The organism is Nocardiopsis sp. TSRI0078, assembly GCF_001905145.1.
Lineage (GTDB): Bacteria > Actinomycetota > Actinomycetes > Streptosporangiales > Streptosporangiaceae > Nocardiopsis.
In genome coordinates, this window is record NZ_LWLB01000002.1 from 113,905 (window position 1) to 212,052 (window position 98,148).

Sequence of the window (98,148 nt, forward strand, 5' to 3'; positions counted from 1 at the left end):
AGACGCGCGCCCATGCGTCGCGCGGGCACCACGAACAGCGGCAGCAGCACGAGGGCCAGCAGGGTGATCTGCCAGGACAGGGCGAGCATCACCCCCAGGGCCAGGACCAGGGTGACCAGGTTGCTCATCACCCCGGAGAGCACGTCGCTGAAGGCGCGCTGGGCGCCGATGACGTCGTTGTTGAGGCGGCTGACCAGCGCGCCGGTGCGGGTACGGGTGAAGAAGGCGACCGGCATGCGCTGGACGTGGTCGTAGACGGTGGTGCGCAGGTCCAGGATGAGGCCCTCGCCGACCCGGGCCGAGAGCCAGCGCACGAGCAGCCTCAGGACGGCTTCGAGGACCGCGACGGCGGCGATGAGCCCGGCGAGGAAGAGCACCGTCGCCAGGGCTCCGCCGCCGGTGATGGTGTTGACGACCCTCCCGGCCAGGAGCGGGGAGGCCACGGTCAGGACGGCGGTGAACACGCTCAGGGCCAGGAACCAGCCCAGGTGCCGTGCGTGGGGTCGGGCGAAGGAGGCGATTCGGCGCAGGACGGGTGGGGAGAAGGGGCGCTGGTCCTCGCGGGCGTGCATCGCGTGGTAGATCGAGTTCCACGCGGCCATTTCCATGCTCATGGTCGCTCACCGGGTCTGTCGGGGTCGTTGCCATGAACCGTAGAACCTCAACAAATGTTTAGGTCAAACCCCGGGGCGGGGCCGCCGCGCGCGCGTGCGTCCCGCGGTCAGTGCACTGGTGGCGGTGTCCGCCACGACCGCCACGATCGCCGCCCAGTCCACCGGGGCCAGCGCCTGGTCCAGCACCACCAGCCCCGCCAGGGCCGCGTCACAGGCCGTCCAGGAAGGTGGCGGCCCCGTCGAGGAGCCCGGTCAGCCACAGTCCGTGCCGCAGGACCAGGAAGCCCACGATGCCGAGGACCCAGCCCATGGCCTCCCGGGAACCGGACTCGACCTTGGTGCGCCAGCGCTCCAGGCGCGGGCGCAGGCGCTCGCCAAGGGCGCGGTGGCCCAGGTAGAGCAGGATCGGCGGCAGCACCATGACGACGTTGTAGGCGGCGATCAGGGGCACCCACACGGTCGCGGGCAGTTCGGCGGTGGTCATGACGCCGATCGCGCCGAAGTAGGGCAGGGCGGTCCCGCCCTCCAGCAGGCCGGTGGCCAGCCCCAGAGCCACCATCGCGGCGGTGTTCAGGGAGGCGGGCCCGCGCTGCCTGCGCGGGCGGGCGGGCGCGAACAGCGCGTAGGCGAGCATGCCCCCGCCCAGGGCCGCCATCGGCCATCCCAGGACGGGGCTGCCGGCGAGGCCGTCCAGCGCCTCGAACAGGAAGCCGAAGCCGAGCATGAGCGCACAGCCCAGGGTGAGGTAGAAGGCCGCGACGGTGGCCAGGTAGGCGAACAGGGGGCGGGCCACCGGGCGCGCCCCGCTGAGTAACACGTACAGCGAGACGCCGATGGTGGCGGGACTGAGCGTGTCCAGCAGGGCCAGTCCGGCGACCGGGACCAGGACTTCGAGGGGTGGCACGGTGGTCTCCCGTCTTTTTATCACACACTTGTGTTAAATAAAGTAGCACAGCTGTGCTAGAAAAGAGGGGTGCCCAAGATCGTCGACCACGAACAACGCCGCCGGGAACTGGCCGAGGCCCTGTGGCGGGTCATCTCCGCCTCCGGACCGACCGCCGTGTCCATCCGTTCCGTGGCCGCCGAGGCGGGCTGGTCGCCCGGCGCGCTGCGCCACTACTTCCCCACGCGCGAGGACCTGCTCGTCTTCGCCATGAACCTGTCCGAGGAGCGCGTCACCGAGCGCATCCTGGCCTTGGGGCGCACCCAGTCACCGGACACGCCCCTGCTGGACCGGGTGGCCGAGTACGCCGAGCAGCTCCTGCCCCTGGACGAGGCCCGCCGCACCGAGTACCGGGCCTGGGAGGCCGCCGGGATCCTGGGGGAGTACGACCGCGACCGGGAACAGCGCTGGACCAGCCAGCGCAGGCTCTACCGCCAACTGGTCGCGGCCATCACCGGGCTGCCCGTGCAGGACCCCTTCCAGCCCCATCCCGACCCGTGGGCGGAGGAGTGGTCCGGCCACCTGCACACCCAGGTGGACGGCCTCGCCCTGCAGTTGATGGTCACCCCGGGCATGACCGACCCGGACGACGCCCGGCACCGGCTGCGCGCCTTCCTCTCCCGCGTCGAGGAGGCCTGGCGCCACCACGCCGCCTCATGACGGGCCGCCCTTTCGAGCCCGTACGCGGTCACATGCGCCTCCGCGTCGCCTCTCATGCCGAGGGCCCGTATTCTCCGCTGTTTCCGGTGGTCGATACTGGGTGGGACCAGTGACCGGAACCACCAGGGGAGATGCGCGTGACCACCAGTCAGACCAGTGAGTCGGCGTCCGGGCCCCAGCCCGAACTGACCTACAGGCACGCCGTGGCCGACGACGTCCCCGTTCTCGTCGAGCTGGTCAACTCCTGCTACCGGGGCGACTCCTCCAAGCAGGGATGGACCACCGAGGCCGATCTGCTCGACGGCCAGCGCGTGGACGCCGACGGTATGGCCGGACTGCTGGAGCGCACCAACACGATCGTCCTGGTCGCCGAGGCCGAGGGGCGGATCGTGGCCTGCTGCGAGCTCCAGCGCGGCGTCAGCGGCGCCTACTTCGGCATGTTCTCGGTGCTGCCCAGCATCCAGGGCGGCGGACTGGGCAAGCGGGTCCTGGCCGAGGCCGAGAACACCGCGGCCCGCGAGTGGAACTGCCGCCTGATGCGGATGAAGGTGCTCAAGCAGCGCCCGGAGCTGATCGCCTGGTACGAGCGGCGCGGCTACACCAACACCGGCAGGACCGAGCCCTTCCCCTACGGAGACGAGAGCTTCGGCCTGCCCATGCGGGCCGACCTGGCCTTCGTCGAGCTCACCCGGGAACTTCCCGTTCCCTGAACCCGCCGGGGACCGGCCCGGCCGAGCCCGCGGCCCGGCCGGGTCAGCCCTGTTCGAGGTTGGCCGACATCCGCTCCAGAACGTCGACGGCGATCCGGTACTCCTCGTCGCCGATCCCGCGCGAGAGACGGCGGCGGGCGTCCTGCACCCTGACGAAGAGGGCCTCGTGCGCGCTCTCGCCCTCCGCGGTCAGCGCGAGGGCGACCAGCCCCTCGACCCAGCCGCGCTGGCGCAACTGGTCCACCACCGGGGTGACGGTGTACTCGTCCTCCTCCAGGAACGGGGCGAGCCTGCGGTCGAGGTCGGCGACCGTCCCGGGTTCGGTGTGCAGGGAGTTGAGCACCTGCCAGTGGCGGCGCCCCAGTTCCTCCGAGGCCAGGACCCTGTCGAAGTCGTTCTCGATGAGCCTGTCCAGGTGTTTGAGCCAGTAGCCGATCGGCAGGTCGGACATGTTGCCTCCTCCAGTACGGCGTCAGCGGACCGCCACATCTTCCCGATAGATCGAAGATATATCGCTTCCTTGCGACTCGCCAGTGCACCGGGAAGATGTCGCCACCGCACGTTAACGTTCCCCATGTCACCTCCACCCCTTCCTGCCGGGCTGCGGATCATGCGAGGCGACGCCGTCGGCCCCCGCGCCCGACACGGGCCCCGGAACGGGGAGGGGCTCGGCGGATCAGACCCGGCACAGGATCGCGCCGCGCGGGATCACGAACACCCCGTCCGGATCCTGGCTCCACGCCTTCCAGCCCGCCGAGATGCGCTCCAGTTCCTCCTGGGTGGCGTGGCCCTCCCGGAGGGCCTGGCGGCCCATGTCCGACTCCAGGATGCGCCTGGCCCACATACCGCCCCACCAGGCGCGGCGGTCGGGGTCGGAGTGGCTCCACACCTCGGCCACGTAGGTGACGTCGGTGAACCCCGCCTCGCGGGCCCAGGCCACCATGCGCCGACCCGCGTCCGGTTCGCCGCCGTTGCGGCGCGCCACGCGCTGGTAGAGGTCCATCCACGCGTCCAGTTCGGGCGGACGCGGGTACCAGTACATGCCGGAGTAGTCGCTGTCGCAGGCGGCCACGACCCCGCCGGGCCTGGCCACGCGGCGCATCTCGGACAGGGCGCGAACCGGATCGGCGACGTGCTGCAGGACCTGGTGGGCGTGGACGACGTCGAAACCGTCGTCGGGCAGGTCCAGGTCGTGGACGTCACCGACCAGGAACTCGACGTTGTCGGTTCCGGCCTCCCGGGCGGCGGCGCGGGCCAGGTCGACCGCCTCGGCCGAGGAGTCCACCGCGGTGACCGGACCGGGGGCCACCCGCCGGGCGAGGTCGGTCGTGATGCTGCCCGGACCGCAGCCCACGTCCAGCAGGGAGCGGCCGGGGGCCATCTCCTGGAGCGCGTAGGCGGCGGAGTTGTCCGCGTTGCGCCAGCGATAGGAGTTGGTGACCGACGGGTGTTGGCCGTGGGTGTAGCGCGTCATGGGGGTGCCCTCTCATGGGTCGCCGAGGCGTACCGACACCCTGGACCCTACACCCGTCATCTCTCTTTGTGAGATTTCTTTCTCATATCATGAGATCAATTGATGTGTTCCCTGGTCAGAGTCCCGTGTCTTCTCAACCAAGGCCGTGCACGGCGAAGGCCGCGGGCCGCTCCGCCACCGCTCGGGCCCCGCGCGCCGGCCTTTCGGCCCGCCCAGACGGCCGAGTTCACCGGACGGCGGCTGGGAGAGGACGTGGCGCGTCAGAGCAGTTCCTTCAGATAGGAGCCGGTCCGGCTGTCCGGGGCAGCCGCGACCTGCGCGGGCGTGCCCCGCGCAACGATCCGGCCGCCCTGCGAACCACCGCCCGGGCCCAGGTCGATGACGTGGCCGGCGATGGCCACGACCCGCATGTCGTGCTCGGCCGCCACCACGGTGGCGCCTGCGCCGACGAGGTCGAGCAGACGGCTGACGAGGACGTCGGTGTCGTACGGATGGAGGCCGGTGGTGGGCTCGTCGAGCAGGTAGACCGTGTCGGCGACCCGGCGGCGCTGGAGTTCGGTGGCGAGTTTGATCCGCTGGGCCTCGCCGCCGGACAGCTCCGTGGCGGGCTGGCCCAGGCGCAGGTAACCCAGGCCGACCCCGGAGAGGGTCTCCAGGGAGCGCCGCACCGAGGGATCCTCGGTGAAGAACCCCGCCGCCTCCTCGACCGACATCGCGAGCACGTCCGCGACCGTGCGCCCCCGATACTCCACCCGGAGGGTGTCGTCGTTGTAGCGCGAGCCGCCGCAGGTCGGACAGGGGGCGTAGGTGGTGGGCAGGAACAGCAGCTCCACCGACACGAACCCCTCCCCCTCACAGGTCGGGCAGCGTCCCCCCGCGACGTTGAAGGAGAACCGGCCGGGCCCGTAACCGAGCGAGCGGGCCTCCTCGGTGGCCGCGAACAGCTTGCGCACCGTGTCGAAGAGCCCGGTGTAGGTCGCCAGGTTGGAGCGCGGTGTCCGCCCGATGGGCTGCTGGCTGACCCACACCACCCGGCCGTGTTCGGTGGCCCGGGCCCCGATCTCTGCCAGCAGGGAGGACTTGCCCGAACCGGACACCCCGGTGACGGCGGTGAACACGCCGAGGGGGATGTCGGCGTCCAGCCCCCGCAGGTTGTTGCGGGTGGCCCCGCGCAGTCCCAGGTGTCCGCTGGGGGTGTGGGTCCGGTGCTCCGGGAGGATGTCGTGGAACAGGTAGCGGCGGGTCACCGACTCCGGGACCTCGCGCAGGCCGGGCACCGGGCCGCTGTACAGGACGCGCCCGCCGTGCTCGCCCGCCTCCGGCCCCACGTCGACGATCCAGTCCGCGCCGCGCACGATGTCCGGGGCGTGCTCGACGAAGCACACGGTGTTGCCCCCGTCGCGCAGGCGCCGGAGGATCCCCGAAAGCGCCTCGCAGTCGGCCGGGTGCAGGCCCGCGGAGGGCTCGTCCAGGACGTAGACCACCCCGAAGAGCCCCGTGCCCAGTTGGGTGGCCAGCCGAATCCGCTGGAACTCCCCGGTGGACAGGGTCGGTGCCGGCCGGGCCACACTCAGATAGCCCAGGCCCAGCTCCGCCAACACCCCGACCCGTCCCGTGATCTCCCCGGCCAGTGCCCCCGCAGCCCCCGTGTCCTCCCTCCAGGGGCGCAGCAGGGCGACCAGTTCGGTCAGGGGCAGCGCCGCCAGTTCGGCGATGGTGTGCCCGGCGAAGGTGACCCGCAGCGCCTCCTGCCGCAGCCGCCGACCGCCGCACTCCAGGCAGGTCCGGTTGACCATGAACTCGGCCGCCCTGCGCCGCCGGGCCTCACTGGCGGAGGAGGCGTACGCCTTGAGCACCAGCCTCCGGGCGCTGCTGTACTTTCCCTGGTAGGGCCGGTGAACACGGCCCGCCTCACGGACCGGGTGGACGGTCACCACGGGCTGTTCCTCGGTGAACAGGATCCAGTCGCGCTCGGCCTGGGGCAGCTCCCGCCAGGGCCGGTGGATGTCGTACCCGAGGGTGTCGAGGATGTCGCGCAGGTTCTTGCCCTGCCAAGCCCCGGGCCAGGAGGCGATGGCCCCCTCAGCGATGCTCAGCCCGGGGTCGGGCACCAGCGACCCCTCGGTGACCTCGTGCTCGACCCCCTCCCCGTGGCATACGGGGCAGGCGCCGACCACGGTGTTGGGGGAGAAGGAGTCGGAGTCCAGGTGCTCCGCCCCGGGCGGATAGGTGCCCGCCCGGGAGAAGAGCATGCGCAGCGTGTTGGAGAGCGTGGTGAGGGTGCCCACGGTGGAGCGGACCGAGGGCGCGGAGCGCGGCTGGGCGAGCGCCACTGCCGGCGGCATCCCGGTGACGTCGTCCACGTCCGGGGCCGGGAGCTGCTGGAGCAGACGCCTCGCGTACGGCGCCACCGACTCCAGGTACCGGTGCTGGGACTCGGCGTAGAGGGTCCCGAAGGCCAGGGAGGACTTCCCCGACCCGGAGACCCCGGTGAAGGCGACCAAGGCGTCCCGAGGCAGCTCCGTGTCCACGTTCCTCAGGTTGTGGATGCGGGCGCCGCGCACCCGGATGCGGTCGTCGTGGTTGTCCATGGGACAAGCCTTACCTGGTCCCGGCCCCGGATCGCGCCCACGGGCCGTCCGGGTACGGCAAACCCCGGCGCGTGTCGGAGTCTGCCGTCGCGCACGGGTCAGACCCGGATCAGGGACAGGTAGGCGAAACCGATGGTCTCCCGGGTGCCGCGGACCCGGAACTCGCGGTACCGGTCGGCCCTGGCACGGACCTCGTCGGTGTCCGGGGAACCGGGGTTGGCCAGCAGCCACTCCTCCAGGCCCTGAGTGTGCCGGTTCTCGAAGTCGTCCCACTCCCACAGGTCTGCCTGGGACAGCGCCCGCAGCCGGAAGCCGTGGGAGAGGGCGAAGTCCACCAGGTCGGGGAGCGAGCGGTACTGGGCGCGCGGGATGTCGCGCATGGTCTCCGACTCCTCCCCGGTCGGCTCACGCAGCCAGAAGCACTCGCCGAACAGGAACCGGCCACCGGGCCCGAGCAGGTCGGAGACCGCCTCCAGGGCGTTGGCGGTGTGCGTCTCCGGCTCACCGCCCCACACATGGGCGGCGCCGTTGTTGACGACGACGTCCGCGTGTGTGCCGGGCCAGGAGCCCACGTCGCCGACCACGAGTTGGACGCGGTCGGCCAGTCCGCGCTCCCGGGCGTTGGCACGTCCGTGCCCGACGGCCTCCTCGCCGAGGTCGATGCCGAATCCGGTGGCGGTCGGCTCGCTCGCCAGGGCGCGCAGCAGGAGTTCGGCCCAGCCGCAGCCGATGTCGACGATCCGCTTCCCGGCCAGCGGGCCCAGCGAGTGGATCAGCCTGGCGGCGTGGGCGTCGGAGAGCGGGCCGTTGAAGTCGGCGTCACGGTACAGGGGAGGAAGCGGTGGGGTGACCATCAGGGCAGGGTCCCGCAGACCGACCGGTGCGTCCACCTGTTTCACGGGTGGTGTCGGCCCTTTCCGCACGCCCTGCCCCGATCCTCAACTGGGCCCCGTCCGGGGGAGCAGGACGGTCCTGCCGGGCAGGCGGCCCGCGGTGGCCTCGGCGTGGGCGGCGGGCAGGTCGGCCACCACCCGAGAACGCCGCACCCCGAGCCCTCGCCCCCGGACGGGACGGAGGGGGAGGCGACAGAGCGCACGTCCTCGCCGGAGAGCCCCACCGGTGGGCCGGACGGAAGCGTCGCCGGCGCGGCGCGCCCTCAGGAGCGCAGCGCGCAGTCCCCGCAGTAGCCCGCACCCGGGACCCGGTAGTACAGGCAGCACGTGGTGCGCCGGAACACCGCCGCACCCGAGGCGTCCGCCCCCGTGTAGGCACCGGTTCCGGCCAGGGACGGGCGCTCCAGCAGGTCCCCGGCCACCTCCTCGGCCCGCCCCCGCAGGGCGGGCCGGTCCGCTCCCAGTGCGCGCACGGCCCCGGCCAGGGCGGAGGCCGTGTTGCCGCGCAGCAGCCCCCGCGCCACCTTTCCCACCCCGGCCAGATCCCGCGCGACGTGCGCCATCACCCCCAGGACCACCGTGCGCTCGACCCAGTCGGCCGCCTCCGCCGCCCCTCCGGCCACCGGCGCGGCCCGCTGCTGCGAGGTGCGCAGCACCACCGGCCCCTCCCGGTGCGGGTCCCAGTGGAACCGTGCCGCGTCCAGCAGCGCCCCGTGGCACAGCGCCGCCGCCAGCACCGGCGACAGCAGCCGCGTCGCCAGCCCCTGGTGGAACACCGAGGCCGCCACCCGCCACTCCACCGGGGCCTCCGGCCGCCCCGACAGCTGCGCCAGCCGCCCGCGCACCCGCTCCACCTCCGCGGCGAGCGTCCCGTCCTCCACGCCCGCCTCCGCACCGCCCAACGGCAGCCATCCCGGGCCGGGAGGCCGCTCCTCCAGCGCGAAGAGCATGTTGATCCGGCCGACGTCGGCCAGCACCGGCCGCACCGCCACCCCCGCAGCGTCCACTCCGACCCCTTCTCCGTCCTCGGGAGACGTACCGGTAGTGCCAGCACCACCCCCACCTCACGTGCTGATGACCTCGTGTCACGGGGGCCGTGAAACCTAGATTGGTGCCGTGACCGGTCAGAGCACACACGACAGCGCGAGCGGCGGGAGCGGGGCCTTCCCGCCCTCCCTCTCCGGTCTGCCCCGCGTCGCAGAAGCCTACGGGGCCGCCTGGAGGGTGCGCCTGGTCGAGGTCCTGCACCTGATGACCTCCCTGGCCCTGGCCCTGTTCTACCTGGCGCCCGCGTTCATGCTCATCGTCTCGGCCACCTGGATCGGCTTCGCGGCCACCGCGCCCTGGCAGCCCGACGTGCCCCGGCGCGATCCCGACCGGCCGGCCGTCGACGCCGTCGCCTTCCTGGTGGCCCTTCCCGTCGCCGCGACTCTGCTTGCTCGCCTGGCCTGCCGCGTCCAGCGCAACCGGCTGGACAACGTGTTCGGGATCGTGGAGACCAGCCCGCCCGACCCCCTGGCCGCCCACACCCCGCTCCTGCGCGCCTGGCGGTTCCTGTTCGGCCGAGACGCCTGGTCCGCGGTCGTCTACAGCACCGTCGCCGGAGCCCACGGCCTCCTGGCCGCGGGCGCGGTGGTGCTGCTGGTGGTGTGCGGCGGAGCGACCGCCGCCGGCGCCCTGGTCGGCATCGTGTTCGTACTGGCCCAGGGCGCCCCCGGCGACCTGGTCGGCCCGCTGGTCCTGGTGGTGGTAGGACCGCTGTGCGCCCTGGTGGGCCTGCGCCTGGCCCCCTTCGTCGTGGCCACCGAGGTCCTGCTGCACCGCATGTTGCTGTTCGAGGCCCCCGAGGTGCGCATCCGCCGCCGCCTGGTCCACGTCCAGGACAGCCGCCTGCGCATGGTCGACGCCGCCGAGTCCGAGCGGCGCCGCATCGAGCGCGACCTGCACGACGGCGCCCAGCAAAGGCTCCTCGCCCTGTCCATGACCCTGACCCGGGCCCGCTCACGTGTGGGTACCGACCCCGAGACGGTCCTGGAACTGATCACCGAGGCCCAGCGCGAGTCCCGCGAGGTCATGGACGAGCTGCGCCAGGTCGCGCGCGGACTCCACCCCAGGGTCCTGACCGACCACGGACTGGGCGCGGCCCTGCCCGTGGCCGCCGGACGCGCCCCGGTGCCCGTGCGGGTCGACGTCGAACTGGGGGAGCGTCCCTCCCCGCGGGCCGAGGGGGTGGCCTACTACGTGGCCTGCGAGGCGCTCACCAACATCGCCAAGCACGCCGGGGCCGCGCGGGTCACCGTGGCCGCCGAGCGGATACCGCGCCCGGCCCGGCGCGGCGGCGACCTGCTGCGGCTCACCGTCACCGACGACGGCGCCGGAGGGGCCGACCCCGAGGCGGGCACGGGCCTGTACGGCCTGTGGGACCGCGTGGACGCGGTCGACGGCACCCTGACCGTGCACAGCCCCTCGGGTGAGGGCACTGTCCTGACCGCCGACATCCCATGGGAGGCATGACCGTGTACACCAGCGCCAACCCCGTACCGCCCGCCGAGAAGGGCCCGCGGGTGGTCATCGCCGAGGACTCGGTGCTGCTGCGCAGCGGGATGGCCCGGCTGCTGGAGGACTCGGGTGTGGAGATCGTCGAGCAGGTCGGCGACGCCGAGGCGCTGCTGCGCGCGGTGGAGGAGAACCCCGGCGTGGACCTGTGCCTGGTCGACATCCGCATGCCGCCCACCTACTCCGAGGAGGGCATCCAGGCGGGCATCGCCATCCGCCAGCGGTACCCGGAGGTGGCGGTGCTGCTGCTGTCCCAGCACGTGGTCAGCCGCTACGCCGCCGACCTGCTGGGCGGCGGGTCCAGCAAGGTCGGCTACCTGCTCAAGGACCGGGTCGCCGACATCGACGAGTTCCTGGGGGTGCTGCGCCGGGTGGCCGGCGGAGGCGCCGCCATCGATCCCGAGGTGGTCTCGCAGCTGCTCAGCAGGAGCCGGGACAGCGCGCTGGACCGCCTCACCCCCCGCGAGACCGAGGTGCTGGAGGTGATGGCACAGGGACTCAACAACGCGGGTATCGCGGCCCGGCTGACCGTCACCGAACGCGCCGTGGAAAAGCACATCCGCTCGATCTTCACCAAGCTCGACCTGGGCCAGGACGACCACGACCACCGCAGGGTCCAGGCCGTCCTGCGCTACCTGCGCGGCGCGGACCGGGCCTGACCGCTCACAGGGGGCGCGAGCCCCGGAAAGGAAAGACAGTGACATTCAAGGCGCGGGGCCTGTACGCCTCGTCGAGCAAGGAGCCGCGCAGGTTCCGCGTGGGGCCGTGGCTGCTCCTGGGCGCGGTGCTGGTGGCGGCCCTGGTGGTGGCGACCGCGTTCTCGGTCCTGGGCAGCGTGGGCGTGGACCACGGCGACCGGAGCGACACCTTCGACGGCGCCCCGGCCGTGCGGATCGACAACCGTACCGGGGGCGAGGTCACCCTCACCAGTGGCGGCGACGGGGTTCGGGTGGACCGCACCCTGCGGGGAACCCCTCTCACCGAACCCGAGGAGACCATCCGCGAGGACGGGGACGCCCTGCGGGTGGAGGCGCTCTGCGCGGGTGTGCCGTTCCTCGGCCACTGCTCGATCGACTACGAGGTGGCCGTCCCGGTGGGGACCGAGGTGGTCGTGGAGACCATCAGCGGCCGGATCAGCGTCCGGGGCGTCGACGGCCTCCTGGACCTGTCCAGCACCAGCGGCGAGGTGGAGGTGGCGGGCAACAGCGGCGACGTCACCGTCGAGACCACCAGCGGCGGGATCGACGTGTCCGAGGTGGAGGGGTCCCTGGTCGCCGAGACCACCAGCGGGGAGATCACCGCCGCGGGCGCGGGTGAGCGCCTGGAGGCCAGCAGCACGTCCGGGGAGGTGGACGTGTCCGGGTTCGAGGCGCGCACGGTCGTGGCCGAGACCACCAGCGGCGGCCTGGAGCTGGGCGGGGGCTTCACCGAGGCGCGGGCCTCCACGGTCTCGGGGAGTATCGGGGTCGCCACCGACGAGGCCTTCGACCTGCTGGCTCTGGAGAGCACCAGCGGCGGGATCGACGTGCGGGTACCCGAGGGCACCTACGACGTCACCGGCGAGTCCACGTCCGGCGGGCGCGAGGTGGAGGTGGACACCTCCCCGGGGGCGGACGCGCGTATCGAGGCCGACACCGTCAGCGGCTCCCTGACCGTCACCTCCGGTTAGGGACTCCCGGCGCGCTCGAAGCGCAGCGCCGCCCAGTCCGAGTCGATCGGCACCTGGGCGGTGCTGCGCCACCCGGAGTCGATGAGGAGGTCCCAGCCCTTGTCCGCGGCCAGGTCGGTGATGATCGTTCCGCCGCGCTGGGGATAGCACACCCACAGGCGGGTACGCGGCCCCACCGCGGCCAGCGTCCGGGGCACCTCCCGATCCACGGTCCCCCGGTCCAGGGCGAACAGGTGGACGTCGTCGTACTCCGCGCCCTCGAGGGGACCCAGGTCGACGTGGATGTCGGGGGGCGGGTCCAGCAGTCGCAGGTAGCGCTCCGGAGCGTTGAGAACGAGCAACCGGTCACCGGGCTGTACCCCGAGCCTCTGGGAGAGGGTCTTCGTCATGTCCTCCTCCGTTCGTGGCCTACGGGCGGCCTCGCCCGCCTCCCTGGACACCGTACGGTCCCCCGGCGGGGAATCCGAGTACCTTCCCCGCCTCGATCCCGAGATGACCGGGTTTTTAGGATGCTCTCATGACAGATGACAACGGCGGACTGCGCTGGGGCGTGGTCGGGACCGGCGGTATCGCGCACTCCTTCGTCGAAGGGCTCAGGGCCACCCCCACGGCCCGGATCACCGCGGTCGGATCGCGCACCCGGGAGCGGGCCGAGGAGTTCGCCGACGCCTGGGGCATCCCCGAACGCCACGGCAGCTACGAGGACCTTGCCAGGAGCCCCGAGGTGGACGCCGTGTACGTGGCCACCCCCCACCCCTGGCACCATCCCAACACTCTGACCTGCCTGAACGCGGGCAAGCACGTGCTGGTCGAAAAGCCCATGGCCATGAACGCCCTCCAGGTGGCGGAGATGGTGGCGGCCGCCCGCGACAACGACCGCTTCCTGATGGAGGCGATGTGGACCCGCTACCTGCCCGCCTACCGCCTGGTGCGCGACCTGGTCGGGGACGGGGCGATCGGCGAGGTGTCCTGGATCTCGGCCGAGTTCGGCAGCAACGTCCCCTACGACCCCGACCACCGGATCTTCAACGCCGACCTGGGCGGCGGCGCCCTGCTCGACCTGGGCGTGTACCCCCTGGCCCTCGCCTCCCACTACCTGGGCGAGCTGACCGTCGTGGGCGCCACCCGGAAGCTGTCGCCCGACCGGATGGTGGACACCCACACCACCGTGCTCGTGCGCGGCGAGAACGGCGGCACCGGCTCGCTGGCGTGCTCCTCGCGCGCCACTCTGCCCAACCGGGCGGTGCTGGCCGGATCCGGAGGGTGGCTGGAGATCCCGCACTTCTGGGCGGCCACCGAGGTGGTACTGCACCGCGACGGACACGAGCCGGAGGAGTTCCACCGGCCCTTCCGCGCCAACGGCTACGAGTACGAGGCCGAGGAGGTCGCGCGCCGCGTGGCCGCGGGCGAGCGCGAGAGCCCCGACATGCCCTGGGCGGAGAGCCTGCGCCTGGCCCGGCTCACCGACCGGATCCGCGACATGGGCGGCCTGGTCTACAGCCCGGCCACCGTCAAGGCCGTGCCCCTGGCATGAGTCCGGCCGGGCCCGCCCCGCCGGGAGCGGTCCCGGCGACCGGGTCCGCGGGCTCGGCGCCGCGCACGGGACGACCGCCGACCGCGGGCATGTTGCGGACCTGCGCCCGCAGCACGCGTGCGGCGGTGGCCCGGGCCAGGACGGGCGCGCTGGTGCGGGCCACGACCAGGACGGCGTCCTTGGGGCCGACCCGGTGGGCGAAGTAGTCGTCGAGCGGGGTGTGGCCGCTGCGGGGCCGGGTGCCGTAGACCTCGCCGTCGAACATGCGGTAGGCGTCGCGGACGAGCAGGGTGTCGGTCTCCAGGCGGGGGCCGTCGCCCAGCCACTCCGCGGCCTCGCCCGCGATGCGCCGGACCAGAGCGGGGAGGGGCCGGAGCTCGTTGGGGAAGACGCGGGCGGCGCCCAGGCCCTTGCGCCATCCGGCGTAGACCGCCGGGTGGCGGGTGCGCAGGACCACGTAGGTGCGCCGGAGCGGGTGGAGGAGGACCTCGCGGGCCAGGAAGTGGGTCATCAGGGCGGCGGAGAGGCCGAACCGGCGGTGGGCGGGGACCACGCCCGCGGCGTCCAGGTAGAGGGCGCGCCGGGAGGCGAAGCGGCGGCGGTGGTACCCGCCCCAGCCGACGGGGGAGCCGTCGGGGCCCAGGATGAGCGCCAGGGTGGCGATCTGGTCGAAGAATCCGGCCTCGACACGGGTGCGCCAGTAGCCGGAGTGGTCGGCGCCGAAGGCGCGCGCGGCCAGCTCGCGCAGGGTGTGGTGGAGGCGCTCGCGGCAGGGAGGTGCCAGGGCGGCGGGGGAGTCCCAGCGGGCGACGCGGTAGCCGGGGCACAAGTCCCGCACGATGGGCGGCGCGCTCAGACCGCGCAGTTCGGGGCTCTTGATCTGGACGGACACCTGCACCACTGCCTTCGTTACTCCTCGGGTATGGATGACTCCCCAAAGTAGCGTTTTTGGCGTGCGTGCGGGCGGACTTCGTTGAACCGGAGGGTGGCGAGGCCATTCTTGCCGCGAGGCAACTTCCACGGTCGGTAGGCAGACATGTGCGCACGACCGCTACCGGACTGGCTCATCCCCCCGACCAGAGGATTCAGGGCCGAGGACCTGGACGCCCTGCCCCCGCACACCGGACTGATCGACGGAAGCCTCGTCCTCATGAGCCCTCAGCCGGGCTTTCACAGTGTGGTGTTGGACCTGCTCACCGCCGGACTGCGGCGTACGGTTCCGCCCCACCGCCGTGTGCGCCGGGAGATGACGGTCACGCTCGGGCCGCGACAGCGACCCGAACCCGATCATCGTGGTGGACGCCGAGGCGGTGGACAACCGTCAGAGCACCTTTCCCCGGAGGCGGTGGCGCTCGCGGTCGAGGTCGTGTCGCCCGAATCCGTGGAAAGGGACAGGCACCGCGAACCCCAGCTCTACGCGGAGGCGGGCATCCCGCACTTCTGGCGGGTGGAGAACAACGACAACGCGCCCGTGGTGTACGTGTACGAACTGGATCCCGCCAAAGTCCGTTACGTACCCACCGGCATCCATCATGAGCGGCTCAAGGTCGAGCTCCCCTACTCCGTCGACATCGACCTGACCGAGGTCGACCGACTGTGAGCCGGTGTCAGCCGGAGGCCGCCGCGCGGTGGAACCTGGTGGCCAGGCGAGCCATGTGCCCGCGCAGCTCGTCCGGTTCCTCCACCTCCATGTCCATGTCGAGCATGCCCAGGTAGCAGGCCATGTGCAGCAGTGAGTCCCCGGAGCACACCAGTACGCACGAGCGCTCGTCCACCGGCTCGATCCGCCCGTGGGCGCCGGCCGTACGCTCGGCCTCCTCCGCTGGGACGAACAGCCTGATCCGCGCCCGTACGGGCCACATGTGCACGTTCATCCGCTCCTCCAGGTAGGCGACCACGCCCTGCTCGGGCGGGTCGCGCGGGGGCACGCGCGGGCCGGTCGGGGTGAGCGGGCGCATCCGGTCCACCCGGAAGGTGCGCCAATCGTCGCGGACGGTGTCCCAGGCCACCAGGTACCAGCGCCGCCCCCGCGCGACCAGCCGGTGGGGCTCCACGGTCCGGCGTGAGGCACTGCCGTCGTGGCTCTCGTAGTCGAAGCGCAACCGCTCGCTGTCCCGGCAGGTGGCGGCCACCAGGGCCAGGGTGTCGGCGTCGACCGCGGGTCCCCCGGAGGGCATGGGGACGGTGAAGGTCCCCAGCGCGTCCACCCGGCGGCGCAACCGCGAGGGCAGGACCTGCAACAGCTTGGCCAGGGCTCGCACCGAGGTCTCCTCGATCCCCGACACCCCGCCCTGGGCGGCGGTGCGCAGCCCCACGGCGACCGCCACGGCCTCGTCGTCGTCCAGCAGCAGCGGCGGCAGGGAGGCGCCCGCACCGAGCTGGTAGCCGCCCCCGGTGCCCATGGTCGCCTGGATGGGATAGCCCAGCTCGCGCAGCCGGTCCACGTCCCGGCGCACGGTGCGCGGGCTCACCCGGAGCCGTTCGGCGAGTTCGCCGCCCGGCCAGTCCTTGCGTGTCTGCAGAAGGGACAACAGGCGCAGCAGGCGCGCGGAGGTCGCTCTCATGCGCGCAGTCTGCCAGGAGTGGAGGACGGCTGCGGTCCTGCACCCACGCGGATGCCCGCGTACACCAGGGCCGCCACCGCCTGGATTCCGGCCGCCACGGCCAGGCACACGGGCACGGACACCTCGGCCAGGGGGCCGGCGACGGCGGCGCCCAGGGCGAAGGCGGAGATCTTCAGGCTGGCCCCGGTGGTGAAGACCTGGGAGCGCAGGTGCTCGGGGGCCTCACGGTGGCGGACCGCGAACAGCGAGGCCAGCTGGGGCCCCTCTGCAGCGCCCACCAGTGCGGCCCCCGCCAGGAGCAGGGCGGGGGAGGAGGCCAGGGCGGCCAGAGCCGTACCGGCGGCCTGTACCAGGACACAGGCCAGGACCACCGTGTCCGGGCGCGCCCGCGGCGGCCTGCGGGCCAGTACCAGGTTGGCCAGCAGAGAGCACACGGCCATGCCCGACAGCAGCAGGGCCCCGCTCTCCTGGGAGCCCAGCAGGCGAAGGCCCGCCACGGGCGCGCACACCACCAGCATGCCCGTGCCCGCGACGGAGACCGCGGTCACCGCCGTGACCCGCAGCAGGGCCCGGTTGCCGAGCACCGCGCGCACCCCGCGGAGCAGGTCGGCCGCCACGGGCCCGGACACGGCACGGCGCGGTGCCCGTCCGGGCAGGGTCCAGGCGGCGGGCACGGCCAGGGCGAGGAGGAGCACGGCCGCGGCCACCGCCGCCCCGGCACCGGAGACGGCGGCGGCCACACCGGCCAGTGCCGGGCCGAGCAGGCCGGCCGCACCGAAGGTCATGGCGTCCCACGCACTCGCACGCGGCAGCCGTCCGGGCGCCACCACCCGCGGCAACTGCGCGGTCCAGCCTCCCGACAGCACGGGCCCGACCAGGCCGACGGCCAGGGTCCCGGCCACCACCAGGGGCAGGGGGAGACGGCCCAGGGCGAGGGCGGCCGCCGCCAGTCCCGCCGCGTACACGGCCAGGGCCGCGGCCAGCAGGCGCCCGGGCCGGGAGGAGCGGTCCAGCACCACACCCACCAGGGGGCCGCCGACGGCCGCGGCGGCGGTGAGCCCGGCGAGCAGGGCCGATCCGGCGCCCACCGCCCCGGTGAGCGCCATCCCCCACAGGAGCAGGGCCGGGCCCGACGTCTCGTCGCCGGTGCGCGCGCACACCGCCCCCGTCAGGTACCGGACCAGGCCATAACGCTGTGACATGTCCAGGACGCTACGAGGTAACGGCACAAGGTGGAAGAGGCGTTACATTGGGCGCCATGCCCTTCACCCACGCGATCACCGGCCGCTCCGTGCGCGCCGTCGCCGACCGCACCACCGACCTGCTCAACGCCCTGGCCGAGGAGGACACCGACGCGGCGGCCCTCGCCCGGGTGCTGCGCGTCCACGGAGAGACCGATCCGGTGACCGAGACCGACGTCGACCAGATGCGCGAGGCCGCCCACCGGATCCGGGAGGTCCTGGCCGTGCGGGACGTCGGCGGCGCGGCCGAGCGGATCAACCGGCTCCTGGCCCGCGCCCACCAGCCCCGGCTGACCGACCACGGCGGCACCACGCACTGGCACGTCCACGTGGACTCCCGCGACGACGCGCCGCTGGCCGAGTGGTTCACCGCCTCCTCGTGCCTGGTGCTGGCGCTGCTGCTCGCCGACCGCCAGCGCCCACCGGGCGGGGTGTGCGCGGCGCACGGGTGCGAGCGGGCGTTCGTGGACCTCGGCAGCGGCAGTCCGCGCCGGTACTGCTCGCGCCGCTGCGCCACCCGCGCCCGGGTGGCCGCCCACCGGCGGGCGGCCGGCTCCGGAGCGGGGGTCAGCCGGCCTCGGACGTGACGGCGACCGCCTCCACCTCGACCAACTGGTCCTCGTAGCCGAGCACGGTCACCCCGAGCAGGGTGCCGGGCGCGTCGTGCTCGCCCATGTGGGCACGCACCACCTTCCAGGCCCGGACCAGGTCCTCCTGTCGACTGGAGGCGACGTAGACCGTGGTCCTGACGACGTCGGTGAGGTCGGCCCCGGCGTCGGCCAGGGCGGTGCGCAGGTTGCGCATGACCTGCTCGGCCTGGCCCGCGTAGTCGCCCACGGCGACGGTCCTGCCCTCGGCGTCCAGCGGGCAGGCGCCCGCGGTCCACACCACCCGCGCGGACGCGGGGGCCGTGGCGGCGTAGGCGTATTCCACGGCTTCGGTCAGGGTCTGGCTGCGGACCAGCGTGACCGCGCTCATCTTGTCTCCCGGGTGCTCGTCGGTCGGTACGCCCCGTCCAACGCGCGCGTTCATCGCGACGGTTCCGGCTCCGTTCACGGCGGTGGCACCGAACACACCGTGTCACAGGCTTTTTCCTCCCGGTTACGGACCCATCCCTCATGGCAACTGGTTGTTATCAACAAACCACCTCGGGTAGCTTTGCCGCGAGCTTTAACCCCCGAACCCCCACGCAGAAAACGACTTCGTCTGCGGACGTCCCTCATCGTCCATCAGATGTTGGGCGTTTTGCCCCCTTGAGGAGTGAATTGGAACCAGGAATCCACGCCGGGAACCCACCCGGGGTGACACTCCCAAACACCGAGGACGTCCGGGCCGCAATCCCACGTCCTCCGGCGATCCGGGCTGAGGGCCTGGCCAAGACCTATGCCGGGGTGGAGGTGGTCCGCGGGATCGACCTGCTGGTACGCCCCGGGGAGGTCTTCGGAATCCTGGGCCCCACCGGGGCAGGTAAGTCCACCACCATCGCGATGCTGTGCGCACTGGTCCGTCCCACCTCCGGAAGCCTGTGGGTGGCCGGGCACGACGCGCGCACCGACCCCGCCGGGGTCAGGCGCTCCATCGGCGTGGTGTTCCAGAGCCCCACGCTGGACGACAGGCTCACGGTCGAGGAGAACCTGCGCGTCCACGCCGCCCTCCACGGGGTCGCACGCCGCCGGGTACGTCGGCGCATCGCCTCGATGCTGGACCTGGCCGACCTGCCCGACCTGCGGCACGAGCTGGTGCGCACGCTCCCCGGCGGGGTGAGGCGGCGCCTGGAGATCACCCGGAGCCTGCTGCACCACCCCGAGGTCCTGCTCGTGGACGAGCCCACGACCGGCCTCGGTCCGCGCGACCGCGCCGACGTGTGGCGGCACCTGCGCCGCATGCACCGCGAGTCCGGTACCGCGGTGCTGGTGACCACCCGCCGCGCGGCCGAGACGGACCACTGCGACCGGGCGGCCGTCCTGGACCGCGGCCGGATGAGGGACCTGGGGACCCCGGTCGAGGTCCGCTCCCGCCTCGACGACGCCTGCGCCCACCTGGTGCCCCCGCCCGCATCCCCGCCGAGCCTGCACGACGTACTCCCACGCCACACGGGGCACGGCCCACGCTCCCAGGTGAGGAAGTCCCACACGTGAACACGGCGATGACGGTCCGGTTGGACGCCGAGGCGCGCGCGGTGGCCGCCGTGTGGCGGCGCGAGATCACCGCCCTCCTGCGCGGGCGGCTGCGACTGGCGCTCGGCCTGGCACAGCCCATGCTGCTCCTGGCCGCCCTGGGCATCGGGTTGGGCGCGGTCGTGTCCGACGTCGGCCCGGGCGTGGGCTACGCGACCTTCCTCTTCCCCGGTGTCATGGTGATGGCGGTCCAGTCCCCGGCCTTCGCCGCCGGTGCCTCGATCCTGGGCGACCGCAAGCTCGGCCTCCTGCGCGGGATGCTCGCGGCGCCCGTGCGCCGCGAGTCCCTGCTGGTGGGCAAGGTGCTCGCGGGCACCACCGCCGCCACCTGCCACGGCGCGGTCCTGCTGCTCTTCGCGGGGGCCGCGGGCGTGCCCTACGACCCGGCGCTGCTCACCTCGTTCCTGGCGGTGCTGGTGCTGGTCTCGTTCGCTCTGGCCTCCCTGGGGGCGCTGCTGGCGGTGTGCCTGCCCAGCCCGCAGACCTTCCAGGCCACCACCGGGTTGTTCCTGGGGCCGCTGGTGCTGCTGTCCGGGGTCTTCTTCCCGCTCAGCGTCCTCCCGACCTGGCTCACCGTGTTCACCGCGCTCAACCCGCTGACCCACGCGGTGGACGCGGCACGCCACACCCTCACCGCCCACCTGCCCGACGCCGCCTCCGACACCCTGTTCGCGAACCTGCGGGTGTGGGGCCTGCGGCCCTCGACCACGGAGGAACTGGCGGCGCTGGCCTGCTTCGGCGCACTGTGCCTGTTCCTGGCCGTGCGGCGCTTCTCCAGGCCCGACCAGCAGGAACAGCCGCCGGCGTCCGCCCCACGGCACCGCCCGCCGGACCGTGACGACCACCGCGCCCCGGCCCGCCACCGCGACCGCGGATGGCTGTGCCGCCTGCACCGGACCACCTGCCGACGCGGTACCCGAGACCGCCTTCGGCCCGGGCACCGCACCAGGTCGGCGTGAACGTGCACGCGCCATCGCCGCCGGGAAGGGACCGCACCGGGCCAAGGCACGGGTCCGCCCTCTCCACGGCGGTCCGGGGGAGAGGGGGCCGGTCATGGGCGGGACGGACCGACCGCATCGTCCAGGGCCCTCGCGAGGCCGTCGAGGACCAGGTCGAGTCCGGGGGCGAACTCGTCGGCGTAGGCGTAGTCCGTGCGCAGGGCGTGGGAGGTGATCATCTCGGTGAGGTGGGGGTACTCGTCGGTCGGGAGCGCGCGGAGCATGGCCGCCGCCACGTCCTCCATCTCCTGCGAGGTGTCGAACGGCAGGCTCGACTCCTGTAGGACGAATCCGTAGACGTAGCTGTCCAGGACCGACACCGCCCGGGCGGCCATCGCGATCGAGAACCCCGCCCCGCGCAGGCATCCGATCATCCAGTCGTGGTGCCGCAGCGTCGCCGGTCCGGGATCGCGCCGAGAATCCATCAGGCCCAGCGCCCAGATGTGGCGCGAGAGCACAGCGCGGGCGGAGAGCGCGCGCCGGCGCATGGCGCCCTTCCAGTCGGCCGTGTCCCGGGGCAGTTCGATCTCGCCGAAGACCAGATCGACGATCCCGTCCAGGATCTCGTCCTTGCTGGCCACGTGGTGGTACAGCGACATGGCTTCGACCCCGAGGTGCTCGGCCACCTTGCGCATGCTCACCGAGGCCGCTCCGCGCTCGTCGGCCACGCGCACGGCGCCTTCGAGGACACGCTTCCTGCTCAGGGAGGGGCGGGGTGCGCGCTGCCGTTCGGGGGTGGATGCCACGTGATCTCCCTGGACTACGTCGGTGCCTCACCGTCTCTCCTTGACGGCCTTACGGGTGTAAGGATAGCCTCCGACCACAACCTTACAGGTGTAAGGCACGAGGGTCGCGGGCGTACCGGTTCTCCCGGAACGCCCACCGGAGGGCCGGGAGGAACGCGCGTGGGAACGGAACGAGGGCAGGAGAGGGCCGACCGGGGCGGACTGAGGGTCTGCGTCGTCGGGGCCTCGGGCAAGCTCGGGCGGTACATGGTCCAGCACGCCCTGGACCGCGACTACGAGGTCGTGGGCGTGTGCCGCGAGAAGAGCGTCGGGAAGCTGGCGGAGTTCGAAGGCCGCATCACCGTGGTCGCGGGGCCCACGGACGACCGGGAGGTCATCGGGCGCGCGGTCGCCGGATGCGACGCGGTGCTCACGGTCCTGGTCCCGTGGGGAGTCCACGGGTACTCGACCGGAACGGCCCAGGCGGTGCTCGACCTGGCGCCCGCGGGCGCGCGGCTGGTGTTCTCCTGCGGCTGGCACGTCGCCCGCGACGACAAGGACGTGTACTCGCGCAGGTTCCTCGCCTTCACCAGGGTCTTCGGCGCACTGGCGCGGCTGGTACGCGTCGTCGACGTCGACGACCAGGTGGAGGCGTGCCGCCGGGTGTTCGACAGCGGCACCCGGTGGACGGTCGTGCGCGGCAGCGACCTCGAGGAGGGGGAGAGCGAGGGGCTTCCGGTGTGGAGCCGGCACGTCGGCGACCCGGTCCTGGCCGGCAACACCACACGGCGGACCGACTACGCGCTGTTCATGGTGGAGGCGGTCACCGACGACGCACTGGTCCACGAGGCTCCGGCGATCGTCGGCCGCCGTACGCCCTCGGCACGCGCGCACGCCCGGCCGCCGGAGTCCCGGTGACCGGATCCACGACCGGCCGCCCCACAGGTGCGCACCGCAGCGGTCCGCGGGCCCGCGCCCCCGGCCCGCTCAGACCCCGCGGTCCTGATCCGGCACCAGGACGCTGAGGCAGGTCACGCACGCCTCCAGCTTCTCGAACTGGGAGATGTCCACCGGCAGCACCCGCCAGTGGTCGGCGGTCAGCTGGTGGATGGTCTCGTGCGCCGCCGCACTGACCAGGACCTCGCGCCCGCCCAACGGCAGCACGTGCGCGCCCGGCTCCTCGGGGGCGCGGCGCACCGGCGGCAGGACGTCGGCCTCCACCAGGTCGGGCAGGCCTATGAGCGATCCGTCCGGCAGCGCGGTCACCGCCGACTTCAGGTGCAGTGCCGCACCCGTCCCCACTCTCTTGACCTCCCGGCCCAACGGCTTGAGCAGCCGTTCGAGCTGGGCGGCGCCCTCGGCGTTGGTGCGCCCGCCCACCCCCACGTAGACGGTGGATCCCACCTGGAGCACGTCGCCGCCGTCCAGGGTCGCGGGCTCCTCGATGCGTGCCACCCGCAGCCCGAGCGCGCGCACCACCGGCTCGACCCCCTCCACCTCACCGCGGCGGGCCTCGGCGCCGGGGCGGGTCAGGACCGCCAGGTCCCCGCACACCACCACGGTGTCCTCCACGAACACCGAGTCGGGGTACTCGGGGGCCGCGTCGACCTCGCACACCCGCCACCCGGCCGAGGCGAGGGCCTCCTGGTAGATCGTGTACTGGCGTGCGGCCAGGACCGGGTCCACCGCCGTGCGGGGGATGTGGGTGACGATGCCCCGCGCCAGGCCGGGGCTGGGGCGGCGCATCAGGGCGGCCCCGTAGTAGGTGTATCCGTCCACGTACACGTCCTCCAGGGTCTCGCCGCGGGGGCTTCGGAAGAGCACAACCTACCGCGCATCCGTACCCGTTCCCCGGACGCGGCACGCGGACCGTCCGGCTTGTCCGTGAACGACCGGAGGGGCAGGGTGGACCCCATGGACGTGATCGTTGTCGGCGGCGGGATCGTGGGGACCAGCGCGGCCTTCCACCTGGCCAGGAAGGGTGTGTCCACCGCGCTGGTGGACACCGCGCACCTGGGGCAGGCCACGGCCGCCGGGCTGGGGGTCATCCACCCGTGGCCCTTCCCCTGGGACTCCGGCCCGGTGTGGGACTTCAAGGCCCGCGCGGCCGAGCACTATCCGGAGCTGATGGCCGAACTGGCCCGGGACGGGCAGGCCACCGGATACGAGGTGGTCGGAGGCATGTCCGTGGACCTGGAGGGGGACGACGCCGGGTTCGACCTGATACGCACCCTGTCCGAGCGCCCGGAGTTCACCACGATGGGCCGGGTGGAGCGGCTGGCCCCGGGTGAGCCGCGCGAGCGGTTCCCCCTGGTGCCCGCCTCCTACGGCGGGGTGTTCGTGCCCGGGATGGCCCGCCTGAACGCCCCGGCGGCCCGTGCGGCCCTGTTCAACGCCGCGGAGGAGCGGGGCCTGCGCTACTTCAAGGGCGAGGCCCGCCTGTCGTGGAACGGCCACCGTGTGACGGGTGTGCGGATGGGCACCGAGGACCTGGAGGCGCCCACGGTCGTCGTGGCGGCGGGCGCGTGGTCGGCCGGACTGCTCGCGGCCGCCGGCGTGGAACTGCCCGTGCGGCCGGTACGCGGACAGGTGGCGCACTTCGCGCTGCCCGGACGCGACACCAGGGCCTGGCCTGTGGTGCGCTTCGGTGAGCGCGGGTACTACGCCTGCGCGTTCGGCCCGGACCGGGTGGCCACCAGCGGCACGCTGGAGCCGGAGGCCGGATTCGACCGGCGGGTGACGGCCGCGAGCCTGCTGCACAACCTCTCCACCGCGCTGGAGGTGCTGCCCGGACTGGACGAGGCCACGGTGGTGGAGACGCGCGTGGGTTTCCGCCCGGGCACACACGACGGAAGGCAGTTGCTGGGGCCCGTGGAACGGCTGCCCGGAGTGGTGGTGGCGACCGGGCTGGGCGGTGAGGGACTGACCTTCGGCCCCTTCCAGGGGCTGGTCGCGGCCCGGTTGGCGATGGGGGAGGATCCTGGGCTGGACCTGGCCCCCTTCCGCCCCGACCGGCCGGCGGCGCCCTCCTTCGAGGAGGCCCACAGGACGGGGCAGGGCCCGGCCGGGGGAGAGGCGCGGCGGTGGGAGAGCGCCCCAGGACGCGGTGAGTAGCCGTACTCAGGCGCGGGACCGGGGCGACCGGCAGCATGGACGCCATGAACCCCTACACTCCCCAGCCCCGGTCCACCCCGCAGTTCTTCCTCCAGTCCGCCCTGTCCTTCGGGGTCTCGGCCGTCGGGGTGGGCGCGGGGATCATCTACCTCCCCGTCGACCTGTGGATCCGGGCCTTCCTGGGCCTGGGCCTGCTCTACGTCATCACCTCCACCTTCACACTGGCCAAGTGCGTGCGCGACCGCCAGGAGGACGTGCTGGCCGCCGAGGCGGCACAGAACCAGCAGGTCCCCCTCTGGTACGGCAACGAACAGCCCGCCCCGCGCTCCTGAGCCGGACGGACCCGTTCGGCGCCCCCGGAACCCGGAAGGCGCCGAGCCCCGGGCCCGTCGGCGTCAGGCGTTGGGCGGAAGAGCGGTTCCAGCGCCGCGCCGACGGGTCCTGAGCAGGTCGTGGCGTTCCCGGGGCAGGGTGGGCTCTCCCGCGCCCTGCACGGTGAACCCCGCGTCGGCGATCATCTCCAGGTCGTCCCTGCCCGCCTGGCCCTCGCTGGTGAGGTAGTCCCCCAGGAAGAGCGAGTTGACGATGTGCAGCGCCAGCGGCTGCAGGGAGCGCAGGTGGATCTCCCGGCCCCCCGCCAGACGGACCTCCACGTCGGGGAAGACGAACCGGGTCGCGGCCAGGACACGCAGGCACCGCTGCGGGGTCAGCTCCCAGGTGCCCTCCAGCGGAGTCCCCTCGAAGGGCATGAGGAAGTTGACCGGTACCGAGTCCGGTTCCAGCTCGCGCAGCGCGAACAGGGCGTCCACCAGGTCGTCGTCGCTCTCCCCCATCCCCGTGATCAGCCCGGAGCAGGGGGAGAGCCCGGCGTGCTTGGCCCTGGACACGGTGTCCACCCGGTCGGTGAACTCGTGGGTGGTGCAGATGTCGGCGTAGCGCTCCTGCGAGGTGTTGAGGTTGTGGTTGTAGGCGTCGGCCCCGGCCTCGTGCAGCCGGTCGGCCTGCCCCTCGGAGAGCAGGCCCAGGCAGGCGCACACCTCCACACCCGGGTGCTCGGCCTTGATGCCCTCGATGGCGGGGGCGAGGCGTTCCACGTCGCGGTCGGTGGGGCCGCGCCCGCTGGCCACCAGGCAGACCCGGGTGGCGCCCGCCCTCACCCCGTGGGAGACGGCCTCACGGGTCTGGTCGGGTTTGAGCCAGGTGTACTTGACGATCTCGGCCTCGGAGCCCAGGCGCTGGGAGCAGTAGAAGCAGTCCTCCGGGCACAGGCCGCTCTTGATGTTCACGAGGTAGTTGAGCTTGACGCGGCGCTCGAAGTAGCGCCGCCGGACCCGGAATGCGGCGGCGACCAGGTCCACCAGGTCGTCGTCGGAGCTGCGCAGAACCCCGAGGAGTTCGTCGCGGGTGGGCGTCTCACGGCGAAGGGCCTTCTCGGCCAGGGGAAGGAATGTGGTCACGGGGACGATCCTGGGTCCCCGGGCGGGAGCGGCGCAGCCGCGGAAGGAGCCAAAAACGCGGGAGAAGTCTTGTACGGGACGGCTGTTTGCGCTCCGGCGGCGTACCGGTACCGAACGTGGCGCCCAGGGCCTCGCGTGAGGGAGGAGAGCGGAGGGGAGCGGGCGCAACGGACCGGCGAAGACGCCGCGGCTCAGGTCGGGGCGTCCGCGTCCCCGAGGGCGAGCTCCTCCCTCAGCCGGGCGGCACTGGTGAACAGGTGCGCGCGCATACCCGTCTCCCGGGCGCCCAGCACGTTCTCCTGGCGGTCGTCGACGAAGAGGATGCGCCCGGGCTCCACGCCCAGGGCCTCCTGGCACCACCGGTAGGCCTCCGGTTCGGGCTTGGCGCGGCCGAGACGGCAGGAGAAGGCGCGCACGTGGAAGTTCCCGAGCCAGGGGTGGTGCGCCTCGTAGTGGACGGCCAGTTCCTCGGGGAGGTTGGACAGCAGTCCGATCCGCCGGCCGGACGCCGCGAGCTCCCCGACCAGGGCGACCATGGTCTCGTCCACGGCGCTCCAGCTGGCGATGTCGGCCTCGACCAGTGCGGCGATCCGGCGGTCGTCCAAACGCACGCCCACGTCCTCGCCCACGCGGTGCCAGTACTCGGAGGCGGTCACGTCCGCACGGTCGTAGGACAACCGCCGCGCCCAGTACGCCTCCCAGAAGGCCGGTGCGGGCGCGCCCGCGACTTGGACCAGCCGGTCCTTGCCCTCCTCGGACTGGTGGCACGCCAGGACACCGAACAGGTCGAAGAGCACGGTCAACAGGGCGATCCCTTCTCACGGCCGCGTCGGGAACTCGTCCAGATCGTACGTGCTCGGGCCCCCGGGCGCGCGTCCGGCGGCGCCGCGACACGGGTCGGCCGCGACCGATACAGGTTGTGTGCCAAACACTGGACATCTTTTGGCCTGTGGGCGTTTTGTCCGTGACGCTTCGCCCTCGGCGTGTCCACCCTGGGGGCGACAACTGTTGTGCCACGGGGGAAGGAAGCGAATGTGAGCGGATCCAGACAAGTCGGCGACGATTCCGTCCCGGCGGGCGAGGCCAACATCGTCCACGTGACGATGATCGCCGCCGCCGCGGCGATGGGCGGTTTCCTCTTCGGTTACGACAGCGCCGTCATCAACGGCGCGGTACCGGCCATCCAGGAACGCTTCGGCGTGGGACCGGCCACACTCGGGTTCACGGTCGCCTCAGCGCTCCTGGGCTGTGTGGTGGGTGCCGCGACGGCGGGCGCCCTGGCCGACCGGATCGGCCGTATCCGCACCATGCAGATCGCCGGTGCGCTGTTCGCGATCAGCGCCGTCGGCTCGGCCCTTCCGTTCGGGGTGTGGGACCTGACCGCCTGGCGGGTCCTGGGCGGTGTCGCCATCGGTCTGGCCTCGGTCATCGCCCCGACCTACATCGCCGAGGTGTCGCCGGCCGCCTACCGCGGCCGCCTGGCGTCGCTGCAGCAGTTGGCGATCGTGCTGGGCATCGCCGCCTCCCAGCTGGTCAACTTCGGTATCGCCCAGATGGCCGGCGGCAGCGCGAGCAACATGCTGGGACCGATCCAGGCCTGGCAGTGGATGCTGGGCATCGAGGTCCTGCCCGCCATGGTCTACGTGGGCCTGAGCCTGCTCATCCCCGAGTCGCCCCGCTACCTGGTCCGTATCGGGCAGGTGCCCCGGGCCCGCCGTATCCTCGCCGAGGTGGAGGGCGGGGGCCCCGACCGGGTGGACCAGCGCATCGGGGAGATCCGCGAAGCGCTGGGCTCGGAGATCAAGCCGAAGCTGAGCGACCTGACCGGCCGCTACGGCCTGCTGCCCATCGTGTGGATCGGTATGGCCATCTCGGCCTTCCAGCAGCTGGTCGGCATCAACGTCATCTTCTACTACTCCAGCTCGCTGTGGCAGTCGGTGGGCGTGTCCGCGACCAACTCCCTGCTGCTGAGCCTGTTCACCTCCATCGTGAACATCGTGGGTACGTTCGTGGCGATCCTGCTGGTGGACCGGGTCGGCCGCAAACCGCTGCTGCTGGTGGGCTCGGGCGGTATGACGGTGTCGCTGGCACTGGCCGCCTACGCCTTCAACCACGCGGTGGTGCGGGGCGACGAGGTGACACTGTCGTTCGAGTGGGGCGCGGTGGCGCTGACCGCGGCCAGCCTGTTCGTGCTCTTCTTCGCCCTGTCCTGGGGTGTGGTCGTGTGGGTGCTGCTGGGGGAGATGTTCCCGCTGCGCATCCGTGCCGCCGCGATGGGTGTGGCCACCGCGACCCAGTGGCTCACCAACTGGCTGATCACCGTGAGCTTCCCCAGCCTGCGCGACTGGAGCCTGAGCGGCACCTACATGCTGTACGCGTTCTTCGCGCTGGTGTCGTTCTTCTTCGTGTGGAGGTTCGTCAAGGAGACCAAGGGCAAGACCCTGGAGGAGATGCGGGGCTGAGGGCCCGGCGGGCTCACCGCTCCAGGTCGATCTTCCTCTGGAGGAACTCCTCGCGGTCGATCTCACCCCGCGCGTATCTGAGCCGCAACTCCTCCTCCGCCGCGTCCACGGCCTGCGGCCCCGGCGCGGCGGGGGAGGACCGCCGCCCCGGACGGGTGCGCTCATCCAGGGACGCACCCGCCACGGACGCGACCGTGACGACGAAGAAGACACCCAGCGCCACCATGACGAGGATCACGAGCGTGGCCACCATGTAGGTCATCTCCACTCCTGGCGAGGAAACCGCTCTTCCACCTTCTTGTGTACCCAGACCGGGACTCCTTCTCCAGGGGGCACCTCGCATCTGTGGACGACCACCCCCGTCCGGACCGCCGTAACCTGGAGTGCCGCGAACCGGACGAAAGGGGCGGGATGCGCGTCCTCCTCGTGGACAACCACGACTCCTACACGTACAACCTCTTCCAGCTCCTGGCGCGCGTCCTGGGCCGGGACCCCGCAGTTCTCACCAACGACGACCCCCGCTGGGAGGCCCTCGACCCGGCCGACGTGGACGCCGTGGTCCTCTCACCCGGGCCGGGCCGCCCCCAGCGCCCGCGTGACCTGGGCCGCGCGCCCGAACTCCTGGACCACACCCGCCTGCCCGTGCTGGGCGTGTGCCTGGGCCACCAGGCCATCGCCCACCTGGCCGGGGCGGACGTGGTCTCGGCCCCCCAGCCCCGCCACGGTCACCTGTCCCGGGTCCGGCACACCGGATCGGGCCTGTTCGCGGGCCTGCCGCAGGACTTCACCGCCGTGCGCTACCACTCCCTGGCCGTCGCCGACCCCCTGCCCGAGCCGCTGACCGCGACCGCGTGGTCGGAGGACGGCGTGGTCATGGGCCTGGAACACCGCACCCTGCCGCGCTGGGGGGTGCAGTTCCACCCCGAGTCGGTGGCCAGCGAGTTCGGCGCGCGGACGGTCGCCAATTTCCTGGACCTGGCCCGCGCGCACACCGGCACGGGCCACGACCACCACCCCCGCATCCCCGTGGACCCGCCGACCGAAGCCTTCGAGGAGCAGGGGAGCACACGCGAGGAGCGGGCGAGCGGCCCACCGGGACGAGAAGCCGCCGAAGCGCCCCGGCACGGACACCGCACGGCCCCCTCGTCCCACTCACCCCGGCAGCACCCCGGCCCCACACCCGGGAACCCCGCACCCCGCACACGCGAACTCCCCCTGGCCGTGGACACCGAGGCCGCCTTCGCCCACCTGTACGGCGAGGCCGAGTACGCGTTCTGGCTGGACAGCTCCCGACCCGAGGGCCCCGCCCGTTTCTCCTTCCTGGGCGCCGCCACCGGCGAGGTGCTCACCTACCGGGTCGGCGGACCCGTCCACCTGCGCGCCCAGGACGGCACCGAGCACACCGAGCCCGGCAGCGTCTTCGACGCCCTGGACCGCCGAGTCCCCCACCCCTCCCCGCACGGGCTGCCCTTCGACTTCACCGGAGGCTACGTCGGCTACCTCGGCTACGAGCTCAAGGCCGACTGCGGCGCCGCCAACGCGCACACCTCGCCCCACCCCGACGCCGTGTGGCTGCGCTGCGACCGGTTCGTGGCCGTCGACCACCACCAAAACCGCACCTACGCGGTATGCGCCGACGACCTCCCCGACGGCGACGCCTGGTTGGAGCAGACCCTGGCCGCCCTCACCGGCCTGCCAGCCCTGGACCCGCCCGCACCGCCCGCGCCGGCCACCGACCTGGCCCCCCTGCTGGAGCGCCCGCGCGAGGACTACGTCGGCGACGTCAAGGAGTGCCTGGCCCAGCTCACGGCCGGGGAGAGCTACGAGATCTGCCTGACCAACCGGCTGCGCCTGCCCCACACCGGCACCGACCTGGACGCCTACCGCCGTATGCGCGCCGCCGGCCCCGCGCCCTACGCCGCCCTGCTGCGCCTGGGAGCGATGAGCGTGCTCAGCGCCTCGCCCGAACGGTTCCTGCGCGTGGACGCCGACCGCACCGCCGAGAGCCGCCCCATCAAGGGCACCGCGCCACGCCACCCGGACCCGGACCGCGACGCACGCGCCGCCGAGGAACTGCGCACCGGCGCCAAGACCCGCGCCGAGAACCTCATGATCGTCGACCTGCTGCGCAACGACCTGGGCCGGGTGTGCGAGGTGGGCAGCGTCGAGGTGCCCGCGTTCATGTACACCGAGTCCTACGCCACCGTGCACCAGCTCGTCTCCACCGTGCGCGGCAGACTGCGCCCCCGGGTGTCGGCCGTGGACGCGGTGCGCGCCTGCTTCCCCGGCGGGTCGATGACCGGAGCCCCCAAGGAGCGCACCATGGAGATCCTGGACCGGCTGGAGACCTCCGCGCGCGGGGTCTACTCCGGTGCGCTGGGCTATGTGTCCTCCTCCGGCACCGCCGACCTGAGCATCGTCATCCGCACCGCCGTGCTGGCCGACGGCCAGATGACCATCGGCGCGGGCGGCGCCGTCGTACTGGACTCCGACCCGGAGGGGGAGTACGAGGAGATGCTCCTCAAGGCCGCCGTGCCCGCACGCGGCCGCTGAGGGCCCGAGGACGGGAAAACCGTTTGCCGCCACCGGGGGCCAGGCACCACCCTTGAGCCCCATGAACCTCCCCCGCCACCAGATCCGGGCGCGTTACACCGACACCGCGGTCACCGTCTACCAGGCCTACAGCCCGTCCATCGGGCTGCCCGCCGCCCGCGACGGCCGCTTCCCCTCCGCATGGAAACGGGACCGGATGACCTGGATCAAGCCCTCGTTCCTGTGGATGGCCCACAGATGCGGGTGGGGGGCCAAGAAGGACCAGGAGACCGTGCTGGCGGTGGAGGTCACCCGTGCGGGATTCGAGTGGGCGCTGCGCAACGCCTGCCTGTCGCACTTCACGGCGGGCGTGCACGCGGACCGCCGGGAGTGGAGGCGCCGACTGCGTGAGAGCCCCGCCCGCGTGCAGTGGGATCCCGAACGCGACCCGCACCTGAGGCCGCTGGAGCACCGCTCCCTGCAGCTGGGACTGGCGGGCGAGGCCGCGCACCGTTACGCCGACGAGTGGATCGTCTCCGTCACCGACGCCACCCCGCTCACGCACCGGATCCACACACTGGTCCAGGCGGGGGAGCTGGAGGCCGCCGCCCGGCTACTGCCCGACGAGCGCCCCTATCCGCTCGCACCACACGAGCTGGACCACCTGCGCCCCGCCCCGACCGTTCACGGGAAGGACGCGCACACGGTCTGAGCGGAGCACGGCGGTCACCCCCGCCCGGGGAGCCGGTAGACCGAGACGTGGCCGGGGCTGGAGGCGTCGAAGGGACGGCCGTGCCAGTCGGCGTGGCGCTCCTCCAACTCCAGGCCCGCCATACGGGCCATCAGGTCCAGCTCGGCGGGCCAGCAGTAGCGCAGCGCCACCGGGAGCATGCTCCTCATCCCGTCCTGGGGAGTGAAGGTGAGGATCTGCTTGGCGTAACGCTGGGCGACCGGGTCGTTCTTGTACACGTGCAGCGTGACGGAGTCCTCGGTGAGGTGGGAGACCTCCACCCAGGAGTCGCGCTCCAACTCCCTGCGCCCCGGGACGAAGCACTCCAGCACGAAACGGCCACCGGGCTCCAGGACCCGGGCGACATTGGCGAAGCAGTCCGTCTGCCGCTTCTGGTCCGGCAGGTTGAAGAGCGTGTTGAAGACCAGGAACACCAGGTCGTAGGGGCCCTCGACGGGGACGTCGGCCATGTCGCCCACCACCACGGGAAGGTCCGCCCCGCCCGGCAGCGCACGCATCCGTTCGACCATGGCGGCCGACCCCTCCACGCCCTCCACGTCCACGCCCCGCGCGGCCAGGGGCAGGGCGACGCGCCCCGTACCGCTGGCCAACTCCAGGACCCGCCCACCGGCGGCGAGGGCGTGGAGGAAGTCCACAGCCGGGGCCGGGTCCGGGTTGGGCCTGTCGTCGTAGTGCTCTGACCAGTGCTCCCCGAAGAAGGCGGGGTCATCGAAGCTCGGCATGCCCCTCAGTGGACCACCCCCGTGTGTCCGGCGCCACGGGTTTTCCCATGCGGAGCCGTGCACGCGTCCCTGGCCGGGACGCGTGCACACCCGTGCGCCTCGCGCGCCCCCTACTCGAAGACGGGCACGCCCTCGCGGACCAGGCGCCAGTTGACGACGTGGAAGTCGGCCGGGTCGATGGTGCCGGTGGCCGTGGCGTGGTCGATCAGCGCCTGCCTGACCTGCACCTGCGCGTTGTAGACCACCGGAGCCCCGGTGATGTGCGGGAACCCGCCGCCACCCGACTGGCGGTAGTTGTTGACCGCCAGCACGAACCGCTGGTCGTCGGCGACCTCCGCGCCCTCCATCGTGAGCGAGGCGATCCGCTCGCCCACCGGCCGGGACACGTCGATGTCGTACTCCAGCCCGGCGACCTGGTCGAAGTTGTAGTCGGGGGTGCCGTCGGCGTTGGTCAGGCCGCCCGGGTCGACCGCGCCGGAGACCGGCACCTGGTGGAAGTAGCGTGCGGAGTACTCCAGGTACTCGCGCAGCTGCGCCCCGGTGAGCACGCTGGCCAGCAGGGTGTTGTCGTACACGTACAGGCCGGCGATGTCGCGGATCGAGACCTCGCCGGCGGGGAAGACCGCCGAGCGGCTGAAGGGAGCCGCGATCGAGAGCACGGGCAGGTCCGCCTCGGCGGTGCCCTGGATCGCCGCGCGCACCGTCTCGATCTGCACGTGCTGGATGTAGTCCACGATCGCGGTGTCGCGCCAGCAGGCCTGGGCCGCGCTCAGCTCCTCCACCGAGGTCGCCACCACCTGGTTGACGTACTCCACCGCCGTGGCGTGCTGGTCGGCCACCAGCTCCACGATCTCGGGGTCCTCCTCCACGGTGTTGCTGTTCAGCGTGACCGCGCTCTTGGAGGTGACCCGCCAGCGGCCCCTCTCCCGGCGCAGCGCCAGGTCCATCACCGACAGCCGCCGCCCCCAGTAGGAGGGCATCGTCATCAGGACCTGCTCGCCGGTGACCTTGTTGGTGACGAAGCGCTCGGAGATGTCGCGGTGGGAGTGGCCGAACAGGATGGCGTCGATGCCGGGCACCTCCTCGGCGACCATCGCCGAGGCGTTCTCGACGGGGACGTCGTCGCCGTAGGAGGAGGTGCCGCTGTCACCGGAGTGGGCGCTGACGATCACCAGGTCCGCGCCCTCGCGGCGCATGACGGGCACCCAGTGGCGGGCGCTTTCCACCAGGTCCCGGAACTCCAGCCTTCCCTCGACGTGGTGGCGGTCCCAGATGATGGACCCGGGGTTGGTCAGTCCCAGCACGCCGACCACCAGGGGCTGGGTGCCGGGCTTGTCGAGGCAGTCCACCCTCATGCGCTTGAGCACGTAGGGGCGGTAGGCGGGCTCGTCGGTGCCGTGGTGGACGGCGTTGGCGGCCAGCGCCGGGGCCCGCATCTGGCCGATCCAGGTGTCCAGGTGCTCCAGGCCGTAGTTGAACTCGTGGTTTCCCAGGGCCACGGCGTCGTATCCGACGGCGTTCATCGCCCGCGCCATCGGGTGGGTCTGCCCGGTCTCGGTGATCGGTTCGACGACGTTGTAGTAGGTGGCCAGCGGGGCGCCCTGGATGGTGTCGCCGGAGTCGAAGAGCAGGGTGTTGTGGTGTCCGCGCTCGGCGCGGACCTCCTTGATCAGGCTGGCCGCCTTGGCGATGCCGATGTGGTTGCCCTCGGAGTCCTCGAACTCGGCGTCCTTGAAGTAGTCCCAGTTCATGCAGTGGCCGTGCAGGTCGGAGGTGCCCATGACGGTGATGAGGGCCTCACGTGCCGAGGAGGCGGCCGCCGTACCGGGCCAGCCCGCCAGGGCGAGGGCGCCCGCGGCGCTCAGCCCGCCGAGGGCGCCGCGTCGGGAGATGCCGGGGTCCGCTGACATGTGTCTCTCCTGGGGGTGGCGGGGGTGAACGAGACTCCCACAGGCTAGTAAGGCGCCACAGGGAACGGAACTGGGCGTGTGTTAACAATCCGTGCACGTTCACCGGCGTGCACGGAACGGCCGTGTGGGGAGACAGGGATGCGTGGGAACGGGGACGGGGCGGGCGAGGCGGTCCAGCAGGCGATCGAGGGGGAGCTGATGCTGCTGGAACCCCACGTGCGCGCCTCACGCAGACTCGCCGCGGAGCTGTTGGACACCGAGTTCACCGAGGTCGGAAAGTCGGGCAGGTGCTGGGACCGGGAGTCGATGCTGGCGGAGCTGGCCACCATGGACAGCCACCCGGACGCCGGGGGGCCGGGGGAGGCCGGGGCGGGGCGGCGCCGGGTACGGGTCACCGACATGGTGGGCAGGCTGCTGGCCCCGGACCTGGTGCACCTGACCTACGCCACCGAGGTCGGCGGGGCACGCGCCCGGCGCAGCTCGTTGTGGCGCCGGGGCGCGGACGGCACGTGGCGGATGTACTACCACCAGGGCACCCCCGTGCCCTGACGGCCGGGTGGCCGCGGAGCGGAACGGGGCGGCCGCCGCCATCGGCAGGAGCCGACCAGCCGGGCCAGGGGCCTTCCGGCGGTCCCCAGCGGTGCCTCTTCACGCCCTCGGGGCCGCGGATCGCCGACGGGTTCCGGTTCGTTGCACCGTCACGGTGTGGGCTCCCCGGCGAGGGCGTCGGCGACCTGGCGCCACCCCGGGAAGCCGCGTGCGGGACCGCGCAGGAGGGTGACGTGGGGGACCTCCTCCAGGAGGCGGAGGCCACGGTTCCAGGCGGGGTGGCCCGAGAGCCCGTCCCCGGCCTTGGGGACCAGGAACGTGGGGACGCCGCGCCCGATCATCTCGCAGACGAGCGCGACGGCGAAGGTGTCCGTGATACCGAGCGCCGTCTTGTTCGTGCTGTTGAACGACCAGGGGCAGGCCAGGACCGCGTCCGGGGGCGGCAGGCTCCTGCCGGTGCCGGGACGGCGGAAGTCCACCCGCACCGGCTCTCCCGTCAGCGCCTCCAGTTCGTCGAGGTCGTGGAAGCGGGTGCCCGTCGGTGTGCACAGGACGGTGACCTGCCACCCCCGGCCCTGGAGCAGGCGGACCAGGTCGGGGGCGGTCTCCTCCGGCGTCGTGGACGCGCCGGAGAGCGCGAGGTGGAGAGTTCCCATACGGCCAGTCTGACCGCCGGACGCGCATGCGCGCCACGAGGATTCCGGGGCGGTCCTGCATGGGGGTCGACGGTGGGCACGGACAGGTGGTGGCGGGCGTCCGGGGGCGAGGCGCGCACCGATTCCGCCGGCGCGCTCGGGGCTTGTCCTCGACCACGTGCTCACCCGCCGCGTACAGGGGAATTCCAGCGTGGGCGGGCGGTGCCTGGGAGGCGGCGGACTGCGCGGTCGCCCTCTTCCGGCTCACGGAGCCGGGACGGGTTCGACACCTGCGGGATCAGGCCCCGGCGAGCAGAAGGAACAGCGGCACCCTCCGGCGGCGCTCGTACTCCTGCGCCCTCGCCCCGAACAGCTCCCGGGCTGGGGCGCACTCGCGCAGCGCGGTGAGGGCGAATCCAGCACCGTGCAGCGCCCGCACGTAGTCCTCCACGGTGCGGTGGTGCCACGTCACGGGCTCTCCCATCCACACGCGCCGGCGGGGGCCGGTGGCGAAGTAGCCGTCCACCACCCAGTCCTGTCGCGGCCGACCGGTGCCCGCGCTGGCGTCGTTGCAGGTCAGTACCGGGTGCGGAACGGTGAACACCAACCGCCCTCCCGGGCGCAGCCACCGCCGCGCCGAGGCGAGCACCGCAGCGGCGTCGTCCACGTAGTGCAGAGCCATCCGGGACACCACCAGGTCGACGCCGCCCGGTGGGGCGGTGAACCCCTCCATGTCGGCTCGTTCGACCCTGCCTCCGGTGTCCCGCAGACGGGAGCGGGCCCGCTCCACCATCGCCGCGGAGCCGTCGACGCCCAGGTAGCTCCGGCACCCCGCCCCCAGCAGGATCCGGCCCAGGTCGGCGTCACCGCACCCGAGGTCGAGCACGTCCAGTCCCGCGGCCGGACCCAGCTCCTCCAGGAGCGCCGGCTCCTCCATGACCGTGTTCGGGCTGGACACACCGCCGTGGCGGTGCTCGCCGTAGCGGTCGGACATCCGGGGCAGGTCGTAGAAGGACGACCCGCGCGGGGGCACGTTCGGGGGGTGGGGTCCGCTCATGCTCCGGACACTAGACGCCGCCGACCGCGCAGTGAAGACCGGGCCCTCCGCTCGCTCAGGGAGCCGGCTCCGGCCGGTCCGGCGGCACCGGCTCGGCTGCTTCGGCGGTGCGGCCCAGTTGGGCCCTGAGTGCGCGGACCTGCTCGGTGAGCTCGCGCAACTGCTCCTGCGTGTGCGCGTCGGCCTTCTGTTCGCGTTTGTCGGAGTCGTCCTCGACCTGCTGGACGAACCAGGTGGACAGCGTGCCGGTGATGACACCGAGCAGGCCGATCCCCATGACGAAGAGGAAGGAGGCGATCAGGCGGCCGGTGCCGGTGACCGGGTACAGGTCTCCGTAGCCGACGGTGGACACCGTCACCAGCGACCACCAGAACGCGTCGGTGAGCGTGGTGATGTTGGCCCCGGGGGCGTCCTGCTCCGCGCGCAGCACGCTCAGCGAGGCCATGAGGAGCATGATGACGGTGATACCCGCGGTGTATATGAGCACGTTCCCGCGCAGGGACACCGACATGTGGCGGTGCAGCAGCGACACGACGGTCAGGAGCCGGACCAGCTGCAGGGGGCGCAGCATCGGCAGCACCACGATCAACAGGTCCAGCAGGTTCTCACGGACGAACCTCCACCGGTCCGGCGCCAGGTACAGGCGTGTGACGTAGTCGGCGGCGAAGACCACCCACACGGCCACGATGAGCACCTCGCACAACTCACGCCAGGTCTGGGACAGGCCGGGGTCGAGGATGGGCCAGGCGTAGGCGGCGACGAAGATCAGGGCCGCGGCGACCAAGGGCAGTTCGGTCACGGACCGCCAGCGTTTCAGACGTTCCTGTGACCTGGGAGGGGATGCGCTGTGTTGTTCCACGACCCGATTCGACCAAACGCTTCCGCGCAGGCCAAATCCGGGGGAGGGAGAACCGCTCCGGGGCCGTCCACAGGCACGTGCACAAATGGTGGCCGATGAGCGGTCCACGGTACGGTTACGGTCATGGACAACGCACCGACACGACCGTCCACGTCGGTTGAGGACTACGTGAAGGTCATCTACGACCTCCAGGAACGCGGCACCGGGCCGGTGACCATCTCCGGTATGGCCGAACGCCTGTCCGTGTCCAACTCCTCGGTGTCGGGCATGCTGCGCAAACTCAGCGAACTGGGCCTGGTGGAGCACCGGCGCTACGGCGCGGTCACCCTCACCGAGCCCGGGACCAAGGCGGCCCTCTCGGTGCTGCGCCGCCACCGGCTGCTGGAGACCTACCTGGTCGCCGAGTTGGACTACTCCTGGGACGAGGTACACGACGAGGCCGAGATCCTCGAACACGTGGTTTCGGACAAGTTCGTCGACCGCATCGCCACCCACCTGGGCGATCCGGTGGTGGACCCGCACGGCGACCCCATCCCCACCCGGGAGGGCCACATCGTCCAGCACGAGAGCGTGCTGCTCTCGGAGGCGGACAAGGGCGTCAGCGGGGTGATCGTGCGCGTCAACGACACCGACCCCGACCTGCTGCGCTACCTGGCCGAGAACGAGATCGGCATCGGGATGCGCGTGGAGGTGGTCGAGCGCCAGCCCTTCGCCGGGTCGATGGAGATCACCGTGCGCCCCGACGAGGGCTCCCCCGAGAGTTCCCGGTCCCTGGGCCTGGTGGCCGCCGAGGCCCTGTGGATCAGCCCGGACGGCCACGGGTAGGAGCCCAGGGCCGGGAACCTTCCGAGGAACACCGCCGCCCGGAGGAAGGCGGCCGGCGGGAGCGGCGGGACACCCGCCCCGGTCCGGGACGCCTCACCCCCGGGCGCGCACGCCCGCGACGCCGTCGTCGATGACGAACCGCGCCCGGTCCCTGACGGGTGCGCCCGGCTCGCTCACGTAGTCCACGACCCGGTAGTCGGCCGTCCACTCGGTGGGCGTGACGACGTTGCGCACATAGCCCCGCCTGCGGTTGATGAACCTGATGTGCGGGTTCTCCCGCAGCTGCACCGCGTCGCCCGGGTTCTGCTCCGCGCCGTCGCCACCGCTGGTGAAGGACGTGCCCACCAGCTCGGTGGCAACCGTCGCCGACTCCGGGTCGTCGAAGTCGGCCTTGATGTCGCACACGTAGTTGGCGTGCACGTCACCGGTGATCACCACGCCGTTGCGCGTGCGCGCCAGCTGGTCGCGGACCTCGTTGCGCTCGACGAGGTAGGCGTCCCAGGCGTCGTTGCTGAAGTTGGTCGCCTCCCCCTCGACGAAGTCGCGCTGGGAGAAGAACACCTGCTGGGCGAGCACGTTCCAGCGGGCCCGCGAGGAGGACAGCCCGTCGAACAGCCACTGCTTCTGCTCGGCGCCGACCAGGGTGCGCGAGGGGTCGCCGTGCCCGGCGTCGCCCACCTGCGGGTCGCGGTACTGGCGGGTGTCGAGCAGGTGCATGTCCATCAGGTCGCCGAAGGACAGTCTGCGGTGGAGCCGCATGTCCGGGCCGACGGGCAGCTGGGCGCGGCGCAACGGCATGTGCTCGTAGTAGGCCTTCATCGCCTGGGCGCGCCGGTGGAGGAACTCCTCGGTGGGGATGTCCTCGCCGTTGGACTGGTCGTCGGCCCAGTTGTTCTCCAGTTCGTGGTCGTCGAAGACCACCGCCCACGGGAACGCGGCGTGCGCGGCCTGGAGGTTGGCGTCGCTCTTGTACTGGGCGTGCCGGATACGGTACTGGGCCAGGGAGCGGACCTCCACCGGCGGCACGTGGCCCCGGCCGAGGTCCCCCTGGGCGCCCGACTCGTAGATGTAGTCGCCCAGGAACGCGACCAGGTCCAGGTCCTCCTCGGCCAGGTGCGCCTGGGCGGTGTAGTGGCCTCCGGGGTAGTTCTGGCAGCTGGCGAAGGCGAAGGCGAACCGGTCCAACCGCATCCCGGGAGGCAGGGTGGTCTTGGTTCGGCCCACCGGGCTGATCTCGCCACCGACGCGGAACCGGTAGAAGTACTCCGCCCCGGGGCGCAGCCCCTGGGCCTCCACGTGCACCGAGTGGGCGACGTCGGGGCCCGTCTCGACGGTCCCGGAGGCGGCGACGCGGGCGAAGCCCTCGTCCTCCGCCACCTGCCACTCGACCTCCACCCGCCGGTCGGGCATGCCGCCCAGACCGTCCTCGGCGAGGGGGTCGGGAGCCAGGCGGGTCCAGAGCACCACACTGCTGTGGAAGGGGTCTCCCGAGGCGACGCCCAGGGTGAAGGGATCGACGACACGGCCCGGGCGGGCGGTGGTGGTGTCCGCGTGGGCCCGGGGGCTCCAGGCGGTGCCCAGTGCGACGGCGCCCAGGGTCGCCGCGCCGCCGACCAGGACCTGGCGCCGTGTGGTGTGCGCGGCCGAGGCGGTGGGGGCGGGGACAGGGGTGGGGGCGTGGGGGGTTTCCTGCATGCACGGTCTCCTGACGGGTTGCGGAGGAGCCCGAGCCCTTGGCGGATCGGGCGGGGGACCGTGCTCCATCCGGCCACAGAATGCGGAACGTCCCAACCACCGCGTGGTGAACGTTGGCCCCCCATGGGTGACTAGCAGGTGACGGACCGTTACGGCGCAGGTCAGGGGAACGACACGCCGGGGAGAGGGGAAACCCGTTGATCGCGACCGGCCGGAGGACCATGATCGGACGGTCGACCGGCAGGTACACGGCAAGGAGCGGCGGCGCGCGGCGATCCGGCGGAACCTTCGAGCCCAGCACCCGGACACGAGTTCCCGAGGACGCCTTCGCCTTCCGCTCCCCCCACCCCGAACATCGGTATCGCCGCGCACGTCGACGCGGGTAGAACCAGTCGCACCGAGCGCCTGCTGTCCGACGCGGACGCGCCCGGCGCGCGTACGCTGCCCCTGGCCCTGGACGGCCCGCCGTCGCCCTCCGGGCCGCCGAGGTCCTCGCCGAGCACGACGAGGGCCTGCCCCCGCCGGGCCCGGACGGACTGCGCGGGATCCTGGCCGGGCAGGTCGCGCACGGGTCGGTGTATCCGGTGGTGTTCGGATCGGCCCTCACCGGACAGGGCGCACCGGAAACCGGTGACCGCGCTGACCGGACTACACGCCCATCCCCGACGCGCAGGAACCCCGCCGCTCCGGGCCCGCATCGACGGCGATCCGTTGAACCGGCGGGAATACCTGTTCCACCTGGGCCGGTCCGGTCCCGGCGGGCACGGCTGACCGGCGGATCCCGCTCGCACGGCGCGGCGCGAGCGGGAATTCCGGGACCCTCGAATGACACTTCGTATATCCGAAGTAAGATGTGACGTGTCGAAAGAGGACTGACCATGACACCGGAGAACACCCCGTACCCGAAAGCGGACTTCCGCGAGCCCTCACCCTCGGGCTATCTCTACATCGCCCTGTCCGTGGCACCGCCGCGCGGGCCCCTCCCGCGCCGCAGCGCCGAGCGCGACGACGCCGTCCAGGAGTGCCTGTCCCTGGCATGGTCCCTGGCCGAGCGCGACGACGTCCTGCGCGCCCGTGTCTTCGAGGCGGTCCTGATGCCACCGCTGAGGGGAGCCCCCGGGTTCGACGTCACCATGCTCGTGGAGGCCGCCTCGCCGGAGGACCTGGAGGAGGTGCGCCGGGCCGCGGCCCCCGACAGGCTCGGCGCCGACCTGGTCATGCCCGCACGCAACCCCGTCCGGATCGGTGACACCGAACACCCCGCGGACGGCACCTACCTGTTCAACCACTTCCGCGCCGCCGACGGCGACACGGCCGCAGACGTGTGGGAGGAGCTGACCGGCTGGTACACGGCCAAGACCGGCGTCGACAACTCCACGCCCCTGCGTGCCCTGGAGGAGTCGCCCTTCCCCCTGGTCAACTACGCGCGCCTGCCCACGGGTGCGGTCTCCTTCCTGCTCAGGCAGCTCCCCCGACCCAGCTTCCACCGGTTCGTCCGCGCCAGGCTCAAGGCCAACGGCATGACCGCCCTGCCGGTGCTCTACCTCCCGGCCTGATCCGCTCCCGCGTATTCGCCCCCCGGGGAGCCACCGCACGCTACACCGTCCTGTGCGCCACCGGGCCCTGCGGACCCTGGACGGATCCGCCGCCCGCGCCGACAGGTGGGAGCCGCCTCCTGACCGCCGACCGGCCACGGCCCCGATAGCATCGGGCCCATGAACCAGGAGGTGGCCGGCCGTGACGGGTCCGGCGGCGAGACGCGTATGCCGGACCGCGCACTGGTCGAGGGGGCGCTGCGCTTCGTGCCCCTGATCGAGGCCTACTACCGGCGCGCCCACTCCGAGATGCCCGAGGACCTGCGCCGGCTGTTCACCGAGAACCGCCTCACCGCCCGGCACGGAGCGGTACTGGCACAGCTCTCCCACGGACAGGAACTCGGCGTGAGCGAGCTGTCCTCCCGCCTGGACGTGGGGCTTTCCACCGTCAGCGAGCTGGTCGGCGACCTGTCCCGGGCGGGCCTGGTGGAGCGCCGCAACGACCCCGCCAACCGGCGGCGCGTCCTGGTCTCCCTGGCCCGGGAGCACCGCGAGCTCATGCGCGCCTTCGTGGAACGCAGGGCCCGGCCGCTGCTGCGGACCTTCGAGCGGCTCTCCCCGAGCCAGAGGGAGGGGTTCGCCGCGGGACTGGAGGCCTGGGCCCACGAACTGCACGGCGGCTGAGGCCCTCACCCTCCACCGGCCCCGTCCGGCGCGGCGCCGTTCTCCGCCCGGCCGCCGGTGGCATCGTGGGCACGGGGCGCGCGACGGGTTCCGCCGGGGGACCCGGAGGCGGCGCACCGCCGGCCCGCCTCTTCGGCACCGCGGCCCTTCCGGACACGAGGACCTGCATGGGAACGGGAAGAGGGAGCGAGGGGCACGGCCCCCGGCTGGGCCGCTCGCTGGCTGCCACGGCCCTGATCGGTACCGGCCTGATGGCCGCGGTCGACGAGATCGTCTTCCACCAGATCCTGGCCTGGCACCACTTCTACGACCGCTCCACCCCGATGGTGGCGCTGATGTCCGACGGGCTGCTGCACGCCGGCGAACTCGTCGCGCTGGTCGCGGGCTTCTTCCTCCTCGCCGACCTGTGCCGTCGGCGCGCCCTGCACCGGCGTGCCGCGTGGGCTGGGCTGCTGCTGGGCCTGGGCGGCTTCCAGCTGTTCGACGGCGTCATCGATCACAAGGTGCTGCGACTGCACCAGATCCGCTACGGCGTCGACCTGCTGCCCTACGACCTGGCGTGGAACGGCGCCGCCGTACTGCTGCTGACCGCCGGAGCGCTCACGGCCTGGTGGGCGCGCCGCGCCCCCGGTACCGGCCGCCCGACCGCACCGCGATGAGCCCGTCCCACCCCGTCCACGAGGGCGCCGGGGCGTCCCTTCCCGGCTGGGGACTCGCGGCGGCCCTGGCCCTGCTCGCCCTCGCCCTGTCCGCCTACGCCGTCGCGGCACGACGGGCACGGCGCGCACCGCGCGGCTGGAGCGGCCTGCGCACGGCCTCCTTCGCCCTGGGAGTGGCGCTGCTGGCCGCCGCCCTCGTGCCGTCCCTGGCGCACACCGCCCACCACGATCCGCGCGTCCACATGCTCCAGCACCTGCTCATCGGCATGTACGCACCCCTGGCGCTGGTCATGGCCGCGCCCCTCACCCTGGCCCTGCGCACCCTGCCGACCGCCCGGCGCCGCCCGGTGGCCCGTGTGCTGCGCAGCCGACCGCTGCACGTCTTGGGCCATCCGGCCACCGCCCTGCTGCTCGACACCGGCGGCCTCTACCTGGTCCACCTCACTCCCGTGCACGCGGCCGCACAGACCCACCCGGCGGTACACGCCCTGGTCCACCTGCACTACCTCGCCGCCGGATACCTGTTCGCCTGGTCCGTCGCCGGACCCGACCCCGCACCGCGCCGCCCCGGCACGGCCACCCGCCTCACCGCCCTGATCCTGGCCGTCGCCGCGCACTCGTTCCTGGCCAAACTCCTCTACGCCCACCCTCACACCTGGCCGCCGGGGGCCGAGCACACCGCCCTGGCGGGCGAGGCCGCCCAGCTCATGTACTACGGCGGCGACCTGGCCGAACTGCTCCTGGCCGTGGCCCTGTTCGCCGCCTGGTACCGCCGCCGGTCCCGCACCCCCCGTCCTCCTGCGGCCGCCTCCCCGCCGAACCGACGGCCCCATGCGAGCGGTGACCCGCAAGAACGGTCGGCGCCCCGGTAAGCCCGGAGCCCCCGTCGGCGGTGCCGTTCCCCGGGCCTGCGCCGTGCCGTCCGGACATCCCCGCGGACATGGTGAGGGCCCGCACCTCCCGTCCGGGACGTACGGGCCCTCGTCCGCCCAGGCCTCACCTGGTGCGCACCGACGCCTCAGTTCCTCACAGGCCCCCGCCGAAGACGTTGCCGATGAGGCTGCCGATGAGGCCGTTCGAACCGCCGACGCCGCCGAGGAGGCCGCCGGCCGACTCCCCGAGGGCGGCGGCCGCGGCGGGGCTGGTGGCGGCGAGAGCGCCGACCAGGGCCAGGGCGAAGACGGTCAGCATCCGGTGGCTGGTGCTCTTCATGGCGAACCCATCACTTTCGGTGTCTGAATGTGACTTTCAGTTACTGATGATGTCCGTGAGTGAAGGCCTCGAAACCCCGGCCTGCCGAAGGATTCGGAATCCGCAACCACATCTGACCAGGGTGAAGACACAGATAAGCCATGCCGTGCCGCCGTCGAACCATCGGGTGGCGACCCCTCCGCGGAACCGGGCCGCGTGCACACCCCCTGGCCGAACGCGGCGCCCGCGCCTATCCTGGAGCCATGTTCCAGCGACATTAAGTCCTTCACCGGTCCTCGGTCCGAGCACGCGGCCCACCGGACGCACCCCGTCCCCGGTGCCCCCTTCCGCTCGACCGAAAGACCTCCATGACCACCCTGCCCCCGCGCGCGTCCCACGCGCGCGCCACCCGCCTGACCCGACCCCTGTACGCCTACGCGGCACTGGGGGAGTTCGTCCTCCTCTACCCGCTGTACGCGGTCCTGTTCGATCAGACCGGCCTGTCCGTCGCCCAGATCAGCTCGTTGTTCGTGGTCTGGTCCCTGACCTCCGTCGCGGTGTCCGTGCCCGCCGGGGCCTGGGCGGACGTGGTGCCCCGCCGCCACCTGCTGGCCGCCGCACCGCTCCTGTCCGCCGCCGGGTTCACGCTGTGGCTGCTCTGGCCCGGCTACTGGGCCTTCGCCGCGGGCTTCGTCCTGTGGGGCGCGGGCGGCGCCCTGGCCTCCGGGGCCCTGGAGGCCCTCGTCTACACCGAACTCGGCCACCGGGGCGCCACCGGCCGCTATGCCCAGGTCATGGGTGTGGCCCGCGCCCTGGAGGTGGCCTTCGTCGGAGCCTCCACCCTGCTGGCGGTCCCCGTCATGGCCCACGGCGGCTACGCCGCGGTCGGCGCGGGCAGCGTCGCCGCCTGCGTGCTGTGCGCCCTGGCCGCGCTGGCCCTGCCCGAACACCGCACCGACACGGCGGCCACCGACGCCGGCGTCTCCGAAGACGGCGAGGAGGGGTCCTCCGGCTACCGGGCCGTCCTGCGCGAGGGACTGTCCCAGGCCCGCTCCAGCCGCCGGGTGCGCGGCGCGATCATCCTGGTGGTCGTGGTCTCCTCCTTCTGGATGATGCTGGAGGAGTACGTCCCCCTGCTGGCCGTCGAGACCGGCGTCCCCACCGACACGGTGCCCGTCGTGGTGCTGGTGGTGTGGGTGTGCGTCACCGTCGGCGGCCTGAGCGCCGGACCCGCCTCCCGCCTGCCCGCGGGGGCCTTCGCCCTCCTGCTGGGCCTGGCCGCGCCCGCCGTCGCCGTCGGCGCCCTGGTCGCGGGCCTGCCGGGATGGGTGCTGATCGGCGCGGGATTCGGTGTGTGCCAGGCGGCGGGCGTGGTCGCCGACGCCCGCCTGCAGGACCGCATCACCGGCTCCGGCCGGGCCACGGTCACCTCGGTGGCCGCACTGGGCACCGACGCCCTCACCACGGTCTCCTACCTGCTGTACGCGGGGGTGTTCACCCTGACAGACCACAGCACCGCCTTCGCGCTGTTCGCCCTCCCCTACCTGGTGGCGGCACTGGTCCTGGGCCGGGGCCGCGCCGGGAGGGCCGCGGCGCACACCTGAGGAAAAGCACACCGGGCAGGGCGCCGGAAGAGACCGGCGCCTTCTCGGGAAGGGGGCCGAACCCGACGGCGCCCGCGTGCGTCTTCCCTGTAGCCGGGCGTTGAGCGCCCGGCACCGCGGCGGGCCCACGTCCGCCGCGCCGTACCGTGCCCGGGGACGGCGGGCCACGGTGCATCCGGGCCGCAGGTGAGAGGGACCGCCTGCGGCCCGTCCGCCCCCACCGGTGTGCCCCTCCCGGTGAAAGCGCCTCTTGCGCGCGTGAATAGCATCGGTTCTTGTGGCACACCAGACGACGAACACCGCGGGCAGCGACGGCCCGGGCACCGCCCCCGTGCACGGGATCAGCGTCACCTACACCGACCGCGGAGCCGGATACCCCGTCCTCTTCATCCACGGCCACCCCTTCGACCGCACCATGTGGGAACCGCAGGTCCGGGCACTGGCCGGGCGCGGCTACCGGGTGATCGTCCCCGACCTGCGCGGGTACGGGCGCAGCACCGTCGTGCCCGGAACCACCAACCTGGACACCTTCGCCCGCGACCTGTCCGCGCTCCTGGACCACCTGGGCCTGGACGTGGTGAGCGCGGTGGGGCTGTCGATGGGCGGCCAGATCGCCCTCGAGCTGTACCGGCTCTTCCCCGACAGGATCGACTCGCTGACCCTGGCCGCCACCAACCCCCGCCCCGAGACCGACAAGGGCAGGGCCGCCCGCGCGGCGCTGGCCGAGCGGCTGCGTTCGGAGGGCATGCGCGGCTACGCCGACGAGATGCTCGTGGGCATGATGACCGCCGACAACGCGCGGGACATGCCCGAGGTGGCCGACCACGTGCGCGCCATGATGTACGCGACCCCGCCCGAGGGCGCGGCGGCCGCGCTGCTGGGCCGTGCCCGACGCCAGGACTACGTCCCCCTGCTGCGCAGGGTGTCCGCACCGACCCTGCTGGTGGGGGGCCAGCACGACAGGTTCACCCCGCCCGGCTTCACCGAGTCCATGCACGTGATGGTCCCCGACTCGGTCGTGGAGATCATCGAGGGAGCCGGGCACCTGCCCAACCTGGAACGGCCGGAGCGGTTCAACGAGGTGCTGCGCCGGTTCCTGGACCGCTGCCGCGCCCGCGTCTAGGGGCGCTGCTGCACCGACCACCGGTTCCCGTCGGGGTCGGTGAAGAACACGAAGGAGTTCCACCCCTCGCCGCGGCCCTCCGCCAGAGCGCCGTCCTCGGTGAAGTGCTGTACCGGCGAGACCCGCGCCCCGTGTGCGAGCAGGTGGGCGCGCGCGGCCTCCACGTCCTCCACCACCAGTTGGGCGGAGAGCGAGCCGGGCTCGCCGTGCTGGACCTGGCGGCCGAGCACGACGGAGCACCCCGAACCCGGCGGGGTCAGCTGGACCGTGCGGCCGTCCCCCTCGCCCTCGTCGAAGTCGGCCGCGAAGCCGATCCCGGTGTAGAACTCCTTGGCCCGTGCCACGTCCTCCACCGGGGCGACGACCACTTCGAGCTTCCAGTCCATGACGGCCTCCGGATCTGTCGGGGGGAACCCCTGGACGGCTCCCGCCCCCAGTCTGTCCGACGGTGGTGACACTCGGCGGCCGCACCGGCGCACCGGCCGCCCAGGCAGGGGGACGGGGGCTTTCACCCCGCGCCGGCCACGGGGCCGGCGCGCCATGGGGGCGTGCCCGTGCGGCCCCGGCCGCGGGGCCGGGGCCACACGAACACCGGCCGGACGGTCTCAGGCCCGCTCGACGGGCAGCCACAGCTCACCCTCGGCGGAGGTGGGGTCCTGCCCGTAGTCCACCCTCAGGATCGAGGGCCCCTCCTTGGTCCGGTAGGAGGGGTGGGAGGGGAACCACTGCGCGAACGCGTCCGCCCACATCCGCTGCAGGGACTCGGGGAAACTCCCCGAGGAGCCCTCGAAGGGGAAGACCACCCAGGTACCGGCGGGCACCTGGAGGACCTCCATCCCCTCCGGGGCGGGCGAGGAGGTGGCCGCCGCCTGGTAGTAGTCCAGCTCGCTGCCCTCCTCCCACGACGGGTCGACGTTCGCGGTCACCGACAGGACACCGCGCGGCTCCTGGTCGGACAGCTCCGCCAGCTTCCGGTGAACGTCCCTGCCCAAGCCCCGGACGAACTCGGTGATGGCCGGGTTCTCCCCCTCATGCACCAGCGGCACCCTGGCCCCGGGCCCCACGAGGCGGAGGGCCTCCTTGTCCACGATCCGGTAACGCATGGTGGTGCTCCCTTCGACGGTCAGACGAAACGTCATCCTCGGTTGGGAGTTGAGCACCGCGCCGGTCCTGCGGGCCTCGCCGGGCCCCACGCCGTGCATGGCGCGAAACGCCCGGGCGAAGGCCTCCGCCGACCCGTAGCCGTGACGGACCGCGACGTCGAGCAGGCTGTCCCCGCCCCGCAGCACCTCGGTGCCCGCGAGCGTGAGCCTGCGCCGCCGCACGTACTCCGACAGGGGCATCCCCGCCAGCGCCGAGAACAGGCGGCGGAAGTGGTGCTCGGAGGTGAGCGCGATACGCGCCATCTCCGCCACGTCCACCGGTGCCCCGGGGTCCTCCTCGACCTTCTCCAGCGCCCGGTTGAGCCGGTCCAGCATGGTGCCTCCCTCCTTCACCACCGACGTTAGGGACACGGAACCCCGCCGACCCCGACAGTTGGGGACCCTTTCCGGTCAGGCACCACTGTCTCCCGCCCCACTGGGTAGGGGCCACGTCCAAGGCCAGGAAATCCTTGGGCAAGGAGCGTGTCTGTATCGACGTGGCGCGCTCGGCGTGAGCAGCATGGACCCCGAGGATGGCCCGCAGACCGACCCCGAGAAGGAGGTGAGCGGGGCGGGGACACACGCCCCGCGGATACATGGACCTGGGTTTTCTGCGACCTCTGTACGAGAGCGACGCTCCCGTGGCCTCGGTACACCTGGACACCAGCCGCGACAGGACCGATGCCGCCAAGGAGCTTGAACTGCGCTGGCGCCACCTGCGCGAGGACCTGTCCTCCCAGGGCACCGACAAGGCCACCCTGGACGTACTCGAGGAAGCGGTGAGGGAGAGCTCCTCCCGGGCCTTCGGCGACCACGGGCAGTCCCTGTTCGCCTCCGAGGGGCGGCTTCTGGGCGCCTACACCCTCTCGGAGCCGCCCAGGCAGGACCACGCCCGGCTGATGCCGGTGCCCGACCCCCTTCCCCTGGTCGTCGACCGGGGGCGCTACCTCCCCTACGTCCTGGTGGCTCTGGACCGGGTCAACGCCAAGGTCTTCGCCTACACGGCCAAGCCCTCCACCAAACCGGTCTCCGAACAGGAGTTCTCCGGCGCCAACCTGCGCAACATCGACCCCATGGGCCGCGGCGGCCCCGGCGTCCTCAGCGGCTACAACGGCCGCTTCGACGGCAAGCACTTCCCCCGCGAGACATGGCGGGAGAACGCCAGCAGGATCGCCCAGCACGTGCGCGACGCGGTCGCCGAGGTCGACGCCAAGGTCATCTTCGTCGGCGGTGACGAGGAGGCCATCGCCTTCCTGCGCGACAACCTGGGAGAGCGCAAGCTGACCATCCCGATCAGGCTGGTGCCCGGCGGTCGGGGCGGCCCCGACGCGGAGGAGCGCCTGCACGAGGCGGCGGAGGACGCGCTGCGCGACTTCGTCATCGACAGCCACGACGACATCCTCGCCGACTACCAGCAAAAACTCGCCAACGACCAGGCGGTGCACGGCGCCAAGGAGATCCTGCCGATGCTCTCGGAGGCGCGGGTGCAGACCCTGTTGCTGGGCGCGGAGCGCGACGGTGAGTCCGACCTGTGGGGCTCGCCCCACGAGCCGATACTGATCGCCGACGACCCGGCGAACCTGGACGACGCCGACGCGGCGTTTCGCGCCCCGGCCAGCGCGCTGATGCTGCGCTCGGCGCTGGCGTCCGGCGCGGGGTTCAGCGAACTGCTCGACCACGGCCACACCAGCGACGGGACCTGCGCCGTCCTGCGCTTCCCCAACACCGAACAGCACGGGGCCTGACCGGCACGGGTGGCCGCCCGCGTATCCGACACGGAGCGCGGGCGGCCACCCGCGTACGGCCCCTTGGCCCCGTTCAGGTTCCGGTGGTCATCCCCAGCAGGGCGAGCAGCTCGGCCTCGCCGACGAAGTCGATGCGCTGGCCGCGCGCACGGTAGTCCTCGGCCCGCAGGTGCTTGGCGGTCTTGCCGGCACCGTCGTGGCCGCCCACCACGAGCACGTCGGTCTTCCGGGTCACGTTCTTGGCGGGATGGCCGCCCGCCTCGGCCACACGCCGCCACACCTCGGGCTTGTCCATGGACACCAGGTCGCCCGAGACGCACACGGTGCGCCCGTACAGCGGCCCCGAGGGGTCGGCGTCGGGGGAGGGGGCGGGCAGCGGAGTCTGGGAGGCCCGCTGCCACCTGCCGAAACGGCCCTCCTCAGGGGCGGGCGCGGACACCGCCGCGGCCCGGTCCACCGGCCGCCCGGCGGCGGCCTGCACCCGGCGCAGTTCCAGCCGGGCGGCGCGGGACAGGTCGGCCAGCGAGGAGCTTCCGTACCGGTCCATGGCGGCGATCATGATGCGCGCGGCGGCCTCGGCGTCGGCGTCGGCCCGGTGGTGGTGCACCACCCGGTGGCCGATGTGGGCGCACACCGTCGGCAGCTTGTGGTCGGGCAGCTCGGCCCAGGTGCGCCGCGAGAGCGCCAGCGTGCACGCGTACTCCCACGCCGGGTGGGACAGCCCCGTGTGCTCACAGGCACGGCGCAGCACGCCCATGTCGAAGGCGGCGTTGTGCGCCACCAGCGGGTCCCCGCCGGCGAACTCCACGATGCGCGTGTGCACCTCGGGCCAGGAGGGCGCGCCGGCGACGTCGGCCGCGGTGATGCCGTGCACGGCGGTGTTGTGGTGGGAGAAGAAGTCCGCCTGCCGGGGCGGCCGGATCAGGGTGGTGTACCGGTCCACGACCGCGCCGTCGCGCACCCGCACCAGCCCGACCGCGCACGCGCTGCCGCGGTCGTGGTTGGCGGTCTCGAAGTCGATCGCGGTCCAGGTGTGGGACACCGAGCACCTCCTGCAACAGGGAACGGAACAACGCTATCCGCGCGTGGGCGCGGCCGTGCACGAATCGGCTCCCCGTCCCGGAAAAGTGGCGAACACGGTGGCCGCGCCGACGCCCCCGCCCCGCGCACCACCCGCTCCCCGGCCAGGACGGGGACACCGGCGCGTCCTGCGGAAAACCCCACCCCCGGCCTGGGGCGCACCGCATCCGGCCGGACGGTCCGCCCCATGGTCCGCGCAGCCCCCGCTCCCTAGCGTGATCAACGCCCCTTTTCCGCGACGAGACGACGGGACCGACCATGATCACCCTGCGGGGACTGACCAAACGCTACGGAGACATCCTCGCCGTGGACTCCCTGGACCTGGAGGTGCGCCCCGGCAGGGTGACGGGCTTCCTCGGCCCCAACGGAGCAGGCAAGACCACGACGATGCGGATGGTGCTGGGCCTGGACCGGCCCACACGCGGACAGGCCCTGGTCCAGGGCCGCCCCTACCGGGAGCTGGACCGGCCCCTGCACCACGTGGGCGCCGTCCTGGACGCCCGCGCCGTGCACCCGGACCGCAGCGCCCGCGCCCACCTGCTGTCACTGGCCCGCACCCACCGCATCCCCGAGCGCCGCGTGGACGAGGTGCTGCAGACCGTGGGCCTGGCCGAGGTGGCGCGCAAACGCGCGGGCACCTTCTCCCTGGGCATGAGCCAGCGCCTGGGCATCGCCTCCGCCCTGCTGGGCGATCCGGGCCTGCTGATCTTCGACGAACCGGTCAACGGACTGGACCCCGACGGCGTGCGCTGGATCCGCGACCTGATGCGCTCCATGGCCGAGGAGGGGCGCACCGTGTTCGTCTCCAGCCACCTGATGAGCGAGATGCAGCTGACCGCCGACCACCTGGTGGTGATCGGCCGCGGGCGGCTCATCACCGACGCGCCCCTGGCCGAGGTGCTGGGCAACAGCGCCTGGACGGCCGTGCTGGTGCGCACACCCCACCCCGAGGACCTGGTCACCGCCCTGGAGGGCGAGGGCGCCGGGGTGGAGCGCCCCGGCCCGGGCGAACTGGTGGTCACCGGCGTGCCCGTCGAACGGATCGGGGAGCTGGCCCACAGGACGGGAGTGCTCCTGCACGAGCTGAGCACCCGCGACGCCTCCCTGGAACAGGCCTACCGGGAACTGACCGCCGACAGCGTGCAGTACACCACCGAGAACAGGAACCGACCGTGACGACCTCCACGCGACACCCGGCCCCCGCCGCCCCCGTGGCCGACCGCGTCCCCGGCCCCGCGCGGGCCCTGGCCGACCTGGCCGCGGCCGCCTCCGCCGAGTGGGTCAAGCTCCGCTCGGTGCGCTCCACCTGGTGGGGAACGGCCGCCGCCCTGGCCCTGATGGCCGCCGTGGCGCCCAGCGCGGCGGTGGCCACCATCAGCAACATGCAGAACGACCTCGTCGCCTCCGCCGACGTACCCGCCTCGGAGATGGCGGCCTACGCGACCCTGTGGGTGGTGCAGTTCGCCGTCATCGCCCTCTCCCTGCCGGTCATCACCTCCGAGTACTCCTCCCGCTCCATCCACCCCACCCTGCAGGCGGTGCCGGCGCGGGCACGGATGCTGGCCGCCAAGACCCTGTCCCTGACCGCGTTCGTGTTCGGAGCCGGCCTGGTGCTGGCCACCATCGGCACCCTGCTGTCGTACCTGGTGATGCTGCACCCGGTCTTCGAGGGGTACGGCGTCCTGGACCCGGGCGAGGCCGTGGCGGACGCGGTACGCCAGTCGGCGTACCTGGCCGCGGTGGCGGTGCTCACCCTGGGCGTGGGCACGGCACTGCGATCGGCGGCGGCCACCCTGACCACGGTGTTCATGCTGATCATGGGCCTGCCGTTGATGCTGTTGCTGCTGGGCAACGAAATCGGGGTCTATCTGGCCGACCGGCTGCCGTTCGCCGCCGGGGTGTCCTTCGTCGACAGCGCGTTCGTGATGGGGCAGTCCCCGGACGCGCTCTCCCCCGCGGCCGGGGGGATGGTACTGATGTGCTGGACAGCGGCGGCCCTGGCGGCGGGCACCCTGGTGCTCCTGCGCCGGGACGCCTGAGCACACCGCACACGCCGACGGGCAGAGGAGGGGCCGATGACCGAACAGACCGAGGCAGGGGACGGCCCCCGCGCCTGGGCGAGGTCGGCGGCCGCGCCCCTGGGGCGGGCCGGACGCGAGCTGACGGGCACCCTGCTGGGGCTGTGCACCGCCGCCCTCACCCTGGCCTGGGCAGCGGCGGCGGCCGCGGTACTGGCCTCCTCCCCGGCCCTGCCCTCCGGCACCCGGCACCGGGCACGGGGCGCGGTGTCCCGGTGGGCGGTGCGCCTGAGCGACGCGGACCTGGCCCGGCTGGCACGGTGGGCCGGATGCACCGTCGAACCCCGGCCCGAGACCGCCCCGCGCGTGGCCTACCTGCTGCTGCGCCTGCCGGTGGCGCTGGTGTGCGGCTACCTGACGCCGATGGCGGCCCTGCTCGTGACCGTCTTCGTCGGAGGCGCCGCACTGGAACTGCTGACCGGGAACGGCACCACCGCTCCCGTCACCATGCCCGGCGCGTACATGCACGTCTCCAGTGTCAGCCTCGGCCTGGTCATGGGCCTGCTCGTCCTGGCGGCGACGTGGCTGACGGCGGCACTGGCCTCGGCCGCCGACCGCACCCTGGCCCGCCGCCTGGTCGGCCCCAGCCGCGAGGACCTGCTCAACCAGCGCATCGACGAACTCACCCGCACCCGGTCGGGGATCGTACGGGCCGTGGACGAGGAGCGGCGCCGCATCGAACGCGACCTGCACGACGGCGTCCAACAGCGCGTGGTGGCCCTGGCCATGCTGTTGGGGCGCGCCCAGCGCGGACGACACGATCCCGAGCGCACGGCCGGGCTCGTCCGACAGGCGCACACCGAGACGCGGGTGCTGCTGGACGAACTGAGGGAGGTGGCCTGGCGGGTCTACCCCGCCGCGTTGGACACCCTGGGCCTGGAGTCGGCGCTGACCGAGGTCGCCGAGCGCAGCCCGCTGCCGGTGCAGGTGCGCTCGCACCTGTCGGCGCCACCGCCCGGCGAGGTCGCCACGGCGGTGTACTTCGTGGCGCGCGAGGCCATCACCAACGCCGTCAAGCACGCCGGAGCGCGCTCGGTGACCGTGCACCTGGACGAGGGGGGCCGCACCCTGGACCTGCGCGTGCTGGACGACGGCCGGGGCGGCGCCGACCCCGGCGGCAGCGGGTTGACGGGGCTGGCCAGGCGGGTGCGTGCCCTGGACGGCACACTGACGGTACACAGTCCTCCGGGCGGCCCGACCACGGTGCGCGCCACCCTGCCGCTGACGACGACACGGAGCCCCCATGCGCCTGGTACTCGCTGACGACTCGGTCCTGCTGCGGGAGGGCCTGGTGCGGCTGCTGGAGGAGGAGGGCCACGAGGTGGTGGCGGCGGTCGGCGACGCCGAGGCGCTGTTGGCCGCGGTCGCCGAGCACGCCCCCGACGTGGCCGTGGTGGACGTGCGCATGCCCCCCACCCACACCGACGAGGGGCTGAGGGCGGCGCTGCGCCTGCGCGCGGAACACGGCCGGGTGGCCGTCCTGGTGCTGTCGCAGTACGTGGAGCAGCGCTACGCCGCCGAACTGCTGGCCGGCGACTCCGGCGGGGTCGGCTACCTGCTCAAGGACCGGGTCTCGCAGGTGGGGGAGTTCCTGGAGGCGCTGGAGAGGGTGCGCGAGGGCGGGACGGTCCTCGACCCGGAGGTGGTGCGCCGACTGCTGGCGCGCACCACCCGCGCCGACCCGCTGGCCCGCCTCACCCCGCGCGAGCGCGCCGTGCTGGAGCACATGGCGCAGGGGCTGAGCAACACCTCGGTCGCCGAGCGGCTGTACGTGTCGGTCAGCGCGGTGGAGAAGCACGTCAACGCGATCTTCGACAAGCTGCAGCTGGACCACACCCCCGGCTACAGCCGCCGGGTGCTGGCCGTGCTGCGCTACCTGGACGGCTGAGGGCGGGGATGCCGCAGGGCGGCCTCACCGGGAACCGCCCAGGGTGACGCACAGGCCGGGTGGGAGGTCGTCGGGAGCGGCCGGACGGTACAGGTGGTGCACTCCCGGCTCCAGCCCCGCGGCCAGGCCGACCGCCCAGGCGGTGAGGGCCGCGGTGGCCCGGGACTGCCGGCCAGCGCCGCACCGTGCAGCGCGTGTGCGCCCAGGCCCTGGCCGACCGGGGCGTCCCGCGCCCCGGCCTGACCGTGGAGGACGCGGCCGACACCGCGCTCACCCTGCTCAGCTCGGCGGTGTACACCCTGTACACCGTCCACTGCGGCTGGTCGGTGGAGAGGTGGCGCGGTTGGGCGGCCGACGCCCTGCTGCGCCAACTCACCGACCTGGCGGGGCCCTCCCACCAGGCGGGGGAGCAGGAGCCGCGGCCGGGGCGGGACGGCCGGACCCGACGGTGGGGACTCCAGGCACCCCCCGGGCGCCCCGCCTACCGGGCCAGGAGGTCGCGCAGCGCCCCGACCACCTCGGCCGGGGCCTCCTCGGCCATGAAGTGGCCGCAGGTCACCGTGCCGTGGTACAGGTCGGGCGCCCAGGCTCTCCACACCGCGGCGGCGTCATAGCCCAGCGCCGCACCCCAGTCCTGCTGGAGCACCGACACCGGCATGCCCAGCCGCCTTCCGGCCGCGCGGTCGGCCTCGTCGTGCTCGACGTCGATCCCGGCCGAGGCACGGTAGTCGGCGACGATGGAGGGCACGGCCTCACGGGAGGCCCGCAGGTAGGCGGCGCGCACCTCGCCGGGGATCGCCCCGGGATCGCGGGACCAGGCGTCGAGGAAGTGCCCGAAGAACACGTCCGGGGCGGCCCCGATCAGCTGCTCGGGCAGGCCGGGCGGCTGGGCCATCAGGTACAGGTGGAAGCCCACCGCGGCCGAGGTCCCGCGCATCACCTCCCACATGTCCAGGGTCGGCAGCACGTCGAGGCAGGCCAGGTGCGTGACCGCCCCCGGGTGGTCCAGCCCGGCGCGGACGGCGACCAGGGCGCCCCTGTCGTGGCCCGCCAGGGCGAAGCGGTCGTGCCCCAGGGCCCGGGCCAGGGCGAGGACGTCGGCGGCCATCGTGCGCTTGGCGTAGGCCCGCCCGTCGGTGTCGGCCGGTTTGTCGCTGTCGCCGTAGCCGCGCAGGTCCGGGCAGATGACGGTGTGGTCGGCGGCCAGGTCGGCCGCCACGTGCCGCCACATCAGGTGGGTCTGGGGAAAGCCGTGCAACAGCACGAGGGGACTGCCCGACCCTCCCACGGCGACGTTGAGCGCCACCCCCTCGGCGACGGGAACGCGCTGGTAGTCCCATCCCTGCATCCTCGGTTCCACGGTGCTCTCCTCCGGTCGGACGAGGCTCCCCGGAGCGGTTCCGGCGAGCTCGGTCGTGCACGAGCCTGCCGGGAGCCGGTGAGCGGCCGGTGAGCGGCCGATGAGCAACGGATGAGCACGAGCGCCGACGGTCCGGACCGGGGCCGACCGCCGGATAGATTGGCGGCCATGACGGGGCATGTGGGGAAGGAGGCGGCGGTCGCCTTCGGCGTGCTGGGCCCCGTGGAGGCGGTCGGCGCGCACGGGCCGCTCGACCTCAGGGGCCCGCGGCACCGCACTGTGCTGGCACGGCTCCTGATCGCCGAGGGGCGGGTCCTGCCCCTGGACCGGCTCGTCGCGGACCTGTGGCCGGAGCCCTCCCGGGGCTCGGTGGCCGCGGTGCGCACCTTCGTCTTCGCCCTGCGCCGCTCCCTGGAACCGGACCGGCCCGCGCGCGAGCCCGCCCGGCTGCTGGTGACCGCGCCACCGGGCTACGCACTGCGCACCACCCCCGAAACGGTCGACGCCCGACGATTCGAGACGGCCGTGGCGCGCGGAGGCGCGCTGCTCAGCGAGGGGCGGGCCGGTGAGGCGCTGACCGGACTGGAGGAGGCGCTCGCGCTCTGGCGCGGTCCCGCCTACGCCGACCTCACCACCTCCTACCCATGGGCGCGCGCGGAGGCCGACCGGCTGGACGGGCTGCGGCTGCTGGCCGTGGAGCGGCGGGCCGAGGCCCTGCTGGCACTGGGCCGGGCCGAGGACGCCGTACCCGTCCTGCAGGAGCACACCCTGGCCCATCCGCTGCGTGAGGACGCCTGGCGGCAGCTGGCCCTGGCCCTGTACCGCTCGGGCCGCCAGGGCGACGCCCTGCTGGCCCTGCGCCGGGCGCGCCGGACCCTGGCGGAGGAGCTGGGGGTGGACCCCGGTCCCGCACTGCGCCGGACCGAGGCCGACATCCTGGACCAGGCCCCCCACCTGGCCCCGCGGACCGTCCCCGCCACGCGGACCGGCCCGCACCCGAGAGCGGTGCCACCGCCCTTCGAGCCCGCACCGCACCCGTTCGTGGGCCGCGACCGGGAACTGGAGCTGCTGGAGCGGGCCGCGGCGTCCGCCGCGCCGCACACGGCCGCCCGGGTGGCCCTGCTCTCCGGTGACGCCGGAGCGGGCAAGACGGCCCTGGCCCACGCGCTCACCCGAGGACTGGCCGCGGCCGGGTGGACCACGGCCTGGGGCCGCAGCCCCGAGCACGAGGGCGCACCCGCCACCTGGCCCTGGACGCAGATCAGCACCGCGCTCACCGGCGCCGGCGCCCCCGCCGGAGCACCACCGGGCGACCCCCTCACCGGGGAGGACACCGGCACGAGCGGCGGCACCGGACCCGACCGGGACACCGTCCCCGCGCACCCGGCCGCCGACCCCGCGGCGGCCCGGTTCCAGGTCCTGCGCGAGGCCGTGCGCCTCCTGGCCACGGCGACGGAGCGGGCACCCGTCCTGCTGGTCTTCGAGGACCTGCACCGGGCGGAACCGGAGACCCTGGAGCTGGTCACGGCCCTGGCCCGCGAGCCGCTCCCCGGACCGGCGCTGCTGGTGGGCACCTACCGCACCGGCGAGGTCCACCCGGAGCTGACCGCGGCCCTGGCCCGCCTGGCCCCGCGCGAACCGGCCCGGGTCTACGTGGGCGGCCTGCCCGAGACCGCCACGGGCGAACTCGTACGGTCCCTGGCCGGCCACGACGTCCACGCGCGGGCCCTGCGCACGATCCACCGGCGCAGCGGCGGCAACCCCTTCTTCGCACGGGAACTGGCCCGGCTCCTGGCCGCCGAGGGGGACGCCGCGCTCGACACGGTCCCCGCCGGGGTCCGCGACCTCATCCGCCACCGCCTGGCCGCGCTCGCTCCCCCGGTCCGGCGCCTGCTGCGCCAGGCGGCCGTGATCGGCCTCGACGTCGACCCCGACGTCCTGGCGGCCCTGTACCAGGACGAGGAGGAGCTGTTCGACACCCTGGAGGAGGCCCTGCGGGCGGGCTTCCTCACCGAACAGGCCGACCCCGCCGAACGGGACGGCGCCCGCCCGCTGCGGTTCGCTCACGTCCTGGTGCGCGACACCCTGTACGAGGACCTCTCCCGGCCGCGCCGCGCGCGCTGGCACACGGCCGTGGCCGAGGCGATCGAGGCGCTGCACCCCGACCGCGCCGCCTGGCTGGCCCACCACTTCGGCCGTGCGGGCACCCGCGCCACGGCCGCCAGGGCCGCGCACCACGCCCGCCTCGCGGCGCTGCGGGCACAGGAGCGCTTCGCCCCGCACGAGGCGGCCCGGCTGTGGCGGGAGGCCGTCACCGCCCACGACCGTTCGGGCGGGGCCGACCAGCGGGCCCGCCTGGAGGCGGTCATGGGCATGGTGCGCGCCCTGGCCGTGACCGGACGCCTGGAGCAGGCCCGCCGGCACCGCGCCCAGGCGGTCGCCTCGGCCGAGGAACTGGGCGATACGTACCTGACGGCGCAGGTCGTCACCGCCTTCGACGTACCCGCCGTGTGGACCCGCAACGACGACGAGGAACTGGCCCGCCGGATCGCCGGGGCGGCCGAGCGCACCCTGGCCGCCCTGCCCCGGTCGCACCGGGAACAGCGCGGCCGCCTGCTGAGCACCCTCGCCCTGGAACTGCGGGCCGCCCCCGGCGACCGGGGCCGCCTCGCCGCCCGCCAGGCCGAGGAGATCGCCCGCGACCTCGACGACCCGGCACTGCTGGTCCTGGCCCTCAACGCCCGCTTCATGCACTCCTTCGGGCGGACGGGACTGGCTCCCCGGCGTGTGGAGATCGGCGAGGAGCTGGTCGAACTGGCCGCCCGGCACCATCTGGTGACCTTCGAGGTGCTCGGCCACCTCGTCCTCCTCCAGGCCCACAGCGCGCTCGCCGACCTCACCGCCGCCGACGCCCACGCCTCGGCCGCCGACCGGCTGGGCGCACGGTACGGGATCCCGCTCGTGGGCGTGCTGACGCGGTGGTACGGCGCTCTGCGCCTGACCGCGGCGGGACGCGTGGAGGAGGCCGAGGCCGCCTACCGCACCGCGAGCACGCACCTGGCCGGAGCCGGCATGCCGGGTGTGGAGCAGGGCATCCTCCCGCTGGCCCTGCTGTGCCTGCACACGCGCGGCGCCGGGCCCGCACCGGTGGACCTGGGGCAGGACTGGGGACCCTACGCGCCCTGGGCCCGCGCGCTGGCCCGCCCGGGCCCTCACCGCGACCCCGTGCCGGACGCACCGCCGGATCTGCTCCAGGAGGCCCTGACCTGCCTGGCCGCACGCGCCGCCACCGCCGCCGGCGACCGCCCCGCGATGGAGCGCGCCTACCGCCGCCTGCTGCCCGCGTCAGAGGAACTGGCCGGTGCGGGTAGCGGCCTGCTGACCCTGGGGCCGGTCGCCCAACAGCTGGGCGGCCTCGCCCGCGCGCTGGGGAACGAGGACCAGGCTCTGCGGCACTACCGCCAGGCCCTGCGCGTGGCCGGGCGGGCCGGGGCGCCGCACTGGGCCGCCGACGCCCGAGGGGCCCTGGAGGGATCCGGATGAGCAGGACGTGCGGGGTCGCGGGGACCGTGCGGGCTCCACGGCGGTCGGCCCCCTCGCCCTGGACCTGGCCATGGGCAAACGCACCCCGTCCACCCGGCTGGGGTGGGCCGTGCAGTGGGGCACGGTGCGCATGCTCGGGGTGTTCCAACCCGACCGCCCCACCCGGTGCCCGAACACGCGGTGGCCTTCGTCGCCGACCAGCTCGACGTCGACCCGGGCCGCCTGGAGGAGTACCGCACCCGGGCTCAGACCGCTTATGAGCACGCTTGGCAGATCCGCGACACCTTCGGCTACCGCGAGTTCTCCGCCGGGGAGGAGGACCTGCGCGCCTACCTCGCGGCCCGGGTGTGGGCCAGCGAGGAAGGCCCCAAGGCGTTGTTCGACCGGGCCGTGCTCTACCTGCTCGAGCATCAGATCCTGCTGCTCGGCCTGACGGTCCTCTCCCGCCCGGTCAGTCGGGTGCGCAAGGCGGAGAACGCCCGCCTGCACCAGGTGGTGGCCCGGCGCATCCCGCACCCGGTGCGCGCCGAACTGGGCGCCCTGCTCCAGGTCCCCGACCAGGCCCGCTTCTCCGAGCTGGAGCGGCTGCGTACCGAACCCGACCGGGTCTCCAGCCCCGGCCCTGGTCCAGGCGTTGGACCGCACCAGCCAGATCTCCGGGATCGGCGCCGGGAAGGTGCAGGTGGACGACGTCCCCCAGATCAAGCTGGAGGCGCTGGCCCGGTACGGGATACGCGCCAAGGCCCCCGCGTTGGCCGACCTGGTCGCGGACCGACAGGAGGCCACGTTGTTGGCCACCGTCCGCCATCTGGAGACGGTCTCGGTCGATGATGCCCTGGACGTGCTGGAGGTGCTGATCACCTCCAAGCTCCTCAACTGTGCGGTGCGCGAGGGCAATGAGGACAAGCTGCGCGCCCTGCCCGATTTGAAGAGCACCGACGTGGACACCGACCTGGGCGCGACCCAGCGCAAGCACTGGCAGAGCACCTACGAACGCCACTCACACATGTACGGCGCCGATCCCTCAGAGCCCGCCCGGCGCGCGCTGGAGGTGTTCACCGTCCGCGGGGCCCGCACGGTGCTGGAGCTGGGATCCGGACACGGGCGCGACGCCCTGTGGCTGGCCTTGCGGGGACTGCGGGTGCACGCCGCCGACTTCGGCGCCACCGCCCTGGAGCAACTGGCCCGCGCCGCCCGGGAACAGGCAGTGGCGGACCGCGTGGAAACGCACCTGCACGACGCCCGCACACCCCTGCCCCTGGCGGATGCCTCCGTGGACGGGGTCTTCGCGCACATGCTGCTGTGCATGGCCCTGACCACCACGCAGATCCACGCGCTCGTGGACGAGATCGGCCGGGTCGGACGCGATCAGGTGCACAGCGTGTCCGGGCCCAGGCTGCGCAGGTGTTCGCGCAGCTCCAGCAGCAGGCACACGCAGGAGCGGTCGCCGCCGTCGACCACCACCGGGTCCGGTGAGCGTGTCCTGCCCCTAATCCCGGATGCCGCCTCGGCCCTGCTTTGGGCCCTGCGGCGTGCCGCCGGGGGAGCGCACCGGTCCGCGGGCCGCGGCGATCACGCCCTGCACCGCCGCGTCGATGCGCTCAGCGGCGCGGCCGGGGTCGGGCCTCCCCTCGTCCAGCCAGGCGATCGCCCCCTCGATGGCGACGGTGAACACCAGGCGGGCGGCCCAGCGCGCCCAGGCCGGATCAGGGATCACCCCGGCCAGTTGGCGCAGCGCCAGCTCGACCGAGGCAGCGGTCAGGCCGTCGACCAGGTCGCGGAACTCCGGTTCGCGCGCGGCGTGTCGGAACAGCAGGCGGAACCCGTCGGGGTCCTCGGCCGCGGCCGCCAGGAGCGCCGGGATGCTCTGCTCGGTGAAGTCTCCCTCGCCCACCCGCTCGCCCAGGCGCGCGCACGCCAGGTCCAGGACAGCCCGGTACATCTGGCCCTTGGAGTCGAAGTGCCGGTACAGGATCACCCGGCTGATCCCGGCCTCAGCGGCCACATCGTCCAGGGAGGTGTCGGCGTACCCGCCGCGGGCGAAGGCCCGGGTCGCCGCCTCCAGGATCTGCGCGCGCCGCTCGATGCGGCGCATCCGCCGCACGGGCGCGCCCTCCTGCGGCCCGGGCACCGTTTCGTCGGCCATCCCCATCCCCTCTTGTTTACGGATGAGTATACATATAGCGTTGTTTAAACATGGGTGTACAAGGCAGGGTTAACAAATCGGAGGTTCCCGTGGACCCGCTGATCCCGCAGCTGCCCTTCGACCGCCCCGACCCCCTGGTCGCACCACCGCTCCTGCGCAGGCTCGGCGAACAGGGGCCCATCCACCGCGTCCGCACGGCCACGGGCGACCCGGCATGGCTGGTCACCGGGTATGAGCAGGTCCGCGCCCTGCTCTCCGACGAGCGGCTCGGCCGCTCCCACCCCGATCCGGCCGGCGCCGCCCGCACCGGCGAGTCCGCGCTCTTCGGTGGGCCCCAGGGAGACTTCTCCACCGAGAAGGCCGACCACGCCCGGATGCGCGCGCTGCTGCGTCCCCACTTCACCCCGGCGCGCGTGCGCGCCCTGACCCCGCGTGTGGACGAGCTGACCGCCGCTCTGCTGGACGGCCTGGAGCGGGGCCCCCGACCGGCCGACCTGGTCCAGGCCCTGGCCGTGCCGCTGCCGGTCCTGGTCATCTGTGAGCTGCTGGGCGTGCCCTACGCCGACCGCGACCGCTTCCGCACCTGGACCCGCGACGCCGCCGACACCGCCGACCGCGCCCGCTCCGAGCGCGGGCTGGGCGAGCTGTTCGGCTACGGCCTGGACCTGGTGGCCCGCAAGCGCCGGAACCCGGGCGACGACGTGGTCTCCCGCCTCGCCCAGGCCCCGGACGTGGGTGACGAGGAGGCGGCCCGGCTCGCCATGGCCCTGCTCTTCGCCGGGCACGAGACCACCGTCACCCAGATCGGCCTGGGCGTGCTGTTCCTGCTCGCCCACCCCGGCCAGTACCGGGCCCTGGCCGAGGGCCCCGGCCTGGTCGACGGCGCGGTCGAGGAGATCCTGCGCGCCCCGTCCCGGGGCGGCGGCGGGGGGATCCCCCGCTACGCTCGCACCGACCTGCGCATCGAAGGCACGGACGTGCGCGCCGGGGAACTGGTGCTGTGCAACACCGGCGCGGCCGACCACGACCCCGGCGTCTTCCCCGACCCCGACCGCTTCGACATCACCCGATCCGGTGTCCCCCACCTGGCCTTCGGGCACGGTGCCCGCTACTGCATCGGCGCCCCGCTCGCACGCCTGGAGCTGCGCGCCGTCCTGGCCGGGCTGACCACGCGTTTACCCGCCCTGCGCATGGCCGAAGACGTGGCGGAGCTGCGCACGCGCCGGGACGTGCTCACCGGCGGCCTGAACCGCCTCCCGGTGCAGTGGTGACGCTCTGCGACCCTGTAGCGGTTCGGGGCCGAACCCGGGTTGGTGTGTTTGGAAGGAGTTCCACGCTTGGACCCAACTCCGCTCGACTTCCGCAGCAGCACAGGACCGCCGCCTGGTACAGACGGCCGTCAAAGGTCCGACAGCCGACTCCCAAGACGCTGTCTTCCCGCCCTTGGAACACGACGCCGCCCTCGAGTTCCGCCGGGAGCACACCGGCGTGGATTTCTGGTGCGGGGCACGGTCAACGGGTACGGGCGACAGCTCTTCACCCGCATCGGCGGCGAGAAGATCCCACACTTCTTTCACCGGGGCGAGAGCGAGGCGCAGTGCCGCCGAGCCCAGAAGAACCGGGGCCGGCTCGACATCGAGGCCCGATCGTCTGGGCCGAGCTGAGGCGCTGGCGCCAGAGCTGCGACCTTCCCGAGGGGGGAGGCCGCCTTCTTCGACCTCCTCGATCGCCATGACGCCCGCTACATGCACATCAGCGGCCCGCCCGGCACCCGGGACACCCGTATCGCGCTCGGCGACGTCACGACCATGCAGGTCCAGCAGGACGCCTCGTCCGCACAGGGGCGCGAGTGGGACTGGTTCGTGCACGAGCGCAACACCCAGGTGCGGGCGATCCTGGACGGCCAGGGCATCTCCTACGCACAGATCAGGTTCGTCCCGACCACGACCTCGGCGACCCGCCGACTCCGGTCCCCGAACCGTTCGCCGACCTGCCACTGCGGGCCAGGAAGCAGCGGACCAATATGAACACCACCAACGGGGATGCGACCTGGTTGTTCCCCGGCCGCAGGGCCGGACGCCCCATGCACCCCTACAGCCTCGCCGAGCTGATCCGCGACATCGGTATCCCTGGAACAGCGGTGCGCACCTCCGCACTGCGCCAACTCGTTCTCCAAGCCCCCGCTCCGGTCATCGCCCGGGCCCTGGGATTCCACGACAAGACCACCACGCAAGTCCTCACCGAAGCCGGAGGAAGCTGGAACCGCTACACACCCAGCGACCGAGGATGGTCAAGTCTGCGCTTCTTGGCCCTTGCTCCAGAACAGGTTTCAGTCACCGAAGGCGGTCAGTGAGCCTCGGTCGTCGAACCTCGCCCCTGACGCCCAGGCAATCTCCCAGCGGTTGCCTTCCGGGTCCGCGATATAGGCAGACCGTCCTCCCCAGGGGCGGTCCACCGGCTCGGCCACGACCGCGGCGCCGACTCGGACAGCGGTTTTGAACGCTGCGTCCACCTGCTGAGGAGCATCCACATTGCAGGCGAGCGTGAACCCTGACCAGCCGATCGGAGCGGAAGCACCGCCCGCCGCCTCGGCGGCCAGCTCCTCCATGGGATACAGGGACAGCAGCACGCCGCCAAGGAGGAAACCCGCCCAGCCGTCACTACTGGACGAGATCTCCTTCCACCCCAAGGCTCGATAGAACCGTCGGAGCTCGGGCATGTCCCGGGCTCCGAGTGTCACCACGGTCAAACGCGCAGGGATGTCAGACATGCCTGGAGACTACGTGGCGCAAGACAGAAGAAGCAGCGGCCAACTGGAACCGCTACGCCCCCAGCGACCACGCGCAGTGACCGGAGCGGCAGAAGCCACGGAGAATACAGGTCACTCGATCAACGACTCCTGCCAGTCTCGACCCCCAACCCCTCGTGCCCGTGGCGGGCGGCCCCCGCGCCGTCCTCGGCGTCGTCGAGAGCGGTGCCGCGGTCGCCCGGCCGGGGCTCAGGACGAGGTGAAGGAGCCCAGGGCGGCGGCGCGCTCGTCCGCCTGGGAGTCCCACGAGGACTCCGGGGCCACCCAGGCGATCGTGTAGTACGTTCCCGGGGCCACGGTGATGTTGCGGGCCAGGAGGTGACGGATCCGGCCGTCGCTGTTCCAGGTGAACTCCCACTCCGAGGCGGAGTGGAAGCCGGTGGCGTCGGTGACGTCCTCGATCCGCAGGCGCTCGTATCCCGGCATGCGCCCCGAGGCGAGCACGTTCTCCTCCTGGTCCAGGACGTGCTGGTACTCGTCGTCGGTGGGGTGCTCGGCCAGGTCGACCTGGAGGTAGGAGCTGTCGGTGGGGGAGTCGTAGAAGACGCCCCTGCCGTCCACCCGGCGGATCCAGCCGTCGGGGACCAGGATGCCGAAGCCGTGGGACTCCTCCGTCCAGGTCATCCCCTCCGCGGAGGGGATGAGGGCGGCGCCGCCCTCCCCGCCCTCACCGGTGGCCTCCTCCTCCGCGTCCGCGCCGGAGGCCGCCGCGGTGGTGCCGGACCCCGCCCCCCACGGATCGAGCACCACCAGCAACGTCACCGCGGTCACCAGTGAGGCCAGCCCCAGGGTGAGGACCACCACCGGCCAGGACAGGCGCCCGCCCCTGCGGGGCGCCTCGGGGACCGGGTGCTCCCGCCCGGCCGCCGCGCGGAACAGGACGCGGCACCGGTCGGCGCTGATCCTTCGCGCCGGATCCTTCACCAGCAGGCCGCGCACGGCCTCGTTCAGCGGCCCGTGTTCCAGGAGGTCGGCCGGCTCCTCCATGGTGATGGCGTGCAGGGTCGCGGGGACCGTCTCCCTGCGGAAGGGGGAGGTCCCGGTGGCGGCGTGGTAGAGGGTCGCGCCCAGCGACCACAGGTCGCTCGCCGAGGTGGCCGGGGACGAGGCCAGCCGCTCGGGGGCCAGGTAGGCGGCGGATCCGACCATCCCCCCGGTCTGGGTGAGGGCGGTGGCGTCGGTGATGGTGGCGATACCGAAGTCGGTGAGCACCACCTGCCCGGAGTCGGTGACCATGACGTTCTCGGGTTTGACGTCGCGGTGCGTGATGCCCTGCTCGTGCGCGGTGGTCAGCGCGCTGAGCAGGTCCAGACCCCACCCGGCGACCACGTGGGCGTCGAGCGGCCCCCTCTCGCGCACCAGTGCGTGCAGGGAGCGCCCGGTGAGGAACTCCATGACGATCCACGGACGTCCGTCATCCTCGATGATGTCGTGCACGGTCACGATGTTGCGGTGGCGGCCCATGGCGGTGGCCCTCGCCTCGCGCTGGGCCCTGGCCGCCATCCGGTCGCGTTCGTCCTCGTCCAGCCCGGGGCCCAGGAGGATCTCCTTGACCGCGACGGTGCGGTCGAGCCGTGTGTCGTGGGCCCGCCACACCCGTCCCATCCCGCCCCGGCCGATCTCGGCCAGCAGGTGGTAACGGCCATGCAGTGTGCGATGCGGTTCGGCCCGCATAGGACTCCCTGGGGGTGTGGGCCGCTGCGGCCCCTGAGCGTCGAAAGCCCGCGGGGACAGAGGGTTCCCCGCGTGCCGGGCGTCAGTCTAGTGAGCTCCTCGGCCGCTTCGGACGGGGCGTGGGTCTCCTCGGCCCCGTTCCCGGCCGTCGCCGTGGGGACGCACCGCGCGAGCGCCTCCCGCACCCGTCCCGCCCGGTGTGTCGGCGGTGCCCGCCCGGGTAGTGGGTGCCCAGAACCGGCGACCGTGACCCGCCGCAGGTTCCACCGTGATGTGTAGTTTGGCTCTCTTGTGGTAAAAAGTTAGGCGTGCCGAACTTTAGAGATGAGGCTTCCATAAACTCCTGGTCGGCGAAGCTCCCCGCCGCCCTCCTCACCCTTGCCCTGGCCCTGAGCGCCTGCTCCGCCTCAGCTGGCCAGACCCGCGACGACGGACGGCTCCTGGTCCTGACCACCTTCACCGTCCTGGCCGACATGACCCGCAACGTCGCCGACGGCCGCGTCGAGGTCGCCTCCCTCACCAAGCCCGGCGCCGAGGTCCACGGCTACGAACCCACCCCCGACGACCTCGTCCGCGGCCAGGGCGCCGACCTCATCCTGGAGAACGGGCTCGGCCTGGAGTCCTGGTTCGCCCAGTTCACCGAACGCGTCCAGGCCCCCACCGCCGTACTCAGCGACGGCATCGAGACCATCCCCATCTCCTCGGGCGGGTACGAGGGCGAGCCCAACCCGCACGCCTGGATGTCCCCCGACAACGCCCACACCTACGTCGACAACATCCGCGACGCCCTCACCGAACTCGACCCCGCGGGCGAGGCCGTCTACACCCGGGCCGCCCAGGACTACAAGGAGCAGATCAGCGAGGTCGGCGACTACCTGGAGACCGAACTGGCCGAGGTCCCCGACAGCTCCCGGGCCCTGGTCACCTGCGAGGGCGCCTTCTCCTACCTGGCGCGCGACGCCGACCTCACCGAGATGTACCTGTGGCCGGTCAACGCCGAGTCCCAGAGCACACCCCGCCAGACCGTCGCCGTCACCGAGTTCGTGCGCGACAACCGGGTGCCCGCCGTGTTCTGCGAGAGCACCGTCAACGACGGTGTCCAGCGCTCGGTGGCCCGCGAGACCGGCGCCCGGATGGGCCGGACCCTCTACGTCGACTCCCTCTCCGAGGAGGACGGACCCGTCCCCACCTACCTGGACCTGCTCCGCCACGACGCCGAGGCCATCGTCTCCGGACTCAAGGGAGGAGCCACGTGAGCGCCGCCATCGAGGTCACCGACGCCACCGTCCGCTACGGCGACGTCCTGGCACTGGACGCGGTCAGCCTCTCCCTCGCCCCCGGCCGGATCTGCGGCCTGCTCGGCACCAACGGATCGGGCAAGTCCACCCTGTTCAAGACCGTGCTCGGCCTGGTCCCCGCCGACCACGGCAGCGTGCGCATCCTCGGCCACACCGGCGCCACCGCCCGCCGCCGGGGACTGGTCGGCTACGTCCCCCAGTCCGAACAGGTCGACTGGGCCTTCCCCGTACGCGTACGCGACGTGGTGATGATGGGCCGCTACGGACACATGGGACGCCGCCGCAGGGCCCGCCCCGCCGACCGGGAGGCCGTCGACCACGCCCTGGCCCGCACCCGCCTGAGCGACCTGGCCGACCGCCAGATCGGCGCGCTCTCCGGCGGCCAGCGCAAACGCGCCTTCGTCGCCCGCGCCATCGCCCAGAACGCCGACGTGCTGCTGCTCGACGAACCCTTCGCCGGAGTCGACAAGCGCTCGGAGTCCCACATCAGCGAACTCCTCCTCCAACTGCGCCAGGAGGGGCACACCCTGCTGGTGTCCACCCACGACCTGGCCCAGGTACCCGCCCTGTGCGACGAGGCGGTACTGCTGCAGCGCCGCGTCATCGCCCACGGCGACCCCGCGGAGGTCCTGCGCCCGGAGACCCTCATGGAGGCCTTCGGCATCCACACCGACGGAAGAGGAGCGGCATGGACGCCCTGACGGCGGTCACCGAGTGGTTCACCGTGCCCCTGGGGTTCGACTTCGTACGGCGGGCCCTGCTGATCAGCGTGGTCGCCGGAGTGGCGTGCGCCGTCCTCTCGTGCTGGATGACCCTGGTGGGCTGGTCGCTGATGGGCGACGCCGTCTCCCACGCCGTCCTGCCCGGAGTGGTGCTGTCCTACATGTTCGGGCTGCCCTTCGCCGTGGGCGCACTGGTCTTCGGCGCCGGATCGGTCGCCCTGATCGGAGCGGTCAACCGTACCTCCCGGGTCAAGGAGGACGCCGTCATCGGCGTGGTCTTCACCGCCATGTTCGCCCTGGGTCTGGTCCTGATCTCCCGAGTGCCCAGCCAGACCGACCTGGGACACATCCTGTTCGGCAACGTGCTGGGGGTCTCCGACGCCGCCATCTGGCAGGTGCTGGTCCTGGCCGGGGTGGTGCTGACGGCGGTCTGGTACAAGCACCGCGACCTGACCCTGTACGCCTTCGACCCGGTCCACGCGCACGCGATGGGCATCAACCCGCGTCTGCTGGAGACCCTGCTGCTGGGCCTGCTGTCGGTCACGGTGGTGGTGGCGCTGCAGGCGGTGGGGATCATCCTGGTGGTGGCCATGGTCATCATCCCCGGCGCGACCGCCTACCTGCTCACCGACCGCTTCGAGCGGATGCTGGTGATCTCGGCGGCGGTGGCCGCGGCCGCCGCCGTGGCGGGGGTCTTCGCCAGCTTCCACATGAACGTGTCCACCGGCGGACTGATCGTGCTCGCCCAGGCCGCGGCCTTCGCCCTGGCCTACCTGGCCTCGCCCCGCCACGGCGTGCTCTGGCGGGGCCGTACCGCGCGCCGGATCCGTGCGCGCGCCGCCACCGGCTGACAAGCCGCGAACCCGGGCGGGGAGAGAGGACTCCCGGCGGTCTAGGATCGGTCCGACGAGGCGAGGCGGAGGGGGCGGACGGAACGTGGCGGACGAGAGCGCGTTGAAGGGCACCACGGCGGGCGGCGAACCGGGTCCCGCGGACGAGGCCTCCTTCTCCGCGCTGGCCGAGCGCCACCGGCACGAGCTGCGCGTGCACTGCTACCGCATGCTGGGCTCCTTCACCGAGGCCGAGGACATGGTGCAGGAGACGCTGCTCAAGGCCTGGCGCAACCGCGCCTCCTTCCGGGGGCGCTCCACCTTCCGGGCCTGGCTGTACAAGATCGCCACCAACACCTGCCTGGACGCGCTCTCCGCACGACGCGCCAGGCCCGCGGCCCGAGAACCGGGGTCCTCACCGTTCACCGAGGTCTCCTGGCTCCAGCCCTACCCGGACGAGCTGCTGGACCGGGCGGCGCCCGCCGAGGGCGGGCCGGAGGAGTCCGCCATCGCCCGGGAGACCGTGGAACTGGCCTTCCTCGCCACCATCCAGCACCTGCCGCCCCGCCAGCGCGCCGTCCTCATCCTGCGCGACGTGCTGGGCTGGCCCGCCGAGGAGGCCTCCCGCTCGCTGGATCTGTCGGTACCGGCGGTCAAGAGCGCCCTCCAGCGGGCCCGGGCCACCCTGCGTCGCGTCCTGCCCGAGCGCAGGGCCGACTGGGGCGCGGCCACCGCGCCCAGCCAGGAGGAGCGCGACGTGCTGCGACGCTACGTGGACGCCTCGCAAAGGGCCGACCTGGACGGCCTGGCCGCCCTGCTGCGCGAGGACGCACGCCAGACCATGCCCCCGGCATCGCTGGTCTACGACGGGCGCGCGGCCATCCTGGACCTGTGGCGCCCGGTCCTCACCGGCGGCCAGGCCTGGGGGGACTGGATCTCGGTGCCCCTGGACGCCAACCGGCAGCCCGCCGCGGCCAGTTACGTGCGCATGCCGGGGGAGGCGGTCCACACGGCGGTCAACATCGACGTCCTGCGTGTGGAGGACGGGCTCGTCGCGGAGATCACCACCTTCGGCCCCGAGCTGCTGCCGGTGTTCGGCCTGCCGCCGACCCGGTGACCCGCGGGCGGCGGGCCCCTGGATCCCGCGCCCCGGACGGGGGGAACGGTACACCCGGGATTTCTTCGCGCCCGGACCGATTCCTTCTCTGAGCCGTTCCGGTCATACGGGTGTCGACGGCGCGACGGCACGGTGCCGCCGCGCACGGAACTGAGAGAGGCACCGCCATGACCGAGAACACCGGACACACGCAGCAGAGCGCCCGCGACGACGCCGCCCTGACCGCCCTGGACCGCCTGGTCGGCACCTGGAAGGTCACCGGCGGCGCCGAGGGCACCGTCACCTACCGCTGGATGGAGGGCGGGTTCTTCCTCATCCAGGACGTCAGGCTGCACCAGTACGGCCAGGAGGTGGTGGGAATGGAGATCATCGGCAGGGAGCGTCCCTTCGGCGCCGAGGAGCCGGGCGAGGACCTGCGGTCGCGCTTCTACGACAGCCAGGGCAACACCTTCGACTACGTCTACGAGCTGGAGGGCGACGTCCTCACCATCTGGGCGGGGGAGAAGGGCTCGCCCGCCTTCTTCCGGGGCGAGTTCAACGCCGAGGGCGACACCATGGCCGGCCCGTGGACCTACCCGGGCGGGGGCGGCTACGACTCCACCATGACGCGTATCGGCTGAGGGCCGCCGGCGGGCCGTCCGGCCCCTCGTGGGGGCGACCGCGCACACGCCTGTCGTGGGCCGTGTGCGCGGATTAGCCTTCGACGTACCTCGACGGGAACGGCGGATCAGCGCTGACCCGTACCCCCGAACCGAGGCCTCGAACCCACCCGACCACGAGGACGGCCATGACGCTTCTGCTCGCCCATGTCAGCGACCTGCACCTGGACGGAACCGCGCACACCACCGAGCGCGCCGCACGGACCGTGGACTACCTGCGCGGACTCGCCCAGGCACCGGACGCGCTGCTGGTCACCGGCGACATCGCCGAGCACGCCACCGCCGAGGAGTACCAGGAGGCCGCCCGTCTGCTGGACCTGCCCTTCCCGGTGCTGGCCTGTCCCGGCAACCACGACGACCGCGGGATGATGCGGGAGGCGATGCTGGGGGAGGAGCCCTCCAAGGAACCGTTCAACCGGGTGCACGAGGTGGCTGGCGCGACCGTGCTGACCTGCGACTCCACGGTCCCCGGGCAGGACGGCGGCCACCTGGACGCGACCACCCTGATGTGGATCAACGAGACCCTGAGCTCCCTGCCCGGCCGGACCCCCGCGCTGCTGGCCCTGCACCACCCGCCCGTGCGGGTGCACCACCCGCTGCCCGACTCCATGCGCCTGGACAACGCCGACGACCTGGCCGGGCTGCTCCAGGCCCACCCCAGGGTGGCGGGGATCCTGGTCGGGCACGCCCACACCGGCGGGGCGACCACCTTCGCCGGGCGGCCCCTGCTGCTGGCGCCCGGGGTGACGTGGACGCTGCGCATGCCCTGGGAGGGCGAGCCGGTCGCCGACCGCGACCAGCCGCCGGGGGTGGCCTTCCACGTCCTGGAGGAGGACCACCGCCTGACCACGCACTTTCGCGCGGTGGTCTGACCGGCACCACGCGCGGGGCGGGGCCGACGCCCGCCCCGGGCGGCGGCCCCACCCCGGAGCGCACAGGGCTCAGAGCAGCATGGCCAGCTGGCGGCACTGGGCGACCAGGACGCCCGTGTCGTCCCAGATCTCCATGTCCTCCTCGTGCAGGCCGCCCGACACGTGCTTGGTGAACACCCGGCAGGCCAGCCACCCGGGGGCGGGCCGGGCGCGCACATGCACGCTCAGCTCGACGGTGATGGTGGTGAACTCACCGATCTCCAGCACCGCCGGGGGAGCGAAGTCCACCATCGAGGCCAGGGAGTGCGTGTCGGGCTCGCGGCCGTCGGCGAAGCGCATCCAGAACTCGGCGTGCGGGCGGCCGTCCTTCCTCCCCTCCAGCCAGCCCGGGCGCTCGGGGTAGCGGTACTCCACGCTGTGGGCGATGCCCAGGCCCTCGGGCCGGTCGAACTCGGGCGGGACGAAGCAGTCCTCGGGGGCGGGCAGCTTCGGGGGCCCGTCCAGGGCCAGCACGCGCGCCGCGGGGTCGGGGGTCAGGTCGCCGTAGGTGGCGGTGGCGCGCACGACCTCCTTGCCGCCCTGCTCCAGGACGGCCTGTCCGGTGGCGGTGCGGCGCCCCTCACGGATCACCTCGGTGCGCACGGTGGCATCGCCGGGGGCGGCGGGGCGCAGGAAGAACACCGAGACGGCCAGGGGGTCGGGCTGGCTCAGGCTCTGGCGCAGCGCGTTGAGGGCGGCGCCCAGGACGTAGCCGCCGTTGGGATGGGTGGTGAAGGTGTTCCAGGCGTCGGTGAGGGTGGCCGCGAACTCGCCGTCGGCGCGCTTCTCCACGCGGGTGTCCCGGTCGAACCGGAAGTCCTCGGTGGTGTGGTCAAGGCTCATACCCCGATGTTACCGGCGAGTAGGAAGGGGTGGGAGAACCGGGTCCGCACCACCGGGAAAGCTCCTTGCCCCTGACGCGACGTCAGGACCCAGCGTCGAACACACGTCACCACCAGCGAGGAAGCCCGAACAGATGGGACACGCCGTCGGCGAGGTCGCCCGCATGAGCGGGCAGACCGTGCGGACCCTGCACCACTACGACCGGATCGGACTGCTCGTCCCGGCCGAACGCACTCCGGCGGACCACCGCAGCTACAGCCACCAGGACCTGGAACGGCTCCGGCAGATCCTGACCTACCGCGAGCTGGGCTTTGCCCTGGGCCAGATCGCCACGCTGCTCGACGACCCCACCGCCCACACCCGCACCCACCTGGCCAGGCAGCACCGGCTGGTGACCGAACGCATCGACCGCCTGCGCGAGGTGGCACAGGCACTCGAACACCTGATGGAGGCCGAGACCATGAACCTGAACCTGACCCCTGCCGAACGCCTCGAACTCTTCGGCGACTTCGACGTGGACGCCCACAGCGAAGAGGCCCACCGGCGCTGGGGCCGCACCGACGCCTACGCCCAGTCCCAGGGTAGGGTCAACGCCTACACCAAGGCCGACTGGGGACGCGTCAACGCCGAGAGCGAGGAGATCTACCAGGCCCTGGCCCGGACCATGCGGGAGGGGACTCCCGCCGACAACACCGAGGCCATGGACCTTGCCGAGCGCCACCGCGCCCACATCACCCGCTGGTTCTACGACTGCACGCCCCAGATCCACCGGGGCCTGGGGCGGATGTACGCGGACGACGAGCGCTTCACCGCCACCGTCGACGCCCACGCCGAAGGACTGAGCGCCTATCTGCGCGAGGCCTTCGCCGCCAACGCCGCGCGCCTGCGGGACGACCAGGGCTGACGCGCGGCGCGGCGGCGCTCACCGAAGCGGGATGTCGTACCCCCGTCCGCGCTCCTCCTCCGGGCGGGGGCCGAAGTAGCGGCGCTCGGACTCGGCGATGGCGACGTCGTTGATGCTGGCCTCGCGGCGGCGCATCAGACCGTGCTCATCGAACTCCCACAGCTCGTTGCCGTAGCTGCGGTACCACTGTCCTCCGGCGTCGTGCCACTCGTACTGGAAACGAACCGCGATGCGGTCGTCGTGGAAACTCCACAGGCTCTTGCGCAGAACGTAGTCGAGTTCGCGCTCCCACTTCGCGGTCAGGAACTCCACGATCCGGGCACGGCCGGTGAGGAACACGTCGCGGTTGCGCCACACCGAGTCCTCGGAGTAGGCGAGGCTGACGCGGTGCGGGTCGCGGGTGTTCCAGGCGTCCTCGGCCGCCTGGACCTTGGCGGTGGCGGTGTCGAGGGTGAAGGGCGGCAGCGGCGGGCGGGCCTGGGACATGACGGGGCCTTTCGGATGGCGTTCTCGGTCCACTTCACGGCGGCGCGGGCGAGCGGAGCCGGTGTTCCCACGAACACCCTCCGCACATCTTCTAACGCTTTACTTCCATTACAAGCATGAGAACTCTTGCACGCCCGCCACCCCCTGTCAACGGATGGAGTAGGTTGCGAACGTGAGAGACGAGGTGGGTGCGAGGAGCCGGACGAGCGCGCCGCTGCTGGGCGAACCGCTGCCCGTGGAACTGATGAACACCCTGTGGGCCGACAGGGACGGCCTCCACGACGCACTCGGCGAGACAGCCGCGGCCCGGACATGGCTGCGCGCCATCGCCCCGCGCCTGGACCCGCCGGTCGCGGAGGACCTCCACGCCCTGACCACCACGGACACCGACCGCCTGACGCAACGGCTGTCCGCGCTCCGCGACGCCCTGCGACGGCTCGCGGCCCAGGCCACCGACGACCCCAGGGCCGCGGCGGCCTCCCCCGTGCGCGATCTGGACACCGCCGTCGCCGAGGTCAACAGGGCCGCCGCCGCGGCACCACGGTGGTCGGCGCTGGTCTGGAGGGCCGGCGAGAGACCGTCCCGCCTCACCCGCACCGGCGGACGGGCCACGGAGGCCGCGGTCTCGGCCCTCGCCGAGGAGGCGGTCGAGCTGTTCGCGCACCCCGACCGGTCCCGGCTGCGCGCCTGCCTGGCTCCCGGATGCGTCCTGTACTTCACGAAGAACCACTCCCGGCGCGAGTGGTGCTCGACGAACTGCGGGAACCGGGTCCGCGCCGCCCGCCACTACCAGCGCCACCGCGCGTCCCGGAGCTGAGCCGCCGGCGGAACCGGTCCGCGGCCGGCCTCAGGCCAGTGACCCTCCCGCACGAGCCCGCACGCAGTCACGTGCGGGAAGGATCTCACGTGCCTCCGTCACACACGGTGCTCCTCGGCCCCCGCCCAGGTGGCGCGGTCGGTGCCCCAGAGTGTGGAGGGTCCGGCCCAGTTCCCGGGAGACCCCTCGTAGTGGACCGGCGGAAGCGCGTGGCGCAGCGGCCCGTAGGGGGACGGGGTCTCGGTCAGCCAGTCGGCGGCCTCGTAGGCGCCTTCCCCGGCGGGTCCGGGGGTGATGCCGTGCAGCAGCCAGTCGGCGGTCCCCGCCAGTGAGAACCGCAGGAGGCGGCCTCGGCCGTCGCTCTGCCGTTCGGCCAGCGCCCGCAGCACCCCCGCGGCCAGCAGGTAACCGGTGCCATGGTCCAGAGCCTGGGCGGGCAGCGCGCCGGGGCGCCCCTCGGGGTCCGACTCGATCGCCGCGATGCCGCAGGCCGCCTGCACCAGGCTGTCGAACCCCCTCCGGCCGGCCCACGGGCCCGACCACCCCCAGGCGCACAACCGGGCGACGACCAGACCGGGGCGGCGGGCCATCAGCTCCTCGGCCGCCAGCCCGCGCCGGTCGAGGGATCCGGGCCGGTATCCGGTCACGACCACGTCGGCCGAGTCGAGCAGTCCCTCGAAGGCGCTCCGGCCCTCGGCCGAGTCCAGGTCCAGCAGAGTGGAGCGCTTGCCCGACCCGGTGTCGATGTGGCTGTCGGGGTCCTCCGGAAACCTCGGTGGGTCCACGCGCAGCACGTCCGCGCCCAGCAGGGCGAGGGTGCGGGTGGCGACCGGACCGGCGATGACCCGCGTCAGGTCCAGGACACGCACCCCGGCGGCGGGCAAAGGGGCGGGCGGCAGCCGGCGCCCGCCGGACCCACCGGCCTCCTCCGCCTCGGCCAGGGGCCGCACGCACGCGGCGCCCCCCGCGCCCCGCTCAGGGGCGGGAGCCACGGCCACCGCCAGGCCGCCGGCGGCGTAGACCCTCTCCTGGGCCTCCAGGGCGGTGAGCTCCGCCAGCGCCTCGGCGAGCCGCCCGACCAGCGCCGCCCCGCGGTCATCCTCCGCCCCGGCGCCATCGCCTGCGGCACCGCCGTGCCCCCCACCGGCGTCCACGCCCACGGCGGCCAGCAGCCGGGCACGGTGGTGGGGGTAGTTCGCGTGGGTGCGCACCCACCCGTCGGCGGCTTCCCAAAAGCCCGACAGGGGCGCGAAGGGGGTCGGTCCGCGGCCGTTCACCAGCAGGTGCCGTTCGCTGACGAAAGCGGTGGCCACGGCGCCCTCGTCCACCCTCACCTCGGGGACGGCCCCTCCGTTGCGCGCGGCCAGCAGCTCGGCCGCCGCGAGCGAGCACACCCCGACCGTCGCGCGTGCGAGTTCACGCACGGGCAGTACGGCGGGGAGCACCTTGCCCGCACTCCGGTAGGAGACCTTCGCGGTCAGGTCCGCGGGTCCGCCGATCGCTTTCCACGCGTGGGCCGTCGTCGCATCGAGTTCGCTCGTCATGGCCCTTATATTCCCCACCCCGTCCTCACCGGTTCCGAACCGGGGCCGGGCTAGGCGCGGCGGTACCTACCTGCCGGATCCGGCCTGGACGCGGCGGCCCTCGGAGCGGGGGCCGTACCAGTCCAGGCACACGACGGTGGCGTCGTCGGCCAGGCGTCCGTTGCTGGCCTCGGTGACCGCGGCGGCCAGGACCCGTACGACCTCCCGGGGGTGTTCTCCGGCGGTGTCACGGATCAGGAGGGGCAGGTCGACGGTTTCCGCCTGGCGCTCCTGCATGCCGTCGGTGTAGAGGACGAGGCGGTCGCCGGGGCGCAGGTCGAGGTCCTGTACGTGGTAGGTGGTGGGGGCGGGGACGCCGAAGGGCAGGTTGATGTCCAGGCGCACCTCGTTCACCGTGCCCTCGCGCAGGAGCAGCGGCCAGGGGTGTCCGGCGTTGACGAGCTGTGCGCCGGTTCCGTCCAGGAAGACGCGCACCAACTGGCCGGTGGCCAGAGTGTGGCCACCGTGGTCGAGGAGGGCCTGGTGGGTCTGGCGGGCCTGCTCGACCAGGTCGGTGCCGGCGCGGCGGGCGCGGCGGGAGGCGTTGACCAGGAGGGTGGCCATGAGGGAGGCGTTGACGTCGTGGCCCATGGCGTCGGTGATGGACAGGTGCAGGGTGTCGTGATCGAGGGTGTAGTCGTAGGTGTCCCCTGCGACGGAGTCGGAGGGCACCAGGGCCGCGGCGAGGGCGAACTGCGCGGCTTCGCAGGAGGGCGCGCCGGGTAGGAGCTGGCGCTGGATCTCGGCGGCCAGGGTGACCGGGGTGGTGCGCCGGCCCCAGTGGTAGAGGTCGGTGAAACGGCGGTCGGTGACGATGATGTACGCCAGCGCGTGCGCGGCCTCGTGGACCTCGTCCAGGGTCTCCTCGGTGACGTGCGGCAGGGTGAGCTCCAGGATGCCGATGGTGTCGCCGCGGTTGGTCACCGGGGCGAGCACCCGCTGTCCGCGCCCGCCGCCGGGGGCCCGCACCAGTTTCTGGGTGCGCAGTACCTGTTCGTAGGCGCTGCCGGCCAGCGGGATCTGATCGGTGTGGTGGTCGGTCCGCGTGGCGGCCGCTTCGTTGACCCGCACCACCTGCCGACCGATGTTGTCCACGAACAGGAACGACACCGTGTGCGCGTCGAACCGGTCGCGTAGATTGCGCGCCACCACATCGAGAGATGCCACCGGCGCCGCTTCCTCCGCCGCGGCGAGCACCTCCGCCAGCTCGATCCGGTCACCTGTCATCGTCGCTCCCATCGTCTTCATGCACATGCCTCAATCTGGCCACGGGCATCATTTACCTCTGCTACACCGGTGGCAACTTACGCAATAGGCGCTCACCTCAGCCCCGGCTACGCTGAGCCACAAGTATGGGGCCGATCGATGTTTGCCTGCCGCAGGGCGGGTAGGGAGGCGGGTGCGTACCTGCGCGCCCCGTGGGCCACGGGGGGCGGCTTCCACGGCCGTGTGGCTCCGGGAGGATACGGCGCGGGTGCGGGGGTCGGGCGCCGACGGGGGGTTGAGCGCGCGGCCCGCGCCGGACCGCCGGTATCGGGGGGTCCGCGGGGTCCGGCGAGATGCGAGAGCCCCCGCGCGACCAAGCCTCGCGCGGGGGCTTTGCTCGATTCGCCTCTGACAGGGGGAGGGACGGGATGCGCCGGAAACCGGCAACGGAAGCCCCTCCGGCCCTCAACGTTCGGCTCTGTCGCCTGCGCTGCCCTGTTCCAACCGATGGCTGAGCTCATCCATCGTCTGCTCGAACGCGGCCTCCAGATCGATGGCGTAGGCATCGGCGAGCGCGATCAGCGACCACAGGCAGTCGGCCAGCCCGTGTTCGGGGGCCGCGCCGAGGTCGGGATGCGGGCGCACCCCGGCTTTACCCCGCACGAGTTTGGCCAGGTCACCGATGTCTCCGACCAGCCCCAAAGCGAGCTCTTCCGGCGTCCATGGCCGACCGAACCGCTCGGTGTCACGGGCGGCGTAGAGCTCGGCCACGGCCCGGGCTTTCGGCTGCATCGTTGCGAAGTCCACCGATCCAGTATCCAGCGCAGGACGAACGCCCGTAGGCCGACCCCGCAGCGGGACACCACCAGAGCCCCGCTGCGGCACTTGGTTAACGGCCCCGACGCCGGGCGCCTCCGGAGGCCGGGACAGGTGGAGGCCGGTGACCGGATGTCCGGTCACCGGCCTCCACCGGATGGGCGTACGAGAGCGGGGACCGCACGCTCCACCGCTCGTGCTGGGGCGGTTCTTTACCAGAGGTGGTCGACGATGATCTCGGCGTCCTCGATCTGGTGCTGGTAGCGGTCGGGGTAGGCCGAGCGCTGGACGTCCTGGGCGACCTCGCCCAGGGGGGTGTCGTCCCAGCTGCCGTCGGGGTAGACGCGGTTCAGCTCGTCGAAGAAGGCGTTGGTGGCCCAGGTGGGGTCCAGGCGCTGCTCCTGGGAGCCGTAGTGGTCGCGCTGCTGGAACAGGCCGACACTGTCACGGTCGCCCCAGTCGAGGTTGTCCAGGTGGGTCTCGACGATGGAGGTGGCGACCGCGATGGTGGCGGCGTCCTCGTCCAGGTCGCGGTCCTGGGCCGCCTCGACCATCGCGCGGGCGTTGTCGACGTGCTCGTCGGTCATGTGGCCGGCCATGTCGTCGTTCAACTCGTCGTTGAGGATGGCGGCGATCTCCTTGTCGGTGTCCGCGGCGGCCACGCCCGGTCCGGCCAGGAGCAGCCCCGCGGTGACCAGGAGGCCGGAGGTCGCGGTAAACGTCAACTTTGGTATCGATCTCATAAAGTTCACCCGTGCAACGTATGCGATGACCAGCGCTTTTGGAGTGTTTGAAACCACTCCCACGGGGTGGGAAAGACAACACCAAACCTGAGCAACCCCCTGGTCAGACGGCATGAGGCCCGCTCCCGTCCCCTGGCCCGACCGCGCGAACCGACGGCAAGGCCCACGGACGCGGGACCGTGCGAACCTGGTGACCCGCCCCAGTCCTTCCGCCCCACAGGAGCCGCCCGTGCGCTGGACCGTCCACTCCGAGAAGAGCCTCTACACCGACCCGTGGATCGACGTGCGGGCCGCCGACGTCGAACTCCCCGACGGGCACAGGTTCGACCACCGCCTCGTGCGACGCCCGCCCGGCGCCGGGGCCGTGGTCCGCGACGGCCAGGGGCGCGTGCTGCTGCTGTGGCGGCACCGGTTCATCACCGACACCTGGGGCTATGAGATCCCCATGGGCGGTGTGCAGCCGGGGGAGAGCCCCGAACAGGCGGCCGCCCGCGAGGTACGTGAGGAGACCGGGTGGAGGACGGGACCGCTGCGCCCGCTGGTGTACACCCAGCCCTCCAGCGGACTCATGGACAGCGAGCACCACGTGTTCGTCGCCGACACGGCGGAACGGGCGGGTGAGCCCGAGGACACCTGGGAGGCCGAGCGCGTGGAGTGGGTGGCGCTGGACCGGACCCCCGACCTGGTGCGGGAGAGGCTCCTGGTGAGCGGTACCTCGATGAGCGCGCTGCTGTACCTGTACGCCACCGGGCCGCGGTGAGAGCGGCCCCGCCCACGGCCGCACGCCCCGGGAAAACCGGTCGCCGCACCAGGACCACCGCGCTACCGTGCGGGTCATGGCACCCACCCGCAGGCACTGGCGCACCCCGGACCTGGCCCAGACCATGGACGCGATCGGCGCGCAGACCGACCAAGCCTGGTCTGAGGCATGCGCGCGGTGGGACGCCCGCCCCGGCACCGACCAGGAGCACGACCTGGCCGAACTGGTGCTCTGCGACCCCGGACAGTTCCCGTGGCGGGTGGTCGACGCGGCCCTGGACCGCCTGGTGTGCCCCGGGTGCGGGCGGGCGCTGGGCTCGGGCGAGCGGGGGTGCGGGCCCTGCGACCTGGCCGACGGGCACCGGTACCTGGCCCGCGTGCTCGCTGCCCGGCCGTACCCCCGGGCAGCGAGCACGCGCTACGGGTGGACTCGGTGGTGGTGCGCCAGTGGTACCGGCACCCGGCCGCGGTGGTGTGCGGCTGGGAACTGTCCCTGCCCCACATCCACCGGGGCCGCCCGCCCACGGGGGCGCAGGCGCGCGCCGCCAAGGCCCGCATCGACCACCTCACCGGCCACCAGCCGCGCACCGTGGCCCCCTACGGGGAGCTGGAGGACCTCACCGCAGGCGCCTGAACCCCCGTGCGCCCTCAGCGCATCAGCTCCAGTTTCCCGGTGAGCCTGTTGACGTCCTTGCGCGGACCGAGGAGGGCCAGCCCCACGTACTCCACGTCCCGTGACTGGGTGGTCGCCAGCGCGTCCAGGTACTCCATGTAGTCGCGCGAGCGGCGGGCCACCTCGTTGAACCCCACCACCGTCAGCCCCTGCTCGTCGGCTCCGGCCTTGAGCCGGCGCAGCTGCTCCCCGGAGGCCACCAGGGTCGGCACCGGGTGCGGGTTGAGCCCGGCGTGCACCCCGCCGTCCGCGTCCTTGCCGTCGGCGGCCAGCGAGTTCTCCAACCGTCCTCCCAGCGCCAGGCCGAGCACCGCCCCGGCGTTGGCGGCCAGCGCGGGCTCCAGCCCCTGGCGCAGGACGACGACGATCTTGGTGGACATCCCATGACTAACCCCGTTCATATGGCGTGTGAACGGTTCAGAACCTAGACACGCGGGCAACGCCACAGCGGTGGCGCCGAACACTATTCGGCAGGGGTTCTAGTGTGGGACCCATGGACGAACTTGATTCGGCGATCGTGCGCGAACTCCAATAGGATGCCCGGCAGACCAACCGCGCCCTGGCCCACACACTCGGCGTGGCGCCCTCCACATGTCTGGAGCGCGTACGTCTGCTGCACCAGCGCGGCGTCATCCGCGGCTACCACGCCGACATCGATCCGGCCGCGCTCAACCGCCGGGTGGAGGCGTTCGTCTCGGTCCAGCTGCGCCCGCCCAGCCGCCAGGCCATCGAGGGCTTCAAGGCCGCGATGTTCGCCCTGCCCCAGGTGATGGCGGTCTACGTCGTGGCGGGGGAGCAGGACTTCCTGGTGCACGTGTCCGTGCCCTCCCTGGACGCGCTGCACAGCTTCCTCATCGACCGGCTCACCCAGCGCCGCGAGGTGGCCGGCTTCCGCAGCCAGATCATCTACGACAGCGTCCGCAAGAACGTCGCCGAGCCCCTGGAGTGAAGGACGGGAACCCTGTGGCACACTCCCACGTCCAAAACCCGACGACCCATCAAGAAAAGCCACGGAAGGTGACACATGAGCAGGAAGAGCAACAACCTCGGGCTCGGTCTGGCACTGGGAGTCTGCTTCGGCACCGCCTTCGGTACCCTCATGGACAACCTGGCGGTGGGCGTCGCCCTGGGCATCAGCCTGGGCCTGGTCTTCGGCATGACCACCGGCAAGAAGAGCGACACCGGTCACACAGGGGACTAGCCTCCCGGGTGGCGCTCACCACACCCCCGCCCCTCCCCACCCTCCCACCAGGTACGACAGGGGTCCTCACCGAGGTCACACACCCCGGGTGAGGCGACTGTTTCCCGTGTGTTACGACTGGACACCTCCAGGCAATGAGGCGTTCCTACCTTGGGCTTCGTCCGCAGCCGTCGAACAGGAAGGCCCGGTCGTGACCTCCGAGGCTGGCCCACGCGCACCGCGTACCGGTAAGAGCTGGATCACCCACTGGAACCCCGAGGACGAGGGCTTCTGGAACAACACGGGACGCGCCGTCGCCCGCCGCAACCTGTGGGCCTCGATCTTCTCCGAGCACATCGGCTTCTCCGTGTGGAGCCTGTGGTCGGTCCTGGTGCTGTTCATGACCCCGGCGACCGGCTTCGACTGGTCCGCCGAACAGAAGTTCCTCCTGGTCTCCGTCGTCTCCCTGGTCGGCGCCGTCCTGCGGGTCCCCTACACCCTGGCCGTACCGATCTTCGGCGGCCGCAACTGGACGATCATCTCCGCCGGCCTGCTGCTCGTCCCCACACTCCTGGCCGTCCACCTCATCCAGAACCCCGACACGCCCTACTGGCTGTTCGTGCTCCTGGGCGCCACCGCCGGATTCGGCGGGGGCAACTTCTCCTCCTCCATGGCCAACATCAACTTCTACTTCCCCGAGAAGGAGAAGGGATGGGCCCTGGGCATGAACGCCGGCGGCGGCAACATCGGCGTGGCCACCGTCCAACTGGTGGGCCTGGGTATCATCGCCCTGTTCACCCTCCAGGCCGGACACCTCGTACCGCTGATCTACGTGCCCCTCCTGCTCCTGGCCATCTGGGTGGCCGCACGGCACATGAACAACCTCTCCAGCGCCCGCACCGACGTCTCCGCCCAGCTCGCCGCCACCAGGGACCGCCACTTCTGGATCATGTCCTTCCTCTACGTCGGCACGTTCGGCTCCTTCATCGGCTTCGGATTCGCCTTCGGCCTGCTTCTGCAGAACCAGTTCGGACTGGACCCCCTCCAGGCGGCCTCCATCACCTTCCTGGGCCCGGCCATCGGCTCCCTCATCCGCCCCCTGGGCGGCAAACTGGCCGACCGCATCGGCGGAGCACGGGTCACCCTGTGCAACTTCCTGGCGATGGTGGCCGGAACCGGCGTGGTCGTGGCGGCCATCAACGCCGACTCCCTGCCCCTGTTCGTCACCGCGTTCGGCGTCGTGTTCGTCCTCACCGGCATCGGCAACGGCTCCACCTACAAGATGATCCCCTCCATCTACGCCGCCAAGGCCCAGAACGCCATCTCCCAGGGCACACCACCCCAACAGGCCCACTCCTACAACAAGCGCATCGCCAGCTCCATGCTCGGCCTGATCGGCGCCATGGGAGCCCTGGGCGGCGTCGGCATCAACCTGGTCTTTCGCGAGTCCTTCCGCCTCACCGAGTCCGCGGCCCCCGGCTTCATCGCCTTCGGCGCCTTCTACCTGGTCTGCGCCGCCCTCACCTGGGCCGTCTACCTGCGCCGCCCCGCCCGCACCGCCGCACCCGCCGCCGACCACGCGAAGAGCAGCACACGATGACCACCACCCACTGCCCCTACTGCGCCCTGCAGTGCGCCATGCACCTGGAACCCGGCCCCGACGGACGCCTGGCCGCCCGTCCCGCCGCCTTCCCCACCAACCGCGGCGGACTGTGCCGCAAGGGGTGGACCTCCGCCGAGCTCCTGACCGTCCCCGACCGCCTCACCCGGCCCCTGATACGCAAGGACCGCGCATCACCACTGGAGGAGACCGACTGGGACACCGCCCTGGACCACGTCGCCGAACGGCTGCTGGCCCTGCGCGCCGAGTCCGGCCCCGACAGCGTCGCGGTCTTCGGCAGCGGCAGCCTGACCAACGAGAAGTCCTACACCCTGGGCAAGTTCGCCCGCCTGGCGCTGGCCACCTCCCAGATCGACTACAACGGCCGCTTCTGCATGTCCTCGGCCGCGGCCGCGAGCACACGCGCCTTCGGCCTGGACCGCGGCATGCCCTTCCCCCTGACCGACGTCGGCCAGGCCGAAGTCGTCCTGCTCGCCGGAGCCAACCCGGCCGAGACCATGCCGCCGATGATGGGCCACCTGTCCGCACCCACCCTGATCGTCATCGACCCGCGCCGCTCCGCCACCGCCCAGGCCGCCCTGACCGACGGCGGCATCCACCTGGCCCCCCGCCCCGGCACCGACCTGTCCCTGGCCCTGGGCCTGCTGCACGCCGTACGCGTCCAGGGCTGGTGCGACGAGGACTTCGTCCACGGCCGCACCCACGGCTTCGAGGCCGCCTGGGAACACGCCGCCGCCTGGTGGCCCGAACGCACCGAACAGGTCACCGGCGTGCCCGCCACCCGCATCCGCGCCGCCGCCGACCTGCTGGGACAGGCCTCCCGCAACCGCTCGGCCTACATCCTGACCGGACGCGGCACCGAACAGCACGCCAAGGGCACCGACACCGTCTCGGCCTGGATCAACCTGGCCCTGGCCCTGGGCCTGCCCGGCCGCCAGGGCTCCGGCTACGGATGCATCACCGGCCAGGGCAACGGCCAGGGCGGACGCGAACACGGCCAAAAAGCCGACCAGCTCCCCGGCTACCGCAAGATCGACGACCCCGCCGCCCGCACCCACGTCGCCCGGGTGTGGGGCGTGGACCCCAGCGCCCTGCCCGGCCCGGGACGCTCGGCCTTCGAACTCCTGGACGCCCTGGGCACCGACCACGGCCCGCGCGCCATGCTGCTCTTCGGCTCCAACCCCCTCGTCTCCGCCCCCCACACCGACCGCGTCCGCGACCGCCTGGCTTCCCTGGACCTGCTGGTGGCCGCCGACTTCGTCCTCTCCGAGACCGCCGCCATGGCCGACGTGGTCCTGCCCGTGGCCCAGTGGGCCGAGGAGTCGGGCACCATGACCAACCTGGAGGGACGCATCCTGCGCCGCACCCGGGCCATCGCCCCTCCCGAAGGGGTGCGCACCGACCTGGAGGTCCTCTCCGACCTGGCCCTGCGCCTGGGACAACCACCCCAGCGCTTCCCCACCGACCCCGACACCGTCCTGGCCGAACTGGGCCGCGCATCCGCCGGAGGCCTCTCCGACTACTCCGGCGTCACCCCCGAACGCCTCTCCTCCGGCGAGGCCCTGCACTGGCCCGTACGCGCACAGGAAGAACCCACACCCCACCTGTTCCTGGACTCCTTCGCCCACCCCGACGGCCGCGCCCGCTTCGTACCGGTCCCGCACCAGCCCCCCGTCGAGACCACCGACGACGACTACCCCCTCGTCGCGACCACCGGACGCACGATGGGCCACTACCAGACCGGCGCCCAGACCCGCCGCGTCCCCGAACTGCACCGGGCCGAACCCGAGGCGTACGTGGAGGTACACCCCGACACCGCCGCCCGCGCCGGACTGGCCTCGGGGGACTGGGCCCGCATCACCTCCCGGCGCGGCCACACCCGCGCCCGGGTACGCCTGACACCCACCGCCCGCCTGGACACCGTGTTCCTGCCCTTCCACTTCGCGGGAGACCAATCCGCCAACAACCTCACCCACCCCGCCCTGGACCCCACCAGCCGCATGCCCGAGTTCAAGGTCAGCGCCGTACGCCTGGAACGCGAACCCGCTCACCCCTGACCCGGCCCCGCACCACCCCACCGGACCCCCGCCAACACCCCGGCCGACGCCGCCCGGGAACGCACACACCCACACCAGGAGGCAGCAGTTGAGCACCGTGCAGGGCGCGTCCCCGCGTCAGATCGTGGTCGTCGGCAACGGCATGGTCGGCGCCCGCTTCGCCGAGGAAACAGCCCGCCTGGACCCGGCGGGGGAGCACACACACGTCACCGTGGTCGGCACCGAACACCACCACGCCTACAACCGCGTCCTGCTCTCAGGCGTGGTCGCCGGGGACTACACCCCCGACCAGATCCGCCTGCCCGTCCCCGACACCCCGGGCGTGACCGTGCGCACCGGCACCACCGCCACCGCCCTGGACACCGAGAACCGCACCCTCGCCCTGGACGACGGCACCCACCTGCCCTACGACGAACTGGTCCTGGCCACGGGCGCACGCGCCGCCTTCCCCCCGGTCACCGGCGTGGCCGCACCCGACGGAGCCCCCGGGGAGGGAGTGACCGCCCTACGCGACCTGGCCGACTGCCAGCGCCTGCTCGCCCTGGCCCGCCCCGGAGCCCCCGTCGTGGTGCTCGGCGGCGGCATCCTGGGTCTGGAGGCCGCACGCGGCCTCGTGGGCCGGGGAATGCGGGTGTCGGTGGTGGAGTCCTCCCCCTGGATCATGCGCCGCCAGATCGACCAGCCGGCCGCACGCATCCTCGCCGAACGCTACGCCGCCATGGGCGTGGCCGTGCACTCCTGGCGGGTGGCCGCACGCTGGATCCCCGGCACCGGCCTGGAACTGGACGACGGCCGCATCCTGCCCGGCGACGCCCTGGTCGTCACCGCCGGGGTACGCGGCAACACCGAACTGGCCAAGGACGCCGGCATCGAGGTCGAACACGGCATCGTCGTCGACGACCGCCTCGCCACCTCCGACGCACGCGTACACGCCATCGGCGACTGCGCCCAGCACCCCGGAGGCGGCGCCGGACTCATCCAACCCGGCTGGGAACAGGCCGCGGTCCTGGCCAGGCGCCTGACCGGGACCGCACCGAACGCGCTCTACACCGGAGCCAGACCGCTGACCCGCCTCAAGGCCCAGGGCATCGAACTGACCGCGTTCGGACAGGTCCACGAGGAGGACGCCGAGGACCTGGAAACGGTGACCATCAGCGACCCCTACGGAGGCCGCTACGCCAAGCTGTCGGTACGCCAGGAGAAGGTGGTGGGCGCGGTACTGCTGGGCTTCCCCGAGGCCGCGGCCACCCTGGCCCAGCTCTACGACACCGGAGCCCCCGTACCCGCCGACCGGCTCGCCCTGCTCCAGGGGCTGCCCACCACCGCCCCCGACCAGCCCCAGGACCAGGACGGGCCCCCGTCCCTGGTGTGCCGGTGCAACGCGGTCAGCCGCACCGACATCGAACAGGCCTGGCTGGACGGGGCACGCACACGCGAGGCCATCGCCGAACGGACACGCGCCACCACCGGCTGCGGCGGGTGCGTACGCGACGTCCAGGCACTGCTGTCGGGGATGCGGGGCCAGGCCGACGCCCCGGTCGGCTGACACGCCCCCCGGGGGTCACTGGCCCACACGCCCGTCCGCACGCTCACGCAGCAGGTCGGCGTGCCCGTTGTGGCGGGCGTACTCCTCCACCATGTGCACCAACACCTCACGCAGGTCCAGCACCCTGCCGCTGTGCGGATCGGTCCGGGCCGGACCCTCCAGATCCGCGGCACCGGACACGAACGCGTCGGTGTGGGCGCACTGGGCCCGCCAGGCCGACCAGGCCTCCTCCACCACCGCGGGGTCGGCCACCGCGCCGTCGAAGTCCCCGTCCGGTTCCGCGGCGCTGACGTAGAGGGAAGGCGCCTCCCGCGGGCCGCGCCCGCCCAGACGGCGCCAAAACCACAGACGCTCCACCTCCGCCATGTGCCGCACCAATCCCAGCAGGGACATGGTGGAGGGCGGCACCGAGCGGCGGGCCAGGGCCCCGGCGTCCAACCCCGCGCACTTGAGCTCCAAGGTCAGGCGCTGACAACGCAGGAACTCCACCAGGACGGCCCGCTCGCCCACAGGACGGGCACGGCCCTCCCGGGGATCCTCCTCCAAGGGCACGAACACGTCCGCGCGTCCGTACGAGATGCTCATGCGGGTGAGTATGGACCCGCCCGGCCCCGCGCGCACGGGGGTTTTCGCGCCCCCGCACCCCGGCCCCGGTTCAGCGCACCGTCAGGGCCACCGCCGTGCACACCAGGGCGGCCAGAGAGACCAGCGTGCGCAGGTGGTTCCAGCGCACCCACACCGCCTCGAAGGCACCGCGCACCACGGCCGGGTCCCCGATGCGCTCGACCGGACCCGCACGGTCCAGGGCGTCGTTGCGCGGCACGTTGACGGAGAAGGTCACCAGCAGCGCCGCGCACAGGCAGGCCAGCGCCACACCCGACCACACCGCCGCGGCCACGGCCCCCGCACTGGCGTACAGCACCATGCAGGCCAGCACCCCCGCCGGAGCGCCGATGAAGACCACGGCGAAGAACGGGTTGAGGATGGCCGCGTTGATGCCCTGCATCACCTCGATCATCGCCCGGTCACCGGCCCTGCCCAGACCGGGCATCACCGCGATCGAGAACGCGAAGAACAACCCGGCGAAAAGCCCGGTCACCACCACGGCGAACACCGGGACGACCCCGTGCACCATCTCCGCCACGCCCCACCCCGAGTCCGTCGTCGTCCGCGCCTGGCCGGATTCTACGCCCCGGCCCAACGACCGCGCCCGGACCGCCCGGACCGCCCGGACACGGCGTCGGCAACCGTGCGGGCACACCGATGGCGCAGGCCGGTGGGGTGTTCCGGAGAGCGAAGACGCCGACCATGGACGGCCGGAAGCGGACCCTTCCGCCTCCGGGCCCACCGCGCATCGCGCCGGAGCACGCGAGAACCGCGTCCTTCCGGCGTGCCCCGGTCCTCATCCCGTTCCGCGCCCCGGCCCGTCCGAGGTCACGCGGACGGCTCCGGGCCTTCCCCCGCCGCGGCGCGTGCTCAGCTCGTAGACCATCACCGACAACAACCACAACACGGTGAGCGGAATGACGAACCACAGCATCGCGGCACTGTAGGGCCGCAGGGCCGCGTGTTCGGTGCCCTCCAGGACCAGGTAGGAGATGTAGGCGGCGTAGAAACCGACGAGCAGCGCACCCTCCCAGCGGGCCACGCTCAACCGGGTCAGGGCCACCGGCAACAGCACCAACGCCACCGCCACCATGATCGGCAGGTCGAACCGCAAAGCCGCAGGCGCGACGGCGATCCCCTCAGGGGCGACGACGGCGGTCAGGCCGAGCACCGCACCGATGTTGAACACGTTGCTGCCCACGACGTTGCCCACCGCCATGTCGCGCTCGCCCCGCACCACCGCGACGACACAGGTCACCAGCTCGGGCAGGGACGTACCGACCGCCACCACGGTCAGTCCGATGAGCAGGTCGCTCACCCCCAGCGCCGCCGCGATCGTACCGGCCGCGTACACCAGCAGCCGCGCCCCCATCACCAACAGGGCCGTACCCAGGACCACGAACACCAGGTCCACCAGGACCGACCGCGTCCGTGTGGCGGCGCGGGCCCGGCCGTCCGCGCCCGGACCGGCGCCGTCGGCTCCTGCCCGCGCGAAGGCCGAACCGTGGGGCGCCCGCCTCCGGGAGACGAGCACCGTGACGGTGACGTAGACCAGCAGGACCGCGAACAGCACGACACCGTCGACGCGCCCCAGGCCCCCGTCCAGGGCCATCAGGAACACCACCGCCGACAGCGCCGCCATCACCGGGATGTCGGCGCGCACGACCTGGGAGCCCACCGCCAGTGGGACGAACAGCGCCGCCGCCCCGAGCACGAGCAGGATGTTGGCGATGTTGCTGCCCACGACGTTGCCCACGGCCAACCCCGGATACCCGGAGAGCGCGGCGTCGGTGCTGACCACCAGCTCCGGCGCCGACGTGGTGAACGACACCACGGTCAGCCCCACGACCAGCGAGGACATCCCCAGGGTCCGTGCCAGCGACCCGGCGCCCCGTACGAGCGACTCCCCTCCGGCCATCAACAGCCCCAGACCCGCCACCAGAGCGAGAACCACCACCGCGTCCACTCGGACCCTCCGGTCGCACCACCGTGTCGCGCTCGGCATACCCACCACCAGGGGTTCTCTCCCCTTCCGGGTACGCCCGGTGCCGAGGCCGAGGGGAGAGCACGAGCAGGACCCGGTCGGGCACCGGCGCCCATACCAACCGCCACCGCACGGCCGCCCGCCGAGGCGGGGGAAGGAGCCACCGCCACACGCCGCGGACCCTCAGCCGTGCCACTCGCAGAAGAGCACGGTGGCGTCGTCGCCGAACTGGCCGTGGTGGTACTCCAGGACCCCGTGCACCAGACGGCGCAGCGTCTCGGGGACCGGCATGTTGTCGGCCTGGTGGCGGATGACGAAGTCCACGAACCGCTCCACACCGAACTCCCGCCCCTGGGAGTCGCGGGCCTCGATGATGCCGTCGGTGTAGAGCAGCAACCGGTCACCGGGCTCCAACTGCTCACGGCACACCGTCACCGGCAACCCCAGGTCCATCCCCAGAGGATGGGAGGGCTCGCACTCCAGGCTGCGCACCCGGCTGTTGCGGATGAGCACCGGCGGCAGGTGCCCGCAGTTGACCCAGTGCAGCTCACCGGTGGTCATGTTCAACTCGGCCAGGACCGCGGTCGCGAAACGGGTGCGCACGAACTCCTGGATCAGGGTCTCCTCCACCCCCCGGCATATCCGGGCCAGATCGGTGCCCTTGCGGCGCTCGTTGCGCAAGGCCCCCACCGCCAGGTTCGCGATCAGCCCCGCGGCGGTGTCGTGCCCCATCGCGTCGAACATCGCCAGGTGCGCGACCTCCCCCGCCACGGCGTAGTCGAAGGCGTCCCCGGCGTTGTCGTAGGCCGGCTCCGTGGCGGCCGAGATCGTCACCCGCGAATCGGCGAAGGTCCCCGGCGGCATGAGCGTCCACTGCATCTCCGCCGAGACCGACATGGACCTGGTACGCACCAACCGGGCGTAGGAGTCGCTGTTGGAACGCTTGGCGATGACCAGCAGGGCCACCATCGAGGCCAGGTCCCGCATCGCCGAGCGGTCCGGATCGCCCGCGTAGACCACGTGCAGCACCCCCAGGCGCTGGGCGCCCTCCAGGACCGGCACCCAGTACCGCTGCTCACCCTCCACACGCACGGTCACACCCGTCACGTAGGCCTGTCCGGCCGGGGAGTCGTCCACACTCAGGGCCTCACCGCCCTCATGGGCGTCGCTCCCCGCCCCGGTGAACTCACGCAGAACCTGCTGCTGGTGGTCGGCCAGGTAGACACGGGCCTGGGACAGATCGGCGCCCTCGGCCTTCTTGGCGATCAACGAGGGCAACTCCTCGAAAGTGGCCAGATGACCGGCCCGCACCAGAGAGACCATCAACTCGTTGGACGCGTGTTGCACCGGCATGGCAGCACCCCGGATTCTGGCAGGGTAGGTGTTCTCTCCAACCCCTACCCGCCACATCGCCTCTGGACCACAGACACCAATCGTCGCACGGCCACGCGCGAACCGAAACAGCCCGAACGCTCCGACCAGCCGATACCCCTCTCCGAAACCCCGCATCCCGCGGGGGAGCGGCCCGCACACCGCGAAGGGCCTCCCCTCCTTCCCCGGAGCGGGGCACCCCGGCTCACACCATCGCGCGGATCCGGCCGGGAACGACCTCGGGCAGCCCGCGCCCGCACACCGGGCACCCCGCCCGGCGCCGCACCGCGTAGGCCGCGGTCGCCACCCCCAGCGCCGCGCCCCACACCAGCATGGACGCGAACGCCACCGTGTGCAGGACCTCGGCCGTCAACAACGACGCCCCACGCGCACGCAGCAGCTCGACCACGACACTGCGGCCCATCGCCACCAGCGCCACCGCCACCAGCGTCGCGGGCACCACCGCCAACCCCACCGGGACCCGGCGCCCCCGCACACCCGCCATCCACCACGGGAAGCGCACCCCCCAGCGCTGGACCAGCCCCAGCATCAGCACCGCCCCGACCAGACCGGCCGTGCCCAGACCCACCCCGATCATGACGGTGCCCTCGTTCGCGGCCATGGCCGCGAACTCCTCCTCACCGACCCCCACCGGCACACCGAAGACCCACGGCAGGCGCAGCGACGGATAGAACAGGGCGAACACGCAGGCCACGGCCACCGCGACCCGCCCCAGGCGCAGCGCCCGCACCCGCACGTCGCGCTCCACACCAGGCGTCCACCGCGGCCCGCGCCCGCACCGCCGACAGGCGGCACGCACCGCACGGCGGTGCACAAGCGCGACCACCGCCCACACCACCACCCCCGCGGTGAAGAACAGGGTGCTCAGAAGGGAGGGGGTGAAGGTCGCCTCCACCCAGGTCCGGACCAGTCCGGGCAGGAACCAGCCCACCACCGGCAGGATCATCGAGTACCCCAGCCAAGACAGCAGCTGCCCGTTCACGAACACCACCAGCGCCGTACCGGACAGGGCCCAGGCGCCCGCCTGGACCAGCGCGCCCCCGCCCCGGCGCAGCATGAGCACGGCACACACCACACCCACCAGCCCCATCACCAGCGACAGCGCCGCGGAGGCCGTCGAGCCGGGGGAGGAGAAGAGCGCACCGAACGCGGCCTGCTCGGACTCACCCGCGGGGACCACCCCGCCCAACCACCCCAGACCCAGCCCCAGGGCCGCGGCCGACCAGGCCAGGGCCATCCAGGGCACGGTCGTGGCGTGTGCGTGTTCATGAGGGGTCCGCGATGCGGCGGCCGATGGTGGGGCGGACATGGTCTGGCTCCTCCGAAGGGGGTACGAAAGCAACACCCCGAGCCTGTCGCGCACCGCCCCCGCCCGGCCTCACCACCGAGCGGGATCCGCCTCCCCCGCACGGGGGAGCGGCCACCGCGCCCCCGGAGCCGGAACGCCCCGGCCCCGCCCCACCCGCCGAGAGCCCCCGGCAGGCGCACACCCCACCGAAACCGCGGCGCTCCCACGACGAACCAGCCACGGACAGGGCCCGGACCGCACCCGGCCCTCACAGCACCGGGCCGCCGCGCCCACCCACCGCTCAGCCGGGCAGCTCCTCCACACGCTCGGCCCGCTCCGGAGGCACCCCGCCACCGCGGGCAGCCCCGCACCCACGATCGCGCAGGTGGTGTCCATGTCACCGCCCTCACGCACCAGGCGCAGCAACCGCCCCGCGGCCGGACCGTACCCCCGGTCGAAGTCGTGGTGGCGGGCGAGGGAGGCCGCCCACCGGTCGGGGACCACCCCGCCGCCGCACACCACCGGGGGCATGTGACCGAACACCCACCCGCCCCCGAACCACCCCGCGCACCCGCCCCACCCTGGGACTTCACTCCACCCCGACCCCCATCACGCACCCGCCACCTGCAACGGGAGCACAACGAAACAACCGCGTCACACACGGCTGACCCCGCAGAAACACCCTCCGGGTTGCCTGAAACCCGTCCGACCCCGCAGCAGGAGGAGCCGCACACCCATGGAAGAACTCGTCGTCATCGGCAACGGCATGGTCGGCCACCGACTCATCGAGGCCCTGCGCGACCGCGACAGCGCCCACCACTGGCACATCACCGTCGTGGGCGAGGAACCCCGCACCGCCTACGACCGCGTCGCCCTCTCCTCCTACTTCGACGGCGCCACCGCCCAGGACCTGTCCCTGGGCCAGGTGAGCGGTCCCCACGTGGACGTGCACGTGAGCGAACGCGCCACCGCCATCGACCGCGCCAACCGCACCGTCACCACCGACACCGGCCGCGTCCTGCCCTACGACCGCCTCGTCCTGGCCACCGGCTCCACCCCCTTCGTGCCCCCCATCCCCGGACACGACCTGCCCGGATGCCACGTCTACCGCACCATCGAGGACCTGGACGCCATCACCGCCTCCGCCCAAGGCGCCCGCACCGGCGTGGTCATCGGCGGCGGCCTGCTCGGACTGGAAGCCGCCAACGCCCTGCGCCTGCTGGGCCTGCAGGCACACGTGGTCGAACTCGCCCCCCACCTGATGCCCGCCCAGATCGACGAGGGCGCCGGAGCCCTCCTGCGCAACCTCATCACCGACCTGGGCGTACACGTACACACCGGCACCGCCTCCACCGCCGTCGAAGCCGCCGCCAACGGCCGCGTGGGCCACCTGAGGCTGGGGGAGGACGCCCGCCTGGACGCCGACCTGGTCGTGTTCTCCGTGGGCATCCGCCCACGCGACGACCTCGCCCGCGCCGCGGGCCTGCAGGTGGGCGAACGCGGCGGCATCGTCATCGACGACACCTGCACCACCAGCGACGCCCACATCCACGCCATCGGCGAAGCCGCCAACCACCAAGGCACCGTCTACGGCCTCATCGCCCCCGGCAACGCCATGGCCGAAGTGGTCGCCGACCAGCTCGTCGGCGGACAGGCCACCTTCACCGGCGCCGACACCTCCACCAAACTCAAACTCCTGGGCGTGGACGTGGCCAGCTTCGGCGACGCCCACGGCCGCACCCCCGGCGCCCTGGACGTGGTCGTCAACGACGCCGCCGGCGGCCGCTACGCCAAACTCGTCCTCTCCGACGACGCCACCACCCTGCTCGGCGGCATCCTGGTCGGCGACGCCGCCGCCTACGCCACCCTGCGCCCCATGGTCGGCTCCCCCCTGCCCGGCGACCCGCTGGCCCTGATCACCCCCGAAGGCGGAGCCGCCCTGGGTGCCGACGCCCTACCCGACTCCGCCCAGATCTGCTCCTGCAACGCCGTCACCAAGGGCGAACTGACCCAGGCCATCGACCGCGGAAACCACGACGTACCCGCCCTGAAGGCCTGCACCAAGGCCGGAACCAGCTGCGGCTCGTGCGTGCCCATGCTCAAGCAGATCCTCGCCCAGGCCGGCATCGAACAGTCCAAGGCCCTGTGCGAGCACTTCCCCCAGTCACGCGCCGAACTGGTCGAGATCATCCGCGCCACCGGCACCGCCACCTTCTCCGCGCTCATCAAGGCACACGGCACCGGGCACGGCTGCGACATCTGCAAACCCGCCGTCGCCTCCATCCTGGCCTCCCTGGGAGGCGGACACATCCTGGAGGGCGAACAGGCCACCCTGCAGGACACCAACGACCGCTACCTGGCCAACATGCAGCGCAACGGCACCTACTCGGTCGTGCCCCGCATCCCCGGCGGCGAGGTCACCCCCGACAAACTCATCGTCATCGGCGAGGTCGCACGCGACTTCAACCTCTACACCAAGATCACCGGCGGCCAGCGCATCGACCTGTTCGGCGCCCGACTGGAACAGCTGCCCCAGATCTGGCGGCGCCTGGTCGACGCCGGATTCGAGTCCGGCCACGCCTACGGCAAGTCCCTGCGCACCGTCAAGTCGTGCGTGGGCACCACCTGGTGCCGCTACGGCGTCCAGGACTCGGTGGGCCTGGCCATCCGCCTCGAAGAGCGCTACCGGGGCCTGCGCTCACCCCACAAACTCAAGTCCGCCGTCTCCGGATGCGCCCGCGAATGCGCCGAGGCCCGCGGCAAGGACTTCGGCGTCATCGCCACCGACCAGGGCTGGAACCTGTACGTGGGCGGCAACGGCGGCTTCACCCCCCGCCACGCCGAACTCCTGGCCGGCGACCTGGACGAGCAGACCCTCATCCGCTACATCGACCGCTTCCTGATGTTCTACGTGCGCACCGCCGACCGCCTCCAGCGCACCGCACCCTGGATCGAGTCCCTGGACGGGGGCCTGGACCACCTGCGCGAGGTCATCGTCCACGACTCCCTGGGCATCGCCGCCGAACTCGAAGCCGCCATGGACGAGCACGTGGCCTCCTACACCGACGAGTGGGCCGCCGTCCTGGACGACCCCGACAAACTCGCCCGCTTCGTCTCCTTCGCCAACGCCCCCGACACCCCCGACCCCACCATCAGCTTCACCACCACCCGCGACCAGCCCGTACCCCAAACACCCGTCAGCCTGGGCATGCCCGCCCGCCGACCCCAGGAGGCCACCCGATGACCACCACCACCCAGACCCGGCCCACCACCTGGATCGACGCCTGCCCCGCCGCACGGCTGCGCCCCGAGGACGGCGTGGCCATCCTCCTGCCCGACCGCACCCAGGCCGCCCTGTTCCGCACCCGCGACGGACACCTGTACGCCGTGGACAACATCGACCCCTACACCGGCGCCGCCGTCATCTCCCGCGGCATCGTCGGCGACCGCGCGGGAGAGCCCACCATCGCCTCACCCATGCTCAAGAACGTCTTCTCCCTGCGCACAGGCCAGAGCCTGGACGACGCCGACGTGCACCTGAACACCTGGCCCGTACGCCAGAACGGCACCACCGTGCAGATCGCCACCGGCGCCCAGGAGAGCACACCGTGAACACCCTGCCCCACGCACCACCCGCGCCCGCCACCACCGCGCCACTGGCCGGGTTCACCGTCGCCGTCACCGCCGCACGCCGCGCCGAGGAACTCAGCGCCCTGCTGCGCCGCAAGGGCGCCCAGGTCATCGCCGCACCCGCCCTGCGCATCGTGCCCCTGAGCGACGACCAGCGCCTGGCCTCGGTCTCGGACCAACTCGCCCGCCGCCCCGCCGACATCGTCGTGGCCACCACCGGCATCGGCTTCCGCGGCTGGGTGGAGGCCTGCGAGACCTGGGGCACCGCCGACCCGCTCCTGAACAGCATGCGCTCCTCACGCCTGCTGGCACGCGGCCCCAAGGCCAAGGGCGCCATCCGCGCAGCCGGACTCACCGAGGAGTGGTCACCCCCTTCCGAGTCCTCCGCCGAAGTCCTGGACTACCTCCTGGCCCAAGGAGTGCAGGGCCTGCGCGTGGCCGTCCAACTCCACGGCGAACCCCTGTCCGACTTCACCGCCGCCCTGCGCCTGGCCGGAGCCGACGTGGTCGAGGTCCCCGTCTACCGGTGGACCCAACCCGAGGACACCGCACCCCTGGACCGCCTCATCGAAGCCGCCACCACCGGGGGAGTGGACGCCCTCACCTTCACCAGCGCCCCGGCCGCCGCCGGACTGCTCACCCGCGCCCGCACCACCGGACACCACGGCGAACTCGTCCAGGCCCTGCGCGGCGACGTCCTGGCCATGTGCGTGGGCCCGGTCACCGCCCGCCCCCTCATGGCCCACGACATCCCCACCGTGTGGCCCGAACGCGCCCGCATCGGCGCCCAGGTCCGCAAACTCACCGAAGAACTGCCCGCGCGCTTTCCCACCCTGCCCGTGGCCGGACACCACCTGCGCCTGCGCGGCCACGCCGTCCTGGTCGACGGCACCGTCCACACGCTCTCACCCACTCTGATGCGGCTGATGCGCGCCCTGGCCCACCGCCCCGGACAGGTCCTGGACCGCGCCCGCCTGCTCACCTGCCTGGGCGAGGACGCCGACGCCCACGCCGTGGAAACCGCCGTGGCACGCCTGCGCACCGCGCTGGGCGACGCCCGCATCATCCAGACCGTGGTCAAACGCGGCTACCGGCTGGCCCTGGAGACCACCGACTGCGCCCACCGGCCCTGACCACCCGGGAAACACCCCCGGCCCCAGGACCCACCAGAGCACGGAGAGGAAGAGGCGGCACGCCCCGCCAGGGCCCGCCCCGCACCACGCGATGAACCGACACCCGACCCTGCTGCTGGCCGTCCACGGCACCCGCGACCCCCACGGCACCGCAGTGGCCCACTCCCTGGCCCTGCGCGTGGCCGAGACGACCCGCCGACCCACCCGCCTGGCCTTCGCCGACGTACTCACCCCCACCGTCGGCGACGTCGCCGCCGCCACCCCCGGACCCCTGGTCGTCGTACCCGCCTTCCTGGCCTCGGGCTACCACGTGCGCACCGACATCCCCCACCAGCTCGCCCTGGCGGGCCGCGCCGACGCCGTCATCACCCCCGCCCTGGGCGCGCACCCGGCAGTACTGGACACCGCGGTGCGCCGCCTGGCCCAGGCCGGCCACCGCCCCGGAGACGCCCTCGTCCTGGCCTGCGCCGGAACCTCCGACCCCCACGCGCGCGCCGAACTCGACCAGGCACGGGCCCGCCTGGCCCGGCGCCTGGGCGCCCCGGTGGCCCCGGGCTTCATCGCCACCGGCCGCCCCACCGTCGCCGAACAGGTGCAGCGCCTGCGCGCACAGGGGCATGCGCGGGTGTCCCTGGCCAGCTGGCTCCTGGCCCCGGGCCTGTTCCACGACCGCCTGGCCCAAGCGGGTGCCGACACGGTGGCGCGCCCGCTGTGCCCGGACCCGGCCATCGCCCACGCCGTGGCCGCCCGCTACCACCAGGCCGCCATCGCCCAACCCGTCTGAGAACCCGCCGCCCCGCCCGCCAGGGCGCACCGCGCCGGCGACGCACCTCCCCGGCGCGAAGAAGCGGCGCGGAAGTCCCCCGCGGCGGGGGAGAGGGCGCATCCGGCGGGGGACACACCCGCACCCCACCGGGAGAACCCGGGCACCGCCCCACCACGGGCGCCCGCGCGGAGAACGGCACGCGCACACCACACGCGTGGCCACAACCGGCCGCGCCGCGCACCACGGGCCGCCCCAGAGGGAACACCCCCAACGGGCCCTTCGCCCGAACCCGTTCCCGCACCGCCCAAAGGACGGCCATGCCCGCAACACCCACCCCCCTGGACTTCCACGACCCCAGGAGCGACCGCGCCGTCGGCGCGCTCCTCGGAGCCCCCCTGGC

Annotated in this window: 96 protein-coding genes and 2 pseudogenes (1 of these 98 only partly in view); 54 read left to right on the forward strand and 44 right to left on the reverse strand. The window is 72.8% G+C overall.

Going from position 1 to position 98,148, the window contains the following annotated elements:
- From A6A08_RS04155 to A6A08_RS04160, 3 genes are all read right to left on the reverse strand, one after another.
- On the reverse strand, positions 1 to 614 hold the beginning of the coding sequence (locus A6A08_RS04155; RefSeq protein ID WP_073701178.1) for an ABC transporter ATP-binding protein. The gene continues 1,273 nt to the left of window position 1, outside the view; 614 of the gene's 1,887 nt are visible here — the first part of the coding sequence; it begins with the start codon at positions 612 to 614; its stop codon lies beyond the left edge, outside the window.
- Positions 615 to 677: 63 nt separating this feature from the next.
- Positions 678 to 803 carry a hypothetical protein gene (locus A6A08_RS29070; protein ID WP_274533997.1) on the reverse strand — a complete coding sequence of 42 codons (126 nt, stop codon included), beginning with the start codon at positions 801 to 803 and terminating at the stop codon, positions 678 to 680.
- A 19-nt stretch (positions 804 to 822) separates the two neighbouring features.
- Entirely contained in the window at positions 823 to 1,518 is a 696-nt protein-coding gene (locus A6A08_RS04160) for a GAP family protein (protein ID WP_073701179.1), read from the reverse strand.
- A gap of 69 nt (positions 1,519 to 1,587) precedes the next feature.
- Here A6A08_RS04160 and A6A08_RS04165 point away from each other — a divergent pair, with 69 nt between their 5' ends.
- Both A6A08_RS04165 and A6A08_RS04170 read left to right on the forward strand, forming a co-directional pair.
- Positions 1,588 to 2,217, forward strand: coding sequence for a TetR/AcrR family transcriptional regulator (locus A6A08_RS04165; protein WP_073701180.1), 630 nt, complete (start codon positions 1,588 to 1,590; stop codon positions 2,215 to 2,217).
- Positions 2,218 to 2,348: 131 nt separating this feature from the next.
- Entirely contained in the window at positions 2,349 to 2,927 is a 579-nt protein-coding gene (locus tag A6A08_RS04170) for a GNAT family N-acetyltransferase (protein ID WP_143181665.1), read from the forward strand.
- Positions 2,928 to 2,970: 43 nt separating this feature from the next.
- On the opposite strand, the gene A6A08_RS04175 is transcribed toward A6A08_RS04170, so the two are convergent.
- The 5 genes from A6A08_RS04175 to A6A08_RS04195 all read right to left on the reverse strand — a co-directional run bounded on the left by A6A08_RS04175 (position 2,971) and on the right by A6A08_RS04195 (position 8,892).
- Positions 2,971 to 3,378 carry a MarR family winged helix-turn-helix transcriptional regulator gene (locus A6A08_RS04175; protein WP_073701181.1) on the reverse strand — a complete coding sequence of 136 codons (408 nt, stop codon included), beginning with the start codon at positions 3,376 to 3,378 and terminating at the stop codon, positions 2,971 to 2,973.
- A gap of 225 nt (positions 3,379 to 3,603) precedes the next feature.
- Positions 3,604 to 4,401 (reverse strand): methyltransferase domain-containing protein, encoded by a 798-nt coding sequence (locus tag A6A08_RS04180; protein WP_073701182.1) that lies wholly within the window; start codon positions 4,399 to 4,401, stop codon positions 3,604 to 3,606.
- A gap of 260 nt (positions 4,402 to 4,661) precedes the next feature.
- A complete protein-coding gene (locus A6A08_RS04185) occupies positions 4,662 to 6,992 on the reverse strand; it encodes an excinuclease ABC subunit UvrA (RefSeq protein WP_073701183.1) in 2,331 nt (776 codons plus the stop codon).
- A 98-nt stretch (positions 6,993 to 7,090) separates the two neighbouring features.
- Positions 7,091 to 7,846: a cyclopropane-fatty-acyl-phospholipid synthase family protein gene (locus tag A6A08_RS04190; RefSeq protein WP_073701275.1), complete on the reverse strand. Its 756-nt coding sequence runs from the start codon at positions 7,844 to 7,846 to the stop codon at positions 7,091 to 7,093.
- A gap of 302 nt (positions 7,847 to 8,148) precedes the next feature.
- Entirely contained in the window at positions 8,149 to 8,892 is a 744-nt protein-coding gene (locus A6A08_RS04195) for a (2Fe-2S)-binding protein (protein WP_073701184.1), read from the reverse strand.
- A 244-nt stretch (positions 8,893 to 9,136) separates the two neighbouring features.
- Between A6A08_RS04195 and A6A08_RS04200 the strand changes: the two genes are divergently transcribed.
- From A6A08_RS04200 to A6A08_RS04210, 3 genes are read left to right on the forward strand one after another with little or no spacing between them, the layout of a single operon-like run.
- Positions 9,137 to 10,399 (forward strand): sensor histidine kinase, encoded by a 1,263-nt coding sequence (locus A6A08_RS04200; protein WP_073701276.1) that lies wholly within the window; start codon positions 9,137 to 9,139, stop codon positions 10,397 to 10,399.
- Entirely contained in the window at positions 10,396 to 11,100 is a 705-nt protein-coding gene (locus A6A08_RS04205; RefSeq protein ID WP_073701185.1) for a response regulator transcription factor, read from the forward strand. The genes A6A08_RS04200 and A6A08_RS04205 overlap by 4 nt, the downstream gene beginning before the upstream one ends.
- A gap of 38 nt (positions 11,101 to 11,138) precedes the next feature.
- The gene (locus A6A08_RS04210) at positions 11,139 to 12,110 is read left to right on the forward strand and encodes a DUF4097 family beta strand repeat-containing protein (RefSeq protein WP_073701186.1); all 972 of its coding nucleotides are present in this window, start codon (positions 11,139 to 11,141) and stop codon (positions 12,108 to 12,110) included.
- On the opposite strand, the gene A6A08_RS04215 is transcribed toward A6A08_RS04210, so the two are convergent.
- A complete protein-coding gene (locus tag A6A08_RS04215) occupies positions 12,107 to 12,499 on the reverse strand; it encodes a hypothetical protein (protein WP_073701187.1) in 393 nt (130 codons plus the stop codon). The two genes, A6A08_RS04210 and A6A08_RS04215, sit on opposite strands and share 4 nt — an antisense overlap.
- Positions 12,500 to 12,627: 128 nt before the next feature.
- Here A6A08_RS04215 and A6A08_RS04220 point away from each other — a divergent pair, with 128 nt between their 5' ends.
- Complete coding sequence (locus A6A08_RS04220) at positions 12,628 to 13,644, forward strand: Gfo/Idh/MocA family protein (protein WP_073701188.1); 1,017 nt, start codon at positions 12,628 to 12,630, stop codon at positions 13,642 to 13,644.
- Here the strand turns inward: A6A08_RS04220 and A6A08_RS04225 are convergent.
- Positions 13,622 to 14,545, reverse strand: a complete 924-nt coding sequence (locus A6A08_RS04225) for a GNAT family N-acetyltransferase (RefSeq protein ID WP_199866835.1) — start codon at positions 14,543 to 14,545, stop codon at positions 13,622 to 13,624. The genes A6A08_RS04220 and A6A08_RS04225 overlap by 23 nt on opposite strands.
- A 135-nt stretch (positions 14,546 to 14,680) precedes the next feature.
- Here A6A08_RS04225 and A6A08_RS04230 point away from each other — a divergent pair, with 135 nt between their 5' ends.
- Positions 14,681 to 15,244, forward strand: a complete 564-nt coding sequence (locus A6A08_RS04230; RefSeq protein WP_073701189.1) for a Uma2 family endonuclease — start codon at positions 14,681 to 14,683, stop codon at positions 15,242 to 15,244.
- Positions 15,245 to 15,251: 7 nt separating this feature from the next.
- Here the strand turns inward: A6A08_RS04230 and A6A08_RS04235 are convergent, their stop codons facing one another.
- Both A6A08_RS04235 and A6A08_RS04240 read right to left on the reverse strand, forming a co-directional pair.
- On the reverse strand, positions 15,252 to 16,208 hold the full coding sequence (locus A6A08_RS04235; RefSeq protein ID WP_073701190.1) for a YafY family protein: 957 nt from the start codon (positions 16,206 to 16,208) through the stop codon (positions 15,252 to 15,254).
- A complete protein-coding gene (locus A6A08_RS04240) occupies positions 16,205 to 17,410 on the reverse strand; it encodes an MFS transporter (protein WP_073701191.1) in 1,206 nt (401 codons plus the stop codon). The genes A6A08_RS04235 and A6A08_RS04240 overlap by 4 nt, the downstream gene beginning before the upstream one ends.
- Positions 17,411 to 17,466: 56 nt before the next feature.
- Between A6A08_RS04240 and A6A08_RS04245 the strand changes: the two genes are divergently transcribed.
- Entirely contained in the window at positions 17,467 to 18,036 is a 570-nt protein-coding gene (locus A6A08_RS04245) for a CGNR zinc finger domain-containing protein (protein ID WP_073701192.1), read from the forward strand.
- On the opposite strand, the gene A6A08_RS04250 is transcribed toward A6A08_RS04245, so the two are convergent.
- Entirely contained in the window at positions 18,017 to 18,427 is a 411-nt protein-coding gene (locus A6A08_RS04250) for a RidA family protein (RefSeq protein ID WP_073701278.1), read from the reverse strand. The two genes, A6A08_RS04245 and A6A08_RS04250, sit on opposite strands and share 20 nt — an antisense overlap.
- Before the next feature lie 323 nt (positions 18,428 to 18,750).
- Here A6A08_RS04250 and A6A08_RS04255 point away from each other — a divergent pair, with 323 nt between their 5' ends.
- Positions 18,751 to 19,587 carry an ATP-binding cassette domain-containing protein gene (locus tag A6A08_RS04255; RefSeq protein ID WP_242422107.1) on the forward strand — a complete coding sequence of 279 codons (837 nt, stop codon included), beginning with the start codon at positions 18,751 to 18,753 and terminating at the stop codon, positions 19,585 to 19,587.
- Entirely contained in the window at positions 19,584 to 20,585 is a 1,002-nt protein-coding gene (locus A6A08_RS04260; RefSeq protein ID WP_073701193.1) for an ABC transporter permease, read from the forward strand. The genes A6A08_RS04255 and A6A08_RS04260 overlap by 4 nt, the downstream gene beginning before the upstream one ends.
- Positions 20,586 to 20,677: 92 nt before the next feature.
- On the opposite strand, the gene A6A08_RS04265 is transcribed toward A6A08_RS04260, so the two are convergent.
- On the reverse strand, positions 20,678 to 21,370 hold the full coding sequence (locus A6A08_RS04265; RefSeq protein ID WP_073701194.1) for a TetR/AcrR family transcriptional regulator: 693 nt from the start codon (positions 21,368 to 21,370) through the stop codon (positions 20,678 to 20,680).
- 159 nt (positions 21,371 to 21,529) lie between these two features.
- Here A6A08_RS04265 and A6A08_RS04270 point away from each other — a divergent pair, with 159 nt between their 5' ends.
- Positions 21,530 to 22,267 (forward strand): NAD(P)-dependent oxidoreductase, encoded by a 738-nt coding sequence (locus A6A08_RS04270; RefSeq protein WP_073701195.1) that lies wholly within the window; start codon positions 21,530 to 21,532, stop codon positions 22,265 to 22,267.
- 69 nt (positions 22,268 to 22,336) lie between these two features.
- On the opposite strand, the gene ddaH is transcribed toward A6A08_RS04270, so the two are convergent.
- The gene (gene ddaH / locus A6A08_RS04275; protein ID WP_073701280.1) at positions 22,337 to 23,128 is read right to left on the reverse strand and encodes a dimethylargininase; all 792 of its coding nucleotides are present in this window, start codon (positions 23,126 to 23,128) and stop codon (positions 22,337 to 22,339) included.
- Positions 23,129 to 23,263: 135 nt separating this feature from the next.
- On the opposite strand from ddaH, the gene A6A08_RS04280 reads away from it, so the two are divergent.
- Together A6A08_RS04280 and A6A08_RS04285 are read left to right on the forward strand one after the other, a co-directional pair.
- Positions 23,264 to 24,463 carry an FAD-binding oxidoreductase gene (locus A6A08_RS04280; RefSeq protein WP_083608846.1) on the forward strand — a complete coding sequence of 400 codons (1,200 nt, stop codon included), beginning with the start codon at positions 23,264 to 23,266 and terminating at the stop codon, positions 24,461 to 24,463.
- A gap of 44 nt (positions 24,464 to 24,507) precedes the next feature.
- Positions 24,508 to 24,795, forward strand: a complete 288-nt coding sequence (locus A6A08_RS04285) for a YiaA/YiaB family inner membrane protein (RefSeq protein ID WP_073701196.1) — start codon at positions 24,508 to 24,510, stop codon at positions 24,793 to 24,795.
- A 63-nt stretch (positions 24,796 to 24,858) separates the two neighbouring features.
- Here A6A08_RS04285 and bioB read toward each other — a convergent pair whose 3' ends face one another.
- The gene (gene bioB / locus A6A08_RS04290) at positions 24,859 to 25,920 is read right to left on the reverse strand and encodes a biotin synthase BioB (RefSeq protein ID WP_073701197.1); all 1,062 of its coding nucleotides are present in this window, start codon (positions 25,918 to 25,920) and stop codon (positions 24,859 to 24,861) included.
- A gap of 191 nt (positions 25,921 to 26,111) precedes the next feature.
- The gene (locus tag A6A08_RS04295; protein ID WP_073701198.1) at positions 26,112 to 26,723 is read right to left on the reverse strand and encodes an HAD family phosphatase; all 612 of its coding nucleotides are present in this window, start codon (positions 26,721 to 26,723) and stop codon (positions 26,112 to 26,114) included.
- Positions 26,724 to 26,954: 231 nt separating this feature from the next.
- On the opposite strand from A6A08_RS04295, the gene A6A08_RS04300 reads away from it, so the two are divergent.
- Positions 26,955 to 28,382, forward strand: coding sequence for a sugar porter family MFS transporter (locus tag A6A08_RS04300; RefSeq protein ID WP_073701199.1), 1,428 nt, complete (start codon positions 26,955 to 26,957; stop codon positions 28,380 to 28,382).
- 13 nt (positions 28,383 to 28,395) lie between these two features.
- Here A6A08_RS04300 and A6A08_RS04305 read toward each other — a convergent pair whose 3' ends face one another.
- A complete protein-coding gene (locus A6A08_RS04305; RefSeq protein ID WP_073701200.1) occupies positions 28,396 to 28,644 on the reverse strand; it encodes an SHOCT domain-containing protein in 249 nt (82 codons plus the stop codon).
- 149 nt (positions 28,645 to 28,793) lie between these two features.
- Here A6A08_RS04305 and pabB point away from each other — a divergent pair, with 149 nt between their 5' ends.
- Together pabB and A6A08_RS04315 are read left to right on the forward strand one after the other, a co-directional pair.
- Positions 28,794 to 30,935 (forward strand): aminodeoxychorismate synthase component I, encoded by a 2,142-nt coding sequence (pabB, locus tag A6A08_RS04310; protein ID WP_073701201.1) that lies wholly within the window; start codon positions 28,794 to 28,796, stop codon positions 30,933 to 30,935.
- Between the two features lie 61 nt (positions 30,936 to 30,996).
- Positions 30,997 to 31,626, forward strand: a complete 630-nt coding sequence (locus A6A08_RS04315) for a DUF4291 domain-containing protein (RefSeq protein WP_073701202.1) — start codon at positions 30,997 to 30,999, stop codon at positions 31,624 to 31,626.
- Between the two features lie 14 nt (positions 31,627 to 31,640).
- On the opposite strand, the gene A6A08_RS04320 is transcribed toward A6A08_RS04315, so the two are convergent.
- The gene (locus A6A08_RS04320) at positions 31,641 to 32,387 is read right to left on the reverse strand and encodes a class I SAM-dependent methyltransferase (RefSeq protein WP_073701203.1); all 747 of its coding nucleotides are present in this window, start codon (positions 32,385 to 32,387) and stop codon (positions 31,641 to 31,643) included.
- A 110-nt stretch (positions 32,388 to 32,497) separates the two neighbouring features.
- On the reverse strand, positions 32,498 to 34,297 hold the full coding sequence (locus A6A08_RS04325; RefSeq protein ID WP_073701204.1) for a bifunctional UDP-sugar hydrolase/5'-nucleotidase: 1,800 nt from the start codon (positions 34,295 to 34,297) through the stop codon (positions 32,498 to 32,500).
- 138 nt (positions 34,298 to 34,435) lie between these two features.
- Between A6A08_RS04325 and A6A08_RS04330 the strand changes: the two genes are divergently transcribed.
- Complete coding sequence (locus tag A6A08_RS04330; RefSeq protein WP_073701205.1) at positions 34,436 to 34,846, forward strand: DUF4440 domain-containing protein; 411 nt, start codon at positions 34,436 to 34,438, stop codon at positions 34,844 to 34,846.
- 149 nt (positions 34,847 to 34,995) lie between these two features.
- Here A6A08_RS04330 and A6A08_RS04335 read toward each other — a convergent pair whose 3' ends face one another.
- The 3 genes from A6A08_RS04335 to A6A08_RS04345 all read right to left on the reverse strand — a co-directional run bounded on the left by A6A08_RS04335 (position 34,996) and on the right by A6A08_RS04345 (position 37,337).
- A complete protein-coding gene (locus tag A6A08_RS04335; protein ID WP_073701206.1) occupies positions 34,996 to 35,502 on the reverse strand; it encodes a flavoprotein in 507 nt (168 codons plus the stop codon).
- A gap of 277 nt (positions 35,503 to 35,779) precedes the next feature.
- The gene (locus A6A08_RS04340) at positions 35,780 to 36,538 is read right to left on the reverse strand and encodes a class I SAM-dependent methyltransferase (protein WP_073701207.1); all 759 of its coding nucleotides are present in this window, start codon (positions 36,536 to 36,538) and stop codon (positions 35,780 to 35,782) included.
- Between the two features lie 55 nt (positions 36,539 to 36,593).
- Positions 36,594 to 37,337 (reverse strand): ion transporter, encoded by a 744-nt coding sequence (locus A6A08_RS04345; protein WP_242422108.1) that lies wholly within the window; start codon positions 37,335 to 37,337, stop codon positions 36,594 to 36,596.
- 183 nt (positions 37,338 to 37,520) lie between these two features.
- On the opposite strand from A6A08_RS04345, the gene A6A08_RS04350 reads away from it, so the two are divergent.
- Positions 37,521 to 38,222 carry a metal-dependent transcriptional regulator gene (locus A6A08_RS04350; RefSeq protein ID WP_073701208.1) on the forward strand — a complete coding sequence of 234 codons (702 nt, stop codon included), beginning with the start codon at positions 37,521 to 37,523 and terminating at the stop codon, positions 38,220 to 38,222.
- Positions 38,223 to 38,315: 93 nt separating this feature from the next.
- On the opposite strand, the gene A6A08_RS04355 is transcribed toward A6A08_RS04350, so the two are convergent.
- Positions 38,316 to 39,917 carry an alkaline phosphatase gene (locus tag A6A08_RS04355; protein ID WP_073701209.1) on the reverse strand — a complete coding sequence of 534 codons (1,602 nt, stop codon included), beginning with the start codon at positions 39,915 to 39,917 and terminating at the stop codon, positions 38,316 to 38,318.
- Between the two features lie 878 nt (positions 39,918 to 40,795).
- On the opposite strand from A6A08_RS04355, the gene A6A08_RS04360 reads away from it, so the two are divergent.
- The 4 genes from A6A08_RS04360 (at position 40,796) to A6A08_RS04375 (ending at position 43,667) form a co-directional block, all read left to right on the forward strand.
- Positions 40,796 to 41,473 (forward strand): hypothetical protein, encoded by a 678-nt coding sequence (locus A6A08_RS04360; protein ID WP_073701210.1) that lies wholly within the window; start codon positions 40,796 to 40,798, stop codon positions 41,471 to 41,473.
- Between the two features lie 159 nt (positions 41,474 to 41,632).
- On the forward strand, positions 41,633 to 42,136 hold the full coding sequence (locus A6A08_RS04365; RefSeq protein ID WP_073701211.1) for a MarR family winged helix-turn-helix transcriptional regulator: 504 nt from the start codon (positions 41,633 to 41,635) through the stop codon (positions 42,134 to 42,136).
- A 167-nt stretch (positions 42,137 to 42,303) separates the two neighbouring features.
- The gene (locus A6A08_RS04370) at positions 42,304 to 42,795 is read left to right on the forward strand and encodes a DUF2243 domain-containing protein (RefSeq protein ID WP_073701212.1); all 492 of its coding nucleotides are present in this window, start codon (positions 42,304 to 42,306) and stop codon (positions 42,793 to 42,795) included.
- On the forward strand, positions 42,792 to 43,667 hold the full coding sequence (locus A6A08_RS04375) for a cytochrome c oxidase assembly protein (RefSeq protein ID WP_083608848.1): 876 nt from the start codon (positions 42,792 to 42,794) through the stop codon (positions 43,665 to 43,667). The genes A6A08_RS04370 and A6A08_RS04375 overlap by 4 nt, the downstream gene beginning before the upstream one ends.
- Before the next feature lie 154 nt (positions 43,668 to 43,821).
- Here the strand turns inward: A6A08_RS04375 and A6A08_RS04380 are convergent, their stop codons facing one another.
- Positions 43,822 to 44,007: a hypothetical protein gene (locus A6A08_RS04380; RefSeq protein ID WP_073701214.1), complete on the reverse strand. Its 186-nt coding sequence runs from the start codon at positions 44,005 to 44,007 to the stop codon at positions 43,822 to 43,824.
- A 347-nt stretch (positions 44,008 to 44,354) separates the two neighbouring features.
- On the opposite strand from A6A08_RS04380, the gene A6A08_RS04385 reads away from it, so the two are divergent.
- Both A6A08_RS04385 and A6A08_RS04390 read left to right on the forward strand, forming a co-directional pair.
- Positions 44,355 to 45,590, forward strand: a complete 1,236-nt coding sequence (locus A6A08_RS04385; RefSeq protein ID WP_073701215.1) for an MFS transporter — start codon at positions 44,355 to 44,357, stop codon at positions 45,588 to 45,590.
- A 277-nt stretch (positions 45,591 to 45,867) separates the two neighbouring features.
- On the forward strand, positions 45,868 to 46,713 hold the full coding sequence (locus A6A08_RS04390) for an alpha/beta fold hydrolase (RefSeq protein WP_274533999.1): 846 nt from the start codon (positions 45,868 to 45,870) through the stop codon (positions 46,711 to 46,713).
- Here the strand turns inward: A6A08_RS04390 and A6A08_RS04395 are convergent.
- Together A6A08_RS04395 and A6A08_RS04400 are read right to left on the reverse strand one after the other, a co-directional pair.
- The gene (locus A6A08_RS04395; protein ID WP_073701216.1) at positions 46,710 to 47,099 is read right to left on the reverse strand and encodes a VOC family protein; all 390 of its coding nucleotides are present in this window, start codon (positions 47,097 to 47,099) and stop codon (positions 46,710 to 46,712) included. The genes A6A08_RS04390 and A6A08_RS04395 overlap by 4 nt on opposite strands.
- 219 nt (positions 47,100 to 47,318) lie before the next feature.
- Positions 47,319 to 48,191, reverse strand: coding sequence for an AraC family transcriptional regulator (locus tag A6A08_RS04400; protein WP_073701217.1), 873 nt, complete (start codon positions 48,189 to 48,191; stop codon positions 47,319 to 47,321).
- Positions 48,192 to 48,451: 260 nt separating this feature from the next.
- Here A6A08_RS04400 and A6A08_RS04405 point away from each other — a divergent pair, with 260 nt between their 5' ends.
- Positions 48,452 to 49,600 carry a hypothetical protein gene (locus tag A6A08_RS04405; RefSeq protein WP_073701218.1) on the forward strand — a complete coding sequence of 383 codons (1,149 nt, stop codon included), beginning with the start codon at positions 48,452 to 48,454 and terminating at the stop codon, positions 49,598 to 49,600.
- 73 nt (positions 49,601 to 49,673) lie between these two features.
- On the opposite strand, the gene A6A08_RS04410 is transcribed toward A6A08_RS04405, so the two are convergent.
- Positions 49,674 to 50,642: an exonuclease domain-containing protein gene (locus A6A08_RS04410; protein WP_073701219.1), complete on the reverse strand. Its 969-nt coding sequence runs from the start codon at positions 50,640 to 50,642 to the stop codon at positions 49,674 to 49,676.
- Between the two features lie 296 nt (positions 50,643 to 50,938).
- On the opposite strand from A6A08_RS04410, the gene A6A08_RS04415 reads away from it, so the two are divergent.
- The 4 genes from A6A08_RS04415 to A6A08_RS04430 are packed head-to-tail and all read left to right on the forward strand — an operon-like array spanning position 50,939 to position 54,646.
- Positions 50,939 to 51,856, forward strand: coding sequence for an ABC transporter ATP-binding protein (locus A6A08_RS04415; RefSeq protein ID WP_073701220.1), 918 nt, complete (start codon positions 50,939 to 50,941; stop codon positions 51,854 to 51,856).
- The gene (locus tag A6A08_RS04420) at positions 51,853 to 52,719 is read left to right on the forward strand and encodes an ABC transporter permease (RefSeq protein WP_073701221.1); all 867 of its coding nucleotides are present in this window, start codon (positions 51,853 to 51,855) and stop codon (positions 52,717 to 52,719) included. Before A6A08_RS04415 ends, A6A08_RS04420 begins: the two co-directional genes overlap by 4 nt.
- A gap of 36 nt (positions 52,720 to 52,755) precedes the next feature.
- Positions 52,756 to 54,021, forward strand: a complete 1,266-nt coding sequence (locus A6A08_RS04425) for a sensor histidine kinase (RefSeq protein WP_083608827.1) — start codon at positions 52,756 to 52,758, stop codon at positions 54,019 to 54,021.
- On the forward strand, positions 54,002 to 54,646 hold the full coding sequence (locus tag A6A08_RS04430; protein WP_073701222.1) for a response regulator transcription factor: 645 nt from the start codon (positions 54,002 to 54,004) through the stop codon (positions 54,644 to 54,646). The genes A6A08_RS04425 and A6A08_RS04430 overlap by 20 nt, the downstream gene beginning before the upstream one ends.
- Before the next feature lie 481 nt (positions 54,647 to 55,127).
- Here A6A08_RS04430 and A6A08_RS04435 read toward each other — a convergent pair whose 3' ends face one another.
- Positions 55,128 to 56,006 (reverse strand): alpha/beta fold hydrolase, encoded by an 879-nt coding sequence (locus A6A08_RS04435; protein ID WP_073701223.1) that lies wholly within the window; start codon positions 56,004 to 56,006, stop codon positions 55,128 to 55,130.
- A 168-nt stretch (positions 56,007 to 56,174) separates the two neighbouring features.
- Here A6A08_RS04435 and A6A08_RS04440 point away from each other — a divergent pair, with 168 nt between their 5' ends.
- The 3 genes and pseudogenes from A6A08_RS04440 to A6A08_RS04450 form a co-directional block, all read left to right on the forward strand.
- Positions 56,175 to 59,549, forward strand: coding sequence for a BTAD domain-containing putative transcriptional regulator (locus tag A6A08_RS04440; RefSeq protein ID WP_073701224.1), 3,375 nt, complete (start codon positions 56,175 to 56,177; stop codon positions 59,547 to 59,549).
- A gap of 114 nt (positions 59,550 to 59,663) precedes the next feature.
- A complete protein-coding gene (locus tag A6A08_RS04445; RefSeq protein WP_274534000.1) occupies positions 59,664 to 60,380 on the forward strand; it encodes a DUF4158 domain-containing protein in 717 nt (238 codons plus the stop codon).
- 175 nt (positions 60,381 to 60,555) lie between these two features.
- Positions 60,556 to 60,855 (forward strand): annotated as a pseudogene (locus A6A08_RS04450) (class I SAM-dependent methyltransferase); the annotation flags it as partial.
- 183 nt (positions 60,856 to 61,038) lie between these two features.
- Here A6A08_RS04450 and A6A08_RS04455 read toward each other — a convergent pair.
- Positions 61,039 to 61,695, reverse strand: a complete 657-nt coding sequence (locus A6A08_RS04455; RefSeq protein ID WP_083608850.1) for a TetR/AcrR family transcriptional regulator — start codon at positions 61,693 to 61,695, stop codon at positions 61,039 to 61,041.
- An 89-nt stretch (positions 61,696 to 61,784) separates the two neighbouring features.
- Here A6A08_RS04455 and A6A08_RS04460 point away from each other — a divergent pair, with 89 nt between their 5' ends.
- The 3 genes from A6A08_RS04460 to A6A08_RS27395 all read left to right on the forward strand — a co-directional run bounded on the left by A6A08_RS04460 (position 61,785) and on the right by A6A08_RS27395 (position 64,048).
- On the forward strand, positions 61,785 to 62,966 hold the full coding sequence (locus tag A6A08_RS04460) for a cytochrome P450 (RefSeq protein ID WP_242422109.1): 1,182 nt from the start codon (positions 61,785 to 61,787) through the stop codon (positions 62,964 to 62,966).
- A gap of 474 nt (positions 62,967 to 63,440) precedes the next feature.
- Entirely contained in the window at positions 63,441 to 63,722 is a 282-nt protein-coding gene (locus tag A6A08_RS26950) for a hypothetical protein (protein WP_083608830.1), read from the forward strand.
- The gene (locus A6A08_RS27395; RefSeq protein ID WP_143181666.1) at positions 63,719 to 64,048 is read left to right on the forward strand and encodes a hypothetical protein; all 330 of its coding nucleotides are present in this window, start codon (positions 63,719 to 63,721) and stop codon (positions 64,046 to 64,048) included. Before A6A08_RS26950 ends, A6A08_RS27395 begins: the two co-directional genes overlap by 4 nt.
- On the opposite strand, the gene A6A08_RS04470 is transcribed toward A6A08_RS27395, so the two are convergent.
- Together A6A08_RS04470 and A6A08_RS04475 are read right to left on the reverse strand one after the other, a co-directional pair.
- On the reverse strand, positions 64,025 to 64,465 hold the full coding sequence (locus tag A6A08_RS04470; RefSeq protein WP_073701228.1) for a VOC family protein: 441 nt from the start codon (positions 64,463 to 64,465) through the stop codon (positions 64,025 to 64,027). The genes A6A08_RS27395 and A6A08_RS04470 overlap by 24 nt on opposite strands.
- Positions 64,466 to 64,693: 228 nt before the next feature.
- Positions 64,694 to 66,178: a serine/threonine-protein kinase gene (locus A6A08_RS04475; RefSeq protein ID WP_073701229.1), complete on the reverse strand. Its 1,485-nt coding sequence runs from the start codon at positions 66,176 to 66,178 to the stop codon at positions 64,694 to 64,696.
- 308 nt (positions 66,179 to 66,486) lie between these two features.
- On the opposite strand from A6A08_RS04475, the gene A6A08_RS04480 reads away from it, so the two are divergent.
- The 6 genes from A6A08_RS04480 (at position 66,487) to A6A08_RS04505 (ending at position 71,676) form a co-directional block, all read left to right on the forward strand.
- Entirely contained in the window at positions 66,487 to 67,434 is a 948-nt protein-coding gene (locus A6A08_RS04480; protein ID WP_073701230.1) for a metal ABC transporter substrate-binding protein, read from the forward strand.
- Positions 67,431 to 68,177, forward strand: coding sequence for a metal ABC transporter ATP-binding protein (locus tag A6A08_RS04485; protein ID WP_073701231.1), 747 nt, complete (start codon positions 67,431 to 67,433; stop codon positions 68,175 to 68,177). The genes A6A08_RS04480 and A6A08_RS04485 overlap by 4 nt, the downstream gene beginning before the upstream one ends.
- On the forward strand, positions 68,165 to 69,049 hold the full coding sequence (locus tag A6A08_RS04490) for a metal ABC transporter permease (protein ID WP_073701232.1): 885 nt from the start codon (positions 68,165 to 68,167) through the stop codon (positions 69,047 to 69,049). Before A6A08_RS04485 ends, A6A08_RS04490 begins: the two co-directional genes overlap by 13 nt.
- A gap of 85 nt (positions 69,050 to 69,134) precedes the next feature.
- The gene (locus A6A08_RS04495) at positions 69,135 to 70,145 is read left to right on the forward strand and encodes an RNA polymerase subunit sigma-70 (protein ID WP_083608832.1); all 1,011 of its coding nucleotides are present in this window, start codon (positions 69,135 to 69,137) and stop codon (positions 70,143 to 70,145) included.
- Positions 70,146 to 70,312: 167 nt separating this feature from the next.
- Positions 70,313 to 70,765: a hypothetical protein gene (locus A6A08_RS04500; RefSeq protein ID WP_073701234.1), complete on the forward strand. Its 453-nt coding sequence runs from the start codon at positions 70,313 to 70,315 to the stop codon at positions 70,763 to 70,765.
- A gap of 167 nt (positions 70,766 to 70,932) precedes the next feature.
- Entirely contained in the window at positions 70,933 to 71,676 is a 744-nt protein-coding gene (locus A6A08_RS04505) for a metallophosphoesterase (RefSeq protein WP_073701235.1), read from the forward strand.
- A 69-nt stretch (positions 71,677 to 71,745) separates the two neighbouring features.
- Here A6A08_RS04505 and A6A08_RS04510 read toward each other — a convergent pair whose 3' ends face one another.
- Positions 71,746 to 72,558 (reverse strand): thioesterase family protein, encoded by an 813-nt coding sequence (locus tag A6A08_RS04510; protein ID WP_073701236.1) that lies wholly within the window; start codon positions 72,556 to 72,558, stop codon positions 71,746 to 71,748.
- A 133-nt stretch (positions 72,559 to 72,691) separates the two neighbouring features.
- Between A6A08_RS04510 and A6A08_RS04515 the strand changes: the two genes are divergently transcribed.
- The gene (locus A6A08_RS04515) at positions 72,692 to 73,462 is read left to right on the forward strand and encodes a MerR family transcriptional regulator (protein WP_073701237.1); all 771 of its coding nucleotides are present in this window, start codon (positions 72,692 to 72,694) and stop codon (positions 73,460 to 73,462) included.
- A gap of 18 nt (positions 73,463 to 73,480) precedes the next feature.
- On the opposite strand, the gene A6A08_RS04520 is transcribed toward A6A08_RS04515, so the two are convergent.
- Positions 73,481 to 73,948: a nuclear transport factor 2 family protein gene (locus A6A08_RS04520; protein WP_073701238.1), complete on the reverse strand. Its 468-nt coding sequence runs from the start codon at positions 73,946 to 73,948 to the stop codon at positions 73,481 to 73,483.
- 172 nt (positions 73,949 to 74,120) lie between these two features.
- On the opposite strand from A6A08_RS04520, the gene A6A08_RS04525 reads away from it, so the two are divergent.
- A complete protein-coding gene (locus tag A6A08_RS04525; protein ID WP_242422110.1) occupies positions 74,121 to 74,765 on the forward strand; it encodes an ABATE domain-containing protein in 645 nt (214 codons plus the stop codon).
- 98 nt (positions 74,766 to 74,863) lie between these two features.
- Here the strand turns inward: A6A08_RS04525 and A6A08_RS04530 are convergent, their stop codons facing one another.
- The 4 genes from A6A08_RS04530 to A6A08_RS04545 form a co-directional block, all read right to left on the reverse strand.
- Positions 74,864 to 76,309 carry a CoA transferase gene (locus A6A08_RS04530; protein ID WP_073701240.1) on the reverse strand — a complete coding sequence of 482 codons (1,446 nt, stop codon included), beginning with the start codon at positions 76,307 to 76,309 and terminating at the stop codon, positions 74,864 to 74,866.
- Between the two features lie 66 nt (positions 76,310 to 76,375).
- Positions 76,376 to 77,596 carry a PP2C family protein-serine/threonine phosphatase gene (locus A6A08_RS04535; RefSeq protein WP_242422111.1) on the reverse strand — a complete coding sequence of 407 codons (1,221 nt, stop codon included), beginning with the start codon at positions 77,594 to 77,596 and terminating at the stop codon, positions 76,376 to 76,378.
- Positions 77,597 to 78,019: 423 nt separating this feature from the next.
- Entirely contained in the window at positions 78,020 to 78,361 is a 342-nt protein-coding gene (locus A6A08_RS04540; protein WP_199866836.1) for a hypothetical protein, read from the reverse strand.
- Between the two features lie 221 nt (positions 78,362 to 78,582).
- Complete coding sequence (locus A6A08_RS04545) at positions 78,583 to 79,113, reverse strand: hypothetical protein (RefSeq protein ID WP_073701241.1); 531 nt, start codon at positions 79,111 to 79,113, stop codon at positions 78,583 to 78,585.
- 229 nt (positions 79,114 to 79,342) lie between these two features.
- On the opposite strand from A6A08_RS04545, the gene A6A08_RS04550 reads away from it, so the two are divergent.
- A complete protein-coding gene (locus tag A6A08_RS04550; protein WP_073701242.1) occupies positions 79,343 to 79,873 on the forward strand; it encodes an NUDIX hydrolase in 531 nt (176 codons plus the stop codon).
- Positions 79,874 to 80,308: 435 nt separating this feature from the next.
- Positions 80,309 to 80,506 (forward strand): hypothetical protein, encoded by a 198-nt coding sequence (locus A6A08_RS28590; RefSeq protein ID WP_242422112.1) that lies wholly within the window; start codon positions 80,309 to 80,311, stop codon positions 80,504 to 80,506.
- Positions 80,507 to 80,520: 14 nt separating this feature from the next.
- Here A6A08_RS28590 and A6A08_RS04560 read toward each other — a convergent pair whose 3' ends face one another.
- Positions 80,521 to 80,925, reverse strand: coding sequence for a DUF2000 domain-containing protein (locus A6A08_RS04560; RefSeq protein ID WP_199866837.1), 405 nt, complete (start codon positions 80,923 to 80,925; stop codon positions 80,521 to 80,523).
- A gap of 113 nt (positions 80,926 to 81,038) precedes the next feature.
- On the opposite strand from A6A08_RS04560, the pseudogene A6A08_RS04565 reads away from it, so the two are divergent.
- From A6A08_RS04565 to A6A08_RS04580, 5 genes and pseudogenes are all read left to right on the forward strand, one after another.
- Positions 81,039 to 81,494 (forward strand): annotated as a pseudogene (locus tag A6A08_RS04565) (Lrp/AsnC family transcriptional regulator).
- Positions 81,495 to 81,569: 75 nt separating this feature from the next.
- Entirely contained in the window at positions 81,570 to 81,746 is a 177-nt protein-coding gene (locus tag A6A08_RS28125; RefSeq protein WP_199866838.1) for a hypothetical protein, read from the forward strand.
- A gap of 190 nt (positions 81,747 to 81,936) precedes the next feature.
- Positions 81,937 to 83,325 carry an MFS transporter gene (locus A6A08_RS04570; RefSeq protein ID WP_073701244.1) on the forward strand — a complete coding sequence of 463 codons (1,389 nt, stop codon included), beginning with the start codon at positions 81,937 to 81,939 and terminating at the stop codon, positions 83,323 to 83,325.
- Positions 83,322 to 85,403, forward strand: coding sequence for a molybdopterin oxidoreductase family protein (locus A6A08_RS04575; RefSeq protein ID WP_073701245.1), 2,082 nt, complete (start codon positions 83,322 to 83,324; stop codon positions 85,401 to 85,403). Before A6A08_RS04570 ends, A6A08_RS04575 begins: the two co-directional genes overlap by 4 nt.
- Positions 85,404 to 85,491: 88 nt before the next feature.
- Positions 85,492 to 86,949 carry an FAD-dependent oxidoreductase gene (locus A6A08_RS04580; RefSeq protein WP_073701246.1) on the forward strand — a complete coding sequence of 486 codons (1,458 nt, stop codon included), beginning with the start codon at positions 85,492 to 85,494 and terminating at the stop codon, positions 86,947 to 86,949.
- A 15-nt stretch (positions 86,950 to 86,964) separates the two neighbouring features.
- Here the strand turns inward: A6A08_RS04580 and A6A08_RS04585 are convergent, their stop codons facing one another.
- The 5 genes from A6A08_RS04585 to A6A08_RS04605 form a co-directional block, all read right to left on the reverse strand.
- A complete protein-coding gene (locus A6A08_RS04585; RefSeq protein ID WP_073701286.1) occupies positions 86,965 to 87,534 on the reverse strand; it encodes a DinB family protein in 570 nt (189 codons plus the stop codon).
- Positions 87,535 to 87,604: 70 nt separating this feature from the next.
- Positions 87,605 to 88,093, reverse strand: a complete 489-nt coding sequence (locus A6A08_RS04590) for a DUF1772 domain-containing protein (RefSeq protein WP_073701247.1) — start codon at positions 88,091 to 88,093, stop codon at positions 87,605 to 87,607.
- A 258-nt stretch (positions 88,094 to 88,351) separates the two neighbouring features.
- Positions 88,352 to 89,512, reverse strand: coding sequence for a calcium/sodium antiporter (locus A6A08_RS04595; protein ID WP_242422113.1), 1,161 nt, complete (start codon positions 89,510 to 89,512; stop codon positions 88,352 to 88,354).
- A 210-nt stretch (positions 89,513 to 89,722) separates the two neighbouring features.
- Positions 89,723 to 90,892, reverse strand: a complete 1,170-nt coding sequence (locus A6A08_RS04600; RefSeq protein ID WP_073701249.1) for a PP2C family protein-serine/threonine phosphatase — start codon at positions 90,890 to 90,892, stop codon at positions 89,723 to 89,725.
- Between the two features lie 223 nt (positions 90,893 to 91,115).
- A complete protein-coding gene (locus tag A6A08_RS04605) occupies positions 91,116 to 92,240 on the reverse strand; it encodes a hypothetical protein (RefSeq protein WP_083608836.1) in 1,125 nt (374 codons plus the stop codon).
- Between the two features lie 715 nt (positions 92,241 to 92,955).
- Between A6A08_RS04605 and nirB the strand changes: the two genes are divergently transcribed.
- From nirB to A6A08_RS04630, 4 genes are all read left to right on the forward strand, one after another.
- The gene (gene nirB / locus A6A08_RS04615) at positions 92,956 to 95,463 is read left to right on the forward strand and encodes a nitrite reductase large subunit NirB (RefSeq protein WP_073701252.1); all 2,508 of its coding nucleotides are present in this window, start codon (positions 92,956 to 92,958) and stop codon (positions 95,461 to 95,463) included.
- Complete coding sequence (gene nirD, locus A6A08_RS04620) at positions 95,460 to 95,831, forward strand: nitrite reductase small subunit NirD (RefSeq protein WP_073701253.1); 372 nt, start codon at positions 95,460 to 95,462, stop codon at positions 95,829 to 95,831. Before nirB ends, nirD begins: the two co-directional genes overlap by 4 nt.
- The gene (locus A6A08_RS04625) at positions 95,828 to 96,982 is read left to right on the forward strand and encodes a uroporphyrinogen-III synthase (protein WP_073701254.1); all 1,155 of its coding nucleotides are present in this window, start codon (positions 95,828 to 95,830) and stop codon (positions 96,980 to 96,982) included. Before nirD ends, A6A08_RS04625 begins: the two co-directional genes overlap by 4 nt.
- Positions 96,983 to 97,073: 91 nt before the next feature.
- The gene (locus A6A08_RS04630; protein ID WP_073701255.1) at positions 97,074 to 97,766 is read left to right on the forward strand and encodes a sirohydrochlorin chelatase; all 693 of its coding nucleotides are present in this window, start codon (positions 97,074 to 97,076) and stop codon (positions 97,764 to 97,766) included.
- The last annotated feature ends 382 nt before the right edge of the window (positions 97,767 to 98,148 follow it).

Bases quoted from the DNA above. Each gene is read 5' to 3' on its own strand.
- A6A08_RS04335 (WP_073701206.1), bottom strand. From the start codon at position 35,502: ATGGGAACTCTCCACCTCGCGCTCTCCGGCGCGTCCACGACGCCGGAG.
- A6A08_RS04365 (WP_073701211.1), top strand. From the start codon at position 41,633: ATGAACCAGGAGGTGGCCGGCCGTGACGGGTCCGGCGGCGAGACGCGT.
- A6A08_RS04470 (WP_073701228.1), bottom strand. From the start codon at position 64,465: ATGTCTGACATCCCTGCGCGTTTGACCGTGGTGACACTCGGAGCCCGG.
- pabB (WP_073701201.1), top strand. From the start codon at position 28,794: ATGCGCGTCCTCCTCGTGGACAACCACGACTCCTACACGTACAACCTC.
- A6A08_RS04385 (WP_073701215.1), top strand. From the start codon at position 44,355: ATGACCACCCTGCCCCCGCGCGCGTCCCACGCGCGCGCCACCCGCCTG.
- A6A08_RS04340 (WP_073701207.1), bottom strand. From the start codon at position 36,538: ATGAGCGGACCCCACCCCCCGAACGTGCCCCCGCGCGGGTCGTCCTTC.
- A6A08_RS04220 (WP_073701188.1), top strand. From the start codon at position 12,628: ATGACAGATGACAACGGCGGACTGCGCTGGGGCGTGGTCGGGACCGGC.
- nirB (WP_073701252.1), top strand. From the start codon at position 92,956: ATGGAAGAACTCGTCGTCATCGGCAACGGCATGGTCGGCCACCGACTC.
- A6A08_RS04285 (WP_073701196.1), top strand. From the start codon at position 24,508: ATGAACCCCTACACTCCCCAGCCCCGGTCCACCCCGCAGTTCTTCCTC.
- A6A08_RS04500 (WP_073701234.1), top strand. From the start codon at position 70,313: ATGACCGAGAACACCGGACACACGCAGCAGAGCGCCCGCGACGACGCC.
- A6A08_RS04605 (WP_083608836.1), bottom strand. From the start codon at position 92,240: ATGTCCGCCCCACCATCGGCCGCCGCATCGCGGACCCCTCATGAACAC.
- A6A08_RS04575 (WP_073701245.1), top strand. From the start codon at position 83,322: ATGACCACCACCCACTGCCCCTACTGCGCCCTGCAGTGCGCCATGCAC.
- A6A08_RS04585 (WP_073701286.1), bottom strand. From the start codon at position 87,534: ATGAGCATCTCGTACGGACGCGCGGACGTGTTCGTGCCCTTGGAGGAG.
- A6A08_RS04405 (WP_073701218.1), top strand. From the start codon at position 48,452: ATGGACCTGGGTTTTCTGCGACCTCTGTACGAGAGCGACGCTCCCGTG.
- A6A08_RS04245 (WP_073701192.1), top strand. From the start codon at position 17,467: ATGCCCTTCACCCACGCGATCACCGGCCGCTCCGTGCGCGCCGTCGCC.
- A6A08_RS04185 (WP_073701183.1), bottom strand. From the start codon at position 6,992: ATGGACAACCACGACGACCGCATCCGGGTGCGCGGCGCCCGCATCCAC.
- A6A08_RS04175 (WP_073701181.1), bottom strand. From the start codon at position 3,378: ATGTCCGACCTGCCGATCGGCTACTGGCTCAAACACCTGGACAGGCTC.
- A6A08_RS04330 (WP_073701205.1), top strand. From the start codon at position 34,436: ATGCGTGGGAACGGGGACGGGGCGGGCGAGGCGGTCCAGCAGGCGATC.
- A6A08_RS04240 (WP_073701191.1), bottom strand. From the start codon at position 17,410: ATGTCACAGCGTTATGGCCTGGTCCGGTACCTGACGGGGGCGGTGTGC.
- A6A08_RS28125 (WP_199866838.1), top strand. From the start codon at position 81,570: ATGAGCAGGAAGAGCAACAACCTCGGGCTCGGTCTGGCACTGGGAGTC.
- A6A08_RS04400 (WP_073701217.1), bottom strand. From the start codon at position 48,191: ATGCTGGACCGGCTCAACCGGGCGCTGGAGAAGGTCGAGGAGGACCCC.
- A6A08_RS04215 (WP_073701187.1), bottom strand. From the start codon at position 12,499: ATGACGAAGACCCTCTCCCAGAGGCTCGGGGTACAGCCCGGTGACCGG.
- A6A08_RS04510 (WP_073701236.1), bottom strand. From the start codon at position 72,558: ATGAGCCTTGACCACACCACCGAGGACTTCCGGTTCGACCGGGACACC.
- A6A08_RS04205 (WP_073701185.1), top strand. From the start codon at position 10,396: ATGACCGTGTACACCAGCGCCAACCCCGTACCGCCCGCCGAGAAGGGC.
- A6A08_RS04415 (WP_073701220.1), top strand. From the start codon at position 50,939: ATGATCACCCTGCGGGGACTGACCAAACGCTACGGAGACATCCTCGCC.
- A6A08_RS04315 (WP_073701202.1), top strand. From the start codon at position 30,997: ATGAACCTCCCCCGCCACCAGATCCGGGCGCGTTACACCGACACCGCG.
- A6A08_RS04425 (WP_083608827.1), top strand. From the start codon at position 52,756: ATGACCGAACAGACCGAGGCAGGGGACGGCCCCCGCGCCTGGGCGAGG.
- A6A08_RS27395 (WP_143181666.1), top strand. From the start codon at position 63,719: ATGAACACCACCAACGGGGATGCGACCTGGTTGTTCCCCGGCCGCAGG.
- A6A08_RS04235 (WP_073701190.1), bottom strand. From the start codon at position 16,208: ATGAGAGCGACCTCCGCGCGCCTGCTGCGCCTGTTGTCCCTTCTGCAG.
- A6A08_RS04395 (WP_073701216.1), bottom strand. From the start codon at position 47,099: ATGGACTGGAAGCTCGAAGTGGTCGTCGCCCCGGTGGAGGACGTGGCA.
- A6A08_RS04370 (WP_073701212.1), top strand. From the start codon at position 42,304: ATGGGAACGGGAAGAGGGAGCGAGGGGCACGGCCCCCGGCTGGGCCGC.
- A6A08_RS04475 (WP_073701229.1), bottom strand. From the start codon at position 66,178: ATGCGGGCCGAACCGCATCGCACACTGCATGGCCGTTACCACCTGCTG.
- A6A08_RS04355 (WP_073701209.1), bottom strand. From the start codon at position 39,917: ATGCAGGAAACCCCCCACGCCCCCACCCCTGTCCCCGCCCCCACCGCC.
- A6A08_RS04505 (WP_073701235.1), top strand. From the start codon at position 70,933: ATGACGCTTCTGCTCGCCCATGTCAGCGACCTGCACCTGGACGGAACC.
- A6A08_RS04455 (WP_083608850.1), bottom strand. From the start codon at position 61,695: ATGGCCGACGAAACGGTGCCCGGGCCGCAGGAGGGCGCGCCCGTGCGG.
- A6A08_RS04200 (WP_073701276.1), top strand. From the start codon at position 9,137: ATGACCTCCCTGGCCCTGGCCCTGTTCTACCTGGCGCCCGCGTTCATG.
- A6A08_RS26950 (WP_083608830.1), top strand. From the start codon at position 63,441: ATGCACATCAGCGGCCCGCCCGGCACCCGGGACACCCGTATCGCGCTC.
- A6A08_RS04530 (WP_073701240.1), bottom strand. From the start codon at position 76,309: ATGACGAGCGAACTCGATGCGACGACGGCCCACGCGTGGAAAGCGATC.
- A6A08_RS04440 (WP_073701224.1), top strand. From the start codon at position 56,175: ATGACGGGGCATGTGGGGAAGGAGGCGGCGGTCGCCTTCGGCGTGCTG.
- A6A08_RS04490 (WP_073701232.1), top strand. From the start codon at position 68,165: ATGGACGCCCTGACGGCGGTCACCGAGTGGTTCACCGTGCCCCTGGGG.
- A6A08_RS04520 (WP_073701238.1), bottom strand. From the start codon at position 73,948: ATGTCCCAGGCCCGCCCGCCGCTGCCGCCCTTCACCCTCGACACCGCC.
- A6A08_RS04375 (WP_083608848.1), top strand. From the start codon at position 42,792: ATGAGCCCGTCCCACCCCGTCCACGAGGGCGCCGGGGCGTCCCTTCCC.
- A6A08_RS04180 (WP_073701182.1), bottom strand. From the start codon at position 4,401: ATGACGCGCTACACCCACGGCCAACACCCGTCGGTCACCAACTCCTAT.
- A6A08_RS04350 (WP_073701208.1), top strand. From the start codon at position 37,521: ATGGACAACGCACCGACACGACCGTCCACGTCGGTTGAGGACTACGTG.
- nirD (WP_073701253.1), top strand. From the start codon at position 95,460: ATGACCACCACCACCCAGACCCGGCCCACCACCTGGATCGACGCCTGC.
- A6A08_RS04250 (WP_073701278.1), bottom strand. From the start codon at position 18,427: ATGAGCGCGGTCACGCTGGTCCGCAGCCAGACCCTGACCGAAGCCGTG.
- A6A08_RS04630 (WP_073701255.1), top strand. From the start codon at position 97,074: ATGAACCGACACCCGACCCTGCTGCTGGCCGTCCACGGCACCCGCGAC.
- A6A08_RS04190 (WP_073701275.1), bottom strand. From the start codon at position 7,846: ATGGTCACCCCACCGCTTCCTCCCCTGTACCGTGACGCCGACTTCAAC.
- A6A08_RS04305 (WP_073701200.1), bottom strand. From the start codon at position 28,644: ATGACCTACATGGTGGCCACGCTCGTGATCCTCGTCATGGTGGCGCTG.
- A6A08_RS04170 (WP_143181665.1), top strand. From the start codon at position 2,349: ATGCGCGTGACCACCAGTCAGACCAGTGAGTCGGCGTCCGGGCCCCAG.
- A6A08_RS04230 (WP_073701189.1), top strand. From the start codon at position 14,681: ATGTGCGCACGACCGCTACCGGACTGGCTCATCCCCCCGACCAGAGGA.
- A6A08_RS04320 (WP_073701203.1), bottom strand. From the start codon at position 32,387: ATGCCGAGCTTCGATGACCCCGCCTTCTTCGGGGAGCACTGGTCAGAG.
- A6A08_RS04560 (WP_199866837.1), bottom strand. From the start codon at position 80,925: ATGTCCACCAAGATCGTCGTCGTCCTGCGCCAGGGGCTGGAGCCCGCG.
- A6A08_RS04430 (WP_073701222.1), top strand. From the start codon at position 54,002: ATGCGCCTGGTACTCGCTGACGACTCGGTCCTGCTGCGGGAGGGCCTG.
- A6A08_RS04515 (WP_073701237.1), top strand. From the start codon at position 72,692: ATGGGACACGCCGTCGGCGAGGTCGCCCGCATGAGCGGGCAGACCGTG.
- A6A08_RS04360 (WP_073701210.1), top strand. From the start codon at position 40,796: ATGACACCGGAGAACACCCCGTACCCGAAAGCGGACTTCCGCGAGCCC.
- A6A08_RS04600 (WP_073701249.1), bottom strand. From the start codon at position 90,892: ATGCCGGTGCAACACGCGTCCAACGAGTTGATGGTCTCTCTGGTGCGG.
- A6A08_RS04280 (WP_083608846.1), top strand. From the start codon at position 23,264: ATGGACGTGATCGTTGTCGGCGGCGGGATCGTGGGGACCAGCGCGGCC.
- A6A08_RS04535 (WP_242422111.1), bottom strand. From the start codon at position 77,596: ATGAAGACGATGGGAGCGACGATGACAGGTGACCGGATCGAGCTGGCG.
- A6A08_RS04380 (WP_073701214.1), bottom strand. From the start codon at position 44,007: ATGAAGAGCACCAGCCACCGGATGCTGACCGTCTTCGCCCTGGCCCTG.
- A6A08_RS04325 (WP_073701204.1), bottom strand. From the start codon at position 34,297: ATGTCAGCGGACCCCGGCATCTCCCGACGCGGCGCCCTCGGCGGGCTG.
- A6A08_RS04545 (WP_073701241.1), bottom strand. From the start codon at position 79,113: ATGAGATCGATACCAAAGTTGACGTTTACCGCGACCTCCGGCCTCCTG.